We start from the raw sequence: 98,163 nt of genomic DNA, 5'->3' as shown, positions 1-98,163 counted from the left end.
TAATTCACTTGCTGTAACTTACCGCTCCCTGTTTATTTGTAAATTAATTGAGGCGACAACTATCCTGACACAGGGGGTAAGCTACAACTCTATAAAGTTGTATATGTTTATAAAAATTTACGTTGTCAAAAAAAAATGTAGAATGTAAATTTTTACCCTGAAGTGCTAAGTTTGAAATATTTTCTTGCATCCATGATATTTCGTCAGGCAGAACTGAACCTGGTTCAGGTTTAAAGGATATGTCTTTTGTATCTTTAAAATACAAAGTTTTCTCTCCATTGCTTTTTTGACTTAATTCTTTAATGAAACTTATTCTATTTTCATTGGTGAAGTCTGAAAATCTGACTTTTATTAGATTTTCTTTTATGTTAATAACTCCAGATTTTTTTAGTTCATTAACAAAGTAATCAACAACTTTTTTTGCTATCTCCTTAGTTTCTGGAGATGAGTGTGAAGTCGTTGCTTTTATATCAACTTCACCATTTTCTTTTTTTATTATTATCTTACCTTGAAATTCAGATATATTTTTATAGCTGCTATTTGTCATTTGAAATCTTTCAATACTAAAGTCTAGTTCAATATGATCTTTACCATCACCAACGGCTTTGAAGTTTGGTACTCCTATTATCTGGTAATTAGAAAAATCCTCTTGAGCTATGTTACGTAAATTAAAATCAATAGGGACAGAATTTATCAAGCTTAAATTATTGTCATTACACCTTATTATTTGTGATTGGTATTTAGGGTTTTCCTCTTTAGTTATAATGCTGTCAATTATTTCAGTAAGTTCAATAGGGGTTATTCCTGTACTAACAAGAGCTTGTATATGATCTGGTTTTTCATTTTTATAAATAAAAATCCCTCTACGACGTGTTATTTTTCTTAATACTGTATTTGTAACATTGGAATCATTTAACAAGTCTCTCAGCGAATTACCAAATAATAATTTTCCTTTGAAGTTTTGTTTATTATTCATCACCTAAACTCCAAAATCCATTAGTGTAAGAGTGGATTGTAACCGTTATTTTATGTTCTCTTTTGTTAAACTTCCCTATAACTTTTTCGCCAATGACACCATGTTCTAATTCATTATAATCAGGGAAGAGAATAACAAAGCTAGTTGTAAAATCTAAGGAAACATCGCTAGCATAGGACAATATATAATTAAGGTTTTCTTCATTAAAGTTATCATTTAATGAAATGCAAAAGATAACTTCATTGTTTAGCCTATTGATTAATCTGAAAGGGATCATGTCAGCAGTTAGGTATTCTACTGGCATAGATTTACCATATTTCTTTATGTCAGAATCTGAAAAATTCGCATCACTTTGATTATAATGGAAGTTAATATCGAAATCAGAGTGTTTACTATTAAGTTTTGTCAATGTTTGATGAATGAAAGCCATTCTGTAATTGTCAACTAAATAAATACTCGAGAAATTAATGTCTTTGGGTATTTCGATAGTTGCTACATCTTTTGCTATATTTTGGGTTGAGGTTTTGTTGTTGTTTATCCAAAATAGTACACCGAGATCATCTGCTTTTTTTATACTTCTTAATTCATTGAAATCCGAATTTGAATTTTGCCTTAATTCTGATCTAATAAAACACTCTAAAGTTTGAGCTAAATCTGTTAAGTGACTTTTGAACATTGTGGATGGATATTTAGGGTATTCTACGGCAGAGTACTTTACAGAGATTACAATGTTGTCAAGAGTATTAATTTTTAAATTAGATTTATTGGCGTAAAAAAAGTCTATCCCGTGAGTTGCTCTTGGTCTTTCTGAGCTTTTTGACTTATGTTCAGCAGGATGCTGACAGATTATTGTTTCATTCGGCTGAGGGTTATTCCATCCAATCATTTTCAAAAAGTTTTCAACTATTTTTTCACCTTTTTCACCGATAGTTTTTGATTTTTCGCCCATATATACACCTTAATTTTCTATTATAAATTTTACCTATAATTAGTAACTGTAAAAATATAGATATTTATCAATTACTAACATCATTTCAACTCAAACATCTCCGTGCTACTTGATACACAATCGCGTCGACTTGTTGTTGGCTGAGTGTTTGAGTGACTTCTTTATCCGATCTAAGCGCTGGTATGGTTTTGACCAGCTGTTTGTGGTTTAAGATGGGGAACGGTGGCCGAGTTTGGCTGGTGACGTACCAACCGGGGAATACCAGTACTGGGCTGGAGAACACTTGCTGGCCGGTAGCTTTGGTGAGCCACTGGCTAACCCACGTTGCTTGTCGAGTTGCTTGTTCTATTGGTTTGGTTTCAGTCCACGATGGAAAGCATAAGCGGCCGTCTTTATAAAATAGTTGGTAGTCTTTACCTTGGGTTGCGCTAGTCGATTTACTGTCGCGTTTGCGCTTGTGGCGGCCTTTGGTTTCGATGGCGAATACGCCATTTTTGCCTATGGCTAAATGGTCGATGTTAAAGCCATCGGCTTGTATGTCGTGAAACACTTGATAGCCCAAAGCTTGTAAGCCGATTAGCTCATTGGCAGTGGCGATTTCTGCGGTGTGGCCTAGGCGTAATTTGGTGAGTTTGGAAAAGTTTTTCCACGTTTTGTAGCCGCAATAAGATAATCCGATAAAAGAGATTATGGCAAACATCCAAGGGAATTTGCCGACGGTAATGTGTGCTTGAATGCTGTTAACGGCAAATGGCAGACACACAACCAATACGCCCATTAGCATACTGGCGATTAAATTGATTTGGAGGTCTTGTATCTCTTGCTGTAAGCCAAAAGCGGGAATTCGTTGAAGTTGGTCGCGATCGACGGGTAATTTAACAGTTCTGTCGCGATGTTTGAGCAATACAAACATCACCCCAAGGGTGACAAACATACTAGAAAGAAGAATGCCTACTGATAATAAACTGGAGATGAAGCTTGTCATTGTCGTCCTTGCGCGTGGTGTGACCTAAGTAATTGGTCGCAATTCTAAATCCATGAATCTGCTGGATTAATATACTCCGAGTTTGGCAATATTGTAAGTGGAAATTTTCATCAATCGTTATGCGTCGCACTTGGCGAAATGGGCTGTTGCAGTAGTCAAAAATGTCATTGCAGAATAATGGCTTGTATCAGTGTGTATCTTAATGGGTTGCGGTAAAGGAAGTGCAAGATCAATAATGTTAGTCAGTTATGCTAGTTTGTTGCATTAAGCCAATAGCATTAATGAGTTAGCGTCACAGCTACCATTTTACCTGAGTGTGAAACATAAAAAGGCCTGCTTATTTTAAGCAGGCCTTTTGGGTTTAGTTTTCGCTGTTAGTCATGTTCACTTCAAAAACATCGCTTAAGCTAGTCACTATTTGGGTAAGTCACTTTCTACACAAGCAGTTTACAAAATCAGTCTATAAATCTGTTTATAAAAGCAGTTATAAAAGCAGTTATAAAATCAGACTGTAAAAGCGGTCCTAGAACTGGTTCATTGTGTTGTCTTTACCAGACGCTTTAAGCGCTTGGTCACCAGAGAAGTACTCTTTATGTGCATCACCCATATCTGAACCAGCCATGTTTTGATGTTTAACACAGGCGATACCTTGACGGATTTCCTTACGTTGAACATTGGCAACATAACCCAACATGCCTTGGTCACCGAAGTATTCTTTAGCCAAGTTGTCGGTAGACAGTGCTGCTGTATGGTAAGTCGGTAGTGTAATAAGGTGATGGAAAATACCTGCTTCACGGGCCGAGTCAGATTGGAATGTACGAATTTTTTCATCAGCTTGGATAGCAAGCTCAGTGCCATCGTAATCAACACTCATTAATTGAGGGCGGTCGTAAGCTGACACGTCTTGTCCTGCTTTTTGCATCGCATCAAATATTTGCTGACGGAAGTTAAGCGTCCAGTTAAACGATGGCGAGTTGTTATACACAAGCTTGGCATTAGGAACAACTTTACGGATTTCGTTAACCATGGCACCGATTTGAGATACATGAGGCTTTTCAGTTTCAATCCACAATAAATCAGCGCCATTTTGCAATGAAGTAATACAATCAAGTACACAACGTTCTTCACCCGTACCTGCACGGAACTTAAATAAGCCATTTGGTAGACGAGCCGGTTTGACTAGTTTGCCACCTTGCTGGAATACCACATCACCATTTTCAAGTTTTGCAGCATCAACCGCTTCAACTTCAAGGAAGCTATTGTATAAATCGCCTAGATCGCCAGCTTCTTTAGTGACAGCAATTTTTTGAGTTAAGCCTGCACCTAATGAATCGGTACGCGCAACAATCACGCCGTCATCGATACCGAGTTCTAAAAATGCATAACGAACCGCATTAATTTTTGCTAAAAATTCAACATGTGGCACGGTGACTTTACCGTCTTGGTGGCCACACTGTTTTACATCTGACACTTGGTTTTCTAATTGAATACAACAAGCACCGGCTTCAATCATTTGTTTTGCCATCAAGTAAGTGGCTTCTTCGTTACCAAAACCGGCATCAATGTCGGCAATAATAGGTACAACGTGGGTTTCGAAGTTTTCAATTTTGTGTTGAATCGCGGCTTTATCTGACTCTTTGGCACTATCTAATTCGCGGAAAAGACCACCTAGTTCACGAGCATCAGCTTGACGTAGGAAGGTGTATAACTCTTTAATCAACGCAGCAACAGAGGTTTTTTCATGCATAGATTGGTCAGGTAATGGACCAAACTCACTACGCAGTGCAGCTACCATCCAACCTGAAAGATATAAGTAACGACGCTTGGTGGTTAAAAGGTGTTTTTTAATCGAAATCATTTTTTGTTGGGCGATAAAACCATGCCAGCAACCTAAAGACTGAGTGTACTGCGATGAGTCCTTGTCGTAGTTGTCCATGTCTTCACGCATGATCTTGGCAGTGTACTTTGCGATGTCTAACCCAGTCTTAAAACGATTTTGTAGACGCATACGAGCGACTGACTCTGGGTTGATGGCATTCCATGCACTACCTTCCGAATTAATCAAGGTGGCAGCTTCATCGATATTATTTTTGTAGTGAGTCATGTGTTTATTCCTTAACAAATAGATTAGCGGCAATTGATTACGTTGAAAATAATAGCTAGATTTGGTTAAATAAACCTAATTTATGCTTACTATCTTCGGTATTCACCATATGAATGTATCTCGTATCGACTTGAACCTCCTTGTTTATTTAGATGTTTTACTACGTGAAAGAAATGTTACTAAAGCGGCAGACCAGCTTGGTATCAGCCAGCCTGCAATGAGTAACGGCCTAAAACGCTTACGAAACTTGTTTGATGATCCCTTACTTATTCGCACGAGTCAGGGCATGACACCGACCGAACGTGCAAATGAATTACAACCCATTATCAGTGAGCTGATTATTGGGCTGGAAAAAGCCGTACAACCGCGTGCCAATTTTGATCCACTGGAAAGTGATAAAGTCTTCCGTGTTATGGCAAGTGATTATGCTGAAGCGACGTTAATTCCACCGCTCATTGCTAAGCTTCGTACTCAAGCACCCAACATTATTTTAGATATCATGACCCCAAGTGATGTCAGTTTCCCTGATGTAGAACAAGGAAGAGTCGATATGGTGATCAACCGTTTTGACAGTATTCCGCAATCATTTCATCAAAAAATATTGTGGAGTGATGATTTTAGCTGCTTGATTAGTAAGGGTAATCCTGTTTTAAAGAAGTTTTCTTTAGACAGTTATTTAAAAGCTAAGCATGTGTGGGTGAGTAAAACAGGGATGGGTGTTGGGGTAGGGATGAACCCAGATGATGTTCAGCGTTTGGGCTGGGTAGATGAAGCATTAACGCGAATTGGTGTGAAACGCCAGATCACCGTTTTTACACGCCATTATCAAACCGCCTGTTTGTTGGCTGAGCAACAAGATTTGATCGCAACCATACCAAGTAAGATGGCACGTCATCACATCAATAATGAACGGGTGAGCATTGTTCCGCCGCCTTTTATTATTCAACCCATCGCCTTGACTATGGCCTGGAGCCCTTTGCTTCAGCATAATCCCGCGCATCAGTGGATGCGTCAACTTATCACTAAAACCGCAGAAGAGATAAATCGAGGGGATGTTTAACCTTATTGTTATTGTGATCTTTAGTTACGTATATGTTGCAAATTAACCAAAAAACACCATTTTGCCATATCTTTGGTGAATAGTGGTGATAGTAAGTATAAATTGGATAAATAAGATAGCTTTGATATAGAGTAAAGTATTACTGCGTATGAACAGTAAGCTGTTAACAGTGGAATGAGTTTGCGCGAGTGATTTATGGCTAATGCTTATGACTGGAGATTCGGGACTAATGATTTGAGGCTAATGATTTAGGGCCAATGATTTAAGGCATATGATTTAGGACTGAGTTCACAGTCAACGCACAGAAATTAAGGTAGGGATATAAAATGACAGCACGTATTCAAGTAGGTGGATTACACATAGCGCAAGCATTGTGGCAATTGGTCGACAGTGACATTTGCCCAGGTACTGGCATTGATTCAGCAACCTTTTGGGCAAAATTTGAGGACATTATTAGCGAATTTTCTCCCATTAATGTGAAGCTGTTAGAAAAAAGACAACAACTACAACAGCAAATTGATCAATGGCATATTGACCATCCCACCAAAGATTTTGATCCTGCAAAATATAAAGCTTTTCTATTTGAAATAGGTTACCTGGTGCCTGAGGGTGAAGCTTTTCAAATTAGCACTGAAAATGTCGACCATGAAATTGCTGCGCAAGCTGGACCACAACTTGTAGTGCCGGTTAAAAATGCTCGCTTTGCGCTTAACGCTGCCAATGCTCGTTGGGGCAGCTTGTATGATGCGCTATATGGCACTGACGCGATATCTGAAGAAGGTGGCGCGGAGCTCACCAAACAATATAACCCGGTACGCGGCAATAAAGTTATCGCTTTTGCCAAACAACACTTAGATACCGCTTCGCCCTTAGCACAAGGCAGCCATGCCGATGTGACCCGTTATTACCTCGACGCGGGTGTGTTACGGGTGCAATTAACTGACGGCTCTACCACAACCTTAGCCCAAACCGATAAATGTGTGGGTTACCAAGGTAGTGCCGATGCACCAAGTGCTATTTTGTTAGTTAATAATGGTCTGCATATCGAAATTCAAATAGATCCAAGCAGTGTTATTGGTGGCAGCGATCGCGCTGGCGTTAAAGACTTACTGGTTGAAGCCGCTGTTACCACCATTATGGACTGTGAGGACTCTGTCGCCGCAGTGGATGCTGAAGACAAGGTTGAAATTTATCGTAATTGGTTAGGTTTGATGCAAGGTAATTTATCTGCTTCACTGACTAAAAATGGCAAAGAGATCGTGAGAGAGCTCAATGACGATCGCGTCTATACCGCTGCTAATGTCAACCAGAGTACCAGCCAGAATGCAGAAGTAAAAACAGTGACTTTACCCGGTAGAAGTTTGCTATTTGTGCGTAATGTGGGTCACTTGATGACCATTGATGCTGTGCTGGATAAAAATGGCAACGAAGTACCTGAAGGGATACTTGATGGCATGATCACTGTGCTCGCTGCGATGCACGACCTTAAAGGTAACAATAATGGTCGTAGTAATAGCCGTAAAGGTTCGGTGAATATTGTAAAACCTAAAATGCATGGTCCTGAAGAAGTGCAATTTACCTGTGATCTGTTTACTAAGATAGAAGATGCGCTCAAGCTTCCGCGTAATACGATTAAGGTCGGCATTATGGATGAAGAGCGCAGAACGACACTGAATTTAAAAGAGTGCATTAGGGCTGCGAAAGATCGCGTCGTGTTTATTAATACCGGCTTTCTTGACCGTACGGGTGATGAGTTGCATACCTCAATGCTAGCGGGCGCGTTTGTGCCTAAATCTGTGATGAAGCAGCAAAAGTGGATTAGTGCTTACGAAGATTGGAATGTCGATATTGGGCTTGAATGTGGCTTACAAGGTCGCGCTCAAATCGGTAAAGGCATGTGGCCAATGCCAGATGAAATGGCAGCGATGCTTGAGCAAAAAGTGGCTCATCCTAAAGCGGGCGCAAATACAGCGTGGGTGCCGTCGCCAAATGGTGCTGTGCTGCATTCTACTCATTATCACCAAATTAATGTGGCAGACGTTCAGCAACACATTAAGCAACGCCCACGTGCTAGCATTGACAGTTTGTTGACCATTCCTTTACTTGCTGAAGGGGTAACACTCACCAATGAGCAAATTGCTTTTGAACTAGAAAATAATGCCCAGGGTATTTTGGGCTATGTTGTGCGCTGGATTGATCAAGGTGTGGGTTGTTCAAAAGTGCCAGATATTAATAATGTCGGCTTGATGGAAGACAGAGCAACCTTGCGCATTTCGTCGCAATATTTAACCAATTGGCTTGAGCATGGCATATGCAGTGAAGCACAAGTGATGGCCGCGTTGAAAAAAATGGCCGCTGTGGTCGATACTCAAAATGCAGGTGATCCGTTGTACACTAATATGGCGCCTCACTTTGACGGCATCGCCTTTAAAGCGGCATGCGATCTGATTTTTAAAGGCAAATCTCAACCATCTGGTTACACAGAGCCTTTGCTACATGCTTATCGAATTCAAGCTAAAGCAGGTTAATCTTTACCGTTAATACTTGCACTGAGTGACTAAATAACCTCAACTCGGGATAATAAACGCCTTTCAAGCAGTCCTTTGCCCTGCTAACTGCGTTGAATGAACTTGCAATAGGCTAGCTATTGAGGCGTTCATTCGCCTTGTTAGCAAAATAAATGACAAGTTTGAAATAGTTGAACAATAATACTTTGATATTAAGCATTTTGTTTCCATTTTTAATCCCGAGATCAGGTTATTTAGCTTATGTCAGTTAAGGAGATAGACCATGAATGTGCGCGATATTATGACCCCTAATCCGGTGTGTATTAGCCATGAGGCTAGCCTTAAAGATGCGCATCAATTAATGCAAAGCCGTAATGTGCGTCATTTACCGGTGCTCAGTGAATCAACAGGGCAGTTTATTGGCATGCTAACCCATAAAAAGATGATCGCTGTTGTATTAACCATGCTCAATAAATATGGCCAAGGGGCGTTAGATAGAAAGGAGCGCTTTACGCCGATTGCCGAGGTTATGGATACCCAAGTGCAGAAGCTCGGTTTGGACGAGCCGCTGACGGTTGTAGTGCAATATTTTATCGACAATAAACTGGGTTGTTTACCTGTGGTTGATGAACACAATAAGGTACTAGGAATTGTGACATCGTCAGATTTTGTCAAACTTTGCCAGCGCCTACTGCTAGCGCAAAAGTAACCATGGTGTTGAGTCTTTATGGTATTTGGATGAAGTGGGGCATTAATAAGTACAGCCAGAATATTTACCCTCTGACGGCCTAGAAAATTTAAATCAATGTAAAACAAATAAAGCGACCTGAAGGTCGCTTTTTTATTGGCTGAAAAATGCAGGGTTAGCGTTAACGACACAAATCACCAGTCGTTAAATCAATGATGATGTTTATTGTAATGACGCCACAATTTCACGGAAAAATTCGATGGTTTCTTGTTTTGAATTCAGTTCATCAAGAAAGCCTAAATCTGCACTATTTTTAACGATCACCACATTGTGTTTTTGGTTTACATAAATATATTGTCCATATACACCGACACAGAAGAATTCACCTTGCTGTGCTTCTGGCGGTAACCAAATTTGATAGCCATAACCTAATTTTCCGACTTGCGGTTGTAGGTAATCTGCTTGCGGTGTAGTGGCGGCTTTTATCCAAGCCGCTGACACGATTTGTTTGCCATTAAATGCGCCATTATTGAGTAATAAGCGGCCAAAGCGGGCGTAGTCGCGGGTAGTAACATTTAAGCCGCCTAATGCAAATGCGCTACCTTGCGAGTCGGTAAGCCAATAGGCATCGCTTTCCATGCCGATGGTGTTCCAAATGTTTTGCTGTAAAAGTTCGACTAATGATTTATTAGTTACTCGTCTTAGAATCATGCCAATAACGTGGGTGTCCATGCTGACATAATGAAATGCTTTGCCTGGGGCTGACTCATTAACCAGTTCGCTGGTCATTTGATCTAACGAGCCGCCAATAGCCAGTACACGGCCCATTTTGTTAATGTCAGAATAAAAATCTAGATAGTCTTCGTTCCACTTAACCCCAGACGACATTTGCAATACGTGTTTTACTTTGACGTTGCCATAACCAGACTTGGCAAGTTCTGGCAGATAAAAGCCGACGGTTTTTTCAATGTCTATGTTGCCAGCATCCACCTGCATGCCGAACAATATCGACACAAATGATTTGGCCATTGACCACGAGATACGTTTGTCATCACTTTTAGTGCCTAGAAAATATTGCTCGTAGGTTACTTTGTCATTTTTAAGCACCAGTAATGCGGTTGTTGCTCTGCGTTTAAGAAACGCTTCGGTATTGGTTGAGCTGTTTCGATAGTTAAACGATTCAGGCAAAGGCGTTAAGGCGACGTCGAACACATAAGGCTCGCCTTGTTTAACGATTTTTTTGTTAAAAAAGACATCCTTCATATTGGAGAAATTATTTACCACGAGGGATTCATCAAATAAGGTGACTACGCTGTATAAGCGATTAACGCTTTGCCAATTAAACGCAACAAGAACGATGACAATAATAAAGATGCTGAGTAAGGCAGCTTTGATGAACTTAAACAAAGTCGACATTGACGTTTCCAGGTAGATAAAATTGATGTAATGACAATAACCTATAGTCATCATCAACATAAATCAAATAGTTAACCTGCTTGTTATTGCCGACCTTGGACGTTATGCACCTTGTGTTGAAATACTCACAATATCCCCATGCGATAAAGCTGGTTTTATTCAAACATCGCCGTTAGATTTACCGCTTATATGTGGTCACTTTTGTGAATGCAAACACCGCGGTAGTGTTTATGTTTACTGTTATTCACCTTGCTGCCATTGGCTAATCTGTTATATCAGTTGTTTTAATTAACATTTATTTAACTGGGTGGTTACAGGTTTATCTATTGCTAAAGTAGGTAATAGTGATGCGCTACACATTACATCTAATGTATTGCATTGAAAAATATCATTAATTTTACATTTTTGGTTTATTTTAGCATTTCATTACTTTAGAGTATGCGCCGCTAGGAAAGCGCGTTAGCCCGACGGTAAGGTTAGGCTACATTTGAGTTAATGGATAAACCCCCTTTTTATGATTTATCCATTCTTTATATCTGCTTGAATCTCCTAGCGTAAAATAATCAAATAAAGGAATGATTGATGAAAAACGTTACTGCATTAGCACTAGTATTAGGTTTTGCTGCACTACCAGCTGTAGCTGCACAAGATGCACCATTTCAACACGAAGCGGGTTTGCAATACTCTGCTAATACTGAAGAGTTCGGTGATGGTCAATGGGATCTAAACTACCGTTTCTATTTCGATTCTGTGTCACAAGAAAAAGGCCCATATGCATTAAATGGCTTTTTAGCACAAGCTACCAATGTTGGCGCTAGCTATTCAATGATTGATGATGCTGACATTGATGTTTTCTCTGTTGATGGCACTTATGTTTTTGATTCAAAGTGGTTTGTTGGCGCTAAAGTAGAGCGTTTTGACGCTGGTGTTTTTGATACTGATATTTACCAACTTGATGTAGGTTATTACTTCAACGACAGCTCAAAAGTAGCGGCATTCTATGTTGATGGTAGTGATATTGACTCAAGCTATGGTCTTGAAGCTCGCAGCTTTATCGATCTTAAAAGCACTACTGGTATCGATTTAGGCGCTATGTGGACTCATACTGATGCAGACGATCTCTTTAATGTAAACGCTGACTGGTATGTGACTAAAGCATGGTCTGTGGGTTTAGGTTACGCAGACATCGGTTCTGATGATTTTTTCATTGCTAAAACAGCTTATTGGTTACGCATCTCTGACGCTTTTTCTGCAACATTTGAATTGTCTAAAGATCTTGATTCAGACGTAGACGGTTTCGGTGCTGCAATTGGTGTTGTTGGCCGTTTCTAAGCTAAAAGGCTATTAATAATAGCTTATCAATAAAAGCTTATTGATATCGATCATTTACCCCAAAAAAAGGAGCCTTAACCAGGCTCCTTTTTTGTCTGTGTATCCATATTGTGTCTGTAATAGTGGCAAAATAATTCAGTTATAAATATCGTCTGAAACGTCACCGTGTAAATGACAGCATGCACTTTCGTACAGCTCGACATTAACCGTTTTTAGTAGCCAACTTGGTGGCTAAAGCTTCTACTTACGCACTTGGAATAAGACGTGATTGTCTGATAGTCGTGTGCTTAGCGAAGGTTATTTGAGTGTTATAGATAAAAAAAAGCGAATCGATTGATTCGCTTTTGAATGTTAAAGATTCAAGTCCTGTTGTGTCTGTTGCGCTTCAGCTGTTAAGTGTTGCTGCGCTTGGTCACGAGGCTTAATCTTAACGGTCTAAGTTCATTACCTTAGTCCAGGCTGCAGCAAAGTCATTCACAAACTTTTGCTTCGATGTATCAAACGCATACACTTCAGACACTGCACGAAGCTCCGAGTTTGAACCAAAGACTAAATCGACTGAGGTGGCAGTCCATTTTTTGTGACCTGACTGACGATCAAATCCTTCATAAATACCATCGGTTGACGATTTTTTCCAAACCGTAGACATATCAAGTAAATTGACGAAAAAGTCATTGCTTAAGGTGCCCGGTGTGCTTGTGAGTACCCCATGTTTTAGCCCTTTGTAGTTAGCATCAAGTGCGCGTAATCCACCCACTAAAACGGTCATTTCTGGCACCGATAGGTCAAGTTGGTCTGCTTTATCAACTAACATGTCCACAGGCGACTTGTAGCTTTGCTCTGCGTCAAAGTAATTTCTAAAACCATCAGATGTTAGCTCAAGTAAACTAAAGGCATTGATATCGGTCATTGCTTGTGTGGCATCACCACGACCAGCATTAAATGGCACTGATACAGTAAAACCTGCATCTTTAGCGGCCTTTTCTATTGCAGCCGTGCCCCCTAGAACGATTAAGTCGGCCAGTGATACTTTGCTTTTACTAAAGAAGCTGTCGTTGTAGTCCGCTTGAATCGCTTTTAGTGTTTTAATCACTTTAGCGGTTTCAGCCGGATTATTTACTGACCAGTCTTTTTGAGGTGCTAGTGCAATACGAGCACCGTTTGCACCACCGCGCATGTCTGAATGACGGTAACTTGCCGCAGATGCCCAAGCTACACGCACTAACTCTGACACGGTTAAGTCAGACTTTAGAATTTGTGCTTTAAGTGCTTGCACGCCATCGGCATCTATATTTGATTGTGTTTTATCATCTATAGGATCTTGCCAAATTAGACTTTCTTTAGGGACTTCTTTGCCTAAGAAATTACGTGATGGGCCCATATCTCTGTGCGTCAGTTTGTACCAAGCTTTAGCGAAAGCTAAGCGGTATTCTTCTGGATCGGCTAAAAAGCGTTCAGCAATTTTTCGATACTCAGGATCATACTTTAATGCTAAGTCAGCTGTTGTCATGACAGGAGCGTGAAACTTGCCTTTAACATGCGCATCAGGAACGGCTTTATGCAAAGACTCGTCTGTTGGGATCCATTGAATAGCGCCAGCAGGGCTACGAGTTTGTTTCCACTCAAAGGTAAGTAAATTGCTTAGATACAAAGAGGTCCATTGTGTTGGGGCTTGAGTCCAAGCACCTTCTAAACCACTGGTGATAGTGTCTTCTGAGTGGCCTTTACCGCATTTGTTTTTCCAGCCAAGGCCTTGCTCTTCGATACCCGCTGCAGCAGGTTCAGCACCTAAACAATCTTTAGGCTTGTGTGCACCGTGCATTTTACCAAATGTGTGTCCACCCGCAATTAGGGCTAGGGTTTCTTCATCGTTCATCGCCATACGTTCAAAGGCCACACGAATATTTTTGGCTGAGCCCAATGGGTCTGGTACGCCTTTTGGGCCCTCTGGGTTTACGTATATTAAGCCCATGTGAGTGGCCCCAAGCGGGCGCTGTAACTTGCCGCTGCTATCTTCACGGTCGCTAGCAAGCATTTCAACTTCTGGTCCCCAGTACACCATGTCTGGTTCCCAATCATCATTACGTCCACCGGCAAAACCGTAGGTTTTAAAGCCCATATTTTCAAGTGACACATTACCCGCTAATACTATCAAATCAGACCAAGAAATGGCTTCTCCATACTTCATTTTGATTGGCCAGAGTAAACGTCGTGCTTTGTCTAAACTCGCATTATCGGGCCAACTGTTGAGTGGTTCAAAACGTTGCTGGCCACCACCTGCGCCGCCGCGGCCATCAAGGGTGCGATAAGTACCTGCGCTGTGCCATGTCATGCGGATAAAAAAGGGACCATAGTTGCCATAGTCTGACGGCCACCAATCTTGAGATGTGGTCAGTAACGCATTAATGTCTAGTTTTACTTTATCAAGGTCAAGGCTGTTAAATGCCTTGGCGTAATCAAAGTTTTCGCCATAAGGATTAGAGCGCTTATCGTGATCTCGTAGCGCAGATAGATTGAGTTGATCAGGCCACCAAAATTGATTTGTTTTAGCCTGGTTTTCTAATGCTATCCCAGTCCCAACCGCTCCTTTGGGCTTGGTCATTTCTGACTTTTCGTGATTGTTGGCGAAAGCTGAGCCGGATATAAGCAGCATGCTGACAAAACCCGCGAGTACTTTCTGATTAAATAATGGATGTTTCATTGTTAGCTTCCTTAAAGTTAACGCATCTCCGCTTCATGTGAAGATGTATGGTTACGCTAAAATACAAAACCTAATTAACCACTCAAGATATTAACTATCTACTTGATGTACTCGAGGATTAAAATCAGGGCTTAAATGACTAAGCGAAAACAGAGTATAGGAAAGTATCTAAATGGTAGGTGCGAATAAAAACGATTGTTCTAATCTGAAAAGCTGATGCTAATGAAGAATAAAAATATGAGGGAAGATCATAAATAAGTGGGGGGACACACTGATTATTTGCTGACTTATATCGCATTATATTTATTGGCAAGTAGTAGCAAGCCAAAGCATTTATTATGCAATAGACCTGAATTCAAATAATATTTTTATGGTGACTTGAGCAGTATTTAACTAAGCTAGTAAAAATGACACGCTATTTTCTGGAGCGCTAATGAAGTATGTAGTGGCAATATTATGTTTAATTCAAAGCTCGTGGTTATTGGCCCAGGAGTATACGTTTGGGGTTGTGCCGCAATACGAGCCGCAAAAGTTGAATGCAATTTGGCAGCCTTTACTTGATCAGGTCAGTGAACAGACGGGGGTGACGATTAAGTTAGTCACTGTTGAGTCTATACCTGTATTTGAACAAGCTTTTGCCAATGGCGAGTATGATTTTGCTTACATGAACCCTTGGCACAGTGTCATCGCTAACGAAAAACAAGGTTATTTGCCGTTAATAAAAGATGCAGGGCGCCAACTGCAAGGTGTGTTAGTGGTGAATAAAAATAGCGGCATAGACGATGTTAGCCAGTTAGAAGGTGCCGAAATTGCTTTTCCGGCGCCTAATGCATTGGGCGCGTCATTATTAATGCGTGCTGATTTAGCGCAGTTGTATGGGCTAACAATAAAGCCGGTTTATGTGCAAACCCACTCTTCGGTTTATTTAAATGTGGCATTAAACTCTACTAAGGCTGGCGGTGGCGTGTTAGGCACGTTAAAACAGCAACCGCAAAACCTACAAGACAAGCTTAAAATTATTTATAAAACCCGTAAAATAAGCCGTCATCCTATTGTGGCTCATCCAAGAGTTGATCCTGCCATTCAGCAAAAAGTGCAACAAGCTATTTTAGATATAGGCCAAAGCGAAGAGCACAAGCACTTGCTTGCAGGTATTCCCATTATTAAACCCAGTATTGCGACTTTAGCTGAATATCAGCAATTAACTCAATGGGGGTTACGTTCATTTTATGTTGAAAATTAATGGCTGGCGTAGTTTACGGGCACAGAGTTTTATTGCCGTAATGGCGTTTGGTTTTTTACTTGCCTGTTTATTTATTTTTTATGCGCTACCAGAGCAAGCCCGTTGGGTTAATGATGGATTGTCTAAAACGGCACAGCGATCATTACAACAACTCTCAACCTCTGTCACAACGCCTTTGCTTACCCGCCAATACGCTGAGCTTTACGAGCAAATAGATAACCAATTAGACATTCAGCCTAATTGGAAGGCCATTAAAATAGTTGATACGGCAACCGGTAACCAATTGTATCCGCTTGATGTGTGGAACGGGGCAACCCAAAGCGGTGACATGCTGCTTAGCCAACAAATTATGTTTTTAGAAAAACCATTAGCAAGCATTACGCTAGTGGTTAACTTTACCAATGAAATTAATGAATCATCAAAGCTGCATTACACGCTGATATACATTCAATTTATGATTTTAGTTTTATTTTTTATGGCGCTAGCTTGGTTGGTCGATTATAGAATTACTAAACCATTACGCTCATTGGAATTTGCATTTGCACGGCTGGCAAAAGGTGATTTTGATTGTCATGTCGATAAGCACCAAAATAACGAAGTGGGCAGTGTGATTAATGCGTTTAATCACATGGCAACCGAGGTCGCGAGTAATCATCAAAAATTAAATACCCTGCGAATACAGGCTGAGTCGGCAAGTAAAGCAAAGTCAGATTTTATGGCCAGCATGAGCCACGAATTGCGTACGCCATTAAATGCAATTTTAGGCTTAGCACAGTTATATGAATATGATGATCTTGCTAATAAAGTCCAAAAAGACAATGCCAAGGGCATATATCGGGCTGGTGAACATTTACTGTTATTAATAAATGATGTGCTTGATTTAACGGCGATTGAGTCAGGTAACATGCAGTTCAGTTTTGATTATGTGCCAATCAAGCATGTTGTTGAGGATTCAGTTGAGTTTGTAAGTGAACTTATCAATGCACAGTCGATGACGATTCATATCGAGGGATTTAATGAACTCGAAGGGCTGTGCTTTTATGTCGATGAGCGCCGCTTTAAACAGGTAATGTTAAATTTACTCTCTAATGCCATTAAATATAATAAACCCCATGGCGATATTTTTATTAGCTGCAGCGTATCGAGCAATAACCAATGCACAATTAGCGTAGCAGATACCGGTTATGGCTTTGCTGCTGATGACGTTTCTCGGTTGTTTAAGCCATTTGATCGCTTAGGTGCCGAAACGAGCAACATTAATGGCACGGGTATTGGATTGGTTATTACCCGAGAGTTAGTTGAGCGAATGCAAGGCGAGATAAGAGTACAAAGTGAACTAAACAAGGGTTCGTGTTTTAGTTTAATTTTTAATACTTTTAAGCAAGCCGATGTATCCACTAAAACTGACATACTGGCTAAAACAGACTTTACAACTCAATCTGATATAGCAGACATCAACGAACAACTCGTTTCAGCAGAGACTTTTCCTATATTAGAAGTACTGGTTGCTGAAGATCAAGTGACTAATCAGCTAGTGTTAAAGCAACAATTAACCTTGCTTGGGGTACATTCAACGTTTGTGAGTAATGGCGAGCAAGCCTGGCAAACTCTGCAAGATAAACGTTTTGATATACTGTTAACCGATATTCAAATGCCAATTTTAGATGGTTTAGGCCTGGCGAAAAGGATTCGAGCAGATAACCGCTTTAAAGATTTAGCCATTGTTGCGATTACAGCTAACATTATTAAAGACAATATCGATGCTTGTTACGATGCCGGTATGAATGATTTTTTAACTAAACCGGTTGAGTTGGCTAAGCTTAAATCGCTTTTAATGGAGTACTCAACAACCATGGTTAATACTCATATTGACGGTAATAAAGTGTCAGAGGTTGAGACTGATTCATTCGATCAATTAGATATAGCATTGTTAAATGCGATGTTAGGTGATGATCCCACGGTGCATTGCATGGTGTTTAATGCCTTTTTACAAACGGCAGGTGAGCAAGTTAAGTTAATCAGTGTTTATGCGACTAGCGCAAACTACGCCGATTTATCGTTTCAAGCCCATGGCTTAAAGTCGTCATCAAAATCGGTTTCGGCATTAACGTTAGCCGATATTTGTCAGCAAGTTGAAACACTGGCTGCAAAGGGCAGCGTTACCGCTGAGCACGTGAGTGACTTAGAACAATGCTTTAACGAAGTCGTGATTCAGTTAACACGTTATTGTGAATACTATGAATAATGAACTAACGAACCCTTTGGTTGATTAGTCATTTATAAGCATTATACCGCCCACAATCGAACAGTTTACTTTAGCGATTGTGCACAAGTTATGAATGACATTTGTTTATTTAAATCTGCTTAAAATCCTTGTCTATCATGTTACTGAGTAACAATTGTCCTGCCTGGTTAACTCTAAACTCGCCATATCTTGCGTGTTCAAACTCTTCAGCTCGGCCTTCTTGAAAGAAAAAAGCGTTGCTGGCCAGTTTGACTCTGCCGTCACGAACGCGGTACTGGATCAGTCGCTGTGCTGGTGTTAGCGTGGCACCGTTGTAGATACTGTCAAATTGGGCAATACGATTTTGGTCGAGTGTGACAATAAAAAAGCCATCATGGTTATTTGACGTGTTTGAGAGTTCATCGACTGACCGGCTAACTGTTCTCGCGATATCGTAATTTAACGCCATGTAATCACCTTGCATTAACGAGCGAGGGTCGACGGGAGCCAGTTCAAACAGGATGATTTCGCCATTAGCCAACAAGTGTTCTTGTTGATAAATCTTGTAGTTAATACCAGCAAGTATCAATACTGCCGCGATAATAGCCCAAAGCGACCGCTTACTGAGTTGGCGTGAGTTGAGCGCCGCCATAGTATTTAATTGCATTATGGTTGCTCCTTATTGTGTGCCGTTGTCGCGGTATTCATGGTCATTTCTGCTTCAGCTGTCTTGTTCGTATTTATGCTCATGGCAAATCTGAGCAGTAGTAGCACTATGCCGCTGGCCATTAACCACAGTGATTTATCAAACAAGTCGATGTGGAGTGAGTAATAATACATGCCGATAAAGGCGAGCAGGGCGCATACCGAAATGATGACTAATTTACGCTCGTTATAAAAATAGCCTAGCAGTAGCATTAGTAGTGCGGCGCTTAATCCGCTCATGACGATAGAAAGTAGGCCGATTAATATTGCTGCAAGAATCACCATCAACTTGTTGCGAGGACGCACTATAAAAACTTGATTGCTATTGGCATTGCTATCAGTATTAGCATCGCTATTGGCATTAGAATGGAGCTGGTTAAAAATTTGATTAATCAGCCATAGCGCAGATAATAGGCTGATTATGATAGCTAAGTAGTCACTTAGACTAGAGCTTAATGCCATGAGCACGTTAGGCAGTTCCATGGTGTCGCTAATTTCTGACAACATTAAATTGGCGAGTAGTAAACTGATAGCAACGGCGTAACCTAGCATTCTGATACGTTGATAATGTTGTGGCCATCGATAAAGCTGAGTCCATATAACCACTAAACTCAGCACCAATAATGGCAATATGAGTAGCGATAAATGGTTAATCACTAAGATGGCTAATAAGCTGGGAACCATGGCTAATGCCGCGACAAATTGGTTGGCTTTGTGGGGTATGGCTATCCAGTGTATGACAAACGTGACCACATAAATGACTGCGATGAGTGTTTCGTTGCTAGATTCTAGGCTTTCGAAGGTGCCAAAAAGCAGCATTGTTTGTCCACATAAACTAAACGCAAATACCATTTGTAGAATAAATTCTTGGCGATTCTCACCCAGTCGGTAATACGCTAAGCATCCTAGACTCAGTACGCCACCAAAGCCGATAAACGATTCGGTTATATCACTCGCAGATGACACCCCCAGCATCACAAACGCTAATAAAAATAGCGCAGCAACCCAACCACCAAGCATTTGTGCAGCAATGATATACCAAGGGCTGGCTAACAAGGATTCTGGTGCGGTATCAGTATTTACCCAGCCTTTATTTTGCAGTGACAGCCATAATGCGTTGTATGATTTAATGTTACTCATGAGCGGCTTCCTCACTGTTAAGCATTGCCGTTTGAGCAAACTCTGTTTGTAATTTTTTTAACCAATATAAACTGCCACTGGTTAAGCCTATGACCACCATCGCTATCAGAAAAAAGCCTCCAATGGTGTCGTGGCTATCAAATAGCTCCTTTGAAAGTAGCGAAACAATCGCGGTACTTATGCTGGTTAACACCAGTGTGAGCGGATACAAAGCGGGCGAACGATAACGATACCAAACAAATAAGCTAGTCAGGATGGCGAGGTAAAGCAGCGCATAATAGGTAATATGTTCGCTCGAGTCGAAGTCATAGCTGAAGTCAAAAATGATCCACACTATTAGCCAGGTAAATGCACTCAGACTAGCCAGTAAACTGGTTGCTTCTACCATGGGGCAGTTAAAGCGTAATTGTCCGCGCCACTGACAGCTTTTCGCAAGGGTAAATAGTAGGTGAATGGCTAAGTTAACTAAGCCAAAAATAGCAATTTGTTGCATGTCTTCGAGTAGAAAACTAAATACAGAAGCAAAGGATTGAAGATATAACCCTAGGCTGACGTTGAGTAATACCACTACCAGTAACCACAACAGATCAAAACCTGCGATGTAAGCAAAAGGTAAAATTAATACTGCCCAAATGGCGAATAGTTGCCATGGATCGGCGCCAGTTTGATAGGTTTGCCCAACTAACGCCAGCAATGCCCCGAGCATAATACTGGCCCCGAGTAACATTGCATTGGCTAAGCTCCAGCCATAAGTCTGTTGGTTGTGTTGAGCTTGCAAATGATATTGATCATGTTGGGATTTTTGCTGTAAATATTGCTTTTTTTGCGCGCGGTTAGTGAGATAGAATCCGCCAATAAACAACGCAAATATGGTTTCGACTATGGCAAATTTATTGAGGTGTGATAGCGCATCCCAGTTGAAGGCCATGAAAAAAATCACCCCAGCGCCAAATAACAACACTCCGAGATACAGTAAGATATTGGCGATTAATAATTGCCAATTTTTTGCGTTTGGATGGGGATAGACCTCTAACATTGCGGCTTTAAGGTTAGCGGGGGCAATCTTGCCGTCTAAAAACCAATGCCATATAGTTGATCGTTTTTGCGTCATCATCCCTTGCCCATTATCCCTTTGATTAAACCCGTGGCAGTCAATACTCTTTCGCTCACTACGCTAAATGTAAACTAACGCTACCGATATGCAATTAAAAATCATATGCAATTAAAATGCATTGAAAATATCATACGGGATTTTAAATACAGACACTTAGCTTAACACTCAGCTTAACACTGATGCTTAGCGTTTATTATTAGTACTTCTTCCCTGGCAGACAGTATCTTTTCGGTGCGACTCACATTTATGACAGCCGCTATTGAGCATCAGGCCGGTATTGCCTACAATAGCGCACGTTTTATTAACTACAGCATACGACAATGAACGACACTACTGCTAAACCCGCTTTACCAGATCGCCTTAGCGTTAATCCACGTAGCCCACACCATGTGGCTGCAATTTTCGAACACGAGATTGGCATTTTGTTTAATGGCAAAGAGCGTGCTGATGTTGAAGAATATTGCATCAGTGAAGGTTGGGTAAAAGTCGCCTCGCACAAAGCATTAGATCGTCGTGGCCAACCGCTTACGATGACAGTAAAAGGCAAGGTTGAAGCGTTCTACAAGTAAGACTGATTACCTGTTATTTATTGTTAAAACGAAAGGCTAGCCGAATGGGCTGGCCTTTGTTGTTTGTAGCGGTGTTATCCATTTGCGTTACAGTCATTAACTCATTTTCCCGTCAAGTACCTAATCGTAAACAATCTCTGCCAATGGTCGCAGTGCTTAAACATGGCATGAAGGCCAACATGACTTTCATTCATGTTGAATAGCTGTAGAATCCGCGCCTTATTTTCCCGTCTTAATAGTTGTTGTTTGTGTATTTATGATGATTGATCTGGCTTTGCTTCCTTTATATTTAACCACTGTGGTCGCGTTATTATTAATTCCTGGACCTGACATGCTGTTGATCGCCAGTTCCAGCTTGAGTTATGGCCGCAAAGTGGGTGTATATGCCTGTTTTGGTAATGCCACCTCTGGACTGGTGTTAACCTTGCTTGCTGCTATGGGTGTTTCTGCACTTGTGGCAATGAATCCAATGGCGTTAGAGCTATTACGGGTATTGGGCGGGGCGTATTTATTGAAAATGGGTTGGGATTGTATGCGCAGTGGTACAAGCGACGCGCCCGAGATTACCCAACAAGGTAATGTTGCAAAATTACTCTATCGTCGTGCGGTACTGAGCAATTTACTGAATCCTAAAGCGTTGATCTTTTTTGTGTTATTTTTGCCTCAGTTTGTGTCTACTCAGTTGAGTGCTAGTTCAGGTGAACAAATGCTGGCGCTAGGTTTGTTGCTGAATGTGATGGGATTGACGTTCAATTTGCTGTTGGTAGCATTAGTGGGTAGTTTGGGTAAATCTTTGCTCAAAAACGAAAAATTCCGCACATATCAACATAAATTTATGGGTGTAATATTTTTTGCATTAGCCATTTGGTTACTCGCATCGCAAGTTCAAAGCATTGCTTAACCTTTAAGGTTGAAAGAGGCGGTTAACTAAAAACCACGGTCATTAGCCGTGGTTTTTTTGATCTTACTGCTGGCGCATTCACATCGATGATGTATTTGGCGAGTGACGAGTTATCGTTATGCTTCAGTTTTAGCGAGTTTAATCGCTGCTATCTCTTTTTCAACCGCAGCAACCACAGCATGAGGGCTGCTCAGGTATTGTGAGTGATCGATAAAAATAGCGTTATCATTAACGGTCATGACTAAAACGGGAAAGCCGGTCGTACCAATGACTTGTTGTATCTCTTCTATGCCTTCCAGTACGTACTCTGCGTCCATACTGAGCTCATCTTTAAACACTTTATTTGATGGTGACAGCTTAAATTTTTCTACAATGTCATTAAAGTCGTGCTTGTTGCTAAGCGGGTTGCCTTCAATGAAATGGGCTCTTTGTAGCGCATTGAGCACATCTAATTGCTTGTCAGCTTGTTTGCCCTGCAACCAGGCCATAAAGTTTGCGGTTTTGATTGAGCTTTTAGGACTGTTTACGTAACGAATATGATCGCGGCCAAATTTCAGTCCACTCATTTTTGCAGCCGCTTCCATTTGCTCTTCGCCAGCACTGTCTTTGCCAATGTAATGTGCGCTATGCAGTAAATGTACATTCATTTCGGGATAGGCTTGCTGCAATGCATTCACCAACGGTGTGGCGGCATAGCTCCAAGGGCAATGTGAGTCGTAGATAAAATAAAGCTCAGTGGTCATTAAGTGAATTCTTGTTTGCGAGTCAGATGTGCTGATCCTAAATAGTTTATGAGTATTATACAATCATTGAATCTGCACCAATTGAGCTGAAGTTGCCTGAGGCGTTGAATAAACGATAGCTTTCAATACTGTATAAAAAACGGCTACCGTATAAAAGCAATTGCCTATAGGATTAACACTAGCGACTAATATGCATGGCGTCGGCCAAGTCCAATAGACGATTGAGCTTTTGATTACATAACACTCAACCATGCTGATGTAGATTAAACGCATGTGGATTAATGACAAGGAATTAGTTCAAGTGACTTTATGGACACTAGATTATTATGATTAAACCAATTTGTTTTTTTGCTGCACTACTACTTTCATTATCAAGTTATGCAGAAACGCCAAGTACGGTTAACACACTAGGTGATACGTTCACTTGGCCAGGCGGGAGCAAGTTAGCCGTTAGTCTGTCTTATGATGATGCGCTTAATAGTCAGTTAGATAATGTGATACCCGCGCTGGATAAACATAATTTCAAGGCGTCTTTTTATGTGGTAGTAAACTCTCCGGTTATGAATGTCCGGTTAGATGAATGGCGTGCAGCAGCTAACCGTGGCCATGAGCTTGGCAATCACAGTGTTTATCATCCTTGTCGAGCCTCTTTGCCGAACAAATATTGGGTAGAGGCGCATCATGATCTTGATCATTACAGCGTGGCGCAGATGATTGAAGAGCTAAAAGTAGCCAATACTTTTTTAAAGGCCATTGATGGTCAATCGGAACGGACTTATACGGTGCCTTGTGGCGATATGGTGATTGGCGCTGATGTGTTGAGTCACCAACAATACCTGAGTCAGCTCAATGAGTTATTTACAGCGGTGAAAGGGCAAGGGAAAGATTCTCGATTTTCACTGATATTATATCCAGAAGGCCAAAGTGGCAAAGAGCTTATCGATTATATTCGCCATATTCCCGCAGATACTTTACTGGTAAACGTAATATTTCATGGGGTTGGAGGAGATTATTTATCGGTGTCATCTGAGGCACACGCTGAATTATTAACGTTTTTAGCCAATAACCGGGATGCTTATTATGTTGATTCATACATCAACTTGATGAAATATGCTGACAGTAAGCTGTAAGTGTTCAATCATTTGATGGTAGGCAAGGGAGTGTAGATGGCAGGTTGATAAACCTCGTAGTTTTCTTATAACTCAGCGGTTATTTCAAATGAATCAAAACTCTATCAAGTCGTTCAGAATACTTATCAAACAGTGGTGCAGAATAATTGAGGCCGAATACTGGCCTCAATTACTGGCCTCAATTATTAGTTCTTAGTTCTTAGTTATTAGTTATTAGTAGATGTACTGAGTTGATGCATCAATCCACCAACGTTTGTGGATTTGGTGCGCGCATTCTATCCCACCACTCTTTGTCAGCTACAATTTGGCCTTGATCATCAATGGCGGGGTAGGGGATCTGTTTGCGGCGACACGCTTTGGCATAAACCGGATGACCTTGTTCAAATAACATAGTCTGGCAGTAGCTGTGATCCAGTCTACGTGTACCGTACATCTTGGCTACTTCGCGCTGGCGCTGAGCTTCATACATCACTAGTGCAGCGGCAACCGACACGTTAAGCGATTGCACCATGCCACGCATGGGAATAATGATATGTTGGTCTGCTGCCGCAATGGCTTCTGCGCTGACGCCGTCACGCTCATTACCCATTATAATGGCAGTGGGTTGAGTATAATCAATCTCACGAAAATCAACCGCAGAGTCCGAAAACGTAGTGGTTAATATCTGCATTTTCTGTTTTTTAAAGGCCTGGTGAGCTTCTTCAAAAGTGTAATGTTTAACGGTATTAACCCATTGCTGGCTGCCAGAAGCGGTATTACCCGATACCCGCATATCATCATCGGGCCACACTGCATGAATTTGATGTATGCCCACACAGTCAGCAGAGCGAAGAACCGCAGCAATATTATTGGTCATATGCACTTTATCAAGGCAAACCGTTAAGTCGACTTGGCGGTTATCAAGCATTTGATTTATTCGGGCAAAACGTTCTGGACTCATGAGGTATTTCTACTTAATTTTATTCAACATATTTTAACATTAGCTTTCAACAGAAAGGGCGCTAAATGCGCTGGTAAGCGGTTAATATTGATAGCAGGTGATTATTTCGAGTGGCATTATAGCGTTAAAATGCGAACGCTAAAACGTCATCAATCGTGACAAGAGATTGGTTACTACATAATTCTGATTTTTATTACTATGTTGATTTTAAAGATATGCTAGTAAGTTATAGATAACGTTGAAGTTAGTAGTTTTTACCGATAAAAGTGTTTTAGCCAGAACTCATTTCAACAAAGTAGGTTTGCCACAAAATATTATGATTGAAGATATTACCATCCCACTTCCATCACTTATTCATCGAATTGGTGGGGAGAAAGCCAAGCAAGCTAAAGTCATTGCGCTGCAATTTAACTGCGAGCTGAAGCGTGTACGTCGGTCTCGGAATTGGGGCGTTATCGGTGAGGCGGTTAATATTCAGTCGTTTACTGAACAGTTAAAAGCACAAAATGATGATAATTTTCGTTATCTTATTCAAAAGATTGAGACCGCGCTTCTTGGCCATGCAGATAAGTTAGAGCCATTAGATGCAAAACTTGTCCGCTTAATTAAACAAACTCCAGGTATCACCTTGGGGGAACTTATGCAGCTTACCCAATGTACGTTAACTGAGGCGCGAGTGGCTCGTTTTAAAGTCGATTTTTGATTATTTCAACGTGTGATTCTTACTTTTTTATGCTGCAGGATCGCAATACTCCGTGGCGATAAAAATACAGCGCTTGTTGTTTTGAGCCCCAAGCTCAGTATGTAAATTTTGCATCGCAGTGAATAAACAGAGTTAAAGATAAGCAACCTAAATCATCAATTGTTTTATTGACGTAAATCGCAGACACAAGAGCGATGCTCATATAACTTGTTTGGGTAGAAGGTTAATCGCTTTAATGCGGATCTTAGAATGATAGGTATAAAATAAAGGTGTAACACAATTTGCATTACACCCTTCTGAATTTTATTATTAAGTAGTTAATTTAAGCACTCTACTTAATCACTAGAATCACTAGAATCACTAGAATCACTAGAAACGATATTCAACACCGATACTAGCCTGCTTAAAGTCTGTTTCTGTGTCAGAACCGTTAGAGACATTATCTAAGTTAATTTCTGCATCATACCAAGTGTACTCCGCATTAATTAAAAAACGATCTGTTACTTTAAACGCGACACCAGCACCGGCAAATACACCTTCATCATCTTTATTGCCAGAAAACCCGACCACGTCATAATCTGTTGAGTACCATAACTGACCACCTTTGGCATACAACTCTATTCGCTCAGCAATTGGCAATGTCACTTTTAGACCAGCGGTATAACCATCTGTTTCAGCGCTAGATAAGTTGTTGCCGTAACTACCAAAATCAATATAGCTACCTTCTAGAGCTAAGTATTTGTTGAAGCGATAACCTACTAGGCCCTGGAGTACATCATTGTCGTCGTCAAAGTCATCTTCGCCATCGACTTTTAGGTAACCATAATTAGCGCCGACATAAACGCCATTTTCTGCTACGTCTTTCTTGAAGTCATCAGCGTGAGAATAAGTACTAAAAGAGGCTAACGAAATAAGTCCGGCTAAAGTAAGAATCGTATTTTTCATAAGGTACTCCTAGTTAATTACGTAAATACATCTAACTAAATACAAAACAGATGCCAACTTTATAAAAGTAACAGAGAGTTAATTATCGATATTTAAATTTAACAATTAATATCAACAGCTTATGTTTAGTGTTTTTGGTAAGGGAAGGTGTAGGTGATGATATCTCAAGCGAAATGGCTTATTTTTTCACCCGCTCAATGAGCCAGTAATAATGTAAAACGGTATTTTTTTCTGATTGAATTGTAATTTTTTCATCTTTAAAACATAATGTTATCAATATGTTGTGGTTTTATTTGTTGTTGCCTATTTTCTAGAAAAGATAAAATCTTAGTCTTAAACTTGCTATGTTGATTTAGCTTTTTAAAGTGTAGGTTTGTCCGATAGCGTTAAAGTACAACCATTAAAGTACAACCATCAAAGAAAGATAATGACTATACAGTCATAAGCCCAATAACCGGATTATCAACACGGTAGGATCGAAAACCTAGATTGTAAATTGGGTTGGATGACTTGCCTAATTGAATTATGAAGCTAATTTCATATCTGTTTTTGGTTAACGGCTATGGCAGGCGCTATGGCAGGCTTAGTGGCTAATCTAGTGGCTAATCTAGTGGCTAATCTAGTGCATTAAGGTTGCAAGTGGCAATGCTGCTAATCAAGTGGTTTTAGGTGTTGTTTATATTTATTCAATAAAAATATTTACAAGCTTAGATATTCGTGTATTATATGTCTTGCTCTGACATTCAGAGTTATTAATGAACATCAAGTAAAAGAAAAGCCTTAGAATCTCTTCGTTATCGTTGTTATCCTCTGTGTTTCCCTTAGCTTCATCGTGACATTCAATAATTCAAGCTTGAGCGCATCGCATTTTCGCGACAGATTGATTAATTTTAATATATAAGGGACACATCATGTCTAACAAAACAACTGGTTTAGTAAAATGGTTTAACGAAGATAAAGGTTTTGGTTTTATCACTCCTGATAACGGCGGCGCTGACGTGTTCGTTCATTTCCGTTCAATCACTTCAGAGGGTTTCAAGACTCTTGCTGAAGGCCAGAAAGTTTCTTTTGATGTTGAGCAAGGCCAAAAAGGCCCACAAGCTGCTAACGTAGTAGCTGTGTAACTCGACGTTATAAGAATAACGCAAACGGTTTAACGACTGTTTGCGTTTTTTTATGTCTGCGATTTAACAACTTGTATTCGTAACGGGTATAAACGGTTTATTTTTGTAGTGTCATCATTTCAAATTATTATTTTAACTATGTCTCCTCTGCTTGTTAATCACCATCCTCAATATGAGCGGAATCTAACTGTGATCTAATTTTCTTATTTCTCCATAATCCTATTTCTACTTTGATCTGAATCAAGGCTATTGATCGCAAATAGTTTCATTATATTAGCTGTACATCATGTTGATGATAGCGAGGCCATAATGCCGGATAACAAACTCATATTGATCTTAAAAATCTGTATCTCGATAGGGTTCAGCCTAATTTTGTTAGGCATTTATTGTCATAATTTCAGTGATACGATTGAGATGATGGGAGTTAATGGAATTATTATTAGTTCGATGTGCGTGGCCTTTGGCATGGCATTGTCGCTACCGACAAAAATGTACCTGACTTTTATGCTGGTTAAGCGTGAAGCAGATAAAGCGTCATAATCTCATCGTGGTCAGTTCGTTACAAGATGAGCGTTAATGTTTACACTAACGATATTTCATTTCACATAGAATGTTATTCCCTCCTAGAACACTACAGCAAGTCGCTTTTTAATGACTAAAACAGTCTAATTCTCTTCATTTTCTATTAGAAAATCGGTTGTCATAATACATAAATTAACGGGCATAAAAAGAAATTTTTCGCGGTTTCAATAACAATTTAATACTTAATGATGATGTTTTTTAGTGGTTGATTATTAAAGATTATATATAAATTCAGAGCCGAATGATGGTTAGTTTATTGTGGCTATAACGCTGTTGGTTCATTTTATATTGAGTGATAGCATATTTGAGGTTAAAAATACTTATTACATTGATTTTAGAGCTATTAAGTATATTGAAATAAATTGTTTAATCGCTAAAAAATGATTTAATTTGAGGGTATATGTGTGACTTTTATTATCTTTTAGCCTTTTTCGTGGTGACATTAGTAGTTGGATCAGTTATTACTATTTATACAAACAGGAAAATAACATTTAAGGAAAAATAATGCCTTCATGGTTTGATAATGTTCAGCTTGGTTTTGATATGGCGACAAGTCTGACAATTGTTGGTGCCGCAGTGACTTGGGTTATTCGTGAAAAGAAGCAGGCTGAAGCTGAAAAAGTGCGCGGAATTAATCAACAAGTTCGATCTACAAGTCTAAAAAAAGTACAAGATGTACTTTTTGAGATGGAAGATAAATTTTCAGTGTTGATCAATGAGACACAGACCTATGAAAATATGATCGATAATCGTGTTCGCAAAGTAAATGATCAACTCGATTTTTCTCGGTTGAATTTAGCGATAAAACGAGATGATCAATTTCTGATTAAAGCGATTGATCGTCTCCAAGCGATTCGCGAAGAATTAGGCCAATTTTATGAATTGATTCAGGTTAGACGTTATAGCTTGATACCTTTACTTGATGCTATTGAAGAAGGTGATAAGTATATTGGTGTATTCCAACAAAACATCGACGAAGTCGGTGATGCTTATAACCAAGTGACATCAGGAAATGTATCTCTGTTAAAAGAGCTGGAAGCCGTTATTTCAATGCTCAACAAACAGTTTGGTGATGAGCTTATTGACGTATCTGATGAAGTCAAAAAAGAGCTTTTTCAAAAGATATCGACAGATGAAACGTTTATGAAACCAATACAATCTATCATTTACGATGAAGATTATTTCTATTGGGTACAACGTTTTGTTCCTGCAGGAAGAGAAGAAGATTATTTAGAAAAGGTTGTCAGACCAAGTAAAATTGAAGATAAAGAGCTTTGCTCTGAAGTAATGGTTCATTTTATTTTAGCCTTAATTGGTAAAAATCATGAGCTAATTTCTCAAGTCTTGAGAACCGCTTCGGGATCGGTGATGAAAGCCAGAATTGAGTGTAAAGATATTTTGATTTCACTTAGTGCAATTTCGCATAAATTGGTGATGGATAATCACGGCGATACACTTGAAAAAGTAATCGCAAAGTATGAGTCTGAAGAATATTTTGGCCGAAACGTAACTATTCGCTAGTCGATCTATTTAACATTGAACTTGCTGTTTATATTTTACAGATGATTAGGGTCTGTTGATCTTTGTTGGTTGAATTTTGTTCGAGTGAAAACGTTTTAATCGAGGCTAATGAATTGCTGCCTAGTCATCTAAGCAAAATGCATTCAACAAAGAGTAAAACGTTTTTAGCCGAACCTTTCGGGCAGCGTTTGTAGGTCATTTTTACTGTGTTATCGACTTTTTATGTAGAATAACTACACCGCAAAGTCTCTGCCTTGTAGCTCATGTTTAAGTAATGGCCAGCAATTCGCTGCAAAAACAACCTTGAAAGATCAACAGGACCTAGTGTTTCTAGGTCTTACCGGACTTAGTGGCAGATGAATGAGGGGGATAACCTTTCATCATTTATACATTGGGTTTTGCCTTTACCAAGACTGGCTTTAACCTTTGCCGTTAATACATTCATAATACGATCTGTGACGATTGGCTCTACAGTGATATCTGTTTATTTTTATTGAAATGAGCGTGTTCATCAATTTAGTCATTTTTATAAACACTATTGATTAGCTAGCACTGTTCTGCTGCTAGCTAATCAATAGTGTTTATCCTGCAAAATCACCTTAAAGCTATCATTTTGGCAATTAACCCAAGACTATTGGGTCAAAAACACCGATAATTCACCCTAATTTAGACAAGCTGGCCGTTTGGTTGCGCAAGACTGTGGATATATTCAATGGAAATCAAAGTAAATTTTCTCGATAATTTGAGACTCGAAGCTAAGTTTGACGACTTTACCGTCACCGCCGATCAGCCGATCCGTTACAAAGGTGATGGTTCTGCTCCTAGTCCTTTTGATTATTTCTTAGCATCTTCAGCACTTTGCGCCGCTTACTTCATTAAGGTGTATTGTAAAGCTCGTGATATTTCGACTGAAAATATCAAATTGTCGCAAAACAATATCGTTGACCCGGAAGATCGTTATAACCAAATTTTCCAAATTCAAGTTGAGTTACCGGATGATATTTCGGATAAAGATCGTCAAGGTATTTTACGTTCAATCGATCGTTGTACCGTTAAAAAAGTGGTTCAGACTGGGCCAGAGTTTAAAATCGAAACCGTTGAAAACTTAGACGCCGACGCCAATGCGATGTTGATGGGCCAAACTGAAGCCGATGCGAGTACTTTTATCTTAGGTAAAGACTTACCGCTTGAGCAGACTATTAAAAACATGACGGGGTTGTTAGCCGACCTTGGGATGAAGATTGAGATTTCGTCATGGCGTAACATTGTGCCTAATGTGTGGTCTTTACATATTCGTGATGCAGCATCACCTATGTGTTTCACCAACGGAAAAGGTGCCACTAAAGAGAGCGCGTTATGTTCTGCTTTAGGCGAGTTTATAGAGCGTCTTAATAATAACTTTTTTTATAACGATCAATTCTTTGGTACTGAAATCGCCAATAGCGAATTTGTGCATTACCCAAATGAGAAATGGTTTGCACTAGAAGACGATGATGCTCTGCCTACTGGCATTTTAGATGAGTACTGTTTAGACATTTATAACCCCGATGAAGAGTTATGTGGCTCACATTTAATTGATACTAACTCAGGCAATAAAGATCGTGGCATTTGTGCTATTCCATACACGCGTCAGTCAGATGGGGAAACGGTCTATTTCCCGTCTAACCTTATTGAAAACTTATTTTTAAGCAATGGCATGAGTGCGGGTAATAACCTGCAAGAAGCCCATGTGCAGTGTTTATCTGAAATTTTTGAACGTGCAGTTAAACGTCAAATTATCGAACAAGAAATTGTACTACCCGATGTGCCAATGGCAGTACTAGAGAAATTCCCAAGTATTTTAGCGGGCATTAAAGGGCTTGAAGAGCAAGGCTTCCCTATTGTTGTGAAAGACGCTTCTTTAGGCGGTCAATTTCCTGTTATGTGCGTGACCTTAATGAACCCACGTACTGGTGGTGTATTTGCCTCGTTTGGTGCACACCCTAGCTTTGAAGTGGCATTAGAGCGCAGCTTAACCGAGTTATTACAAGGTCGCAGCTTTGAAGGCTTAAACGATGTGCCAAAGCCTACTTTTAATAGCATGGCAGTGACTGAGCCAGAAAACTTTGTTGAACACTTTATTGATTCAACAGGGGTTATCTCTTGGCGTTTCTTTAGCAGTAAGTTTGATTACGAATTCTGTGAATGGGACTTTAGCGGTACTAGTGAAGAAGAAGCCAGCGGTTTATTCGGTATTTTAGAGGCCATGGGCAAAGAAGTGTATATTGCCGAGTTTACAGATTTAGGCGCATCTGCGTGTCGTATTTTAGTGCCGGAATATTCAGAAGTATATCCAGTAGATGACTTGATTTGGGACAACACCAATAAGTCTTTAAACTACCGTGAAGATATCTTAAATCTGCATTCATTAAGCACTAAAGCGTTAGGTAAGTTAGTTAATCGCTTAGAAGAAAGCCAGCTAGATAACCATACCGATATTCGTACGTTAATTGGTATTGTGTTCGATGAGAATACGGTTTGGGGCCAGTTAACCATTATCGAACTGAAGATTTTGATTTATCTTGCATTGGGCTCGCACGAAGATGCGATTGAATTGGTAGGTGAGTTCTTACAGTTTAACGACAATACCGTCCAACGAGGTCTGTTTTATCAAGCTGTGAATGCAGTATTGGAAGTGACCTTAGATGAAGACTTAGAACTTGAGCACTTTATCGGTAACTTTAACCGCATGTTCGGTAAAGAAGTGATGGACAATGTCGTCGGTTCGGTTAATGGCACAGTACGCTTTTATGGCCTGAGCAAAACCAGCATGAATCTCGAAGGCATTGAACCGCATTTACGTTTGATCGAAAGCTACAAAAAACTACATCAAGCGCGTAAAGCAAACCTTAGTATCTAGTTTATTGGTTCTGTTTTGCATAGCAAAAAGCCCGCCATTTATGTGGCGGGCTTTTTGTTGCGCTATATTGTGAAGGAGTGGCGTGCTTACTGTTTGTCTAAATAGCTTTCTACAGCAGTGGATCTATCTTCTGCATGCTCTATTAGCTCATCGATAGCACGGTAAAAATCGCTGCTACTTTCTAAAAAGCTATACCCAGATACTTCAGTGGTCGCATAAGGGGCAACAAGTGCAGAGTAAGCATTGTAGCTTGCTTGCATTTTATTGGTTTCAAATGCATCGCTGATAACCTCCAGTAAAAACTGGTTGTAGCGGTCACGGTATACATCATCTGCGTACAGTTTTGATATGAGTGGCCAGCTGCTTGAGTTGAGGTCTGAGAAGTCTAACGACAATGCGCCACCTTGTTTCCCGTCTTGCAATGCTTCGTTGTTGTCCCAAGGTATCCAGGTCAGTTTTGAATTGTCTGGATTGTTATATAAATAGTAGTTGTGTGGCATTAAGCCGTAAGTGTCCCAGTTTTGAATGATGCCATTAACGGCTAAGTATTTTAAAAATACATCAACATCAAATACCGTTTCTAGATTGGCTCGCCATGTTTCAGGATCTGTGGTGCGAGTGTCGTCGTGTAGGGCGGTAAACAGGGCTTGTATGTCAGACCAATCTTCGTCGTCTTCGTTAGTTTTTTTCTCAAAGTCTTCTTGATTAAATGACCCATCAACAAACATTGCGCCATCATCTTCGGGTTTGTACAAGTTACCTTTGTCGCTAGAAAATTGCGTGTCGATTACCGTGTCATCAATTTCTTCTACAAGAGTATATAAACCAAAATATTCTGGGCCGTCTCCATGGTCAACGTATAAGGTGTAAAACCCTGTGTGAGATACAGCAAGCCCAGCGTCTTTAAACACATCCGCTGCGACTTTTTCACGTAACATTGACTCATCATCAAAGTTATTTTTTAAACTAAACTTTTTAAAACCATAAAAACGTTGGTTTTTAATTTGCGGGTAATCGTCTTCATACTCGTCGAAATCAAGTTTAAGTGCCAGTTTAAGAATGCCTTGTTGCCAGCTAGTTTGCAGTGATGAATTACCTTTAAAGCGAATGCCGACGCGATACCATTGCGTGCCGTTATAAAATACTTCAGCTGGAACAAAAATAGGATCTTCATCGGTATCACTTAAGCTATTTGATGAGCTTCTACCAAACTCACCATAAAGTGCTGTCATGTCATCTAACATGCTTTGCCAGCGCGCTTGTGTGACAACGATATCAAGCCGTTTAACTTCGGTATCACTAAACACTTCATCAAAGTTAGGGTCGACATTTTTACTGTGGGTTTCGTCTGTCCAATCGGTCGCTACAAAATCTGCGTCAGTGACCTCTGTTTCGGTATCAGTGCTTGTGTCAGTATCAGCGCTAATGACCGTTTCGGCTATTTCGCTGTTGCTATCACTGTCGCTACCACAACCTGTGAGTATGAAAGCACAACTGAGTGTCATGATAAGTAATAGTGTCATTGGCTGGTTAATTAACCGCTTTTTGAGGTGTAAGTTATTAAGGGAAAACATCGGGCTCTCCTAGTACTTGGGTAAGATTGTTAACATAAAGTCATTACCAGCATGTTAGAGAGTAAAAGTGCAGAAACTGCACAGTGAGTGTGGAACAAAATAGCAAGTCGATAAAAGTGCGATCTTGTTCACTGTGATATATTTGCGTGCTAATAGCCGTCGCCACCGGTATTCGATAAGATAAATAAGTTTACAGTGAAGAGATTTATCTTTAGGTTAGTGAACAATGATAATGTTAACGTCTTGTAAAAAAACATATTCTTAATAATTAATATTCAAGGACGATAAATGAAACCTTCACTTTTTTTGCTCAGCTGTGCAATGTTAAGCCCTGCTATAAACGCCAATGAATTACCGCCAATTTTAGATTTTTACCCACTTTGTAGTCCACACACTATCGATACAGCCAATGATAAAATCGTCTACGATATTGACTCAGACATGCTGGAATCGTCTAGTGATGGCGTGTTGTCCCATCGTGATGCTTATATACAACAAGCCTTTGTGGAAATACAGCGCAAAGCTGCAGCAGCAGGAGCGGATGCGATTATTATTGATAAATTAAGTGTTGGCGGAATTGAGCGAAGTATTGACTTGCAAGATGACAGTAGCCGAGTTAAATCGATCACCAAGCAAATCCATGTGATTACCACTGCGCAATACGTTACCTTTTGTGACGATACACAACTGAGCAAAGATCCCACACCTTATAACAGTGAAGGTAAATCGGTTTCGTATACCCAAACCACAGTAAAGTTGACGATGCCAAACGAGGGGAATGTATTAAAGCAAGCGCAAAAACACCAAGCACCTGATGCGCTTATTACAACCGACAGCGCCTATGGCATACACATTGGTGACTCGGTTGATGTTTTACAACAAGCATTAGGTCCTCACAGTATTCAGTTGCAACTCGACAATGGTGCAACCGTTTATGGTTATGGGCGCAGTCTATGGTTTGTTGTTAAAGACAATCGTATCGAGATGATTACCCAGGATTTAGGATTGTTAAATGGCCATGGTCAAAACCAAATTGCCTTAAGTGAAAACTATGATGGCGATAATTGGGTGATTGCTAACCAAGTGCGTCAAGGTGATGGGCTTGCTAGCGTGAAAGCGCATTTAGCGCTTAAAAAGCAAGGTGATGTTTACAGTGTGGGAGATAAAAATAGCCGATTGATATTAACCTTTGAAGACTATAATGAAAGTCTAGATAATGCTGCTGTTTCTCGACTTAACAGCTTTGCAATTATGCCATTAACCGTCACTGATGATCATCACGTTAAGTTCGGTAACTTTGATAATATCGACATCGCAACATTGTTGACATTAGCATTTAAGCAAGCTTATACCTTGCAACCACAACAGCTCATCAACCAAATCCAATTGACAGACAACGGTCCAAAAGTGCTGGTGAATAGCAATGTATTATTGGGTTTTGATCGCCAAGGAGTCGTTAATTCAATTAAAATTACCGAGTCGATGTTTGGCACGCAAACGATGAGTGAATTTAATGCTGTGCTTGCTAATTATCAGTTGCCTACTATCAAATCTCAATTGTTTGAGCGATACCCAAACGCAGAAGATAATTTTGATAACATTATGCTGACAAAAGGGACGGTGATGTTGTCGATTAATTTTGATTCATACGATGACGATGCGCAGCTGATTGATTTTACGTTACGTTTTTAATCATCTTAGCGACTAGACCTGAGTGAGTGGTACAGTTACCAGCGCTATAGGCACCGATGGCATACAATATACCTTATTGAGGTTCAATGGGGTAAAGTAGCACCCAAGTTTTGATCTAAAGTTGTTGGGAATACAAATGAATATTGAAAATGATGTGATTGATAATTTAGCCGAATTAGAACGCTTTTTACTGTCGGTGGAAAAGGGCGGTTTAGGTTTGGAAGGTGTTGCTGGTGTGGGTATGGCAACTAGTCATGCTGACGGTCGTCATTTTGTTGCGGTATTTGGTGATAACCACAAGCTATTACTTGGCCGTTGGATTACCGCAGACATCTTCGAAAGTGGTCAAGATATGGTTAAAAATGGGCTTAAATCTAAGCACTGATGAACTAAATTGCTTGGCCTCAAAAAAGGCAGAATGAATATTCTGCCTTTTTTATTACACATTAAATTATTTGTTAATTAATCATATACATAGCTTTTTGGGTCGACAGCATTAACTGGGTACCATTACTGCTAGAGTATCGCGCTTTAAGCCCTTGCTCTGATGGTTTTCCAATTAAGCCAGGGCTTCGCCAGACGACATTACTGTTAGCGTCATGTTTTTCAATGTGGTAACTGACATCAGACTCACCGGCATAACCTTGACCTTTTTGGACAGTGACAAAATACCCTTGGTTATTACGGGTAGATTCATCGATAGCAATACCATAGATTGAACGATCGAATGCTTTTTTGCTTTTCTCAACAAGCACTAAGTTGTCTATTTCGTATGTATAGATATTACTGATGTTTTCATAATGATCACCTTCAATACAAATTAGTTCTTGTTGAAGGTCGGTGTCTTTGTTGAGTAACGTTAAATATTGGCAACGTTGATTGATAAAAGACTGCTCTGACAGAGAGTAAGTATTTAGCGTTAATACACTGACCGTATCTTTTCGGGCCACAATCACGGTGTTTTCATATATAACAAAGTCTGTGATATTGCTTTCAAAACTGTATTGCGCAATCAGACTTTGATCTTCAATATTGACAATTTTGAGTACTTTTTCATCGGCATAAATGGCATCTTCAAATCCATCTTGATTGATATCAAATGCCTTTATCACGCCAATATCAGATTGGCTGCTGATTGTAGATTGCCAATGGAAGCTATAATCAAATAATTGCATAACGCTCATGCGCCCATCGTAATATTCTGTTGTTGGCAGCAGTAAATCACCAAAACCGTCATGATTGTAATCAGTGGTGACGGCATGAAAGCTATTATCCCAATTGGACGATATTTGCTCACTCAATTGGTAAGAGCCATCTGCTGCCATTGTCAGGATTCGGCTTCCTTCATAACCGCTTGCTGTTTGCGGAACAAAGAATACGGCTTTTTCATCATTATCAGTAATAGTTGACCAACCAGCACTGCTAAAAGTATCTAATTGAATGGTGGGGGTTGATGGTTTGATGTTTATCGTATTAATGCCGAGATCTGCGACATGAAAACTGTCTGCCCCGGTGCTCATTGTGCCAGAGCCCCAATGAAGTTCGTCTTCGCCATCATTGTCTGAATCACCCACAGTTAACGAACTCACCCCTGTATATGGAATATATACAGACCATAACTCAGAGAGTGTATTAATATTTAAGTTATAAGCATGCAATTGTCCTGACTGACATTCACCAACCACTAACTCGTCGGCCTTATCATTATCCAAATTAATGGTACTGATGGAACAAGTATTAAAGACTTCTGTCGTCGCTAATTGCGATTTATTGACTGCAGAATAGACAGTGATAGCTCCCCAATTATTCGCGCCGGCAATTTCATTAACACCATCGTCGTTATAGTCACCGGCAGTTACGGCTCGGTCTCCAAATGGCGTGCTGTTAGCCCATTTATTTTGCCAACTCTGGGTATCGTAAACCAAGCCAGTATTTGTGATCAGTTCAAGGCCTGGTTGTAGGTCTACATTGGAAAAGATGACTTGTTGAGCACTAATATTGGTTGTAAACAGCGTTTCTGAAGGTGCTGACATACTGATAACACTGAGCATGGGTTCTGCATCGTAAGAAGTCAGCGCTCGAGAATGCAAATAAGCAATTTCTGGGACCCCGTCATTATCGATATCATCAATTGCAGCGCTGAAGATCGTATCATCTGTAGCTAATAATTCGTATGACAAGGCATTGAGATCGTTAATAACACTGATCCCGTGTGTTGTTATTACCACAATATCATCACGATTATCTTTGTTAGTATCAAAAACCAGAACTTGTTGAATTGTGCCTTGTGATGCCACTTTAAATGGATAAAGCCAGGTTTGCACATAACTACCATTTTGTTCGGTTAGAATGAACAGCCTGTTGTTATTATCTGTTGATATGACTTCATTAATACCATTGCCATCAAAATCACCCACCCACATAGATTTTTCGTAATAAGGAACCTCAATACCTGAACGAGCCAGTGGCATTGGCTTATCGGCATTCACATCAAGTGAAACCGTTGCTGATTCTAGAATGTTGCCATTTGAATCGGTCAGTGCAAAAACAAAATCGACACTTTGCTGTGGAAAAATATAGTCACTTCCTACATGCCACGTGACCAGACCTTGGCTGTCAATGGTTGCACCATTAGGGCCTGAAATTAAGGATCCAATTTTTGATGGATCAATATTGTCTGGGTCGGTGAGCAATGCGCTAAATTGCACGGTTTGTCCCGATTGAATGTTGCTTGGGAGATTAACCGCATTAAATTGTGACGGTGAGTCATTAATGGTAAAGAAAAAGTAATCACTTTCAACAGTGTTAATCCCATCGGAGACGACCATTACCACTTTTACTTCATCGCCGAAAACAGCAATATGAGCTGGTAGGATATTACTTGTTTGCCCTGCGACAGGTTGGCCATTAATGTACCAACGGTAACTGACAGTGAGTTGGTCATTGCTGTTATCTGGGTCGTAATAATACCCAGGCGACACAGTCAGTGGTGTAGTTGTATATAACTGATAATTATTTCCATAGGGCGCTGAAGCTTCTGGAGGTAATGACATCTTAGCCACATCAACAAGCTGTTTATTTGATAAATTACTGTCGATTAAGTCATAAATAGATGCAAAGTAAGTACCTACATCATCAATGCCATTGTTGTCTGTATCTTGAGTATATTTTACTGGACCATTCAAAAACTCCAGCGTAGACGAATTGGTGCCCTTAAATATGATCTTTCCTTGTTCTAAATTTCCATCTAAAGCATTGGTAGATATATTGAATTGACCAATCTTACTGTGAAAGTATGAACCTGAAATAACCCAACTAAACAGGTTATCCTTATACGATTGAGTTTGAGTTATCTGAACAAGTGCTTGAGTTTGGCCTGAGTAAGTATAAAGAAGATTGGTTTTGATACTATTGCTGTATTGGGAAGTATTAGGCGTTTCTTGACTATTAATTCCATAGGTGCCAGTGAGTGATGTTGTGAGATTACCTTCTTTCCAAGATAAATTATCAAAGTTAAAGCTAAAATTGTATTGGCTTTCTGTGGCAGTTTTTATTGAAAAAGCCATATTGCCGGTTACATTATTGCTATAACCATCACTACAATTATTGTAACTAATGGCAAGGTTACCCGTAAATTGAGTACTTAACTGACCTTTAAATTTGACACTGCCGGAGGTAGAGCATTGAGCAGTAAAATCCACTTTACCAGATTCGTTAACATTATAATCAAGCTCTTCTAAATGTAAGTTGGGCAGTAATATACCTTCTCCATTTATGACTTGTTTAAAGGCATGTTGGGTATTTGTTAGCGTCAATGTGGCCAATGATTTTGACCCCGTATAGCGTGCGATGATTAACTGCGCTGCAGCGTTTTCAAGTTCAATCGCATTATAATTATCGGCATTTTTAATGATATTAGATTGTGAGTTCGTGTTTGTTGAACCATCAGGTGTTTCTGAAGGAGAGTCTGATGAGTCTCCGCCACCGCCACAAGCAGAAAGGGAAAATAAAATCGCTAAGGCAAACGAAAGTTGGTTTTTGGTTAACATTTTTCATCCTTGTGACAATGCTATATAAGTGTGATTTTTATGTAAATTTATTGTTTATTTTTTGCGTATACTAGGATTTAGATATGATTTTTGCAATGTAAATTTATGCTTAAGTCAGTTATTTTATTAAGGCCAAAGACGCTGAATGATGGCCGCATACGTCTCCCTGATTAAGTGTTCATTTTGGGGTGTTTCGAATTGGCGATAAGGGTTTAATATTATTGATTTTAATGAATTTATTTATCTTTAATGAGCGAACATATTTCAGGACGGGACAAAGGAGACAAAAAAGGCAGAATGAAGATTCTGCCTTTTTTAATGGTTATCTTTTTTAACTACTTATCTGAATTGGTTGAACCAATTTTGTGAATCGCTAAATCCGCCCCAATAAATTCATCTTCTTGGCTTAAGCGTAAACTCGATAGCTTGTTAACTACGCCATACACAATCATACCGCCAACAATTGCCACTACAACACCAGCAACACTACCGATAAGTTGTGAAATAAAGCTGACTCCGCCAAGGCCTCCGAAAGCTTGCTGGCCAAAAATACCCGCTGCAATACCGCCCCACACACCGCATAAACCGTGTAGTGGCCATACACCTAGAACGTCGTCTATTCTGTTGCTGCGCTGTAATTTGGTGTATACGAAAACAAACAAACCTCCAGCGACACCGCCAACCACAAATGCGCCAACAGGATGCATTAAGTCAGAACCGGCACACACAGCCACTAAGCCAGCTAGTGGTCCGTTATGCATAAAACCAGGGTCATTCTTACCCACCACAAGGGCCACAACCGTACCGCCAACCATAGCCATTAAACTGTTTACCGCCACTAAGCCACTAATTCCATCGAGGGTTTGCGCTGACATAACGTTAAAGCCAAACCAACCGACAATCAGCACCCAAGAGCCTAGCGCTAGAAAGGGAATATTTGATGGCGCAAAAGCGATACCGGGTTTGCGGCCGCGTCGGGCACCTAATAAATAGATGGCGACTAATGCTAACCAACCGCCCATGGCATGCACTACAACGGAACCTGCAAAGTCATGGAATTGGGCGCCGAATTGGCTTTCTAACCAAGCTTGGAAGCCATAATTACCGTTCCACATAATCCCTTCAAATAGCGGGTATACGAAGGCAACAATCAAAGCTGAAGCCAATAAAAAAGGCCTAAAACTGCCGCGTTCAGCAATACCGCCAGATACAATGGCTGGAATGGCTGCTGCAAATGTGAGTAAGAAGAAAAATTTAACCAGTTGGTAACCATTATCAGTGGTTAAGCTTTCTGCGCTGACAAAAAAGTGATTGCCGTAAGCAATTTGATAACCAATGACAAAGTAGGCAATAGCGGAAAAAGCAAAGTCAGTTAGAATTTTCACCAAGGCATTGACTTGGTTTTTATGTCTCACTGTGCCCATTTCTAAAAATGCAAAGCCTGCGTGCATGGCTAACACCATAATTGCACCAAGTAAGATAAACAAGGTGTCTGCACTTTGTGCAATGACGCCAATAGCATCACTAATATTATTCATTTCAGTTCCCACAAAACGATTCTCTGTTGAAATTCATACTTTTATAAAGCAAAAGTCATTCCTAAACCGTTACTTGACTGGCATATTCATGAACCCATATGGTGCAAATAGCTGAAAATGTTGCTGAAATGATCCGTTAAATGTTCTACTTCGGTGCGTTTTTGTGTCAGTTCAATGCTCAATAGTGTCAGTAACGATTGATGCTTGGACTGATAATGTTTCATTTTGGTGCGCTATCGCTTTCATTTGGTGCGTTGTACTACAGGTAAATTAACTTTATGTTAACAGTTGTCATTAAGCTAATATTGTCCAATAACGAGGGCTTAAATACATCGGTTGTAAAGATCCCTATTCCAAATTATCAATAACTGATCCCCAATAACATCTCACTAGAAACAGCATTACGGGAGCAATATGACAGCAGTAAGAGTGGCAGGAGTGGGAATGATCCCATTTTGCAAACCAGGTAAGCATGAACCCTATCGTGTCATGGCGGCTAAAGCGATTAAGTTAGCATTAACCGATGCAGGGCTTGACGCCAAGTCAGTTGGCCAAGCATATGGTGCCTATATTTATGGCGACAGCACCTGCGCTCAGCATGCATTCTACGATGTAATTCAAAGCGGCATTCCAATTATCAATGTTAATAATAATTGTTCTAGTGGCTCGACTGCGTTATTTCTAGCGCGCCAGGCGGTATTGTCTGGACAAGTGGATTGTGCGTTAGCGTTTGGATTTGAAGAAATGCAACCAGGTGCATTGGGATCGCATTGGACCGACAGAGAAAGCCCTTTTGAGCGGATTGAGCCAGTGTTAAAGCAGTTTAATGCCCCGCAAGGTCCAATTGCATTACGGGCTTTTGGTGCTGCAGGTCGTTATTATATGGATAAGTATCATGTCGGTGCCGATATTTTTGCCAAGGTGGCCGAAAAGTCACGTCGTCATGCGCTACAAAATCCATACTCGATGTTTTCAACGCCATTAACGTATCAGCAAGTGCTTGATGATAAGTTAATTTACGATAATTATTTAACTCGGCTTATGGCTTGTCCTCCCACTTGTGGTGCCGCAGCGACCATCGTTTGCAGCGAACAGTTTGCCCGTCAAAACAGCATTACATCCAAGGTAAAGATTATTGCGCAGGCAATGGCAACTGATACCGAGCAGTCGTGGCAAGACCCAATTTATGCCGTCGGTAAGGGAATGAGCCAACAAGCGGCGCAGCAGGTTTATGATGATGCTGGTATCGACCCCAACGATATCGATGTAATAGAACTGCATGATTGTTTTACCCCAAATGAGGTGATCACTTATGAAGCATTAGGCTTATGTCCTGAAGGCGGCGCAGCTGAATTGATTGCCAATGGTGACAACACGTATGGTGGCAAATTTGTTATTGGGCCATCGGGTGGATTAATGTCGAAAGGACATCCAATTGGTGCCACTGGGCTGGCACAATGTACCGAGCTGACATGGCACTTACGTGGTCAAGCTGGCAACCGGCAAGTCGACAATGCCACATTAGCGCTGCAACATAATGTAGGTTTAGGTGGCGCGGTGGTGGTGACGTTATATGGCGTTTAGCTAACGGTTTGATTTCATGTTGCGCTACAGTGTCGTCGATGTATGAAGGCAATGTAGCGCAACAAGGTGGGCTGTTATTTTATTGTGTGATTTGAATGACGATAAATTATTTGAGCGATCACTCAAAATAAACTTGAGCGATTGTTCAAATTGGTTTATAGTGGACTCAATTCGAAACGAAACGCTCCTAAATTTATTTATCTAGAAGAGAGAATATTATGACTGCATTTACTATTCATACAGTAGACACCGCACCAGAAGGCAGCAAAGCTATGTTAGAGGGTGCTAAAAAACAAATGGGTATGGTTCCCAATCTATTTGGCGTTTTAGCAGAGTCTCCAAGCACGTTGCAAGCTTACCAACAGTTACATCAGGCCTTTTTAGACACATCATTTAACCCTGAAGAGCTAACGGTTGTATGGCAAACCATTAATGTTGAACACGAATGTGGTTACTGCGTACCAGCCCATACAGGTATTGCACATTCAATGAAAGTAGACCCAGCGTTAACTGAAGCACTACGTAATAAAGAGGCGATGCCAAACGCTAAATTACAAGCGTTACAAGATGCGACATTAAGTATCGTACGTAACCGCGGCAATATTTCTGAAGCAGAACTAGCAGCATTCTATGCCGCAGGTTATGGCCAACAGCAGGTATTAGAAATCATTTTAGGTCTGTCACAAAAAGTGATCAGTAACTATACCAACCATGTGGCAAAAACACCGGTTGATGATGCATTCAAAAAGTTTACTTGGTAATTTTTTACTAACATTTTACCGACATTTTTATCAAAGATTATCATTCACGATAAGTAGATTCATGTATGACTTCATAATACCAATGCCGCGTTATCGCAAATGGCATTGGTATTTTTTTATCACGTTACAGTGAAAAAGCGTACTTGAAGAGATGAGGACAGCCAAATGACAGCAAAGATTAAGCTCGATATTATTTCAGATGTAGTGTGCCCTTGGTGCATCGTCGGTTATAAACACTTAGAAGCAGCGATAAATGAACTTGGGCTGCAAGATCAAGTTGAGATTGAGTGGCAACCATTTGAACTTAACCCTAACATGCCTGCTGAAGGTGAAAATCTGCGTGAGCATTCAGCCAGAAAATACGGCACAACCCCAGAAGGTAGCGTTCGTGCACGGGCCAATATTGCTCAACAGGGGGCTGAACATGGCTTTATTTTTGACTATTTTGAACAGATGAAAATGGTTAACACTTTAGACGCTCATGTGTTGTTGGAATACGCGAAAGAGGTCGGTAAGCAAACGGAGCTTAAATTGCGTTTATTCAGCGCCTTTTTTAGCGAACATAAAGATATTTCAAACCGTGAGGTGTTGACCGCTGAGCTCACCGCAGTGGGTATTAATGCCGCAGAAGCCATGAGTTTACTTGATAACGCAGCAGTGGCTGAACAGGTTCGCGCCAAAGAAGCCCATTGGCAGCAACTCGGTATTTCGGGTGTGCCCACGGTCATTTTTAACCAATCGAGTGCATTAACTGGCGCGCATCCAGTTGAAGCATATAAACAAGTTTTGGCCGATTTAGTTGCCCAGCGCTAATGCGCTAGGGCTACATTGTTTGAGTATTGTTATCCCGAGTTTAGGTTACTTACACCTGAGCCACGCTAATCACCTGTTTGGTTGATGGAGTAATAACCACCGGGATTGATTTTGAGGTTGGGGTGTAAGAGCCAATTCCGACGCTGTTGATTGACACCAGTGGATTCGTCTCAGGGTAATAAGCAGCAATGTTACCGCGTGGAATGTCGTAATAAACCACGCTAAAGCCACAGACTTTGCGGACGATATTGTCGTTGGCAATAGACTGTATATCAATAAGTTGGTCTTCAAGCAGATTAAGCTGAACAGCATCTTGTTGGTTCATAAACAATACATTCCGCTTACCTTTAATACCGCGATATCGGTCGTCCATGCCATAAATAGTGGTGTTGTATTGGTCGTGAGATCGCAAACTTTGCAGTAAAAAAATAGGGTGTTGTTCGGCGGATGACGCAGTTGTTTGTGCGTTGCTTGAGCAATCTGCAATAACTGAATTTGGCAACTGACTAGGATTAAATTGAGCTAACTGGTTAGTGGTATTCCAAATAAGCTCAGCAGCGCTATTCCCCAGATAAAACCCGGCAGGTTGCTCGATACGTTGATTAAAGTCACTAAAGCCGTCGATGGTATTTTCGATAAGCTGACGAATTAGTGCATAGTCATCACGTAATGCCAGCCAATCTAGTTTATTTGCGGCATGGTTTGTTGAGTTGATCTGAGTCGAGCCGGAATGGTTAAATGTTGCATGAGCCATTTGAGCGACAATATCAATTTCAGATAAACATTGTTCAGAGGCGGGTTCGGTCATGCCTGTTGAAGCATGAACCATACTAAAGGTGTCTTCAACGGTGATTTTTTGAATGCCGCTTTGCTGCTTGTCTAATTCAGTGCGGCCTAAACAAGGTAAAATTAAGGCGTCGTGTGTTACTTGTAAGTGGCTGCGATTAAGCTTAGTGCTGATTTGAACATTGAGTTCAGCATTGCGCATTGCTTGGTATGTAAAATCAGTATCGGGCGCCGCAGCCGCGAGATTTCCACCTAAACAAATTAGCACCTTACTCTGTTTACTGTGCAGGGCTTTAAGGGCTTCGACCACATTGTGGCCCGCTTGCCGCGGTAAGCTGGTAGACAAATGCTGTTCTAAGCGGGTAATAAAAGCGGCAGACGGCTTTTCATTAATGCCCATTGTGCGGTTGCCTTGCACATTACTGTGGCCGCGAACAGGGCATAATCCGGCGCCTTTTTTACCTATTTGACCACATAGCAGATGCAGATTAACGACTTCACGAATAATGTCGACCGAATGCTTATGTTGAGTTAAGCCCATTGCCCAGCAACTGATCACGGTTTTGCTGTCACTGAACACGGTCGCGGCTTGAATAATCTCTGCTTTTGTCAGTCCAGATTGTTGTTCTATTTTATCCCAGCTAGTGTGTGTAACACTGTGTTGATAATCTTCAAAAAATGCACTGTGCTGCTGTATAAACTCATGGTCTATTTTATCTGGACGTTGTTCAATAATAAATTTAGCCATGCCTCGCGCAGCGGCCATATCGCCGCCTAATTTAGGGGTTAAATACAAATGGCTGATGGTAGTGGCTGCAGGAGTGAGCAATTCTATAGGACTTTGTGGACTGGCGAACTTTTCTAAGGCAACTTCTTTAAGATTATTGAAAGTGACAATTTTACCTCCTTGTTTGGCGGCCTTGCGCAGAGTATTCATCATTCTTGGGTGGTTGGTGCCAGGGTTTTGCCCAAACACAAAAATGGCTTCGGCGGCATCAAAATCTTCTAATACTACCGTGCCTTTACCTATTCCAATGGCGTTAATTAATGCGACACCGCTAGCTTCGTGGCACATGTTAGAGCAATCGGGAAAGTTATTGGTGCCATAAAGCCGGCCAAAGAGCTGGTAGAGATAGGAGGCTTCGTTACTGGCGCGTCCAGAAGTGTAAAATTCAACTTGGTCAGGGTTACTTAAACTGTTGAGCTTGGTGGCGATAATCGAAAATGCCTCAGGCCAGGTTACTGGTTCATAGTGATCGGTTATCGCATTAAAGCGCATTGGTTCGGTTAAACGCCCCTGATACTCTAACCAGTAGTCAGTCTGTTTTGTTAGTTGGCGTACCGAATGTTGAGCAAAAAAATCGCGGCCAACGCCTTTGCCTGTTGATTCCCATGCCACAGCTTTGGCGCCATTTTCGCAAAACTGAAATGCACCTTGCTTGTTATCACCCCATGCGCAACCCGGGCAATCGAAGCCATCAGTTTGATTAACACGGAGTAAGTTTTTAAGGTTTTGCTTGGTGTGTTGGCTGCGAAGTACATGAGTAAATGTGGCTTGCAGTGAAGGAAATCCGCCGGCTTTAGTTGGTTTTTGGTGATGACTAGACATGAATTTCTCCGATAGGGCTCAGCGATAGACGGTTAACATTAAAATGACAATCGTAACTGGAATAATAAATAGGCGCTGAAAACTTGGGTATGTGAATAATATTGAGGTTGTATTTTAGTGCTAGCTTTACTGCCAGTTGGCTTGGCGAAGCTAGACTAATAAGATTGTTAGCGCCAAAAAGAACCGCTTTATGGATCAATTCACTGCTACAACGACTGGTGATTAATAAGGTATTACATGATGTTTTTTGCGTCGCGGTTGTTTGCCTTATTAACATGCCGATAAGTTTATCGAGTGCATTATGACGGCCGATGTCTTCACGACAGGCGATAATGTCGCCTTGTGCTGTTAACGCTAAAGCCGCATGTATCGCACCACTTTGTTGAGCTTTTATTTGGCTGTCGGCAATACGTTGTTTTAAGGTTTCAAGGTTATTAATGTCAATGGGGCGTGTGACCGGAAGAATAGCTAATTGAGGCAGTGCATGTTCTATTGCTTCAACACCGCAGATACCGCAACCTGTTGCACCCACGAGCCGACGTTTTTTACTGTTTAAGGCCGACAGACAACGATTGGCGATAGTCACTTCAACCATAAAGCCGCTATCTGATGGCGTTATTTGAATGTCATGTATGTCATGATCGTGTTGGATAATGGCTTCGGCAAATAAAAAACCAATCGCAAAATCTTCAATATCATCAGGGGTGACCATCATCACAGCATAGTTAATCCCGTTAATATTAATGGCGGCAGCCGCTTCCTCTACCAGATGTTCAATGGGGGGCAACCATTTATATGAAGCATTCATGTGTATAGACTCAAAACCGGACGTGGATCACAGTTTAGGGGGCACTAATACACAAAGCCAATCAAACAAATTTATGCGGTGATAGTTTTTATCTATTAATATAGTGGAATTGATAGGGAGACTTTGAAGGGCGTATGAACCTGAGACAGTTACATTATTTTTATGAATTAGCGCAGTTTAAGCATTTTGCTAAAGCAGCCAAAGCTTGCCATATTACCCAGCCGACTTTGTCTGCCAGTATTACCGCGTTGGAAAAAAGCTTTGGTACCGAGCTAGTGGTGCGCGGCAGTCAGTTTGTTGCGTTAACCGATGCTGGACAGATTGTATTGCGCTATGCAGAAAAAATGCTGTTAGATCAAGCGGCGCTAAAACAAGAATTGAGTGTGTTTAGTGGGCCCTTAATCGGCTCTTTGCGGATTGGCATTGTGCCGCAGTCGAGTGTCGATATTATGCCGATAATTAAAGCATTCAACGAGCTGCATTCTAATATTGCCGTGACGCTTTTAGTGACCACCAATGAAAAGCTGATTGAGCAACTGACTTTGCATCAAATTGATATCGGTTTAGGGTTTGATGAAAACCTTACTGAGGCGAATCGTCGCACGTTTCATTTTTATCCGCAGATTGATAATGATATGGCGGTATTATCAACCCAAGCACTTGTTAATCAGCTCGACACTACTGCGCTAAGTGATAACCGATTAACCCTTAATAATTTGCAACGTTTACCATTGGTGTTGTTGAGCCAAAATATGCAGTTTAGGCAATACATTAATAATGCGATGGCAGAAACGGATTTACGCTTTAATGTGGTGTTAGAAACCGATTCGTTATTTCATCTAGTCAGCGCGGTAAAACACAATATTGGCTACGCGATTGTCAGCAGCGGTATTGCAAAATCAGCTCAGCAGTTATTCAATCTGCATTACCGACAACTGCAAGGTATCGAATCGGGTAATACGGTGTTTATTACCCGCAAATACAGTGTTTCACCTGCGATGCGCGAATTTGTGAGTCTGATTGAAATGGGGTAATTTTTGCAGGTGTTTTGCCGTTAAAGCATCATGCTAGCAAACTCAGATAGGCGTGGATATTGTTAATATCGCATCATTCAACTTGGCTGGTGGCATCTTAACGGCAGCAAAGATAACACCTGTTAATGACAACGCTGCTTTTTGGGTGTCATAGCTGTCATAAAATTACTGTCCTGAAATTGATGTCCTAAAATTGATGTCTTAAATGATTGCAACTTAACTTGGGTTTATGTTTGCTGCAAGCCTGTGATTGTTGATATAATAGCGGGCTAAAAAATTTATCTATTTACAGACTTTTTTATCTCGCAATCACTGCCACATCGCCTGCAGGAATAACTATGATTAACCACTTTAGCGTACTGGGCGTCAGAGCCAATGCCAAAGAAGATGACATAAAAAAAGCCTATAAACGTTTATCGAATAAGTACCATCCTGACAAATTACTTGGGGCGTCTGATGATGAAAAGCAACAAGCATCTGTCCAGCTCCAACGAGTCAAAAAAGCTTACGAAGTGTTGTCAGATAAAAAGCAGAGAAATGCTTTTATCAATGATTTTAACAACGTAATTGTTACCGATCCCACAGCCGCTATGCGCGAGTTGTGGGACGAATATTATTCCTGAGTATCCCATGGCTAAACATCTTAATATCTCACGCATTAATGAGCTAAAAAATAATGCCAATGACAATATAGAATCTTACAACGACCCTGATACGCCAAATGCACTGGCAAAGTTTACCAGCCAAATCAGAGAGATATTGTTGGCCGATCCTGGGATGCTAGATTCAGTCCCTGAATATTTACCTGTTGCACTTTATGAAAGAGTTAAGTTCTCGCCTGAGTCAAAGCGCCAATGGGCACATTGGATTAGCTTGAATATTCACCCAAGCTGGGATGAATTTAAAACGACGATTGCGTTTAACAACGCCGATCTACCTCTGGCGCTTGCGGTACGCAAATATAACGAAGATTTGCTCATTGAAAGTTGTGCCGTGGTGTATCTGTTAGAGACTCAGGGAGATACAGCGCCCAAGCCTGAGGAAGATGATTCTGATGGTCTTCATGAGCATGAACGTGATGAAAACGATGATGACGACACGGACTATGATAGCGATGAAGAAGGTTATTATGACCAATATGACGAGGATATCGAATGAACAGTCTCATTGAAATAACCGCAGCTGAAATACAAGAGCTGGCTAATGTTGAGCCTAAACAGGCCAGCAAGAGATTTGAATTGATTGCATCGTCGATGTCAGATGATCAGTTGGTTGAAGTTATCGAGAAAATGGATATCGTTACGTTGACACAAATTAACAGTCAGCATGATATTTCGTGTCCATCGATTATGTCTGAGTTAATGACTCCAGAACAGATCCGCGACATTGTTTGCCAGCAGCCGCTTTATTGGGAAGAAAAAATCAAAAGTAATGCCGAAGAGTTAATGCAGCATACTTTTGATTTTATGACTTATCTTATTCGAATCCAAGACAATGAAGAGAAACAAACCGCAATTTTAGAGTGTTTGGCTGAAGATCCTGCTGCGCTGTTTTATCTATCGATTCCGTTTATCGAGCTTATTTTAGGCGGTAGCAGCGGTGATGACGATGAGATAAACGACACTTTTGATGATGAAGCGGATGAAGAAACCGTGGGTTACTCAGATTGGCAAGCCGATGAAGAGGCTCACAGTCTTAGCATCGATGACCCTCGTAGTTTATTAGCATTGATCCGCGATCGAGCGCCTAATGTTGAAAAGGCGATTAAGAACATGCTGCGTAACACCGGCTCTGACTGGCAGTTAATTATCAGCCAGTTTGCCAGCGAGTTAGTGATACAGGCGAAAGAAAAGAACCAGGTCACCGACGAGTATGCTGAAGTTGATGACATGTTTAGCTTTCTTGATTAAGGGTTCTGCAAATGCAATTGGTATTACGTGACGAAAATCAGGGTCCCTATCTGAGTCGGGTGTTGGCTTATGGCCGAACCGAAGAATTGCTCAGTAATGAGCAATTGGGACAGATCAAAGCGAAAGCCATTTTGATGAGCCTTAAGTTCGCTGATAAGTTTTATAACAAGTATAAAATGCATTTGCTTGAAGAAGCCGCGCAAGATGTCATTGGCATTGTTAGCATTGGCTTAATGGCATTATCGGACCAAAGTCAGGCTAATGCTATACGGTTGCTACTGACTGATGACGGCGTAGTTAAGTCGTTCCAGAAGGGCTGGGGGATGCTTACTAAAGTTAGCCAACACAGGCTTCATGGTAAATCTGTTTATGGTGACGTAGATAAAGTATTGCTTGATCAAGTGTCGAGTCCACCTGATTGTGACGAATGGCAAGGCTGGGCTTACTACCAAGAAGCATTAGCTGAGCATAATCGCCAGCAATCTATTAATGCCTTATTGGCTCAGTTCTACATTGTCGGCACTTTTGATCCAATGGATTATATCAATCTAGAAAGTACTCTGGCAGAAGCCGTGTTATATCGGATATTTTTTGACGGTAAAAAAGTCCGTCAAGATCTTAAACGCCGCATGGCTCGTATAGAACTTAAAGATGAATGGTTTAACCTCGAATTTATCGAGCTACAAACTAAGGTGGCTTTGGCCGAGTTACCTAACGAGCTTGCTGATGCAATTCGTTTAGATTTAGGTAAGCATTTTAACGCAGCATTGTTGCGGACCCTGCATTTCTCTCGAAGTTATCAAGAGTTGGCCATTCAAAATGCCTCTCCTGAACGATTGGAGCGCCTGGAATACAAAGAAGGCTTAATTGGTCTACTTGGTTGGCCAATCTATATCGACATGTAGTTTAGCTTTAGGAAGCTTGCGAGTGAGCAAGCTTCCTTCATTTACTGATTATTACTGCCATTATTTACTTCCCTATTGCGCAGCACCATAAAATCTCTCGTTACCGTGATGTTGTACATTATATTTATACTCTGCTTTGAGTTAACAACGTTTTAATCCTATCTAATACCTATTTAAAATTACTTTTTTCAACTCAATCATTTCATATTGTATTTGTTACAAATACTGTTGCTTCCCTATTCAACACTGACTTAATGATTAACTTATTCATATAGCACAACATATGTGAGTTGCATCTTCTGCTATCCGATCGATACAAAGGTGTGGATAGTGTGGTGTCAATGGTATTAATGTTTACTGAAGAATTGTCTCGCTAATTGATTATCAAATAATTTTTGATAATGTTTAGCTTTTGTGGTGGTTCATTGGTAGTCATAATCCCAGTAATATAAGGCTTTGCTGATAAAGATCGTTAAAGTCGGCTATATTCTAAAAGGGCGTGGTATGAATATTCGCTTTGATCATTTGTCACTAAGTGCTAGAAATCCGCAAAAAATGAGCGATTTTCTCGTGGAGCTATTAGATTTAACCGTTGGTGATCGGCCTAATCTTGAGTTTTCTGGTTATTTTTTATTTGCCGGTGACAAAGATGTGATACATATTTTTGCTAACCAGCAGGCAGAGGTAAGCTATCAACTGTCGCAAAATGAGCAACCGCAAAATATTGTTCATCATGTGAGTTTTTTCAGTGATAACTATCAAGATGTCATGGCAAGAATTGCCAAACTGGGCCTGCGCTATTCTATGAGTGAAGTGCCGGGAAAGTCGGTTAAACAAATTTTTGTTCGCGGCCCTGAAGGGCTCATTATTGAAATCCAAGCGTTGCCGAACGGCTAGTGCGGTTTGTAGTTGTGTATAGTATTGGTTTTGTGTCATATTTATCATTAAGTTATGTTGTTAGTACGTCATTGTAGAGAGTGATGATCGACAGTGAAAATCGATAGCGGTTGTTGATAATCATTGTCGATAGTGATTGTCGATAGTGAAAATTGCTAGCATCTTGATAGGGTTAATTGTACATCTGCATTTTCTGTTAGTTGTTAACGCGTTAATCGTTCTTTGGGCCGAGTCTGCTGCCTATTCCATCTTTGTTTAATTATTCTTAGGATCCAATATGCTGAGTAGCTTACGTGCTTATCGTTCGTCCATTATTTTACTGAGTGCCTTACTGCTGGGCGGATTGTTTGGTGGGTTATTTCCTGAATGGGCTATCAAGCTTAAGCCTATTGGACAAATATTTCTCAATCTACTGTTTATGATCATCGTACCTTTGGTTGCTGTGAGTGTGATGTCATCTATTGCTCACATGACCGATTTAAAGAAATTAGGCGCGATACTGGTGTCTATTATGGCTGTGTCGATTGTCATGGCGATTATTCCGTCAGTGGGCGTAGTGTTGTTGGCATTAGCATATGATCCCGCGCAAGGGGTGACATTAGACTTAGCCAATACCGTTGATTCTGCCTCGGGTAGCATGGACTTTGTCAGCTTACTCACAACTAACGATTTTGTCGGACTACTCTCTAAATCAAACATATTAGCATTGATTATTATGTCGGTGATTGGCGGTGTGGCCATTGGTCAATCCGGTGAAGATGGCCAGAGAGTGGGGCGCATGCTAGACAGTTTAAATACCGTGATCATGAAAGTGATTTCGATATTAATGTATGTGGCTCCAATTGGGCTTGGTGCTTATTTTGCCGCGACTATGGCTAGTCAAGATACTGAATTAATGGGGACATTTGCTCGAGCTGTGGGGCTGTTTTTCGTGGCGATGGCTATTTACCTAACGTTAGGTTCGACGTTATATGCGTGGATTGGCGGTGGTGCACAAGGTGTGAAACGTTTTTGGCAACATATGCTTGAACCTGCTGTGACGGCATTAGGCACTAGCTCGTCGTTAGCGACGTTACCTGTGACTATTCGCAGTGCGGCTAAAATGGGCCTAAATGAGCAAATTGCCGAGATTAGCTTACCGTTACTAGTGAATCTCAATAAAGGCGGTGCAGCGGCTATTACCGCACTAAAAATCGTGTTTATTTATTCGTTATTAGGTCTCGATTTTACGACCGATGTATTTATGCTGACGATTTTGATTTCGGTATTATCGGCATTTATCATTGGCGGAGTACCGGGCGGAGCATTTTTAGGTGAAATCTTTATTGTGACCACTTTAGGTTTACCGATGGAAGTGATCCCTATTTTAGTGGTCATAGGGGCCATTACCGATGCGGCTTCAACGGTGGTTAATGTGGTGCATGATTTAACCGCAACGCAAATTATTGAGCGCATTAATGGTAAGCATTATATTGTGGCTGCGCCAGCGAGTCGCTTACAAGAGTAAGATTCAATATTCTGTTAATTGTTAATTGTTAATTGTTCTTTATCCTACTAAGCCGCTGCTACACAGTTTCGGCCGCCAGATTTTGCTGAATATAAGGCTTTGTCTGCGCGGTCAAGCAAGCTGTGAGCCGTGTCTTCTACTCTATACTGGGCGACACCTAAGCTAATTGTCAGTTCCATTGCTTGAATATTTTGCATGGCAATATACAGCCTTAACCTTTCGGTTAACTCAACAGCATCAGCCAATGTCGTGTTGGGTAAAACCACCACAAATTCTTCGCCGCCCCAGCGTGCTAATAAATCGTCGCTACGCATTTGGTTTTGTAATAATTGCGCGAGTTGGCATAGCACTTTGTCTCCGAATAAATGGCCGTGATTATCATTAATTTGTTTAAAATGATCGATGTCGATAATTGCTACCGAAATAGGGTATTGAGTGGCAGCTTGTTTACTGAGTAAATCTTGAGTTGTTTGATGGTTTTTCAGCGGATGGTCATCCGCATAAGGTTGGTAAATAATCGGTGCTTCGTCTGTTCGTTTTGTCGCGTTAGCGCTTTCTGTTGCCATGGGCGCATTAGCTGCTGGTGTGGTCAGTAGAGTATCAAGCGCAAAATCGAGTTTTTCACGGTTATACAGTCCGGTGAGTTTATCTGTTTCAGCCATTTTTTGGATTTCTAAATTACGCAGTGCCAGTTTTTTATAAGCTGAAAAACGGGTTTTTTCGTAAAATCTAAACAGTAAAATTTGTGCAATACACACTTCAATAACGTTGAATAATGAGCCGGTGCTAAAGGCCACTGGCTGAGAGTCTTGCGTTTGCAGGTAAACAATAAAAGCACACACACTAAAGCAGATGCATGAAATAAATGTGCCCCATGTTCGACCGATAAGAAAAAATGAAAAAGGCGGAATAAGCGTCGCCCAAAACAGTGAATGAGAATACCCTTTGGCTGATATCACAAATAGCATAATTAAACTGGCTACCATGAGAGTGACAGCCCATGCGGTTATCTTTACATGACCCGTGCGACGAAAACGACAGTAAATACCCAATGAGATAACTAAGCCTGAACCGTCGAGCAAGGCATATTGATAACCTTCAAAATAGAATAGGTTGATCAGGGTAAGAATGAGAAAGTAACTCGTGGTAATGAGTGACGAATGTTCGATTAAGCGAATGCGCCAATAATCAGGGTGATCAGGCGGATACTGAGGGAATTGTTTGTACCAAAATTTAATCATAAGCAACTTCCGAGGTGACATTCAGTGAACGTTAATCTTTGTATCTTGATAACCGTATCATTCAATCCTTGATAAGTGATAACTAAGCATAGGTAAAATTTAAAAAATAACCGTCTATTTAGGCGGTTATTTTAAGATATTGGTATGAAAGGACGATTAAAATTTATGGTTTTGTTTCAATTAGCTCAAGAATGTCAAAACAGGCGCCCATGGTGTGAAAATCAGTTTTGCCGATCGGACTTTTTAGGTTGTCTATCTTTTGGTTGTCTTGAGTTCACATGCTAAACCCAGCATCGTATTGATGAGCGACCATGTGTTGCCATGAGCAGTGCCCCATTTTGTAATATCACAATGGGTATTTAACTGTGGCTTTTAAAATGTGGTTTTCTAACGTTGGTTATTTAACTGAAAGTACCTAGCAAAGAGTATTTGACTGGAAGCATTGAGCTAAGAGTACCAAAGTCGCTTGTTGTGAATAATCAGCTTCATAATTGATTGTTATTATTTGCACTCAAGTTGTCATTACAAATACTGATATGCCGCCCTGCAAGTAGTTTTAACTTATACGCCAAACTTGAAGCATATAGTTTGGCAACGTATCATGCGCTTTTTATTGCGATGAGCCCTTCTATAATGCGCCACTTAACCACTCGTTATCATTCCGACACTCCAGCAGATTTTATTGCTGCGAATCACCAAACAATGCTAACGCGGCTTGCTGCTCGCGCAATTGTCATGCGTAATCATCAAATATTAATGCTTTACACCCAACGTTATCATGACTATTCATTGCCTGGTGGTGGCGTTGATGCTGGCGAGGAGATAGAGCAAGGGCTTATCCGTGAGTTACAAGAAGAAACTGGCGCCCAACAAATTCGCAATATTAATCCATTTGGCTTATATGACGAATATCGTCCTTGGCAACGAGATGGTTATACGTCGGTTAATATGCTGTCTTATTGTTTCACTTGTGATATTGACAGCCAGCTGGGGGAAACCCAATTTGAAGCTCACGAAATTAATAACGGCATGATACCAGTATGGATTGATATCGATGAGGCTATTAGGCATAACCTTGACACTATCGCCAACAGCAGCAAAAAAGGCTTATCGATTGAACGAGAAACCTTTCTACTGAAATTGATTAAACAAGAGTTACTGCGCTAAGCTTAAGCCATTGTGGCTTAGCAAAGCGCTATATGGCTATCACATAGCCAAGCGGATGGTATTAACCGTCAGCTCAGGTTCATAGCCCCGTTAGCCTATAGACAGTTCTTTTGCTCTTGTCGCTGCACACGCCATTGCGCTGGCAACTAGCTCGTCAAGATCACCATCCTGAAATGCCAATATTGCCTGTTCCGTTGTGCCTTTAGGTGAGGTCACCTGGTGACGTAGACTCGCCAAGTTATGCTGACTATTCATCGCCATTGATATTGCTCCCATAGCACTCTGCAACACAGCTTTAGTGGCTGTTTCTTGCGGCAGCCCTTGTTCAATGGCAGCTTTCTCCATGGCTTCTAAAAATAAGAATAAATACGCCGGCGAGCTGCCTGCTGCAGCCACGATGGTCGACATTTGGCTTTCTTCTTTTAGCCATACTGTTTCACCCACAGCACGCATGAGTCTTTCTGCTAGCGCAATGTCATTAGCGTGAGTGTCTGGTCCCGCATATAAACCCGTTAACCCTTCACCAATGGCGGTAGGCAAGTTTGGCATGGCGCAAATGACTTTGGGTGAGAAATGTAGTTTTTGGCGGAGTGTGGCATGTTTGACTCCCGCGGCAATCGAGATAACGAGTTTTCGGTTATCGTACTGCATAACTTCACTCAACTGCTCACACACTACAGGTACTACAAAAGGCTTAACGGCAACAATGATGACATCAGCAAACGCAACTGCGGCGGTATTGTCTTGATGTACTTTAACATTGAACTTATCGATTAAGTCGTGTCGAGTAGTTTGGCTGGGGGTGCACACTAGAATATTGGCACTGTTATGACCTTGTTTAAGTAGGCCGCTGATTATGGCTCTTGCCATGTTGCCACCACCAATAAAGGCGATACAGGTATTGGGGTCTAATGATTCATGTTGAGAGATGACAACCTCCGAAAATGTCGCTAAAAAGAAAAGGCCACGCTTTCGCTTGGCCTTTGAATTGTGGAGCCTATTTGATTATGCGCGAACTTGACCTACACCGCTGACTAAGTATTTCTCAGTGGTAAGTGACTCAAGGCCCATAGGTCCGTAGGCATGCAATTTACTGGTGGCAATACCAATTTCAGCACCTAGACCGAGCTCGCTACCATCAGAAAAACGTGACGATGCATTAACCATCACTACCGAGGCATCCACGGTGCGTTGAAAACGCGTAGCCGTTAATTCATTTTGGGTACAAATCACTTCAGTATGATGGCTACCAAAGCGGCGAATATGATTAATAGCATGATCAAAATCAGTGACTTGGCGAATGGCAATTTCTAAATCTAAATATTCTTGGCCGAAATCATCATCGCTAATAACGTTGGCATGCTCAAAGTATTGTTGGGCATTTTTGCTGACATTTATACGTACTTTATGTGCAGCAAGTTGGGCTGCCACTTTAGGTAAAAAGGCTGCCGCTACGTCTTGATGTACCAGTAATCCCTCTAGAGCATTACATACTCCAGTACGTTGGGTTTTACCATTGAGCAATAAAGACATCGCAATATCAAGATCGGCATCTTTATCAACATACAAATGACAAACACCTTTAAAGTGTTGAATAACAGGTATTTTACTGTTATCTGTAACAAAATTGATTAAGCCTTCGCCACCGCGTGGAATAATGACATCAATAAAGTCACGTTGCTGCATAAGCTCTAGTAATAAAGCGCGATCTGGATCGGGTATTACGGTGATCAGTGCTGGTGGTAATTGATATGCTTGCAATACATTTTGTAAAATAGAAGCAATGATTTTGCTTGAATGTATTGCTTCTTTACCGCCACGCAATATCACTGCATTACCTGATTTAAAGCACAATGCACCTGCATCAGCAGTAACATTAGGGCGTGCTTCATAAATCATACAAACAACGCCTAAAGGTACGCGCATTTTTTGAATGTTTAGACCATTTGGTCGCTCACATATTTCACGTACCATGCCGACAGGATCGGGTAATGATGCAACGGTTTCAATGCCCGCAGCCATAGATTCAATACGTTCAGGTGTCAGTGTCAATCGATCTATCATTGCCGCGCCTAAATCCGCTTTTTCGGCATGGTTAAGATCCAATAAATTCGCTTTAATAATATCGTCGCTGTGTGCTCTAAGTGCACGGGCCATATCAAGTAAAATAGTGTTTTTAACTTTTTCATCTAATAGGGCTAGAGTTTGTGCCGCTGTGGCTGCTGCTTGCGATAAATCTTTAATTAAACTCATAGTTGCTCCAAAATGGCGATGTTTTTGTCAGAGATCAGTGGGCCCGTTTTTTGCTGGGCATTGTTGGCAAATTCACGATCTTCTTGGTCTGCAATAAAATGTAATAAACAACTACTGTAGTTTGATTTGGCTTTTGCCAATTTAGTGCCATCGCCTTTGCGCACTAAAACAGTATCGCCGACGGAAAAGTTGCCTCTTACGGCCACTACATCGTCAGTGGTTAGTTGGGTATCATGCTCTTCAAGGTCAGCGCTAAAGTCATTTTCGACAATTAACTCACCCTGAACTTGTGAGGTATGCATCATCCAATGCAAGTGTTCTTGCATCGGTACATCATACGGGGTGAATAAAGTGCCTGGATTTTGGCCCTTTAAAAGTTGATTGAATGTGTCCGCGTCAAAACCATCGACAATCATGGTTTCAATTCCGTGTGAAATTGCTTTCTCAGCGGCTTCAATCTTGGTTAACATGCCGCCAGTACCTACGCTGCTCGTAGCACCGCCAGCCATAGCATAAATCTCAGCATTGATTTCACTGACTTGCTTAATTAGCGTGGCATCTTCATGTAAATTAGGGTTTTTAGTATAAAGCCCTTTTACGTCAGAGCAGATAATTAACGCATCTGCATCCGCTGCTGCGGCAACCATAGCTGATAAATTGTCATTATCCCCAACACGTAACTTGGCTGCGGTAACAGCATCGTTTTCGTTGATAATGGGAAGTAAGCCATTGTCTAACAGGGTAAAAATAGTATTTTTAATACTGATATAACGGTCACGGTCGCGTAAATCACCATGGGTAAGTAATAGCTGCGCCGATGGGAAATCGAACAATTTATCCCAGGTGGCCATCATATCGGCCTGGCCTGCAGCTGCCATGGCTTTTTTAAGCGAAATACTTGGCTCTGCCGTATCTGGGAATCTATGTTTACCCGCGGCGACTGACCCTGAAGATACCAATACAACTTGGCATCCTTGAGCGCGACAGGTAGCGATAAACTGTGCAATACCTAATAAATAATGGCTGCTACAACCTTGTTGATGGGGCGCAATTAATGCGCTTCCCACTTTAACGACAATCCGTTTCCAATGTGAAGTTGACATAGTTTTGTTCTCCATTACTGTTGCTCGGTTAAAACACGATTCGCTTCATGGAAGGTATCAACTGTTTTATTACAAGGATCCGAGTCAAGAGCGCTGGTAATCCAAATCACTACACTACTAACAATAAAGCCGGGGATCATTTCGTACATTACGGTGGTTAACGCTTTTCCATCTGCCAGAACTGGCGCGTAAATCCAAAACAATACGGTCACTGCACCCGAAATAATACCCGCAACAGCGGCTTTATGGGTCAGGTTCTTTTTATATAGGCAACACAGTACCAGTGGACCAAAGGCCGCACCAAATCCAGCCCATGCATTGCTGACTATCGATAAGATGCTATTTGAGCGATCGAGCGCCAGTAAGCTGGCGACAATACCAACACCGGCTACACCATAACGTCCCATTCTGACCATTTCTTTCTCAGTTGACTCTTTTTTCGAAATGACTCGATAAATGTCTTCGGTCAATGAACTTGACGACACTAATAACTGTGAAGAAATCGTGCTCATAATAGCGGCTAAAATGGCTGCTAAGAGGAAACCACTGATCAGTGGATGGAACAACAATTCAGAAAATACAATAAAGATGGTTTCAGGATCGCTTATTGTCATATCGAATTTATTGGCGTAGGCAATACCCACTAGACCTGTTGCCAGCGCACCAGTAATGGTGACCGTCATCCAACTCATGCCAATTCTTCGTGCCGCTTTGATATCAGAAACCGAGCGAATAGCCATAAAGCGCACAATAATATGTGGCTGACCAAAATAACCTAATCCCCAAGAAAGACTGGAAATTAACCCGAGCATAGTGACATTTTGCATCGCATCAGAAAAATGTGGGATCGACTCATAAGCAAAGCCCATCATTTTATCAGCACTGCTAAACTCTTGATATGCCACAACGGGTACCAGAATCAAGGCAACAAACATGATACAGCCTTGTACAAAGTCAGTCATACTGACGGCTAAAAAGCCACCGAGTAGGGTATAAGACACTACTACACCTAGGGTGATCACGAGCCCGAGTTCATAATTTAAATCAAATGCAGAGACAAATAATTTCCCGCCAGCGACTAATCCTGCTGAGGTATATAAGGTAAAGAAGATCACAATGATCACTGCCGCGATAATCCGCACATTACTGTTAGGTGCGTGGAAGCGTTTAGCAAAAAACTCAGGGATCGTTAGGGAGTCACCCGCGACTTCAGTATAAACCCGTAATTTAGGTGCCACGATCAGATAATTAATCAATGCCCCAGCTAATAGGCCGATCGCAATGTAGATGGTTTCGAAGCCTACTAAGAACATGGCGCCAGGTAAGCCCATTAGCATCCAGCCACTCATATCGGAGGCTCCAGCTGACAGTGCAGTAACTTGCGGGCTGACTTTACGGCCACCCAAAATGTAACCAGATACATCGCTTGTTGATTGTTTATACGCGAACAATCCAATGCCTAGCATTACCAGGAAATATATTGCTAATGAGACATAGGTTAAGTAATGCATGAGTTATTTTCCTCCTAACGCTTTGTGATTTTGAATCCCGCTAGGTTTCAACATAACAAAGAGATAGGTACTTAAAAGGGCACATAAACAAAATAATTGTGAAGCCTCTTTCAGCTTTAATTTAGCGGTGTTCAACATAGTGGTAGTGAGATTTTCTTCGTTTGACGTGTCCGTTGACATAATGTCCTCCTGGGTGCGGGCTAATCGGATTATTGTTAATTCATTTTTCATTCAACAATAAAAAACCACCAAACTAGTTAGTGGTCTAACTATATTAACATCATTTTAGGTAAAATTTCCAATCCAATCTCAGTTACGGCAGTAATAAATGTTTTTTAACAACTATTTAACTTTATATCGATACGCTGTCAGCGGCATGAAATATAACGATGTCACACAGGCTGATTAAGTTGTGAGTACTTTTTAGCTATGTGCTGTTCATCTTTTTAATTTTCGACGGCGGTTAGCTTAAGTTACTGTATTTAAAGTTTTATATATTTAAAGTTGAGTGTGAACGTCATCGGTTTCACTGGATATTTGTTTAATGTTGATGCTATAGATTGTTTATTATGCAGTATAAACGTTACAGATATGATGCTATTCGCAAGTGGATTTGGTGCACTTTTTAGCTATTAATAAGGTATTTTTAAATAAGTGGTTACAGATCGAATGATTTGAATTCAAATGGTTTTGGTTCGAGTCGCTATGTCAAAAGATTTGGTTTTATCGCGTGATATGTGTTGAATGGCCACTGCGTTTTCTGCCATTGCTAAGCTAACTATTTCAAATTACTTATACATAAATTCATAGATGTAGTGGGTTATCTATTGCCGGTTTCAGTAGTAGCAGTGGATTAAGTCGGCATGCTATTCGGTGGCAACATTGCTGTGAGATAGAGCTTTACTAGTTCATGTTAATGTTGTCGCGACCTTGATATTACTGGGTAACTGGGCTTCAAGTAGGATTTAATATAATGTTATTGCATTTAATTAGACGCTCGGTCTAATATAGGGGTATGAATAATTTAAGTGTAGATATAATGACAAGTCCGCATACTAAGCCAAGCCCTAAACCTCGTAGAGGCAGACCTCCCAAAGTATCGCGAGATAATCCAGATACTCGGGCAGAGCTTATTCGTAGTGGTCTTGAGCAACTGACAGAGCAAGGTTTTGCCTCATCGGGTATTGAACCCATTTTGAAAAAGGTGGGCGTTCCGAAAGGCTCTTTTTATCATTATTTTGCGAGTAAAGAAGTCTTTGGCCAAGCGGTATTGCAGAACTATGCTGAATACTTCTTACATAAACTTGAAATTCATTTGCTTGATGAAGCTTATTTTCCATTAACGCGGATTAGGCACTTCGTTGATGATGCTAAGGCCGGAATGATTCGATACCAATTTAAACGCGGTTGTTTAGTGGGTAATTTGGGTCAAGAAATTGGCGTTTTGCCAGACAGCTTTAGACCGCAAATTATTGCGATTTTTCTGAGTTGGCAAGCTTGTTTAGCTCGTTGCCTCAAAGCTGCGCAATCACTCGGACAAATAGCTGCAACGGCAGATTGTGATGCTCTAGCTGAAAATTTTTGGGTTGGCTGGGAAGGAGCGGTAAGCCGTGCAAAGTTAGTTCAAGATGAACGCCCACTTGATAACTACTATGATCATTTTATGGCAGCGTTAGCAAAATAAAATTTTTTAACCATTAATAGACGATCAGTCTAAATTAGGAGAGCAAAATGTTTAATGGCATGTTGATCGAAAAAGACGACCAAGGTTACCGCACCACAGTAAAAAGTATCGATGAAAGCGTGTTACCTGAAGGTGATGTGACGGTAAAAGTGCTCTATAGCACGCTTAATTACAAAGATGCGCTAGCGATTACCGGTAAAGCACCTGTAGTGAGAACTTTCCCTATGGTGCCAGGCATTGATCTAGTAGGCATTGTCGAACATAGCGATAATGATAAATTTGCCACAGGTGATACAGTATTATTGAATGGTTTTGGGGTGGGTGAAAATCATTGTGGTGGCTTGGCTACAAAAGCGCGTTTAAAAAGTGAATGGCTTATTCCATTACCAAAGGCATTTTCACCACAACAAGCTATGGCGATTGGCACTGCAGGTTATACCGCAATGTTATGTGTGATGGCTCTTGAGAAAAATGGCGTAACGCCAGACAAAGGTGAGGTGCTAGTTACTGGTGCTAATGGCGGAGTCGGCAGTTTTGCTATCGCTATTTTAGCCAAGTTAGGCTATCACGTCGTCGCCTCGACTGGCCGAATGGATGAAAGTGACTACCTAAGAAAGTTAGGTGCCAAAGACATTATCGATCGCGCAACATTGTCAGAAGCTGGTCGTCCATTGGCTAAAGAGCGTTGGGCTGGTGCTGTTGATTCTGTCGGCAGCCATACCTTAGCCAATGTGTGTGCTAGTACCAAGTATGGCGGAACGGTTGCTGCGTGTGGTTTGGCACAGGGAATGGACTTTCCTGCCAGCGTAGCGCCATTTATTTTACGTTGCGTGACCCTAGCGGGCGTCGACAGTGTAATGCGACCTTTAGCTGACCGTATTGAGGCATGGCAACGTCTAGGCGAAATCTTGGATGTTGGTGTGTTCGATGACATTGTTCATGAAATCAGCTTGACTGAAGCGATTGATGTGGCAAGTGATTTGTTAGCTGGTAAGGTTCGTGGCCGTGTGGTTGTTGATGTAAATCGTTAATGAATTAATTTGGATAGTTTTTAGTTGGATAATGTTGTCGGCCTGTGTAGCAGGTCGATGAATTTGTTAGCTGTTTTACCGCTCCCTCTTACTTTCATGACAGCAAACTGTTATGAAAATATTCTACCGCTACAAGTGTTTGTGAATGCCTTAATTCGAAGATTTAACGCCAATATCAAAGACTCAACATACTATTTTTACATGACGATGTATGAGTTTTTTATTACTCTGCGGCAAGTGGGAACGGTAAGATATAACGGTCAATAAAATGTTGTGTTGGCATAGGTCTGGCAAATAAATAACCTTGTAAGTAATCGCATGACAGTTGTTGAAGTAACTGGTGTTGTCCCTCAGTTTCAACACCCTCGGCTACGACTTTAACTTTCAAATGATGTGCCATGGTGATAATAGCTCGTACCAACGCAATGCTACTTTCATTGGTTTCCATGTGCTGAATAAACGATCGGTCAATTTTTAGAATATCAATATCGAGTCGTTGCAAATAGGCTAATGATGAATACCCGACTCCAAAATCATCAATGGCGATATCAATACCATAATTATTGAGTCGTAGCATTTGCTGTTGAATGGGAGAGTCTGGGTCCATCAAGGTGTTTTCTGTCACTTCGATAATCATGGTATCGCGAGGTAAATTGAATTTATTACACGCTAATATCCATTCATCGACCCACAAACCCTCCTGATCAATTTGCAACGGTGAGGTGTTGACGCTCACTTGCATTTTGTTGCCCGACAATTGATAAAAATGAGCAGCATCTTCAATCGCTTGGTCTCTTACCCAGTTACCAATTTCTTCTATTAAACCATTTTGTTCAGCCACCGGAATAAATTCATTTGGACCAATAAGGCCGCGCTGTGGATGATTCCAACGGATGAGTGCTTCTGCCTTGGTAGCATTAACGCCAGATTGGTCAAAAATGGGTTGGTAAAACAATACAAATTGACCGAGTTTAAGTGCTATGCGGATTTCTTCGATAAGACGACGTTTCTCAATTGCTTGTTCTTCGATAGCATGAGAGAAAAATTCATAACGATTACGCCCTTTGCTTTTAGACAAGTACATGGCTTGATCAGCATGTTTGACTAACGCTTCAACATTTTGGCCATCGGCAGGGTAGAAAGTAAGCCCGATGCTACCTGTCACGTTGACTTGCACTTCTTTAATGCTAATACATTGCATCAGGCTATTTTTCACTTTTTCAGCAATTGTTGCAGCGTGTTCTAAGTCACTCACATCTTCAAGAATTAAGGTGAACTCGTCTCCGCCTAGACGCGCAACCGTATCATGATCTCGAACACATCCACGTAAACGTTTAGCCACTTGATGCAGTAACAGATCACCATATTCATGGCCTAAGGAATCGTTGATCTCTTTAAAGCCATCGAGATCGATAAAAATTAACGCAAAAAACATGTCATCTGTATCAATAAGCGACTGCAGTTTTTCATAGAAAAAACGTCGATTGGGTAGCAGGGTTAAGCCATCTTGATAAGCATATTCGTGCAATTGAATATTGGCATTCTCTAGTTCTCTAGTACGCAGTTGTACTTCACTTTCAAGCGAGCTTTCACGCTGTTCAATATTATCTAACATACTATTAAAACAAGTGGTTAACTGACCAATTTCATCTTCAGACTGTACTTGAGCACGCAAGCTGTAATCTTGTGACACGGTGATTTTTTGCGAAATTTTAGCGAGATATAACATTGGACTTAAAAATTTACGACGTAAGAATAATGAGAGAAAAAAGCTGGCACAAAGAGATGATAATAGTAATAGCACAATAAATTGGCCGTAAAATGTAATTCTATCAGTGATAATGCTGTCATCTACTGATATGTGTAAATCACCATATTGTTGCTTGTCGAGTGTCAATGGTGTCATCACTTGAGTGATGTCATTAAGGTCGTCATCAATCTGGGTCATAGAAGGGCGCTTTGATAATGCCTGAGCTAACACAACACCTTCAATATTAGTGACGCTGACAGATAATACATCTGATCTTAACAAGATAGGATTAATCAGTTCTTGAATGGCGTCTTGATCATCAAATAATAAGGCCGCAGTGATATTGGGCGACAACATTTTCGACAAGCTGTGTAGGCTTTCAACTTGTTCTCTTTTAGCGGAAGACAGCTCGAAGGCGCTGAATATTGATGTCACAGTGAGTGTCGAAATGAGCGCAACGCTCATTAAAATGAATTGCAATTTTTTACTGATTGTATTTAAAGCGAAAAATTGTTTCATAGCATTAATTATTCACTACTCGACCTAGGCGTAATACTTTTGAACTCATTGTTATCCCTGATAATTTTAATTTTTCGGGTGAGACCTCAAAACGAATTTTACCACCGGATAAAAAGAAACGAATATGCCCACCTTGCTCTATAAAGTTGTCTGTTTCACCAACGATCATGACATCAGCAAGATGTTTATTATCCAATTGTTGCCAAGATTCAAGGGTGTCGGTTGTGATAAACAAGATATTACATTGTTCTAAGTTTGTTTCTGTGAGACTCACTTCGACATTTTCTATTGGTAAATTATTGACTTTACGACCATTAAGGATTGAGCGCGAGACACTAATAAAGCTAGTATCAGGGCTGCACAGTGTAAAAGAGCTGGCTGTATTTGTGTGATGACTCCATTCGCCGTAACGGGCAAAGTTAAATAAAAAACCAGCTTTAAGTGCATATTCTTTTTCGTCAGCAATCGCGCCTTGGCTTATAGTAAGCAAAAGCGTTATAAATGATCCAAACAGAATACGTTTAATAGTTAACATTAAGTCAGTTAGAATTTCGCCGTAATTTTAAAAGTGACACTTTCGTCTATATAATTTGATCGTGTATACGTTTCACTATCATTGCCATACTCAAGATGTGAACCTGCAAACAGGTTTTTACCCATAATGGCGAATGCCCAGTTAGGGTGAAAAGCCCAATTCCAAGTTAAATCGAGTGCGGTATAATTTTCTGTTTGATAGGCATCACTATTTTCAACTCTGAGTGAGGCAAAAATATTATGCTGTTCAAAAAAATGTATATCAGCTTTAGTAAACAGTTGACGACTGGTTGAGTCAAAGCCAATCGCTGGGAACGTGTTGTCTGCTAAGTCGTAATTAAAGGTGTTATAGCTGTAACCTACCTCGGCAGTAAAGTTGTCAGACGGTTGCCATGACAACACCACATCACCACCTTCAGTGGTCAGCCCTGCATTAGAGACTAAGTCAAAATTAATCGATGTTGTCGTCAATGCTTGTACTGCGGCATCAATCTGTCCAGCCTGTAACAATGCAAACACGGGGAGGAACTGATCGATATTCGGATCTATTTGGATCACGGCTACATCATCGGTATCAGTATGATAAACCGATAGGTCAAGTGCCCATGTGGTATCAGATAAACGATAGCCCATTTCATAAGATACAGATTTTTCTGACTTTACGTTGTCATTACCATTGAGGTAAGTGCGGATATAATAACGATCAATCTCGGGTATTCCGGTGGTGATAGGCGATACTTCTTCGACTCGTTGTCCATCGATAAGAAAGTTGTCGTTAAATTCAAGTAAAGAGGGAACCCGAACACTTTTTGATACAGAGGCCCACAAGACTTGATTATTTAGTGGTTTCCATACCAGCCTTGCTAGTGGTTGGTTTTCCCAACCAGTCAAATCGTTATGATCAACTTTGACACCCACAATTAAGTCTAATTTGTCCGCAATCACGTTATATTGAGCCTGCGCTAATCCACCATATTGATGTAGGCTTTCAAAACCTCCATCGCTTTGCACAAAGGTACTGTCTGCAAAAGAAATAGAATTGTAACGGTAGTTTAGCCCCCAATCGAACTGTAAGTCTTGGTGCAGGAAATTCATCTGATAATCAACATCAAAAGATTCAAAATTTTCTTGTAAATGGGTTTGGCTACCACTTTGTTTTAACCAAGATGTTTGCAGCATTTGGTTAGCTTTGGGTGAAATACGATTTTCCAACCTCGCCATGACTCGAACATCGGTACGATCTAAGCTGTCAGTAAATGAGATATTACGGTTGCTTTCATCCACGACGCCGCGAAAATTTTGGCCTAATGTAGATTGAGTCATATCACCTTGAATAAGTCCTGACCATTGATCGTTTGGGGTAAAGTCAAACCGGGTGCCTACAGATTGTTGCTCTGAAAAGTCAGCCGGCTCCATTTCAATCCCTTTGTCAGACTTCTGGCCATCTTTAACGTGGCCATATATTCTGAAACTGCCATTATTACCAATATCGCCACCATAACGAAGATTGGTATCGACATTAAGCTGGCTACCACTGCTGACATCAGCATATAGGCCCCGAGTATCAATGCTGTTTTTAGTAATGATATTAATGACGCCATTAGTGGCATTGCTGCCCCACAGTAACCCACCTTGACCGCGGATAATTTCGATACGTTCTATATCGTATAACGGTACGTTTAGGGTTTCCCAATACACGGCGGCAAATTTAGGGGTATACAAACTTTGACCGTCTACCATAACGAGTAATTTGCTTGAAAATCGCGATGCAACACCACGAGAAGAAATTGCCCATTGATTATTATCAAGTTGTCTAACGGCTAATCCAGGTACCATTTTCAGGGCTTCTGGAACAGAAGTCACGCCTGAACGAGTGATTTGTTCTTTGGTTAATACGTATATAGATGAAGCGGTTTCAAAGGCTGATTGGGTTCTTTTCATCGCCGAAGTCACTTGTACATCCATCGCCATCAGCGAATCTAAATCTAAATCGAGATTGTTTAAGATTTCTTCTGCTATGACATGAGGCGAAATTAAAATAAATAAGTACAAGCATTTTGGTGATAACTTCAAACCAATGTCCTCGATAATCTTTGATGATGGTCAACTATAATGGAACTATTTTAACACACGCTATTAACTAAATATCAGTGCATCCCTTTCAATATACGGATTAATTTACCTTCTGTTAACGACTAAGTCGTTATTTTTTGGTTCACATCTGTGAGTATCGTCATAAATAAATCAGAAAACGATGTTAACCGCCACACTAGAGGTAATGAGTTTTAGTTAACTCATTACCTCTCGTGTGAAATATGCATAAAGACGATGGGGCATTTTAACGGTAAACTATACACATTATAGAGACAGCTTTTTGAGGTCATGAGATAGCATGGTAGAACTGCAGCAAAATAATCCACTTCACGGTTTAAAATCAGAAACGATGATATCTGAGTTAGTGGCATTTTATGATTGGAAAATTCTCTACGCAGCTTTGCGTTTAGAGTGCTTCAATACCAACCCCAATATGGACGCTTGTGTTAAGTTCCTAAAAAAGACGGAATGGGCGAGAGAGCGTGTTGAAAATTTTTATTTGTACCGTTTCAAGCGTATGCCAAAAGGTAACTCTGCACAATTTGAATTAAAACCTCGTGAACGTGGTTTTGCTGACGGTATTTTACCGCGTAAGCCGCAGCCTTTAACGGTTGAGTTAGTTGCCGAAATGAAAGCCAAAGCAACGGCTGATTATGAACAAATGAAACATAATCAAAGTCGTTCATATGCTTCTTCGTCATCACCTTCATATTCCTCATCGAGTCGTTCAAATGACAGCGATGCAGCGACACAGCGTAGTAATCAAAATAAGCCGCAGCCTACATTTGATCCAAACAATCCGTGGAATAAATAACCACTAGACTGATCTCATGTCAAAGGACGCTATAAAAGGGAAAAGCCTAGATGCTAGGACGCTGCGCTGCTAGATGCTATACAGGCCAAAAGCCTAGATGCTAGGACGCTACGCTACGCTGCTAGATGCTATACAGGCCAAAAGCCTAGATGCTAGGACGCTACGCTGCTAGATGCTATACAGGCGAAAAGCCTAGATGCTAGGACGCTACGCTGCTAGATGCTATACAGGCCAAAAGCCTAGATGCTAGGACGCTACGCTGCTAGATGCTATACAATCTTAGCAGCGAAGCGATACTCGCGGGACGCAGTCCGCCTTAGCAGCGAAGCGATACTCGCAGGACGCAGTCCGCCCTAGCAGCGGGTCATCAATATCAAACTTGCTATTTGTTCTGCTGACAAGGCGTATTTACGCATAGATAACTTGTTTAATTCAGGTCAATGCAACGCAAATATCCAAAGACGTCGCTATTTTATAATCGTTTATTATCCAGGACTGAGGTTAGCTGAATAAGGTTAATTGTTTTTGTTAAGCACGTTTTGGCTATTTCTATCAAGATGTAGACACACGAGAGAATGATTGCTTAAATAGCAATGCATGTCTTTGTTGTATTTAACAACAGCGCATTCGTTTCAAGGTAACTGGGATTACTTTGGCGGTGCTGTTAGCTTAAATTGAGGCGTAAAGGATTAAGTACCTCATCCATTTTGCTGCTTAGCATTGGGATACAACAAGGATAATAATAATGAAACTGAATAAAATTTTGCTCGCTATCGGCATGGCTTCTAGCGTTGCGATAGTAGGTTGCGGTGATGACACCCAATACGGTAAAACCCCTCAACCAGATCCAGAACCCGAAGTCGTTACTCCTCTATTACAAGCCTTTGCCCCTAATGGCAGCTTAAAAGTCCAAATTCGCCGAACTCAATATGGTGTACCACACATTACCGCCGACAATTTAGAGAGTCTTGGTTTCGGTAATGGTTATGCCCAAGCACAAGATAATTTATGTGTAATTGCAGATGGCTTTATTAAAGCCAATTCTGAACGGTCGATGTATTTTGGTCCCCATGCTTCGATTGACTTTACTACTGGCCTTCCAACCAGTGAAGATAACGGCAACTTAATTTCTGACTTTGCCTACAAAGCATTGAAAATCAGGCAGCTTGCTGAAAACCAATACCCACAGTTCAGTTATAATTCGCGTGCATTAATGGAGGGTTTCAGTGCGGGTTATAATCAATATCTTGCCGATGTAGAAGCTGGAACTCAAACAGGCGAGCCATTTTGTGCTGGTCAACCGTGGGTTAAACCTATTAGCGGTGTCGATGTAGCAAGCTATCTATTTTCCATCGCGCTATTACCTGGGGCGGCAAACTTTTTAGATTTAATTTTTTACGCCAACCCTGGCGATGCTCAAGAGTATTTACCGCGAATTATTGGGCCTGCACCATCCACTGCACAAACCGCGTTTGTGCAGGATATTAACAACAAATTAATCGCACGGTCTGCAACCATTACCACACCGGAAACTAATCCGCGAAATTTGGGTTCTAATGGTTGGGGTTTAGGTAAGGATAAAACTGAAAATGGTAAAGGTATGGTATTGGGTAATCCACATTTTCCGCATACCGGTAATTTACGCTTTTGGCAGTCGCATTTGACCATACCAGGACAAATGGATGTGATGGGCGGCTCGTTGGTTGGTATGCCTGGATTGGTTAACATTGGTTTTAACAAAGATGTTGCTTGGACGCATACCTTTTCAACCGCAGAACATTTTGTAATGTATAACCTTGAGTTAGTTGCCGGTGATAGATTGCAATATATGTACGATAATTCGCCGATGCCAATCACCAAAGAAACGGTTTCGGTATTAGTTAATGCAGGCCCCGCTGGCATGTTGGTGGCGGAGAAGGATATTTACACTACAGCCAAAGGTCCGATGGTTGAAGCACCACCGGCATTAGCACCATTTGGATGGGACGATGGCCAGGCTTTCTTTATTCAAGATGCCAACATGGCCAATAAAGATCCGCTCGATCATTGGTTAGCCATGAATCTTGCATCCAATAAAGATGAGTTTCAACAAGCGTTTAAAAATTATGATGGGGTTATTTTTAATAACACCATGTATGCGGATAAAGAAGGTAATGCGTTTTATATTGACGACTCAACCGTACCGGGATTTTCTGACTTAGTGGTCGATATTATTAAGACGACCCCAGCGATACAAGCGGCGAGAGCTCAAGCTGGATTTACTATTTTACCCGGTAATACCTCGGTATTTAGTTATGACTCGCCAATGCCTTACGACCGTGCACCTAAGCTTGAACGTACTGACTTTGTGCAAAACTCCAACAACTCCTTTTGGTCAACTAACTTAGCGGCACCGCTCGAAAACTACTCTCCTTTATACGGTCCAGAGCGAGGCCAATTATCGTTACGTACTCGTATGGGCTTAACCTTAATGGATGACGCCGCGGGTGATGACGGTAAATTTACTATTGAGGAGCTAGAGGCGGCTTTATTATCCAATCGGGCTTATCTTGCTGAATTGGTGTTACCCGACTTAATCAGCCAGTGCGAGCAACAAGGGTCTACGCCGGTGATGGTTAGCGCAACATTGTCTAAAGATGTCTCGGCATCATGTGCCGCGCTAAAATCGTGGAACGGTAAACAAGATAACGACAGTAAAGGTGGGGCGTTACTTCGCGAGTTTGCCCATCAGTTCAATCAAAACACCATGCTAACCGAAGCATTTGATTATATGAGTGCAGCAACTACGCCCAATAAGCTCAATACTGACGGCAGTGCATTAGTGGCTTTAGCTCATGCAGCTTTGAATCTTGAAGCGGCAGGTTTTGCGGTTGATGTTGCGTTGGGGGATGTGCAGTTTGTTGAAAAGTCACTTGCTGATGGCTCTGCATCTGGGGTGAAGTTACCTTGGCCTGGTAGTCATAATGCGGAAGGTGGCTTTAACGTGTTCTCGACCAGTTTATCGGGCGATGACACCTTAATACCTCAGCATCAATATAGCCCTGTTATGGATGTTGTTTCTGGTAATGCTACAGCATCAGGATTAACTTCTGAAGGTTATCAAGTGCGTTATGGTTCAAGTTGGATGATGACCGTGAGCTTTACTGATGACGGTCCTAAGGCAAAGGGTATTTTGACTTATTCAGAATCTAGCAATGTGTCGAGTCCAAGTTTTTCCGATCAAAGTGAATTGTATTCCTCGGCAAAACAATTACGTCCATTGCTATTTACTGAGGCAGAAATCCAAGCATCAGTTGAATCTAGCATCGAGCTAACGCTGCAAAAATAGACTAACGGTTTATTCTGTATGAGTGAATAAAACTAAAACCTCACTGATATTTATCGGTGAGGTTTTATCATTTTATAGACGAATAGACGAATAGACGAATAGACGAATAGACGAATAGACGAATAGACGAATAGACGAATAGACGAATAGAGGAATAGACGAATAGACGAATAGACGAATAAACAGATGAACCAGTAGGCGGATGTTTGGGTTGTTCACATGATGATTCAATCGTGTTTGTTACCTCAATTTCAGGCTACTTAACTTCCCACCTATAAAGATGTGTTTGAGGTGATATATTGGTGATGGTGTAATTATCTTAGGTGTTACAAAGGGTAATTAACCATTTTTAGTATATAGGGATGTGTAAGTTTACAAGCCACAGGTGAGTTAAAAGTGATTATGTTTGAATTTTTTTGATGTGTTGATATGGGTAATTAAATAGCTAATTATAAGGAAGTTGGGGTAAGCCATTAACAGGGTTATAGTTTATCGCTAAAGTGAGTATATATGCACGGAAAGTAACTGGTAGCAATCCCTACTTTGGTATAACACCCGGTTGCTTGACCTAGAAAGCTAACTGAAACAAACTCGACATTGAATATATTCCTATAAATAATTGGATGACAATAATATGCTGATTTTCCTCATTTGTATCGGGCTACTATTGCTCGGGTACAAGTTTTACAGCCCGTTCGTTGAGCGACAAGCAGGTATTGACCCTAAAGTTAAAACCCCTCAAGAACGATTTAATGATGGCGTTGACTATGTACCCGTTCATCCGGTTAAAGCGTTCTTAATTCAATTTCTTAATATCGCCGGTGTCGGACCGATATTTGGGCCAATTTTAGGTGCATTATATGGCCCGATAGCACTGGTTTGGATTGTGATTGGTAATGTACTCGGTGGCGCAGTTCACGATTACTTCTCTGGTGTAATGAGTATAAAAGAAGACGGTAAAAGTTTACCTGAAATTGCTGGCCATTATTTCAATGTGTACTTTAAAGGTGCCATGTTGATATTTACTGCCATGCTACTCTTCTTCGTTGGTGTAGTATTTATCATGAGCCCAGCAGGGCTGTTAAGTAACTTAGATTATTTTAAAGACACTTTTTTGAGTAATAATACCTTTTGGGTATTACTGATTTTGGGTTATTACTTTCTCGCGACGTTGTTACCAATCGATAAAATCATTACCAAACTGTACCCAGCATTTGGTTTATTAATGATTGTGATGACAACCTCTATTGCTGTTGCATTGCTAATCCATGCGCCGCAACTACCGACTATTGACAGTATCTTTGCTTATTTTGATCACAGCCATTATAACAATGACTTATTAGAGCCGAACCCAAGTGGGCTACCTGTATGGCCATTATTGTTTGTCACTATTACCTGTGGCGCAATCAGTGGATTCCATTCAACTCAAGCACCGATTATGGCGCGTTGTTTAACTAACGAAAAATACATTCGTCCAGTTTACTATGGTGCCATGGTAGCAGAAGGTGTAGTGGCATGTGTGTGGGCTACTGCAGGTATCGCAGCTTTCCCTGGTGGTTATATCGAACTTAAGAGTGTTCTCGATATAGGCGGTCCTGGTATGGTTGTTAACCAAGTGGCGACCACTTACCTAGGTGTAGCAGGTGGTGTTATGGCGATTATCGCGGTTGCGGTTTTCCCTATTACCTCTGGTGACACTGCGTTTAGAGCATTACGTTTAACTATTATCGATGCGTTTAAAATTCCGCAAAGTGTCAGAAACCGTTTACTGGTTGCCATTCCGATTCTGATTATTGCTTATTTTATGACTAAGATTGACTTCACCCTAATCTGGCGTTATTTCGCATTCTCAAATATGTTGTTGTCTACTAGCGTATTGTGGCTGGCGACTAAGTATTTGTTTGATCGTGGTACCTTCCATTGGATTGTCAGCATTCCAGCGATTATTGGTACTTGTGTGACTGTGTCGTACATCATGACCGCAGGTATTGGTTTTGGTTTGCCGCAACAGCTGAGCCAGCCAGTGGGTATTGTTGTAGGTGTAATATGTCTTATTGCGCTGATTATTGCGCACAATAAACGCAAAGTGATTACTACTCAGTAAGTTAATGATTGTGGTAATTGTTAGTTAATTAAAGGGCTGCATTGTGCAGCCCTTTTTGTTGCCTATTTGTAACCGTAAATTAATGACCGATACGGTCCAGTTTCTGAATCAGTTCTATTTTTATATCGTTAGGTGTTTGACTGTGCCAGTAGCCACTTACGTAAGCAAACAGCGGTAACATAAACATAATAGTCAGTAACACAATGAGTAACCCTCTGGCAGAAAGCGGAATGCCATTACGAGTGCTAAATTGCAACGCCTGTTTTTTAGGGCAAGCAGACACACAACGCATGCAAGCTTGGCATTCGTCTGAGTGGATATTTTTTTGAGTATGCACCGATATATTGGCAGGACAAGCACGGGTGCACTTATCACAACTCATGCCTTTAGTTTCAATTAAACAATGCTGAGTATTACGGCGAATTTTAAACGGACTTAGAAAACTTACAATACCTAGCAATGCGCCATAAGGGCAAATGTAACGGCAAAAACCTTGGCGACGCCATGCTGCTAAGGCAAAGATCATTCCAAAACCGATTAAGGCAACCATTGACGGCATCATAAAAAATACTGCCATTTTTAAGTCAGCCACTTTGTGGTAATTACCTGATAGGTAGTGTGGAATGCTTGCAGATGGCATAGAAATAACCAAATAAAGCAGTGCCGCTAATAATAGGTATTTAACCATTCTGAGTGGCCAGTCTACCCACGCAGGCGGTAATAACTCTGCGTGAATAACACGTTTTCTCAGTTTATAAAGATACTCACCGGCTAATCCTAACGGACAAGCCCAACCACAAAATGCTCGTTTACACACTACACCAGTGATCAATACGACACATAACATCACTACCGCAGCAGGGTGGTTTTGATCCCACAGTCCGAGAGTTAAAATAGCTTTGAGCTCTATGCCGCCCGCAATAGGTAAAAATGCATCACCGACATCCGGTCTCATTAACCAGGGGGTTTCTCCGGCATACAATAATCCTGCATTGATGGCATATTGCACGCCAACCAATAACATCGAAAGGGCAAAGAAATGTTGGCAAATCTCACGTACAGCATTGGGTCTGCCTTCTGCATTGGCAAACGCAGGTTGATATTGCCCTATTGCGGTAACAACTAATACCGCGCCCAACAATATAAGTAAAAGTGGCCAGAAAAAGCTAGCAAGAGTCGCGCCGAGCAATAATGCCCCGCTGACCAATGCGCCCCATTTTTTGCCACCCCAATACAGTAAGCTGGTGCTATATACCAAGGCTAGCATTAAAGTGATTGATTCAATTGTACTCATAGAGGATGCCTACAGTGTTTTATTTTCTATCAATAATGATAAAAGTTCTGCTTAAGGGCTAATGTGAGAGGAGTCACCAAAGCCAATAATTGATTTCTAAATATATGATCTACATTGATTTGTTTACTTTATGTAAACATTGTTAAGCAGTGTGTGAACTAAGTGTTTTCACTCTGTTGTCATGAACTTGTCTTAATTACTGGTTACCTTATTAAGATCATTTTTGTGACCGTAAAAAGTGGCTAATGGCTAAGTTTTCTTTTGAGCATTCTTTCGAGATCGACACCTTAAAGCGCTTAATTGCCCAGCATCAGCATCAATTTAGGCATAAGTCCCTGGCGAATTTATATTATCGTGGTGAAAAATTATCGGTAACCGCCATTGAGCTTGGGCAACAACAGCAACCTTGCCCTACGGTGTTATTTGTTGGTGGGGTGCATGGTGTGGAGCGTATTGGTGCACAAGTGGTGTTGGCCTTTTTAGACAGCTTACTCAATCGACTACCTTGGGATACTCATTTACAGCAATTACTCAAACACGTGCGTTTAGCCTTTGTACCTGTAGTGAATCCGGTTGGCTTTTTGCGAGGCAGCCGAGGCAATGGCAACAATGTTGATTTAATGCGTAATGCACCGATTGATTCAGACGAAGACGTGACCTTTCTTGTTGGTGGTCAGCGACTCTCGCCGCGCTTGCCTTGGTACCGTGGTCAAAATGGCATGGAGCTAGAAACCCAAGCATTAGTAAACTATGTGCAACAATTACAGCAACAAAGTAGCAGTGTTATTGCCTTAGATGCTCATTCTGGTTTTGGTTTGCTAGACCATCTGTGGTTTCCTCATGCGCATACTCGGCAACCGTTTTCCGGCATAGGTTATATTTATCATTTAATGCAATTATTCGAAAAGGGTTACCCTCACCACGGCCATTATCGGTTAGCGCCACAAAGTCATTTTTATCGCACTCATGGCGATATTTGGGATTACTTAGTGGCGAGTAATATCAGCGAAAAACCGTTTATTCCATTAACGTTAGAAATGGGCTCGTGGGCCTGGGTGCGTAAAAACCCACGTCAACTATTTAATTTCCCCGGCTATTTTAATCCGCAGAAAACACATCGACATCAACGTATTTTAAGGCGTCACGTGGTATTAATGCAGTTCATTATCGATGCAGCTTATGCACAAATTATTGAACAAATAAAGCCTAAACAGCTGACGCAGTTGACTCAACAAGCGAATCGCTTCTGGACTAAAAAAGGTTAAGTGAGGATAAGTGAGGATAAATGAGGCTAAGTGAGGATAAACGATGACCACCTTGGTTTTGCTTAGAGGATTAATGCGCGATAGCCGCCATTGGTATGGTTTTGATCAGCGTTTAGCTCAACAAGCGGTGAATGTTATTAGCGTCGATTTACCGGGTAATGGCCTGTTAGTTAATCAGTCTAGCCCTGGTGAAATGCAGGATTATTGTGATGCAGTGTGGCAACAAATCGATGCCGCATTACTAAAACAGGGCATGCTACCAAGCCAAGTTAAGTTAGTATTGGTTGGGTTGTCTATGGGAGGAATGTTGGCCTTAACGATGTCGGTGCAGTGTCGCTCGCGAGTTGAGCATGTGGTGTTAATTAACAGCAGTGCGGCCAACTTGTCACCTTGGTATAAACGATTCCAATGCTTGGAGTTAATGAGGTCATTGGGGGCTGTGTTCACTCGGGCTTTACGCGCCAGCTTGTCGAACAGTATTGATACAGACAAAAGTCATTGGCTAGAGGCAACGGTATTAGATTTTACCAGCAGGCATTTTGGCCAGAGTATTGACGTGATTAATGCCTGGAGCATACTGAGATTGCAATGCCATACATCATTTATTAATGGGCTACGCCAATTGTACGCCTCAGCCCGTTTTCACTGTCCAGTATTGAATGACATACCGGTTAGCGTGATTGTCGCTAATCAAGACAAACTTGCCCATCCAAAATGTAGCGAACAGTTAGCGGTATTTTATCAAACACAATTACACAAAATAGACGACTGTGGTCACGATGCCAGCCTTGATCAACCACAACAATTACAACAATTATTACTGGATATTATTCGTTAGGGCCTATTCATTAGGGCCTATTCGTTAGAGCTTATTCATTAGAGCTTATTCAGTAGGACTTATCCATTAGGGCTTATAGAGTAATGCTTCTTAAATAGAAAGTACTGAATCGAGAGTATTAAACAGAGAGTACTAAATTGAAAGTGCTAAATAGTGGCGATTAGTCATTCAATCACATAATCATTCAATTTAGCTTGCTTGCCATTTTTTAATGTCTTGCTGCCAAGCATTAGCGGTAAAGTCGATAAAGGCTCTGACGACGGTTTGCTGGTAGCTGCGCGACAAATAAACCGCCCACAACGTTTTACCCGGCGCAGTGGTGTTGGGCAGCACTTCAAGCAATTCACCTTGTTCAAGATAGTGATTAGCTAAATCGGTCGGCAAGCACACAATACCATTGCCGCGTAATGCCGCATTGATTAATACACCCATGTCATTGGCCTGTAAATTACCGCTCACATCAAGTAAACAGGTTCGGGTCTCATCGATTATCTCCCAACGTGGTTGGCTCGAGTGGCGTAAACAGTTGTGTTGTAATAAGTCATTAGCTGACAATATGGTCAAATGTTTGGCGAGATAGTCAGGGGATGCGCAAACCACATTGTCGATATGCATTAAGCGTCTGACGATTAAGCTTTCATCAGGCTGGTGGGTATAACGCAGCGCAATATCGACTCTGTCATTCACCAATTGCGAGACATTATCCGACAGTAACAGCTGAATATTAACTTGAGGATGTTGCTGGCAAAAAGCCTCAACTACGTCATACAGTTTGTGTTGCCCAAGGCCAATAGGCGAGGCGATACGGATACTGCCAACCAGTTCATTATTATGGCTGTTGGCGCGACTTTCCATCGCCGTCACTTCACTTAAAATCCGTTGGCAGTAATTAAGCGCTTCTTCGCCCTGTAGGGTGAGGCTAACTCGGCGAGTAGTGCGATGTAATAATCGCAACGCTAACCATTGTTCAACTTCTTTGATATGGCGCGACACTTGTAAACGGCTTAACCCAAGTTGCTCGGCCGCTTGGGTAAAGCTGCCACAACTGGCCACTTCAACAAAGCTGCGTATAGCAGATATTTTGTCCATAAAATCATCCTGTCGCGACAGCTAAAGGTTATAAGTTTTCTATATTTTCCAATAGGCTATCGGCTTTGTTAATAATGGCCTGTTGCGTGTGCACATCCATTTTTTGCCAGTTTTTATATACCATTGCCATGCGAGGGTTACGTTTAAATTGGTCTTGATGGCGCTGAATGAAATGCCAATATAAACTGTTGAATGGGCAGGCGTTATGTTCTGTCTTGAGTTTGACATTGTAATGGCAGCTTTTGCAATAGTCGCTCATTTTGTTCAAATAGTTACCGCTGGCGGCATAAGGTTTTGTGGCCACAATTCCGCCGTCAGCAAATTGAGTCATCCCGCGCGTATTGGGCATTTCGACCCATTCGATGGCATCAATGTAAATGCCTAAATACCAGTGGTCGACTTCATCTGGATTGATACCCGCGAGTAAACTAAAGCAGCCAGTCACCATCAATCTTTGAATATGGTGGGCATAGGCATAATCGAGCGACTGTTTTATGGCGTGGTGCATGCAATTCATCTTGGTGTTGGCGGTCCAAAAATACCCTGGCAGCGGTCGCTGTGCTTGTAAGGCATTTTTAGTGGCGTAGTTGGGCATATTGCACCAATAAATACCGCGGACATATTCACGCCAGCCAAGTATTTGCCTAACAAAACCTTCAACTTGAGCCAGTGAAATATCATGTTGATGCGCTTGCCAATGCGCGATGACTTTATTAATCACTTCACTGGGGGAAATAATTTTAGCGTTAAGCGCAAACGATAGCCTTGAATGATATAAGCTCCAATCCGCACGGCTATTTTCGGTCATCGCATCTTGGAAATGACCAAAGCGGATCAATAAATGCTGGCAAAAAAAGTCGAGTAACTCACGCGATTGGCGTCGATTTACTGGCCATAATAATTGGCTTTCTGCCTTACCTATGGTGTTAATGTTATGGCGCTTAAGGCGGGCTAAAATATCACTGACATCGTTAGCAAATACCAAGGGCGCAGGAACATCAGCAAGGTCATTCTTTTTAAAGCTCGCACGGTTTTGCTGGTCAAAATTCCACTGGCCACCTAATGGTTCACCCTCTTGCATTAATACATTAAAGCGTTTGCGCATGCGTCGATAAAAAAACTCCATTTTCACATGTTTATTCGGTGTGAATTCGCGCTGAATATCGGCAAATGGCAGTAAGAAATGTTCTGTGTCATAGCTGTTTTTACTCACCTTTGGCAGTGCGAGTTCACTCAATTGTTGCGCTAAGCGATATTCATCAGGCTGTTGATATTCAAATATCGTCAGTTGCTGGGTTGTGGTGATATTTTCAAGTAATGCAGGGAGATCTGCATAGTGCTGGGTGTCATCTAATGTTAGGTACATCACTTGATGACCACTCTTGGCTAAGGCCTGTGCAAATTGCGCCATAGAGGCAAAAAAGGCGCAGACCTTTTGCACATGATGAGTGACGTAGTTTGCTTCTTGTCCCAACTCGGCAATCAAATACACCACATTAGGATCGACTTGTTTAAACCAGGAGTGTGACGCATTAAGTTGATCGCCCAAAATGAGTCTCAATGTGCTGGTTTGCGGCAATAATGTTGGTGAAACATGGGTGTAAAGCGTCGTCATGGTGATTACCTTTATTCAGATTTATGTCGGCGACAGCGTTCAGAACAATATTTAACGTTGTCCCAATCTTTGGCCCATTTTTTACGCCATGCAAAAGGGCGTTGGCATACCAAACAGATTTTATGGGCTAAATGTGGTTTTTTATGTGTCATGGCGAGCCTTCTTCTGTTTGGGCTTTGGGCGTACATGACGGGTTAATACCGCAACAATATGCTGTTTAACTTGAGGTTGTTCGCGATACGACCATAAACGATCGCGGGCAGTTTGTGATGCTTGAGTTAAATCAATCATTGGCTCTGGATAGTCACGACCTAAGATAATGTCGTTAAAAATCGCTTCCATAGGCGGTTGTTGCCAAGGTTGATGAATATACTCATTGGGTAAATTGGTGAGCTCTGGGCACCACAATCGAATAAACTCACCGCGTGGGTCTTGGTCCTGTGACTGCTTTACGGGGTTATATAACCTTATGGTGTTAATACCTGTGACCGAGGCTTGCATTTGCAGTTGCGGATAATGGATCCCGGGTTCGAAATCGAGAAAATAATTGGCTAGCGGTAAGCTGGCATGCTGCCAGGCAATATTGAGATGGTGAGTCACAAAGCTGACTAGCATGGCGCGCATTCTAAAGTTGATATAGCCGGTTTTTTTTAAACAACGCATACAGGCATCGATAATAGGGATCCCCGTTTGGCCGTCAGCCCAGCGTTGAATATCTTGCTGCACTTTGTCGTCGGTACGGTAGGGATAATCAACATACCCAGGGTTAACCGGGGTAAATTCCATGCTGCATTGGCTTTCAAATTTTTGCATAAAATGGCAATGCCAATGTAAACGAGACATCATCGCCAATAACGGTTTTCTCCACGCTTTATTGCTGGTTTGCACCTCGTTATAACGTGTTAATGTCGCTTGATATACCTGCTTTAGACTGATGTTTCCCCATGCTAAATAAGGCGATAAGCGTGAACAATGAGTCCGACTTAAGCTCGGGCTTGAAATGCTGCGTTGATAGTCTTTACCCCGATGGGTTAAAAAACTGCTCAGTATTGTTCTGGCTGCTTTGGGGCCACCTATCTGAAACTGACCATGGTGTGTAATGATGGCATGATCAAGAGTCGGCTCTTGATAGTTATCGAGTTTTTGTAACTGACATTGTTGCCAGTTGGGGATGGCAATAGGGCTGTTCATTACTTGTTGCCAGTGTTGATCCCATGCCTGACGATTTTTTCGGCCACGAACTACAGCTCCAGTAGGCGACTGCTGCCAATTAACTTGCTGTTGATTACACCAGCGAGCAACCGTTTTATCGCGTTCAAAGCTGTTGTGTAAACCTATCTCTTGATGACTATAAATATTTTTAATTTCGAATGTTTGGGATATCTCATCTAGTAAGTCAATCATCGGCATACTGAACATATACACCTGTCCGTTAAATCGGAGCAGTTGTTGATTCATATCTTGCAGCGACTGCCACACAAAGCGCCAATGGCGTTCATTATAATGCGAGTCAGCCAGCATAAATGGCTCAAAGGTGTAAATGAACAAGCAGGGTAAATTGTGGTTAAACGCATCGACGAGCGGTTGATGATCAGACAAGCGCAAGTCGCGTTTAAACCAGACAATATTAATAGCTTGTTTGATTGTGTCGGGCATGGCGCCAAAATCTCATGATGAATGAGCCATTAGATACGCACTAGCCTGCGGTTTAGATTGCTTTTAAGGACACAATTACGTAATGATTTTACATCTTACTTTGTATCTTTAAATGAAACAATTAAGCGCAATTATCGATATTTATCTCTAAAAGATTACCCACTAAACTAGCTCCATTGATAATTAATAGAGCGAGACACAAAATGAAATTAGCAGTATTAGGCGCAACAGGTTGGATTGGTGGCACTATCATGCAACAAGCGATAAGCCGAGGCCATGAAGTGGTTGCCGTAGTGCGCGACGCCAGCAAAGTCACTCAAGATGTGGCCGTACGTACGCTTGATTTAACCACGATGACAAGCGATGCCATCGCTAGCGCATTTGCCGATGTTGATGTTGTTATAGCGTCAATCGGTGGCCGCACCGCACAAAACCATCAAGTAGTTTCTCAAACCGCTAAGCAATTATTGCAACACTTGCCTAAAGCTGGCACGCCGCGTTTGTTATGGGTTGGCGGTGCAGGTAGCTTAGAAGTCGCACCAGGCGTGACGTTAGTGTCAACACCAGAGTTTCCTGCAGATTATAAAGCTGAAGCCATCGCCCAAGGTGAAGCACTAGCTGTGTTCCGTGATACAGATTCTGCTATCGAGTGGACTTACGTTAGCCCCGCAGCGATTATTTTCCCTGGTGAGTCAGAAGGCCCATACCGTATAGGCAGCAACGAATTTTTTACCGATGCACTAGGCCAAAGCCGAGTATCAGTAGTGGATTATGCCAAAGCCATGCTTGATGAAGCCGAAAATGCTAAGCATATTAATCAACGTATTAGCGTTGCTTACTAAGTGATATTTGGTGGGTGATTAATCGAAACAGGCCAAAATGGCCTGTTTTTTTTATGCTTTATCCGGTGCATAGGTGGTTATATCGATTAGGCAAACAATGGTTGAATTTGTATTAGGCCATAGCCGTTACTCGGTAATATTTGAGCGCATTTTATTCAAAAATCATACTGGGTTATCAGTTACAGGTTATGTAATTTGAGTCTGTTTTAAAACGTTTTTGGATAAAAGTGTATTTAAGATATGGCCTGCGGCCACTAACGTCGTGGCGCTTCGCCCACACCAGACCAAAAGGAAACCAACGGCTATTCCCTCTTGGATCACCCAGCCGCCACATCAAAATTATCTGAAAAGCGATAATTTCGCGACGTGGTCTGATCCAGCTTTTAACTTCGTCTGAGTGTTCTTCGGCCTTATTTGAAAATGCTAACGCTTCAGATGGGGCGTCCCTTCCCCTCCAAAGCTAGCCAGACATCCATGTCTGGGCTCACGCCATTTTCTTCAACGGCCTCAAGTTCAGAGTTGAATTTAGATATTTTTAAGTCAAAAACCAACTCGTTTTTGCCCCAAAACGAGTTTGGAACGATAGTCATCTCGCTTTACCAATCCTTAGTTGACCTAGTTTATCTAATCCATATAGAGTATCAATATAGACTGTAAAAACATCTGTTAGACTAGTGGCTGAAATGAATAAATACACACATCATCATATTGAGCGCTTTTATGAAAAATTCATCAGTAGGTCTTTTGATCAAGATGATGCTGCTATGTTTATCGTATTAGCTAGAGATTACACACCTGTAGGAAGTATCTTCCGTGAGCTTGGTGATTTTTTAGCACATCCAGATGAAAAAAACCGTGGTCTAGTGATCAGAGCATTCCAAGAGACCATTGATTTTTTTGATGATAATACGCTTGAAACTTTTGATGGAGCTGAGCTACCGAAGCAAAGAAGTAGCGGGATTGGCGTTCTTGATGAAGTGAAAGCTAGTTTATGTGCCATCTTTGCGCAGGGTGGGATTGAGCATGAGATCGAGTCTAGAAACGAACTACGCTTCCGTGATTTTGTTTTCTGTCTGATATTTTTACTTGGGAACTTTCGTTTGAAGATGAATGGTCAACTAGTACAAATTCAGGTCAAGTACGGTAACGCTCTTTCTCTTTCCATTTCATATGAAAGTGCAAATTATGACAGGCACTACTTGTCGTTAAACTTAATGCTGTTATGTGGTGTATGGCCCCAGTGTATACCTACTTATTACGAGAAAGATCTGAGTGGCTATATGGTTAGGAGGTTCTCCAATGGGTATTTGGGAGCGATTCCATACGAGCTAGATGTGCCTTGTTTAGATACGGACATGCTATCATTTGAGAAAGGTGTGGTTTGGCCTTTAAATGATTACTGATTTTAGATTAATTACATGAAGAGCTAAGTTATTTCATGGTTTGCGAATGTTCAACGTCTCGAAGCGGAATTCTGTTCAAGCGTATGCCTGCACGATCATCGCTAACACATTTTTGCCCCAAAGTTTGTTGGCTTCAAATGAAGACTTATCACATATAAGTCTCAGGTTGAGTTATTGTTGGGTTGTGTGTTTAAAGATTACTCCTTCATGATTATCTATCACTTCCCTGTCGGCTTTGCGATTTCATCCCTGAAATCGAAGCTCGCAGCCGCATCTACACGGGTTGTTTTACAAGAAAGGTTTTTGGTAGCTACCAACATTTTAGTAATGCATTAATTTAGAATTTATTTTGATTAGCTGCGGCCTGTTTATTCATTAAGCTACATTTTCTTCTTGTTGTGCTGCTTCAATAGCAAGTGACTCTCTATATTCAGCTGCTTCTGCTTTCATTGTCCAATGAACATCAGTAATGCCTTGGTTAACTACCATTTGTTTAATTTCAGCTAGTGATGTTCGGAAAAATTCTTTTCTCGGATTCACTTTATTTATAGACTCGCGATTAAAGCGTCTATGTAGTTCTTTCTCTAGTATTGGTGCATCTTCACTGTATATCATCGCATGAACATCGAAAGAAAATGGTACAGAGGCATCACCAAGTTCTTTTACTCGATCCAAGGGCTCTAATCGTCTAGTCATACCAATTTTAAATACATTCTCACCAAAACTACCGACGTTACTTATTACGTAAACATGCCCACGTCGTGTCTGTTGTGCCATGGAGAGTGCTCGTTGTCCTCTTTCTTCTGCTTCTTTTAGCTTGCCTTCTAATTCAGCTAACTGAGCTTCAAACTCCATGCGTTGCTCTTCATTGGCATTGGCTAACTCGGCCCTAGCATTTTCTAGGGCTTTTTGGATCAAGCGTTCTTCTTTCTCAGCCTCTTTAATTGCCTTCTCTATCTCTTTTCGGGCTTTTTCTTCTTCACGTATCTGTTGCTTTATCTCGCGCTGTTCTGCTAATTCAATTTGGCGTAATTCATGTGTAGAAACTGCCCATTTGAGTTCTTCTTGTCGAGCATCTAGGAAGCTCTGATTAATTCTAGCGTTCCTGAAAGGTGCCCCGTTGTAGTTTACCAATGCAAAGGCATCGATGATTTCTTGTTTGATTTTACCGAAGTTATCATGCTTAACTTTTGCTAATGCTGAGTCAACTTTCCCATTGAATGCATCCACAGCGAAGTGAATTGCGTAAGTTTTTCTGTGTATTTCTACATAGTCGCATTCACCGGCATACCCTTGCTTAACCATGTCTTTTACACGCTTACGGGCTTGCTTTAACTGTTCTCCCGCATCTTTAAAACTGAACTCTTCCGCCAAGTCATCTAATACTGAATGGTTGGGGATAATATAATCGTCCTTGTATCCTTCAATTGTATTTTTCATCGCACGAATTGCAGCTTCGTATGAGTCTGCTTTTAACTTGGCATCATATGCATCACCAGCTACTTCTTGCGCCTGAACTTTTGCTAACTCAATAATTCGATTTGCTTCTTCATGCGCTTCGTTTGTCAGGGTAACGACTTTTTCGTTAATATCTTTTAGCTTTTGATTTGCTTTAGCATTTAGTTCTTTGGATTCTCCTTTGATGTTGACGGACTCTAGCTCGGCGTCGGTGATTAGCTTTTCTGCTTTTGAATGACTTGAAATGGAAAGTTCTCTGGCTTTTGCCTCTGCCTTTTTTAAAACATCTTTTGATTGAGAGATATTGGATTCAGATATTTCGTTTGTTTCATTAAGTATTTGCTGTAGGTGCAACTCCATATCAATGATGGGACTGTATTTCTCATTAAGCTCTTCTACTTGTTTCAATGCAGCATTTAGTTTTGATGTAATTTTTTCAAGCTTAACCTCAATTTTCTTGCGTTTCCGATTTGATAGCCACGCTAAAATAATAAGTATGGAGACTATTAAAATAGTAATTATTATAGCCATTGTGTTTCCTAGTCCGTCTGGTCCCATTGGGGTGTCCTTGTATTTAGCTAATAAAATATCTTCAAATCGCTAAGCAAAAACTAGCGATTACTTTCTAATTTTGAATAATGCGTATTGGTTTTGCACTTTGCATATATCACATTAAATCAGTCATTTGATGTAGATCTCACAATAGGTCTCTTTAGTTTATTCCAAAGGCCTAAATCATCTAGTATTACTCTAAGTAATCAGGTTACACCAGTTTATTTATAGACAAATGAGGCAGATATGCTTTTATCTAAACCTTAAAAAAGAGTAAAGACACCCGTATCGATATTCATCTAGCACCTAAATTGGCTCAGTTAATTCAACCGTGACAACATATTTTAAGTGCTTAAATTTTATACTTAAACGCAACCTAATATTATCATGGAGGTTTAGCTCTAGCTCATTTCTGTCCATAAATTACTTAGAAGTCTTGATTGAAAATGTCTAAATTCAACTCTGAGCTTGAGGCCGTTGAAGAAAATAGCGTGAGCCTGACAGGACGTCAGGCTAGCTTTCGCGGTACAGGATGTACCATCGGAAGCGTTAGCATTTTCGAATAAGGCCGAAGATGGTTACAGATGAAGTTAAAAGCTGGATCAATCCCCATGGCGACTTTTCGCAGCTCTTGTTTTGTAAATAGCGAAAATGTTGCGGGGCGGCTGGGAGTTCCAAGAGGGAATAGCCGTTGATTTCCTCTTGGTCTGGTGTGGGTGAAGCGCCACGACGTTGGTGGCCGCAGGCCATAATGTATTAGCCTGTGCAGGGTGGAACCTTGCGATCTTAACTCAAACGAAGTTTGAAAAATAGGTATGGTGAAGCGTCACGACGTTAGTGGCCGAAGGCCATACTCAACCAAGAATCGCTTTATGAATTATCCCATTGATGACAAAACTCAATAAAGCTTTTCAACAGCGGGCTGTGATATTTATCTTTGTGAACCACCAACCAAAACGGTCGCTGCATATTAATATGATTCCCCTTAATTGGGGAGTCGAGCTGAGTTACACGGCCATCATTAATCGCATATTGTGCCGCCAAAGCAGATAAACATCCTAAGCCAAGTCCGGCGGCGACACTGTTAATTAATGCTTCAGTGGTATTCAGTTCAAACACTTCATGCCACGCCTCTATTTGCGGCGCAATAGTACGCAAAAAAAACTCTCTCGAGCCAGAACCTGCTTCACGTAATATCCACTCACTTTGTTCTAAATCATTAAACGTCCATTGTGCCTGCAGACTTATGGGTAAATGAGGCGCAGCGATAATACACATTTCATCATGGCTAAACTGACTGGCGATGAGTTCTGGGTGATGACTTTTACCCTCAATCAAGCCAATGTCTAACTCGTAATCCAGTAGTTTTTGGCAGATTAGACGTGAATTGGAAATCACCACGCTTTGTGAAAAATGTTGATGTTGCTGACGAAAATGGCTCAATAACCCGGGTACAACATGATTACCTAAGGTGTCACTGGCACCTATTTTCAATTGACCCGTAAAAGCGTGGTCTGCATCAAACAATTGACTGATATTATTTGCTCTACTAAGCAGCTCGTCGGCCAGTGGTAATAGCTTGTGTCCTTCTTGATTAAGCACCAAGCGATTATTGACCCGATCAAATAGCGGGTGACCCAGTTGTTTTTCGAGTTCAGCCAGTGCCATGCTCACCGCGGCTTTAGACAAATACAGCGCCTCGGCTGCAGCTGTTAAGGTTTTATGTTGGGTAACACTGGTAAACACGTTGAGCTGCTTTAATGAAATGTGCATAGCGCCGCTTAGTTTGATATAGAGTGAGTTTGAAATAGCATTAGTTTGATGGTTATAAAGTTAATGTGAACGGTTTTATCTTCATCGTTATTGTTATGATCGATATTTCGTTCATATTTTCTGAACGTATGTTTCATATAATTGGATATATATAAACAAAGTGCAAGCGTAATATAAGCTTATTCTCTGATGGGTTGTTTTGAGGTTGTAATGATTCGAGCAGTAAAACAAACACTAACGACTGTTCCAACCCCTATGGCTGGATTAGCGTTGGGTATTGCAAGTTTAGGTTGGAGTTGGGAACTCCTAGTTGATTTCCATCATTATAGTCAGTGGGCAGGGGCTGTAATCGCAAGTGTATTATTACTGATTTTAAGTGCTAAATTTTTATTACATTCACATTTATTACGTCAAGATCTCGCTCATCCAGTCGTTGGTAGCGTGGTACCTACTTTTGCAATGGCGTTAATGGTGGTGTCGAATTCGCTGGGTTATGCCTCGGCACTCGCAGGTGATTTATTATGGTCATTTGCCGTTTTGCTACACATCGGTTTTTTGGTCGGGTTTATTTATCATCGCAGTAAGCAATTTTCTCTGCATCATATGGTGCCGAGTTGGTTTATTCCTCCTATTGGTATTGTGGTGGCAGATGTGTCGTTTTCAGGCAATATTCATCTCGCGTGGGTTGCTCATGCCGCGCTGATTTTTGGCATGTTAAGTTATGCCATAATGTTACCGATGATGATTTATCGTCTTATATTTACAGAACAAATCCCTGATGCAGCCAAACCAACCTTAGCGATTTTAGCGGCGCCAGCCAGTTTATCTTTGGCGGGTTATTTAACCGTAATTGAACAACCATCGCCGGTCATTGTTGGATTATTATTTGGTATTGGAGTGTTAATGACTGCAATTATCTATTTGTGTTTTTTCAAACTGATGCGTTTACCTTTTAGTCCTGGTTATGCCGCGTTTACGTTTCCGATGGTGATTGGGGCAACGGCATTATTTAAGATGTCTGTTTGGATGGAAAGTGTTGGCATGGCTGCGGAATATGTACAGCAAATTAATGCATTAGCTGAGTTTGAATTGCTTGTCGCTACCGTGGTTGTCAGTTATGTTTGTCTGCGATATCTGCATTTTTATCAACCGAGTAGAGTCTTGGTGGCTAATCCATAAATGAGCGTATATGACCCCAGCAATTGAGATAGCAAAAAAGCATAAAATAGATTTTGAAGTACATGAATACCACCATGATACTAATAGTGAATCTTATGGTTTAGAAGCAGCGCAAAAACTGGGCGTGCCAACGGAACAAGTGTTTAAAACCTTGGTGGTGAGTTTAGATAATCAAGCGCTGGTGGTTGGGGTTGTGCCAGTGTCATCTATGTTGAGTATGAAGTTAATCGCGAAAGCCGCAGGTGCAAAAAAAGCCCGCATGGCAGAGGCGTTAGTCGTTGAGCGTTCTAGCGGTTATGTACTGGGTGGAGTGAGCCCATTAGGGCAAAAAAAACCTTTGCCGACAGTCATCGATATTTCTGCACAGCAGCATCAACGTATCTACATTAGCGCCGGCAAAAGAGGCGTAGATATCTCGCTAAGCCCTACTGATTTACAACGGTTATTGAAAGCCACCTTTGCTGATATTTGTGCCCAACGCTAACGTCTATTTGCCGTTAACTGGCCGATGAGATTGTTAGCTTAATGACCATTGTCAGCAAGCAATACGCAGCAAGCATTTCGCAGCCAACATTTAGAAATAAGCATTTCACAGCCAATAATTTTCTACAAAGAGTTTGCTATAAAAGGTTAGCTATAAAGAGATCGCCGTAAACATTTGCCGTAAACAATTCATCTCAAACAATTCATCTCAAACATTTAATCGTAAAACATTTGCTCTTGAACGAGTTCGTCTCAAAAGAGTGAGCCTCGAAATCATTAGTCTCAAAAGAATGAGTGTCGAGCTATTCAAGTTCAAACTCTAGGTTTTACTTTCGTTCGATAATACCCATCATGATCAATTTATTTTGGCTTTAAACTCTGCTTGGGTATTAGGATTGGCTTTTTGATACCAATAATCGAGCATTCTACTGATTTCTGCTTGGGTGATATCTTCAGTTTTATTAACCTGAGTGTCGGCGGTATTGTTACTTGCTGTAACCTCAGTCATTTTTGCGACTGGTACAATTGCGACTGGCATAATTGCTATTGGTACTACTGGTGCAACAGTAGTTGTTTTTGAGGTGATACGTTTAGCTGATGCAATTGCAGCTATGGCACCAGACCCATTATATTGCGCGATTTCTTGAGCAAAATCACGGCCAATTTGTAAGCCTGATTTCATCAGTTTATCTTGAGTAAATACAATGCTTTTACCCGTATTGTCGGTTAACGTTATAGTGGGTTGATCATTAAATTGATTTGCGCGTGAGGCAGAGTTAATGGTCGGCAATGTGAGTTGATAGTTTTGCTCGCTGGCCTGAAAACGCAAAATAACAACATCAGAAATAAAATTATTTTGGCTGCCATTATCTCGGTAACGGGCTTGATAGCGAAAAGCGATTTGTTGCATGTTATCGGGCATGCTTAAGTCCAGTTTTACACTAGATTGCTGTTGTGAGGCTTTACCATTAACTAATACCGTTTCGGCTCTGTTTGGCAGTTGTAAACTGGCGGCGATGCCCATAGGGCTAAGAGTAAGACAAAGTAACGCGATGATATGACGCATAGTATGTTATTCCATTGATGTTGATGAACAATATTGTGTGTTATGTGTAAGCACAATAAGCACAATAAGCACAATAATTGCTTGATTGCCTAATAGCTTAATTGGTGATAAATGCTGGTCGGTAATGCTCTGGCAGTTCAAAGGTTTTTAGCGTGTTGCTTAATGGGCAAACAAAACGGAAAAAACACGATGTCAGTGCAAGGTCGGGCGAGTGCTCGTTGCCATTGCCATGCAAACGATCGCCTACAACCGGGTGGCCTAAGCTAGCCATATGAATCCTAATTTGATGTTTACGGCCGGTGTCTATTTTCACCTGTACTTTGGATTGATTCAGTTCTGAGTTGTAGGTCAGTAAGGTGGCGTGGGATAGTGCTGGCTTATTATCGACTGGAGTATTAATGGTAACGGGATTGCTCGGAAACTCACCTTCAACAATCACTTGATAGTACTTTTCCAATTCGCGAGTTTCAAACAGCTTAGCAATAGCGGCAGCGGCTTTTTTACTGTGTCCCAATACTAATAAACCGGTAGCAGCACGATCTAGACGATGAATAATAAAGGCATTGCGCTGCGGCTGCATATTTAATTCAGCGTAGCGATTAATGGTGGTGTGATCGCTCCACTTTGAGCCCTGGCAACGCATACCATAGGGCTTGTACCAAATGCTGTAGTCGCCTTCATCAAACAATAACTCTGCCGGTGTGACTTGTTCGTCTAAAATGTATTGATTGTAATAGAGATGCAGTTTGTCACCAGGTTGCAAAGGCTTTTTTGCACGGCGAATACGATTAGTTTGTTTACCATGGCTGTGCCAGATAGCACCTTTTTGCATAGCATCTTTCAATACTTGCTTGCTCAGGCTACTGGCTTGCGCCAAAAGCTCAATAGCGTCAGTACTGTGCTCGGTAATATCAATATGGTATTCGGTTTTATCGGCCATCATTTGGTTAACTCTAACAATGCAGTTTATCAGCAGTAAATAACGCTAAATGTTACCTTATTTAGCGCTTCAATGTTGATTAGTTAATGAAACTTTCTCTTCGCTTAAGTATCTATGTATCATCTGTCGTAAAGTTGTTTTAGCATAACGCGACAAAACACCATATCAATCTGGAGTAGGTAACTTGGAACACATCGTTTGGGATTTTGATCCTATATTAGTCTCGTTTATGGGATTAACCGTACATTGGTACGGCGCGCTTTTTGCGTTGGCTATAGCCACTGGTTTTCAGGTGATGAAGCACTTTTACAAAAAAGAAGGCTTAGATGTTGAGTCTCTTGATAACCTATTAGTGTATTGCGTTATTGGCATTATTGTTGGGGCTCGTTTAGCTCATTGTATTTTTTATGACCCTGGGTATTACTTTGCTCATCCGCTGAAGATATTTGCGATTTGGGAAGGCGGCCTTGCTAGCCATGGCGGCGGGTTAGGAGCGATATTGGGTCTGTATTTTTACCAACGTAAAGTGAAGTTACCGTTTTTGTTTTTACTCGATCGTTTAGCTATTGCGACAGCCATATTTGGCTTTTTTGTGCGTATGGCGAACTTTGCTAATTCAGAAATTTTGGGCGAACCCACTAATCAGCCATGGGGCATTATTTTTAAACGTATTGATATGTTGCCGCGCCATCCTGCGCAGTTGTATGAATCGTTTGCCTATTTATTAATATTTATCGGCTTATTCGCCATTTATAAATACACCAATATGAAGCAAAAACACGGCGCTATCTTTGGTTTGTTTTTGGTATTGGTCTTTACTGCGCGTATCGCGATTGAAAGCGTGAAAGTCAGCCAGGCGGCATATCATGAGTCAATGCTCAGTGCCGGCCAGTGGTTAAGTTTACCGTTTCTATTCGCGGGTATTGTGTTGCTGGTTATGGCTTACCGTAAACGCAGCTAATATGCTTACAAACTGAAAGTGATATCCAATAAAAACGTCCTATGGCTAATGCGATAGGACGTTTTTTTATGAGTAATCTGAGTCAGGATTTAATGCCTTTTACTTGGCATTACATACCTGCTGGTAAATACTTAAATCGCTTCATTTGTTCGTAATGGGTATCAACAATTTTTTGTACTTGTTCTGGTGTCAGTTTGGTTTTCCACTGATGCTTGCCACCATTTCTAAAGAAGGCATTAGCATTTTCATGTTTTTCAACAAAGCCGAGTTTAGTTTCTTGGGCTTTCAATTGAGCAAAAGAGGAGTGCTTAATGGCATTTTTCAGGCGGACAGGATCTTTTTTCAAACCTAAAAAGGATTCTACTTTACGGAAGATCTTTTTAGGATCATCTAGCATATCCTCATAGCGTAAAATCAGCTTTGAGGCATCATCGGCAGTCCAGCTAGACACATGCATAGACCAAGAGGTAATAATTTGTGGCACATGCGGTGCTTCATTTGGCGTGCCAGTCATTTCTTCTGCCATATAAGCTATGGCTTCATCGATGCTGTAACCAAAGTAATTGGCCATTGAGATTGCCACATCTAGCGGGTTACGAACCACATAAATTGCCCCAGATGTGACTGAGGAATTATGCAGTGGATGACCGTTGTATTCGCCTAGGTAGTTGTGGGTTTTTACAAATGTGGTGCCATTAGCTTGATGCGCAATATCAGCCTGAACCTGTGGCCGCAATACACTCACCTCTTCTAACGTCAGCTCGGTGGTGGCAGCTTTGTCTTTTGGTAAATAATGCAGGTAACGATGCGCGGCCGACTCTGCCGTCGAAATGGTGTGCATGGTATTAATATCAATCGGTTGATCTTGATTTTGAATATAGTTTTCTAAAAATGCGCGTACCCAAGTGTTACCCGATTTAGGGTAAGAGGCCACCCAAAGTATGTTTCCCATCCGTAATCCTTTGTTATTATTTTTACGTCGTTCAATGCAGTAAAACTACCGATAATTGTGCAAAATGGCAAGTTTACTGGGGTGTTTGTATAGGGATTAGAGTGTGAGCATTAAAAGGGGATAGCTGAGTGTTGTATCCACTTTAACTGCTCTGACAAGGCTCTAAACCAGTAAACGTGTCCGCGGCGTTACTGTTTAAACGCTTTGATTTTACTTATGCAACCCTTTATACTTGCCGCTGCATTTTTATGCACTGCGCGTTTAATAAATTTTAAGCCTAATTTACACATATTGCCGAGGTCGTTTTTCCATAATGAATATTAAGCCGCATTAGTTTTTCCTCCCTATTTGGATCGTTAAGATCCGTCCGTAATTGCTGCCATGTTGGTAGTTTTTGTTGTATATCACTATCCAATATCATTTTGTCGCATTAATGAGTTAATTTCACCGCTGACGCACGCTGATATTTCAGGCGTTAACATATGTTATTGGCATATTGGCTAACATTAAAACAGAGTAAAATACATGATACAAAACATGAAAAAAGAATGGTTTTCCAACATCCGTGGAGATCTGTTAGCAGGTATAGTCGTCGCGCTAGCGTTAATTCCTGAGGCGATTGCCTTTTCTATTATTGCTGGGGTTGATCCAAAAGTGGGTTTGTACGCTTCATTCTGTATCGCTGTGGTTATCGCGTTTACGGGTGGACGTCCTGGAATGATCTCTGCGGCCACTGGTGCTATGGCGCTATTGATGGTGACCTTAGTTAAAGAGCATGGTCTTGAGTATTTATTAGCAGCAACGTTATTGACCGGCATATTTCAAATTGCAGCAGGTTACTTAAAGCTTGGTAGTTTGATGCGTTTTGTCTCGCGTTCGGTGGTGACCGGCTTTGTGAACGCACTCGCCATTTTGATCTTTATGGCGCAGTTGCCAGAGCTCACTGATGTGACATGGCATGTATACGCTATGACCGCCGCTGGACTGGGTATTATTTACTTATTCCCACTCATCCCAGTTATTGGTAAATCGTTGCCGTCACCTTTGATCTGTATTGTCGGCTTAACCATTTTTGCGGTTTACATGGGATTAGATATCCGTACCGTAGGCGATATGGGACAACTTCCTGATACGTTACCAATCTTCCTTTGGCCAGAAGTGCCATTAACCCTTGAAACGTTAATGATTATCTTCCCTTACTCTGCTGGTCTTGCTGTTGTGGGTTTATTGGAATCGATGATGACAGCAACCATTGTTGATGATTTAACCGATACGCCAAGCGATAAAAACCGCGAATGTAAAGGCCAAGGTATTGCGAATATCGGTGCTGGTTTATTGGGCGGCATGGCAGGTTGTGCCATGATTGGTCAATCAATTATCAACGTTAAATCAGGCGGGCGTGGGCGTTTGTCGACATTCTCTGCCGGTTTGTTTTTGCTAATCTTGATCGTGTTTTTAGGTGATTGGTTAAAAATGATCCCTATGGCTGCACTCGTTGCCGTGATGATCATGGTGTCTATTGGAACCTTCTCTTGGGATTCTATTCGTAATCTTAAACATCATCCTTTATCGACCAATCTTGTGATGGTTGCCACAGTTGTTGTGGTTGTCGCTACCCATAATTTAGCGATTGGGGTATTTGTAGGTGTGTTACTTGCCTCGTTATTTTTTGCCAATAAAGTGGGCCGTTTTATGGTGGTTAAAAACACCGACACTTCAGCAGACACTGGCCGTCATTATCAAATTATTGGCCAAGTCTTTTTTGCCTCAGCAGATAAGTTCAGCAACTCATTTGATTTCAGAGAAGTGGTTGATAAGGTGACTATTGATTTATCTTTGGCACATTTTTGGGATATTACTGCGGTATCGGCGCTCGATAAAGTGGTGATTAAATTCCGCCGCGAGGGCACTGAAGTTGAGTTAATTGGTCTTAACGAAGCCAGCGCTACCATTGTGGATAAATTTGGTGTGCATGATAAACCCGAAGACGTTGAAAAAATGATGTCAGGTCACTAAGCCCATAGCCACACCATAAAAGGATAATAATGATGACAAATGTGATTGCCTGTATCGACGGTTCAAAAGCAACACGCGCGGTATCTGATGCTAGTGGGTGGGCGGCTATGCAGTTGAATGCCCCAGTGACTTTACTACATGTATTGGATAAGTCTGCCTATCCTACAGAGTTAAATCTGTCGGGAAATATTGGCCTTGGAAGCCGAGAGCATCTGCTTGCTGAAATGGTTGAACTTGAAGGGCGCATGAGCAAACTCGCGCTCGAACAAGGTAAATATATGCTACAAGATGCGCAAACGAGCATTGTGGCGGCGCAACCTTCTGTGACTGTGCAAACACTGCAGCGCCATGGCGATTTAGTTGAAACGCTACTTGAGCAGGAAGCTGATGCCAGACTGGTGGTTATTGGTCGTCAAGGTGAGCAACATCAAGATCAAGCGCAAGCGATTGGCAGTCATTTAGAAAGTGTTATACGCACGCTTAAACAGCCGATTTTAGTGGTGATGGCTGATTTTACAATGCCAAGCCGTTTTATGATTGCTTATGACGGCAGTGCTACTTCGAAAACCGTGCTTGAACGAGTGATAAGCAGCCCACTACTTAAAGGGCTCGCATGCCATTTAGTGATGGTGTCTGACAATCAGTCTCAAGCGCTGACCGAATTGACTTCAGTTGCAGACTCTCTTACCGAGGCTGGTTTTGAGGTAACAACTGCGGTTTGTCAGGGCGAGGTGCAAACGGCTCTAGAGGCTTACCAGCTAGCACACCAAATTGATTTAATGGTAATGGGTGCTTATGGTCATTCACGTATTCGTGAGTTTTTTGTTGGTAGTAACACGACACGGATGATCAGTAAAAGCCACATCCCGTTGTTATTGTTGCGCTAAGCAAAAAAGACTAGCGTCGCTTCGCTGCTAGGGCGGACTACGTCCTGCTAGGATCGCTTCGCTGCTAGGGCGGACTACGTCCTGCTAGGATCG

The 98,163-nt window shown here is 41.2% G+C and carries 77 protein-coding genes and 1 pseudogene; 42 read left to right on the top strand and 36 right to left on the bottom strand.

Going from position 1 to position 98,163, the window contains the following annotated elements:
* Window positions 1-43: 43 nt before the first annotated feature.
* The 4 genes from AAEY99_RS13325 to AAEY99_RS13310 all read right to left on the bottom strand — a co-directional run bounded on the left by AAEY99_RS13325 (window position 44) and on the right by AAEY99_RS13310 (window position 5,014).
* Window positions 44-976: a hypothetical protein gene (locus AAEY99_RS13325; RefSeq protein WP_351010799.1), complete on the bottom strand. Its 933-nt coding sequence runs from the start codon at window positions 974-976 to the stop codon at window positions 44-46.
* Window positions 969-1,925 (bottom strand): GapS4a family protein, encoded by a 957-nt coding sequence (gene gapS4a / locus AAEY99_RS13320; RefSeq protein ID WP_351010797.1) that lies wholly within the window; start codon window positions 1,923-1,925, stop codon window positions 969-971. The genes AAEY99_RS13325 and gapS4a overlap by 8 nt, the downstream gene beginning before the upstream one ends.
* Before the next feature lie 85 nt (window positions 1,926-2,010).
* Window positions 2,011-2,910 (bottom strand): nuclease-related domain-containing protein, encoded by a 900-nt coding sequence (locus AAEY99_RS13315; protein WP_351010795.1) that lies wholly within the window; start codon window positions 2,908-2,910, stop codon window positions 2,011-2,013.
* 523 nt (window positions 2,911-3,433) lie between these two features.
* Window positions 3,434-5,014: an isocitrate lyase gene (locus AAEY99_RS13310; RefSeq protein WP_123776488.1), complete on the bottom strand. Its 1,581-nt coding sequence runs from the start codon at window positions 5,012-5,014 to the stop codon at window positions 3,434-3,436.
* Window positions 5,015-5,123: 109 nt separating this feature from the next.
* On the opposite strand from AAEY99_RS13310, the gene AAEY99_RS13305 reads away from it, so the two are divergent.
* From AAEY99_RS13305 to AAEY99_RS13295, 3 genes are all read left to right on the top strand, one after another.
* On the top strand, window positions 5,124-6,074 hold the full coding sequence (locus AAEY99_RS13305; protein WP_101086026.1) for a LysR family transcriptional regulator: 951 nt from the start codon (window positions 5,124-5,126) through the stop codon (window positions 6,072-6,074).
* Window positions 6,075-6,400: 326 nt separating this feature from the next.
* Window positions 6,401-8,602: a malate synthase G gene (locus AAEY99_RS13300; RefSeq protein ID WP_351010792.1), complete on the top strand. Its 2,202-nt coding sequence runs from the start codon at window positions 6,401-6,403 to the stop codon at window positions 8,600-8,602.
* A 262-nt stretch (window positions 8,603-8,864) separates the two neighbouring features.
* Complete coding sequence (locus AAEY99_RS13295) at window positions 8,865-9,290, top strand: CBS domain-containing protein (RefSeq protein ID WP_192115541.1); 426 nt, start codon at window positions 8,865-8,867, stop codon at window positions 9,288-9,290.
* A 201-nt stretch (window positions 9,291-9,491) separates the two neighbouring features.
* On the opposite strand, the gene AAEY99_RS13290 is transcribed toward AAEY99_RS13295, so the two are convergent.
* Entirely contained in the window at window positions 9,492-10,685 is a 1,194-nt protein-coding gene (locus AAEY99_RS13290; RefSeq protein WP_351010791.1) for a serine hydrolase domain-containing protein, read from the bottom strand.
* A gap of 582 nt (window positions 10,686-11,267) precedes the next feature.
* Here AAEY99_RS13290 and AAEY99_RS13285 point away from each other — a divergent pair.
* On the top strand, window positions 11,268-12,017 hold the full coding sequence (locus AAEY99_RS13285; RefSeq protein WP_162022363.1) for a putative porin: 750 nt from the start codon (window positions 11,268-11,270) through the stop codon (window positions 12,015-12,017).
* Window positions 12,018-12,444: 427 nt separating this feature from the next.
* On the opposite strand, the gene katG is transcribed toward AAEY99_RS13285, so the two are convergent.
* Window positions 12,445-14,718 carry a catalase/peroxidase HPI gene (gene katG / locus AAEY99_RS13280; protein WP_351010789.1) on the bottom strand — a complete coding sequence of 758 codons (2,274 nt, stop codon included), beginning with the start codon at window positions 14,716-14,718 and terminating at the stop codon, window positions 12,445-12,447.
* A gap of 433 nt (window positions 14,719-15,151) precedes the next feature.
* On the opposite strand from katG, the gene AAEY99_RS13275 reads away from it, so the two are divergent.
* Both AAEY99_RS13275 and AAEY99_RS13270 read left to right on the top strand, forming a co-directional pair.
* Complete coding sequence (locus tag AAEY99_RS13275) at window positions 15,152-15,961, top strand: phosphate/phosphite/phosphonate ABC transporter substrate-binding protein (protein WP_101086016.1); 810 nt, start codon at window positions 15,152-15,154, stop codon at window positions 15,959-15,961.
* A complete protein-coding gene (locus tag AAEY99_RS13270) occupies window positions 15,948-18,206 on the top strand; it encodes an ATP-binding protein (protein WP_351010786.1) in 2,259 nt (752 codons plus the stop codon). The genes AAEY99_RS13275 and AAEY99_RS13270 overlap by 14 nt, the downstream gene beginning before the upstream one ends.
* A 109-nt stretch (window positions 18,207-18,315) precedes the next feature.
* On the opposite strand, the gene AAEY99_RS13265 is transcribed toward AAEY99_RS13270, so the two are convergent.
* From AAEY99_RS13265 to AAEY99_RS13255, 3 genes are read right to left on the bottom strand one after another with little or no spacing between them, the layout of a single operon-like run.
* A complete protein-coding gene (locus tag AAEY99_RS13265) occupies window positions 18,316-18,852 on the bottom strand; it encodes a GDYXXLXY domain-containing protein (protein WP_351010784.1) in 537 nt (178 codons plus the stop codon).
* On the bottom strand, window positions 18,852-20,030 hold the full coding sequence (locus AAEY99_RS13260; protein WP_351010783.1) for a DUF4401 domain-containing protein: 1,179 nt from the start codon (window positions 20,028-20,030) through the stop codon (window positions 18,852-18,854). The genes AAEY99_RS13265 and AAEY99_RS13260 overlap by 1 nt, the downstream gene beginning before the upstream one ends.
* Window positions 20,023-21,144, bottom strand: a complete 1,122-nt coding sequence (locus tag AAEY99_RS13255) for a DUF2157 domain-containing protein (RefSeq protein WP_351010782.1) — start codon at window positions 21,142-21,144, stop codon at window positions 20,023-20,025. The genes AAEY99_RS13260 and AAEY99_RS13255 overlap by 8 nt, the downstream gene beginning before the upstream one ends.
* 320 nt (window positions 21,145-21,464) lie before the next feature.
* Here AAEY99_RS13255 and AAEY99_RS13250 point away from each other — a divergent pair, with 320 nt between their 5' ends.
* From AAEY99_RS13250 to AAEY99_RS13240, 3 genes are read left to right on the top strand one after another with little or no spacing between them, the layout of a single operon-like run.
* Window positions 21,465-21,713 carry a DUF3297 family protein gene (locus AAEY99_RS13250; protein WP_011638562.1) on the top strand — a complete coding sequence of 83 codons (249 nt, stop codon included), beginning with the start codon at window positions 21,465-21,467 and terminating at the stop codon, window positions 21,711-21,713.
* A gap of 44 nt (window positions 21,714-21,757) precedes the next feature.
* Entirely contained in the window at window positions 21,758-21,916 is a 159-nt protein-coding gene (locus tag AAEY99_RS13245) for a hypothetical protein (protein WP_192115567.1), read from the top strand.
* Between the two features lie 53 nt (window positions 21,917-21,969).
* Window positions 21,970-22,614 (top strand): LysE family translocator, encoded by a 645-nt coding sequence (locus tag AAEY99_RS13240; protein WP_101086012.1) that lies wholly within the window; start codon window positions 21,970-21,972, stop codon window positions 22,612-22,614.
* A 116-nt stretch (window positions 22,615-22,730) separates the two neighbouring features.
* Here the strand turns inward: AAEY99_RS13240 and AAEY99_RS13235 are convergent, their stop codons facing one another.
* Window positions 22,731-23,357, bottom strand: coding sequence for a protein-disulfide isomerase (locus AAEY99_RS13235; protein WP_192115569.1), 627 nt, complete (start codon window positions 23,355-23,357; stop codon window positions 22,731-22,733).
* 326 nt (window positions 23,358-23,683) lie between these two features.
* On the opposite strand from AAEY99_RS13235, the gene AAEY99_RS13230 reads away from it, so the two are divergent.
* Window positions 23,684-24,487, top strand: a complete 804-nt coding sequence (locus AAEY99_RS13230; RefSeq protein ID WP_351010779.1) for a polysaccharide deacetylase family protein — start codon at window positions 23,684-23,686, stop codon at window positions 24,485-24,487.
* Window positions 24,488-24,725: 238 nt separating this feature from the next.
* On the opposite strand, the gene trmH is transcribed toward AAEY99_RS13230, so the two are convergent.
* On the bottom strand, window positions 24,726-25,427 hold the full coding sequence (gene trmH / locus AAEY99_RS13225; RefSeq protein ID WP_351010778.1) for a tRNA (guanosine(18)-2'-O)-methyltransferase TrmH: 702 nt from the start codon (window positions 25,425-25,427) through the stop codon (window positions 24,726-24,728).
* Between the two features lie 316 nt (window positions 25,428-25,743).
* Here trmH and AAEY99_RS13220 point away from each other — a divergent pair, with 316 nt between their 5' ends.
* Window positions 25,744-26,130: a ribosome recycling factor family protein gene (locus AAEY99_RS13220; RefSeq protein ID WP_162024281.1), complete on the top strand. Its 387-nt coding sequence runs from the start codon at window positions 25,744-25,746 to the stop codon at window positions 26,128-26,130.
* A gap of 369 nt (window positions 26,131-26,499) precedes the next feature.
* Here the strand turns inward: AAEY99_RS13220 and AAEY99_RS13215 are convergent, their stop codons facing one another.
* Window positions 26,500-27,075 carry a porin family protein gene (locus AAEY99_RS13215; RefSeq protein WP_011636217.1) on the bottom strand — a complete coding sequence of 192 codons (576 nt, stop codon included), beginning with the start codon at window positions 27,073-27,075 and terminating at the stop codon, window positions 26,500-26,502.
* A 911-nt stretch (window positions 27,076-27,986) separates the two neighbouring features.
* On the opposite strand from AAEY99_RS13215, the gene cspE reads away from it, so the two are divergent.
* The 4 genes from cspE to AAEY99_RS13195 all read left to right on the top strand — a co-directional run bounded on the left by cspE (window position 27,987) and on the right by AAEY99_RS13195 (window position 33,201).
* Window positions 27,987-28,199: a transcription antiterminator/RNA stability regulator CspE gene (gene cspE, locus AAEY99_RS13210; RefSeq protein ID WP_011636218.1), complete on the top strand. Its 213-nt coding sequence runs from the start codon at window positions 27,987-27,989 to the stop codon at window positions 28,197-28,199.
* Between the two features lie 309 nt (window positions 28,200-28,508).
* A complete protein-coding gene (locus tag AAEY99_RS13205; protein WP_162022375.1) occupies window positions 28,509-28,739 on the top strand; it encodes a hypothetical protein in 231 nt (76 codons plus the stop codon).
* Between the two features lie 546 nt (window positions 28,740-29,285).
* Entirely contained in the window at window positions 29,286-30,302 is a 1,017-nt protein-coding gene (locus tag AAEY99_RS13200) for a hypothetical protein (RefSeq protein WP_101086007.1), read from the top strand.
* A gap of 712 nt (window positions 30,303-31,014) precedes the next feature.
* Window positions 31,015-33,201, top strand: coding sequence for an OsmC domain/YcaO domain-containing protein (locus AAEY99_RS13195; protein ID WP_123883699.1), 2,187 nt, complete (start codon window positions 31,015-31,017; stop codon window positions 33,199-33,201).
* An 86-nt stretch (window positions 33,202-33,287) separates the two neighbouring features.
* Here AAEY99_RS13195 and AAEY99_RS13190 read toward each other — a convergent pair whose 3' ends face one another.
* Window positions 33,288-34,775, bottom strand: a complete 1,488-nt coding sequence (locus AAEY99_RS13190) for a CotH kinase family protein (RefSeq protein WP_351010776.1) — start codon at window positions 34,773-34,775, stop codon at window positions 33,288-33,290.
* Window positions 34,776-35,063: 288 nt separating this feature from the next.
* Between AAEY99_RS13190 and AAEY99_RS13185 the strand changes: the two genes are divergently transcribed.
* Both AAEY99_RS13185 and AAEY99_RS13180 read left to right on the top strand, forming a co-directional pair.
* Entirely contained in the window at window positions 35,064-36,467 is a 1,404-nt protein-coding gene (locus AAEY99_RS13185) for a hypothetical protein (RefSeq protein ID WP_351010774.1), read from the top strand.
* 136 nt (window positions 36,468-36,603) lie between these two features.
* The gene (locus AAEY99_RS13180; protein WP_351010772.1) at window positions 36,604-36,852 is read left to right on the top strand and encodes a hypothetical protein; all 249 of its coding nucleotides are present in this window, start codon (window positions 36,604-36,606) and stop codon (window positions 36,850-36,852) included.
* A 73-nt stretch (window positions 36,853-36,925) separates the two neighbouring features.
* Here AAEY99_RS13180 and AAEY99_RS13175 read toward each other — a convergent pair whose 3' ends face one another.
* Together AAEY99_RS13175 and AAEY99_RS13170 are read right to left on the bottom strand one after the other, a co-directional pair.
* Window positions 36,926-40,516 (bottom strand): FG-GAP repeat domain-containing protein, encoded by a 3,591-nt coding sequence (locus tag AAEY99_RS13175; RefSeq protein WP_351010770.1) that lies wholly within the window; start codon window positions 40,514-40,516, stop codon window positions 36,926-36,928.
* A 335-nt stretch (window positions 40,517-40,851) separates the two neighbouring features.
* On the bottom strand, window positions 40,852-42,054 hold the full coding sequence (locus AAEY99_RS13170) for an ammonium transporter (protein ID WP_351010768.1): 1,203 nt from the start codon (window positions 42,052-42,054) through the stop codon (window positions 40,852-40,854).
* Between the two features lie 414 nt (window positions 42,055-42,468).
* Here AAEY99_RS13170 and AAEY99_RS13165 point away from each other — a divergent pair, with 414 nt between their 5' ends.
* The 3 genes from AAEY99_RS13165 (at window position 42,469) to AAEY99_RS13155 (ending at window position 45,212) form a co-directional block, all read left to right on the top strand.
* Window positions 42,469-43,638, top strand: coding sequence for a lipid-transfer protein (locus tag AAEY99_RS13165; protein WP_351010767.1), 1,170 nt, complete (start codon window positions 42,469-42,471; stop codon window positions 43,636-43,638).
* A 218-nt stretch (window positions 43,639-43,856) separates the two neighbouring features.
* Entirely contained in the window at window positions 43,857-44,399 is a 543-nt protein-coding gene (locus AAEY99_RS13160) for a carboxymuconolactone decarboxylase family protein (RefSeq protein WP_351010766.1), read from the top strand.
* 165 nt (window positions 44,400-44,564) lie between these two features.
* The gene (locus AAEY99_RS13155) at window positions 44,565-45,212 is read left to right on the top strand and encodes a DsbA family oxidoreductase (RefSeq protein WP_123777318.1); all 648 of its coding nucleotides are present in this window, start codon (window positions 44,565-44,567) and stop codon (window positions 45,210-45,212) included.
* A gap of 49 nt (window positions 45,213-45,261) precedes the next feature.
* Here the strand turns inward: AAEY99_RS13155 and AAEY99_RS13150 are convergent, their stop codons facing one another.
* Both AAEY99_RS13150 and fdhD read right to left on the bottom strand, forming a co-directional pair.
* The gene (locus AAEY99_RS13150) at window positions 45,262-47,607 is read right to left on the bottom strand and encodes an FdhF/YdeP family oxidoreductase (protein WP_351010764.1); all 2,346 of its coding nucleotides are present in this window, start codon (window positions 47,605-47,607) and stop codon (window positions 45,262-45,264) included.
* Window positions 47,600-48,415 carry a formate dehydrogenase accessory sulfurtransferase FdhD gene (gene fdhD, locus AAEY99_RS13145; protein WP_162022385.1) on the bottom strand — a complete coding sequence of 272 codons (816 nt, stop codon included), beginning with the start codon at window positions 48,413-48,415 and terminating at the stop codon, window positions 47,600-47,602. The genes AAEY99_RS13150 and fdhD overlap by 8 nt, the downstream gene beginning before the upstream one ends.
* A gap of 134 nt (window positions 48,416-48,549) precedes the next feature.
* Between fdhD and AAEY99_RS13140 the strand changes: the two genes are divergently transcribed.
* From AAEY99_RS13140 to AAEY99_RS13110, 7 genes are all read left to right on the top strand, one after another.
* Window positions 48,550-49,449 (top strand): LysR family transcriptional regulator, encoded by a 900-nt coding sequence (locus tag AAEY99_RS13140; protein ID WP_351010763.1) that lies wholly within the window; start codon window positions 48,550-48,552, stop codon window positions 49,447-49,449.
* A gap of 338 nt (window positions 49,450-49,787) precedes the next feature.
* Entirely contained in the window at window positions 49,788-50,072 is a 285-nt protein-coding gene (gene atcJ, locus AAEY99_RS13135; protein ID WP_059745623.1) for a cold adaptation protein ActJcold adaptation protein ActJ, read from the top strand.
* Window positions 50,073-50,079: 7 nt separating this feature from the next.
* Entirely contained in the window at window positions 50,080-50,607 is a 528-nt protein-coding gene (gene atcA / locus AAEY99_RS13130; protein ID WP_011636233.1) for a cold adaptation protein AtcA, read from the top strand.
* Window positions 50,604-51,359: a cold adaptation protein AtcB gene (atcB, locus tag AAEY99_RS13125; protein WP_102037673.1), complete on the top strand. Its 756-nt coding sequence runs from the start codon at window positions 50,604-50,606 to the stop codon at window positions 51,357-51,359. Before atcA ends, atcB begins: the two co-directional genes overlap by 4 nt.
* Window positions 51,360-51,370: 11 nt before the next feature.
* On the top strand, window positions 51,371-52,264 hold the full coding sequence (gene atcC / locus AAEY99_RS13120) for a cold adaptation protein AtcC (RefSeq protein ID WP_162022386.1): 894 nt from the start codon (window positions 51,371-51,373) through the stop codon (window positions 52,262-52,264).
* 504 nt (window positions 52,265-52,768) lie between these two features.
* Entirely contained in the window at window positions 52,769-53,161 is a 393-nt protein-coding gene (locus AAEY99_RS13115) for a VOC family protein (protein WP_351010760.1), read from the top strand.
* Between the two features lie 277 nt (window positions 53,162-53,438).
* Complete coding sequence (locus AAEY99_RS13110) at window positions 53,439-54,668, top strand: dicarboxylate/amino acid:cation symporter (protein WP_351010759.1); 1,230 nt, start codon at window positions 53,439-53,441, stop codon at window positions 54,666-54,668.
* 47 nt (window positions 54,669-54,715) lie between these two features.
* Here the strand turns inward: AAEY99_RS13110 and AAEY99_RS13105 are convergent, their stop codons facing one another.
* Both AAEY99_RS13105 and AAEY99_RS13100 read right to left on the bottom strand, forming a co-directional pair.
* Window positions 54,716-55,909, bottom strand: a complete 1,194-nt coding sequence (locus tag AAEY99_RS13105; RefSeq protein WP_351010758.1) for a GGDEF domain-containing protein — start codon at window positions 55,907-55,909, stop codon at window positions 54,716-54,718.
* A 163-nt stretch (window positions 55,910-56,072) separates the two neighbouring features.
* Window positions 56,073-56,240, bottom strand: a pseudogene (locus AAEY99_RS13100) (AGE family epimerase/isomerase); the annotation flags it as partial.
* A gap of 302 nt (window positions 56,241-56,542) precedes the next feature.
* On the opposite strand from AAEY99_RS13100, the gene AAEY99_RS13095 reads away from it, so the two are divergent.
* Window positions 56,543-57,076 carry an NUDIX hydrolase gene (locus AAEY99_RS13095; RefSeq protein WP_351010756.1) on the top strand — a complete coding sequence of 178 codons (534 nt, stop codon included), beginning with the start codon at window positions 56,543-56,545 and terminating at the stop codon, window positions 57,074-57,076.
* A gap of 90 nt (window positions 57,077-57,166) precedes the next feature.
* Here the strand turns inward: AAEY99_RS13095 and proC are convergent, their stop codons facing one another.
* The 4 genes from proC to putP all read right to left on the bottom strand — a co-directional run bounded on the left by proC (window position 57,167) and on the right by putP (window position 61,943).
* Window positions 57,167-58,006 carry a pyrroline-5-carboxylate reductase gene (gene proC / locus AAEY99_RS13090; protein ID WP_101085982.1) on the bottom strand — a complete coding sequence of 280 codons (840 nt, stop codon included), beginning with the start codon at window positions 58,004-58,006 and terminating at the stop codon, window positions 57,167-57,169.
* A gap of 75 nt (window positions 58,007-58,081) precedes the next feature.
* Window positions 58,082-59,329 (bottom strand): glutamate-5-semialdehyde dehydrogenase, encoded by a 1,248-nt coding sequence (locus AAEY99_RS13085; protein ID WP_101085981.1) that lies wholly within the window; start codon window positions 59,327-59,329, stop codon window positions 58,082-58,084.
* Complete coding sequence (gene proB, locus AAEY99_RS13080; protein WP_101085980.1) at window positions 59,326-60,432, bottom strand: glutamate 5-kinase; 1,107 nt, start codon at window positions 60,430-60,432, stop codon at window positions 59,326-59,328. The genes AAEY99_RS13085 and proB overlap by 4 nt, the downstream gene beginning before the upstream one ends.
* Before the next feature lie 14 nt (window positions 60,433-60,446).
* Entirely contained in the window at window positions 60,447-61,943 is a 1,497-nt protein-coding gene (putP, locus tag AAEY99_RS13075; protein WP_101085979.1) for a sodium/proline symporter PutP, read from the bottom strand.
* A gap of 1,039 nt (window positions 61,944-62,982) precedes the next feature.
* Between putP and acuR the strand changes: the two genes are divergently transcribed.
* Together acuR and acuI are read left to right on the top strand one after the other, a co-directional pair.
* Window positions 62,983-63,627, top strand: a complete 645-nt coding sequence (acuR, locus tag AAEY99_RS13070) for an acrylate utilization transcriptional regulator AcuR (protein ID WP_351010754.1) — start codon at window positions 62,983-62,985, stop codon at window positions 63,625-63,627.
* A gap of 47 nt (window positions 63,628-63,674) precedes the next feature.
* A complete protein-coding gene (gene acuI / locus AAEY99_RS13065; protein ID WP_162022391.1) occupies window positions 63,675-64,658 on the top strand; it encodes an acrylyl-CoA reductase (NADPH) in 984 nt (327 codons plus the stop codon).
* Between the two features lie 223 nt (window positions 64,659-64,881).
* Here acuI and AAEY99_RS13060 read toward each other — a convergent pair whose 3' ends face one another.
* From AAEY99_RS13060 to AAEY99_RS13050, 3 genes are read right to left on the bottom strand one after another with little or no spacing between them, the layout of a single operon-like run.
* Window positions 64,882-66,927, bottom strand: a complete 2,046-nt coding sequence (locus AAEY99_RS13060) for a putative bifunctional diguanylate cyclase/phosphodiesterase (RefSeq protein WP_351010751.1) — start codon at window positions 66,925-66,927, stop codon at window positions 64,882-64,884.
* A 4-nt stretch (window positions 66,928-66,931) separates the two neighbouring features.
* Window positions 66,932-67,462: a YfiR family protein gene (locus AAEY99_RS13055; RefSeq protein ID WP_101085975.1), complete on the bottom strand. Its 531-nt coding sequence runs from the start codon at window positions 67,460-67,462 to the stop codon at window positions 66,932-66,934.
* Between the two features lie 8 nt (window positions 67,463-67,470).
* Complete coding sequence (locus tag AAEY99_RS13050) at window positions 67,471-69,534, bottom strand: TonB-dependent receptor plug domain-containing protein (RefSeq protein WP_101085974.1); 2,064 nt, start codon at window positions 69,532-69,534, stop codon at window positions 67,471-67,473.
* 319 nt (window positions 69,535-69,853) lie between these two features.
* Between AAEY99_RS13050 and AAEY99_RS13045 the strand changes: the two genes are divergently transcribed.
* The 3 genes from AAEY99_RS13045 to AAEY99_RS13035 all read left to right on the top strand — a co-directional run bounded on the left by AAEY99_RS13045 (window position 69,854) and on the right by AAEY99_RS13035 (window position 75,801).
* Window positions 69,854-70,369 (top strand): VF530 family protein, encoded by a 516-nt coding sequence (locus tag AAEY99_RS13045; RefSeq protein WP_011636249.1) that lies wholly within the window; start codon window positions 69,854-69,856, stop codon window positions 70,367-70,369.
* A gap of 745 nt (window positions 70,370-71,114) precedes the next feature.
* Window positions 71,115-73,697: an acylase gene (locus AAEY99_RS13040; protein ID WP_351010749.1), complete on the top strand. Its 2,583-nt coding sequence runs from the start codon at window positions 71,115-71,117 to the stop codon at window positions 73,695-73,697.
* 634 nt (window positions 73,698-74,331) lie between these two features.
* Entirely contained in the window at window positions 74,332-75,801 is a 1,470-nt protein-coding gene (locus tag AAEY99_RS13035; protein ID WP_162022395.1) for a carbon starvation CstA family protein, read from the top strand.
* Between the two features lie 79 nt (window positions 75,802-75,880).
* On the opposite strand, the gene AAEY99_RS13030 is transcribed toward AAEY99_RS13035, so the two are convergent.
* Window positions 75,881-77,095: a 4Fe-4S binding protein gene (locus tag AAEY99_RS13030; protein ID WP_101085971.1), complete on the bottom strand. Its 1,215-nt coding sequence runs from the start codon at window positions 77,093-77,095 to the stop codon at window positions 75,881-75,883.
* 245 nt (window positions 77,096-77,340) lie between these two features.
* Between AAEY99_RS13030 and AAEY99_RS13025 the strand changes: the two genes are divergently transcribed.
* Both AAEY99_RS13025 and AAEY99_RS13020 read left to right on the top strand, forming a co-directional pair.
* Window positions 77,341-78,360 carry a DUF2817 domain-containing protein gene (locus AAEY99_RS13025; RefSeq protein ID WP_351010748.1) on the top strand — a complete coding sequence of 340 codons (1,020 nt, stop codon included), beginning with the start codon at window positions 77,341-77,343 and terminating at the stop codon, window positions 78,358-78,360.
* A gap of 43 nt (window positions 78,361-78,403) precedes the next feature.
* Entirely contained in the window at window positions 78,404-79,198 is a 795-nt protein-coding gene (locus tag AAEY99_RS13020) for an alpha/beta fold hydrolase (RefSeq protein ID WP_351010746.1), read from the top strand.
* A gap of 189 nt (window positions 79,199-79,387) precedes the next feature.
* Here the strand turns inward: AAEY99_RS13020 and AAEY99_RS13015 are convergent, their stop codons facing one another.
* Genes AAEY99_RS13015 through AAEY99_RS13000 form a run of 4 tightly spaced genes read right to left on the bottom strand, consistent with a single transcriptional unit; the run spans window position 79,388 to window position 83,558 of the window.
* Window positions 79,388-80,287, bottom strand: a complete 900-nt coding sequence (locus AAEY99_RS13015) for a LysR family transcriptional regulator (RefSeq protein WP_351010745.1) — start codon at window positions 80,285-80,287, stop codon at window positions 79,388-79,390.
* A 28-nt stretch (window positions 80,288-80,315) separates the two neighbouring features.
* Complete coding sequence (locus AAEY99_RS13010; protein WP_351010743.1) at window positions 80,316-81,902, bottom strand: cryptochrome/photolyase family protein; 1,587 nt, start codon at window positions 81,900-81,902, stop codon at window positions 80,316-80,318.
* A gap of 11 nt (window positions 81,903-81,913) precedes the next feature.
* Window positions 81,914-82,054: a DUF2256 domain-containing protein gene (locus tag AAEY99_RS13005; RefSeq protein WP_011636257.1), complete on the bottom strand. Its 141-nt coding sequence runs from the start codon at window positions 82,052-82,054 to the stop codon at window positions 81,914-81,916.
* Complete coding sequence (locus tag AAEY99_RS13000; RefSeq protein WP_351010741.1) at window positions 82,044-83,558, bottom strand: cryptochrome/deoxyribodipyrimidine photo-lyase family protein; 1,515 nt, start codon at window positions 83,556-83,558, stop codon at window positions 82,044-82,046. The genes AAEY99_RS13005 and AAEY99_RS13000 overlap by 11 nt, the downstream gene beginning before the upstream one ends.
* A gap of 203 nt (window positions 83,559-83,761) precedes the next feature.
* On the opposite strand from AAEY99_RS13000, the gene AAEY99_RS12995 reads away from it, so the two are divergent.
* Window positions 83,762-84,400, top strand: a complete 639-nt coding sequence (locus AAEY99_RS12995; RefSeq protein ID WP_351010739.1) for an NAD(P)-dependent oxidoreductase — start codon at window positions 83,762-83,764, stop codon at window positions 84,398-84,400.
* 683 nt (window positions 84,401-85,083) lie between these two features.
* Window positions 85,084-85,803, top strand: a complete 720-nt coding sequence (locus AAEY99_RS12990) for a hypothetical protein (RefSeq protein ID WP_351010738.1) — start codon at window positions 85,084-85,086, stop codon at window positions 85,801-85,803.
* A gap of 375 nt (window positions 85,804-86,178) precedes the next feature.
* Here the strand turns inward: AAEY99_RS12990 and AAEY99_RS12985 are convergent, their stop codons facing one another.
* Together AAEY99_RS12985 and AAEY99_RS12980 are read right to left on the bottom strand one after the other, a co-directional pair.
* On the bottom strand, window positions 86,179-87,819 hold the full coding sequence (locus AAEY99_RS12985; RefSeq protein ID WP_351010737.1) for an SNIPE associated domain-containing protein: 1,641 nt from the start codon (window positions 87,817-87,819) through the stop codon (window positions 86,179-86,181).
* Between the two features lie 864 nt (window positions 87,820-88,683).
* Window positions 88,684-89,586, bottom strand: a complete 903-nt coding sequence (locus AAEY99_RS12980) for a LysR substrate-binding domain-containing protein (RefSeq protein WP_351010736.1) — start codon at window positions 89,584-89,586, stop codon at window positions 88,684-88,686.
* Window positions 89,587-89,796: 210 nt separating this feature from the next.
* On the opposite strand from AAEY99_RS12980, the gene AAEY99_RS12975 reads away from it, so the two are divergent.
* Window positions 89,797-90,765 carry a TDT family transporter gene (locus AAEY99_RS12975; RefSeq protein WP_192115629.1) on the top strand — a complete coding sequence of 323 codons (969 nt, stop codon included), beginning with the start codon at window positions 89,797-89,799 and terminating at the stop codon, window positions 90,763-90,765.
* 10 nt (window positions 90,766-90,775) lie between these two features.
* Complete coding sequence (gene ybaK, locus AAEY99_RS12970) at window positions 90,776-91,249, top strand: Cys-tRNA(Pro) deacylase (protein WP_192115632.1); 474 nt, start codon at window positions 90,776-90,778, stop codon at window positions 91,247-91,249.
* A gap of 354 nt (window positions 91,250-91,603) precedes the next feature.
* On the opposite strand, the gene AAEY99_RS12965 is transcribed toward ybaK, so the two are convergent.
* Window positions 91,604-92,314 carry a DUF2057 domain-containing protein gene (locus AAEY99_RS12965; protein ID WP_351010733.1) on the bottom strand — a complete coding sequence of 237 codons (711 nt, stop codon included), beginning with the start codon at window positions 92,312-92,314 and terminating at the stop codon, window positions 91,604-91,606.
* Window positions 92,315-92,411: 97 nt separating this feature from the next.
* Window positions 92,412-93,257 (bottom strand): pseudouridine synthase family protein, encoded by an 846-nt coding sequence (locus tag AAEY99_RS12960; protein WP_351010731.1) that lies wholly within the window; start codon window positions 93,255-93,257, stop codon window positions 92,412-92,414.
* 181 nt (window positions 93,258-93,438) lie between these two features.
* Here AAEY99_RS12960 and lgt point away from each other — a divergent pair, with 181 nt between their 5' ends.
* Entirely contained in the window at window positions 93,439-94,215 is a 777-nt protein-coding gene (gene lgt / locus AAEY99_RS12955) for a prolipoprotein diacylglyceryl transferase (protein WP_101085954.1), read from the top strand.
* Window positions 94,216-94,324: 109 nt separating this feature from the next.
* On the opposite strand, the gene AAEY99_RS12950 is transcribed toward lgt, so the two are convergent.
* Entirely contained in the window at window positions 94,325-95,167 is an 843-nt protein-coding gene (locus AAEY99_RS12950) for a sulfotransferase domain-containing protein (protein ID WP_351010730.1), read from the bottom strand.
* Between the two features lie 525 nt (window positions 95,168-95,692).
* On the opposite strand from AAEY99_RS12950, the gene AAEY99_RS12945 reads away from it, so the two are divergent.
* Together AAEY99_RS12945 and AAEY99_RS12940 are read left to right on the top strand one after the other, a co-directional pair.
* Complete coding sequence (locus AAEY99_RS12945; RefSeq protein ID WP_101085950.1) at window positions 95,693-97,183, top strand: SulP family inorganic anion transporter; 1,491 nt, start codon at window positions 95,693-95,695, stop codon at window positions 97,181-97,183.
* Window positions 97,184-97,212: 29 nt separating this feature from the next.
* Window positions 97,213-98,070 carry a universal stress protein gene (locus tag AAEY99_RS12940; protein WP_242445098.1) on the top strand — a complete coding sequence of 286 codons (858 nt, stop codon included), beginning with the start codon at window positions 97,213-97,215 and terminating at the stop codon, window positions 98,068-98,070.
* Window positions 98,071-98,163: the final 93 nt, after the last annotated feature.

This window comes from Shewanella sp. S1-58-MNA-CIBAN-0166 (assembly GCF_040310085.1).
Lineage (GTDB): Bacteria > Pseudomonadota > Gammaproteobacteria > Enterobacterales > Shewanellaceae > Shewanella.
Note: the sequence above shows the minus strand (reverse complement) of the source record. Positions and strands in the feature narration are given on the sequence as shown.

Coding starts and splice junctions, on each gene's coding strand:
- AAEY99_RS13270 (WP_351010786.1), top strand. CDS start 15,948: ATGTTGAAAATTAATGGCTGGCGTAGTTTACGGGCACAGAGTTTTATT.
- AAEY99_RS12990 (WP_351010738.1), top strand. CDS start 85,084: ATGAATAAATACACACATCATCATATTGAGCGCTTTTATGAAAAATTC.
- AAEY99_RS13185 (WP_351010774.1), top strand. CDS start 35,064: ATGAAACCTTCACTTTTTTTGCTCAGCTGTGCAATGTTAAGCCCTGCT.
- AAEY99_RS13020 (WP_351010746.1), top strand. CDS start 78,404: ATGACCACCTTGGTTTTGCTTAGAGGATTAATGCGCGATAGCCGCCAT.
- AAEY99_RS13165 (WP_351010767.1), top strand. CDS start 42,469: ATGACAGCAGTAAGAGTGGCAGGAGTGGGAATGATCCCATTTTGCAAA.
- AAEY99_RS13295 (WP_192115541.1), top strand. CDS start 8,865: ATGAATGTGCGCGATATTATGACCCCTAATCCGGTGTGTATTAGCCAT.
- cspE (WP_011636218.1), top strand. CDS start 27,987: ATGTCTAACAAAACAACTGGTTTAGTAAAATGGTTTAACGAAGATAAA.
- AAEY99_RS13230 (WP_351010779.1), top strand. CDS start 23,684: ATGATTAAACCAATTTGTTTTTTTGCTGCACTACTACTTTCATTATCA.
- AAEY99_RS13220 (WP_162024281.1), top strand. CDS start 25,744: ATGATTGAAGATATTACCATCCCACTTCCATCACTTATTCATCGAATT.
- AAEY99_RS13015 (WP_351010745.1), bottom strand. CDS start 80,287: ATGGACAAAATATCTGCTATACGCAGCTTTGTTGAAGTGGCCAGTTGT.
- AAEY99_RS12965 (WP_351010733.1), bottom strand. CDS start 92,314: ATGCGTCATATCATCGCGTTACTTTGTCTTACTCTTAGCCCTATGGGC.
- AAEY99_RS13115 (WP_351010760.1), top strand. CDS start 52,769: ATGAATATTCGCTTTGATCATTTGTCACTAAGTGCTAGAAATCCGCAA.
- AAEY99_RS13045 (WP_011636249.1), top strand. CDS start 69,854: ATGGTAGAACTGCAGCAAAATAATCCACTTCACGGTTTAAAATCAGAA.
- AAEY99_RS12950 (WP_351010730.1), bottom strand. CDS start 95,167: ATGGGAAACATACTTTGGGTGGCCTCTTACCCTAAATCGGGTAACACT.
- AAEY99_RS13240 (WP_101086012.1), top strand. CDS start 21,970: ATGATGATTGATCTGGCTTTGCTTCCTTTATATTTAACCACTGTGGTC.
- AAEY99_RS13040 (WP_351010749.1), top strand. CDS start 71,115: ATGAAACTGAATAAAATTTTGCTCGCTATCGGCATGGCTTCTAGCGTT.
- atcB (WP_102037673.1), top strand. CDS start 50,604: ATGAACAGTCTCATTGAAATAACCGCAGCTGAAATACAAGAGCTGGCT.
- AAEY99_RS13325 (WP_351010799.1), bottom strand. CDS start 976: ATGAATAATAAACAAAACTTCAAAGGAAAATTATTATTTGGTAATTCG.
- atcA (WP_011636233.1), top strand. CDS start 50,080: ATGGCTAAACATCTTAATATCTCACGCATTAATGAGCTAAAAAATAAT.
- AAEY99_RS12980 (WP_351010736.1), bottom strand. CDS start 89,586: ATGCACATTTCATTAAAGCAGCTCAACGTGTTTACCAGTGTTACCCAA.
- AAEY99_RS13035 (WP_162022395.1), top strand. CDS start 74,332: ATGCTGATTTTCCTCATTTGTATCGGGCTACTATTGCTCGGGTACAAG.
- AAEY99_RS12985 (WP_351010737.1), bottom strand. CDS start 87,819: ATGGGACCAGACGGACTAGGAAACACAATGGCTATAATAATTACTATT.
- AAEY99_RS13030 (WP_101085971.1), bottom strand. CDS start 77,095: ATGAGTACAATTGAATCAATCACTTTAATGCTAGCCTTGGTATATAGC.
- AAEY99_RS13180 (WP_351010772.1), top strand. CDS start 36,604: ATGAATATTGAAAATGATGTGATTGATAATTTAGCCGAATTAGAACGC.
- AAEY99_RS13290 (WP_351010791.1), bottom strand. CDS start 10,685: ATGTCGACTTTGTTTAAGTTCATCAAAGCTGCCTTACTCAGCATCTTT.
- AAEY99_RS13245 (WP_192115567.1), top strand. CDS start 21,758: ATGGGCTGGCCTTTGTTGTTTGTAGCGGTGTTATCCATTTGCGTTACA.
- AAEY99_RS13195 (WP_123883699.1), top strand. CDS start 31,015: ATGGAAATCAAAGTAAATTTTCTCGATAATTTGAGACTCGAAGCTAAG.
- AAEY99_RS13160 (WP_351010766.1), top strand. CDS start 43,857: ATGACTGCATTTACTATTCATACAGTAGACACCGCACCAGAAGGCAGC.
- AAEY99_RS13275 (WP_101086016.1), top strand. CDS start 15,152: ATGAAGTATGTAGTGGCAATATTATGTTTAATTCAAAGCTCGTGGTTA.
- proB (WP_101085980.1), bottom strand. CDS start 60,432: ATGTCAACTTCACATTGGAAACGGATTGTCGTTAAAGTGGGAAGCGCA.
- AAEY99_RS13140 (WP_351010763.1), top strand. CDS start 48,550: ATGAACCTGAGACAGTTACATTATTTTTATGAATTAGCGCAGTTTAAG.
- katG (WP_351010789.1), bottom strand. CDS start 14,718: ATGAAACATCCATTATTTAATCAGAAAGTACTCGCGGGTTTTGTCAGC.
- AAEY99_RS13105 (WP_351010758.1), bottom strand. CDS start 55,909: ATGATTAAATTTTGGTACAAACAATTCCCTCAGTATCCGCCTGATCAC.
- trmH (WP_351010778.1), bottom strand. CDS start 25,427: ATGAGTCCAGAACGTTTTGCCCGAATAAATCAAATGCTTGATAACCGC.
- AAEY99_RS13265 (WP_351010784.1), bottom strand. CDS start 18,852: ATGCAATTAAATACTATGGCGGCGCTCAACTCACGCCAACTCAGTAAG.
- AAEY99_RS13000 (WP_351010741.1), bottom strand. CDS start 83,558: ATGCCCGACACAATCAAACAAGCTATTAATATTGTCTGGTTTAAACGC.
- AAEY99_RS13315 (WP_351010795.1), bottom strand. CDS start 2,910: ATGACAAGCTTCATCTCCAGTTTATTATCAGTAGGCATTCTTCTTTCT.
- AAEY99_RS13055 (WP_101085975.1), bottom strand. CDS start 67,462: ATGTTAACTATTAAACGTATTCTGTTTGGATCATTTATAACGCTTTTG.
- AAEY99_RS13200 (WP_101086007.1), top strand. CDS start 29,286: ATGCCTTCATGGTTTGATAATGTTCAGCTTGGTTTTGATATGGCGACA.
- AAEY99_RS13300 (WP_351010792.1), top strand. CDS start 6,401: ATGACAGCACGTATTCAAGTAGGTGGATTACACATAGCGCAAGCATTG.
- atcJ (WP_059745623.1), top strand. CDS start 49,788: ATGATTAACCACTTTAGCGTACTGGGCGTCAGAGCCAATGCCAAAGAA.
- AAEY99_RS12960 (WP_351010731.1), bottom strand. CDS start 93,257: ATGATGGCCGATAAAACCGAATACCATATTGATATTACCGAGCACAGT.
- AAEY99_RS13215 (WP_011636217.1), bottom strand. CDS start 27,075: ATGAAAAATACGATTCTTACTTTAGCCGGACTTATTTCGTTAGCCTCT.
- fdhD (WP_162022385.1), bottom strand. CDS start 48,415: ATGAATGCTTCATATAAATGGTTGCCCCCCATTGAACATCTGGTAGAG.
- AAEY99_RS13260 (WP_351010783.1), bottom strand. CDS start 20,030: ATGAGTAACATTAAATCATACAACGCATTATGGCTGTCACTGCAAAAT.
- AAEY99_RS13005 (WP_011636257.1), bottom strand. CDS start 82,054: ATGACACATAAAAAACCACATTTAGCCCATAAAATCTGTTTGGTATGC.
- AAEY99_RS13205 (WP_162022375.1), top strand. CDS start 28,509: ATGCCGGATAACAAACTCATATTGATCTTAAAAATCTGTATCTCGATA.
- AAEY99_RS13250 (WP_011638562.1), top strand. CDS start 21,465: ATGAACGACACTACTGCTAAACCCGCTTTACCAGATCGCCTTAGCGTT.
- AAEY99_RS13060 (WP_351010751.1), bottom strand. CDS start 66,927: ATGAAACAATTTTTCGCTTTAAATACAATCAGTAAAAAATTGCAATTC.
- AAEY99_RS12995 (WP_351010739.1), top strand. CDS start 83,762: ATGAAATTAGCAGTATTAGGCGCAACAGGTTGGATTGGTGGCACTATC.
- AAEY99_RS13010 (WP_351010743.1), bottom strand. CDS start 81,902: ATGACGACGCTTTACACCCATGTTTCACCAACATTATTGCCGCAAACC.
- AAEY99_RS13190 (WP_351010776.1), bottom strand. CDS start 34,775: ATGTTTTCCCTTAATAACTTACACCTCAAAAAGCGGTTAATTAACCAG.
- AAEY99_RS13025 (WP_351010748.1), top strand. CDS start 77,341: ATGGCTAAGTTTTCTTTTGAGCATTCTTTCGAGATCGACACCTTAAAG.
- AAEY99_RS13085 (WP_101085981.1), bottom strand. CDS start 59,329: ATGAGTTTAATTAAAGATTTATCGCAAGCAGCAGCCACAGCGGCACAA.
- AAEY99_RS13310 (WP_123776488.1), bottom strand. CDS start 5,014: ATGACTCACTACAAAAATAATATCGATGAAGCTGCCACCTTGATTAAT.
- AAEY99_RS13285 (WP_162022363.1), top strand. CDS start 11,268: ATGAAAAACGTTACTGCATTAGCACTAGTATTAGGTTTTGCTGCACTA.
- AAEY99_RS13155 (WP_123777318.1), top strand. CDS start 44,565: ATGACAGCAAAGATTAAGCTCGATATTATTTCAGATGTAGTGTGCCCT.
- AAEY99_RS13150 (WP_351010764.1), bottom strand. CDS start 47,607: ATGTCTAGTCATCACCAAAAACCAACTAAAGCCGGCGGATTTCCTTCA.
- gapS4a (WP_351010797.1), bottom strand. CDS start 1,925: ATGGGCGAAAAATCAAAAACTATCGGTGAAAAAGGTGAAAAAATAGTT.
- AAEY99_RS13175 (WP_351010770.1), bottom strand. CDS start 40,516: ATGTTAACCAAAAACCAACTTTCGTTTGCCTTAGCGATTTTATTTTCC.
- AAEY99_RS13170 (WP_351010768.1), bottom strand. CDS start 42,054: ATGAATAATATTAGTGATGCTATTGGCGTCATTGCACAAAGTGCAGAC.
- AAEY99_RS13305 (WP_101086026.1), top strand. CDS start 5,124: ATGAATGTATCTCGTATCGACTTGAACCTCCTTGTTTATTTAGATGTT.
- AAEY99_RS12940 (WP_242445098.1), top strand. CDS start 97,213: ATGATGACAAATGTGATTGCCTGTATCGACGGTTCAAAAGCAACACGC.
- AAEY99_RS12945 (WP_101085950.1), top strand. CDS start 95,693: ATGATACAAAACATGAAAAAAGAATGGTTTTCCAACATCCGTGGAGAT.
- AAEY99_RS13255 (WP_351010782.1), bottom strand. CDS start 21,144: ATGATGACGCAAAAACGATCAACTATATGGCATTGGTTTTTAGACGGC.
- atcC (WP_162022386.1), top strand. CDS start 51,371: ATGCAATTGGTATTACGTGACGAAAATCAGGGTCCCTATCTGAGTCGG.
- putP (WP_101085979.1), bottom strand. CDS start 61,943: ATGCATTACTTAACCTATGTCTCATTAGCAATATATTTCCTGGTAATG.
- ybaK (WP_192115632.1), top strand. CDS start 90,776: ATGACCCCAGCAATTGAGATAGCAAAAAAGCATAAAATAGATTTTGAA.
- AAEY99_RS13110 (WP_351010759.1), top strand. CDS start 53,439: ATGCTGAGTAGCTTACGTGCTTATCGTTCGTCCATTATTTTACTGAGT.
- AAEY99_RS13095 (WP_351010756.1), top strand. CDS start 56,543: ATGCGCCACTTAACCACTCGTTATCATTCCGACACTCCAGCAGATTTT.
- acuR (WP_351010754.1), top strand. CDS start 62,983: ATGACAAGTCCGCATACTAAGCCAAGCCCTAAACCTCGTAGAGGCAGA.
- acuI (WP_162022391.1), top strand. CDS start 63,675: ATGTTTAATGGCATGTTGATCGAAAAAGACGACCAAGGTTACCGCACC.
- AAEY99_RS12975 (WP_192115629.1), top strand. CDS start 89,797: ATGATTCGAGCAGTAAAACAAACACTAACGACTGTTCCAACCCCTATG.
- AAEY99_RS13235 (WP_192115569.1), bottom strand. CDS start 23,357: ATGACCACTGAGCTTTATTTTATCTACGACTCACATTGCCCTTGGAGC.